This is a genomic window from Nonomuraea sp. NBC_00507 (assembly GCF_036013525.1).
In the GTDB taxonomy this organism is placed as follows: domain Bacteria; phylum Actinomycetota; class Actinomycetes; order Streptosporangiales; family Streptosporangiaceae; genus Nonomuraea.
On record NZ_CP107853.1, the window covers coordinates 7,416,186 to 7,531,528 of the forward strand.

Consider the following 115,343-nt stretch of genomic DNA (forward strand, 5'->3'; position numbering starts at 1 on the left):
GGGGCGATCTCCTGGTTCCAGAACGGTCCCCGAGCGAACCCGTCCTCCGCGCACTACGTCATCCGCTCCTCCGACGGTGCCATCACCCAGATGGTCAGGGAGAAGGACCGGGCCTTCCACGCCGGTAGCTTCAACAGGCGTTCGGTCGGCATCGAGCACGAGGGCTTCGTGGACAACGCGACGTGGTTCACCGACGCCATGTACCGGGCCTCTGCCGCGCTGACCCGCAACATCGCCGACCGGTACGGCATCCCGAAGGACCGCACCCACATCGTGGGCCACCACGCCGTCCCCGGCACCGACCACACCGACCCGGGCCCGCACTGGAACTGGACCACGTACATGCAGTACGTCACCGGCAGCGGCGGTGGCGGTGGCGGCGGCGCCAACCCGCACACGCCGGAGTCGGTTTGCGGCAGCGGCTACAAAGTGATCGATTCGGCGGCGCTGGGCACGGCCGGCACCGTGTTCCTGCTGTACAACACGGCCAATGGCAACAACTGCGTGGCGACGATCAAGAAGACGTCGCTCGGCACGGCCACCGCCACCAGCGCGTACCTGGAGGTCGAGGGCAAGCCCCGGGTGACCGACAGCGGCAGCTTCGCCTACTACGCCGGACCAGTCCGGGCTGCCGCGGCGGACAAGTGCGTCAAGTGGGGCGGCAAGGCCGGCACGGCCACGTACACGAGCCCCTTCGAGCACTGCGGCTGACCGGCGCGGACCCGCCGGACACAGCCTTTGACGAGTGTCGAGCAGCGCACCTAGAGTCCCGACCTGATGATCGGCTACCTGCCGAAAGTTTCGGCGAGGCCGGTCGGAAAGGACACCTCTGACGTGCGCATGTACGACAACCCGGTGATCGGCGGGTTCCATCCGGACCCGAGCGTGTGCCGGGTCGGCGAGGACTACTACCTCGTCTGCTCCAGCTTCGAGTACGTCCCCGGCGTGCCGATCTTCCACGGCCGCGACCTCGTGCACTGGCGGCAGATCGGCAACGTGCTCGACCGGCCCTCGCAGCTCTCCCTGCCCGCTGAGGCGTCCGCCTCCGGCGGGATCTACGCGCCCACCATCCGGCACCATGACGGCCGGTTCTACCTGATCACGACGAACGTCGACGGCAGCGGCACCTTTATTGTGACCGCCGACCGGCCGCAAGGCCCCTGGTCCGACCCCGTCTGGATCGATCTGCCCGGCGTCGACCCCGACCTGGCCTGGGACGAGGACGGCTCGTGCTGGAGCGCCGTCTCCGGGAACCAGGTCGCGCGCATCGACCCGGAGGAAGGCAAGATCCTGGAGGGGCCGTACCCCATCTGGTCGGGCACCGGCGGGAAATATCCTGAAGCGCCGCACCTGTATCAGGTGGACGGCTGGTGGTACTTGCTGATGTCCGAGGGTGGCACCGAACGCGGCCACGCCGTCTCCATCGCCCGCGCCCGCTCGCCCCGCGGCCCCTTCGAAGCCGGGCCGGTCAACCCGATCCTCACCCACCGCGGCACCGCGCGGCCGATCCAGAGCACCGGGCACGCCGACCTCGTGCAGGCCGCCGACGGCAGCTGGTGGATGGTGCTGCTGGGCACCCGGCCGCGCGGCCACAGCCCCGACTTCCACGTCCTCGGCCGGGAGACCTTCCTCATCCCGGTCACGTGGGTGGACGGCTGGCCGGTGGCGGGACCGGTGGAGGAACGCCTTCCCGCGCCGGCCGCCTGGCACCCGTTCCCCGAAGCGCCGGCCCGGGACGACTTCGACGACGAGACGCCGGCGCCGTGCTGGGTCTCGCCGCGCAGCCGCCCCGACGGCTCCTGGTCGCTGACCGAACGGCCCGGCTGGCTCACCCTGCACGCCACGGGGCCGACACTGGACCGCCCTGGGCACACCTTCATCGGCCGCCGCCAGCAGCACCACGACTGCCGCGTCACCGCCCGGCTCGATCCCGGCCCGTCGTCGCGGGCGGGGCTGTCGGTGCGGATGGACGAAGCCCACCACTACGACCTGGAGGTGAGCGACGGGCAGGCGCGGCTGATCGCCCGGATCGGTCCGCTGCGGCAGTGCGTGGCCCAGCACCCCGTGCCGCCCGGGCCGCTCACGCTCGCCATCGACATCCGCACCCACGACATCCTGCCGCCGACCGCGACCGGGCCGGTCGCCGGACCGGTGGGCGTCGAGGCGCGCGGGCCGGACACCATCGCCTTCTCCGCCAACGACGTGCTGCTCGCCGAGCTGGACGGTCGGTACGTGTCCACGGAGGTGGCCACCGGCTTCACGGGGCGGGTCATCGGCATGTACGCCACCGAGGGCAGCGCCGCCTTCGACTGGTTCACCTACGACGCGGGTGCCGGCGGTTCGTGAGACGGGCCGCCGGTCCGTGCGCGGACTCGGCGGCGGGAGACCGAGCGGCAACTTGTCCCCGGCATGTCCGGACATTATTGCCGGAAAGTTTCCGGCAATTTGTCGTTGAAGGTTGCGCTTATTGAGGCTGTGACCCGCGCGAACGCGCCAAATTGCGTTAGCAACACAACCGCTGACGAACCTCTTGACACGATTCAATACGCCCCATAAGTTGCCGCAATATTAACGAATCTTCTCGAAAGTTTCGGTGACATCACCGGTCGAAAGGACGGCATGAGGGGCCAGGTACCAAACGACACGAGCCCGGCGACCGGTGAGCCCGCGCCGTGGCAGGACGCGCGGCTGTCGCCCGCCGAGCGGGCCGCCGCGCTCGTCCCGCTCATGACGCTGGAGGAGAAGGTGGCCCAGCTCGTCGGCGTGTGGGTCGGCGCCGATGCCTCAGGGGGAGGCGTCGCGCCGCACCAATCCGACATGACGGGCGTGGAGTGGAACGAGGTCATCCGTCACGGGCTGGGCCAGTTGACCCGCCCGTTCGGGACCGCGCCGGTCGATCCCGTCGCCGGCGCCCGCTCGCTGGCGGCCTCCCAGGAAGAGATCATGGCGGCCAGCCGGTTCGGGATTCCGGCGCAGGTGCACGAGGAGTGCCTGACCGGGTTCGCCGCCTGGAAGGCGACCGTCTACCCGGCGCCGCTCAGCTGGGGCGCGTCCTTCGACCCCGAGCTCGTCGAGGAGGTGGCCGGGCAGGTGGGCCGGTCGCTGCGGGCCGCGGGCGTGCACCAGGGTCTCGCCCCGGTCGTGGACGTGACCAGGGACTACCGCTGGGGCCGTACCGAGGAGACGATCGGTGAGGACCCGTACCTCGTCGGCACCATCGGTGCGGCCTACGTGCGCGGCATCGAGGGCGCCGGCGTCGTGGCCACGCTGAAGCACTTCGCCGGATACGCCGCCTCCCGCGGCGGCCGCAACCACGCCCCTGCGGCGATGGGCCGCCGCGAGCTCGCCGACACCGTGCTGCCGCCGTTCGAGATGGCCCTGCGCCTGGGCGGCGCCCGGTCGGTCATGAACTCCTATGCCGAGATCGACGGCCTGCCCGTGGCCGCCGACCAGGAGCTGCTGACCGGGCTGCTGCGCGGCGAATGGGGGTTCTCCGGCACGCTCGTCTCCGACTACTTCGCGATCCGGTTCCTGGAGCGGCTGCACGGCGTCGCCGCCGACGGCGGGGACGCGGCGAGGCTCGCCCTGCGGGCCGGGATCGACGTCGAGCTGCCGACGGTCGACACGTTCGGCGCCCCTCTGATCGAGGCGGTGAAGGCCGGCGACGTCGACGAGGCGCTCATCGACCGCGCCCTGCTCCGGGTGCTCATGCAGAAGGCCGAGCAGGGTCTCCTCGACCCCAATTGGAAAGCGCTTCCCGAGGACGTCGAAGGGCTGCGCCTCGACGACGAGACCGGCCAGGACCTCGCGTTGCGGCTGGCACGGGAGTCCATCGTCCTGCTCCGCAACACCGGCGGGATCCTGCCGCTGGCCGCCGGGCGGCGCGTCGCTCTCGTGGGTCCGGTCGCCGACGACCCGATGGCGATGCTCGGCTGCTACACCTTCCCGGCGCACGTGGGCCCGCACCCCGAGCACGGGCTCGGGGTGGACATCCCGTCGCTGCGCGAGGCCCTCGGCGAGATGGTCCCGGACCTGGCGTACGCGGCGGGCTGCGACATCACCGGAGACGACACCTCCCGCATCGCCGCCGCGGCCGCCGTGGCCGCGGAAGCGGACGTGTGCGTGCTGGCCGTCGGCGACCGGGCCGGACTGTTCGGGCGCGGCACTTCCGGCGAGGGCTGCGACGCGACCGACCTGCGCCTGCCCGGCGTGCAGTCCGAGCTCGTGCGGGCCGTGCTCGCCACCGGCACCCCCGTGGTGCTGGTGCTGCTGGCCGGCCGCCCGTACGCGCTGGACGCGGAGGCCGACGCGGCCGCGGCCGTCGTCTACGGCTTCTTCCCCGGCCAGCGGGGCGGCCAGGCCCTCGCCGAGGTGCTCACCGGCGCGGTCAACCCGTCCGGGCGGCTGCCGGTCAGCGTGCTCCGCGACGCCGGCGGCCTGCCGTCGACGTACCTGTCGCCGCCGCTGGGCCGGCGCTCGGAGGTGTCGTCCGTGGACCCGACGCCCGCGTACCCGTTCGGGCATGGGCTCGGCTACACCACGTTCGACTGGAGCGACGCGGGCGTGCGGGGACCGGCCGAGTGGCCGGTCGACGGCGAGGTCACCGTCGAGATCACGGTGCGCAACACCGGCTCGCGGCCCGGCACGGAGGTCGTGCAGCTGTATCTGCACGACCCGGTCGCGCAGGCGACCAGGCCGGTGGTGCGCCTGGTCGGCTACGTCCGCGTCCCGCTGGAGCCGGGGCGGGCCGCACGCGTGTCCTTCACGGTCCCGGCCGACATCACGTCCTTCACCGGGGTCCGCGGCCGGCGCGTCGTCGAGCCCGGCGACGTCGAGCTGCGCTTCGGCCGCTCCAGCGCCGAGACGGCGGCGAGCGTGCCGTTGCGGCTGACCGGCGCCGAACGCGAGGTCGGGCACCACAGAAAGCTGCTGGCCACAGCAGGCGTCACACCGGAGGGCGCGGGATGAGCACAACGCTGGAGAATCCACCGCGGGACACCCGCCCGGCCGGCCCGGAGCCCGGCCGGCGCAGGCGGGCCAAGCCGGGCACCTGGCGGCACGCCTTACGCCGCGACTGGCAGCTGTACTCGCTGGCGATCCTGCCGCTGCTGTTCTTCCTGATCTTCCGGTACGCCCCGATGCTCGGCAACGTCATCGCCTTCAGGAAGTTCGAGCCCGGCGGCAGCATCTTCGGCGAAACCTGGGTCGGCCTGCGGTACGTGGAGATGTTCCTGAACGACCCGACGTTCTGGAGCGTGTTCACCAACACGCTCATCCTCGGCGGGCTGACCCTGCTGTTCTGCTTCCCGCTGCCGATCGTGCTGGCGCTGCTGCTCAACGAGGTACGCAACCGGAGCATCAAGCGGTTTCTGCAGTCGGTGTCCTACCTGCCGCACTTCCTGTCGATGGTCATCGTGGCCGCCATCGTCATGCAGATGACGGCCATCGACGGGCCGATCAACCAGATCGTGAAGGCGTTCGGCGGGGAGGCCACCCCGTTCATCCAGAAACCGGAATGGTTCCGCACGATCTTCGTCACCTCGGAGGTCTGGCAGACGGTCGGCTGGGGCACCATCCTCTACCTGGCGGCGCTGACCACCATCGACGAGCAGCTCTACGAGGCGGCCAGGATGGACGGCGCGAGCCGGTGGCGGCAGATCTGGCACGTCACCCTGCCGGGCATCCGCCCGACGGCCGTCACGCTGCTGATCCTCAACCTCGGCACGTTCATGGCCACGGGCTTCGAGAAGGTCCTGCTGCTGTACAACCCGCTGACGTATCCGACCGCCGACGTGGTCACCACGTACTTGTACCGCATGGGCGTGGAGTCCAGCTCCATGAGTTACGCCGCCGCGATCGGCCTGTTCGAGGCGCTGGTCGGGGTGGTGCTGATCGTGTCGGCCAACTTCATCTCCCGCCGCACAGTAGGGACGGGCCTGTGGTGACGACCGTCAAGAGCCGGGGCTACCGCCTCTTCCAGGGGATCAACGCCGTCATCCTGACCGGCGTCGTGATCGTGACGCTGTATCCCTTCGTCAACATCATCGCGCGCTCGTTCAGCGACGAGCGGTACATCGTCTCCGGGCAGGTCAACTTCTTCCCGCGCGGGTTCAACGTCAAGACGTACGAGCTCGTGATCTCGGACCCGATGTTCTGGACGAACTACCGCAACACCGTGGTGTACACCGTCGTCGCCACGGCCATCGCGATGCTGCTGACCACCTGCTATGCGTACGTGCTGTCGAAGAAGCACCTCAAGGGCCGCACGGTGCTGGTCTGGATCGCCATCTTCACCATGATCTTCTCCGGTGGCCTGATCCCCCAGTACGTGCTGGTCAACAGCCTCGGGCTGACGAACTCCATCTGGGCCATCGTCCTGCCCAACGCCATCAGCGTGTTCAACCTCCTGGTCATGAAGGCGTTCTTCGAGGGCCTGCCGAAGGACCTGGAGGAGGCCGCCGCCATCGACGGCCTCAACACCTACGGCATCCTGTGGCGGATCGTGTTGCCGCTGTCGAAAGCGGTCATCGCCACGATGGTGCTGTTCTACGCCGTCTCGTTCTGGAACTCGTGGTTCACGGCGTTCCTGTACCTGAACGAGCAGGACTTGTTCCCGGTGACCATCTACCTGCGCAACCTCATCGCAGGGGCCACCGGCGCCGAGTCCGCCGGCGCCGTGATGTCCGAGGTGTCGGCGGCCGCGGCCAACATCCAGGCGGTCACGATCATGCTCACCGTCCTCCCCATCCTTGCGGTCTACCCCTTCGTCCAGCGGTACTTCGTCTCCGGAGTCATGCTCGGCGCGGTCAAGGGCTAGCCGATGATCAACCGAAAGGAACCCCCCATGCAGCACATCTCCCGCCGGCAGGCACTCATCGGGCTGGGTGCGCTCACCTTCGTCGTCACCGGTTGTGGCGGGGACGAGGCCCCGAAGAAGACCGCCGACTCGGCGAACAAGGCGGGCGCGATGGCCGGCTACGCCGCCGGCCAGCAGTTCAAGGCCACCGAGGCGGTCACGTTCGACATCCTTCACCTCAACAACCCGTTCTACCCGCTCAAGAGCGACTGGCTGCTCTGGCAGGAGCTCACCAAGCGGACCAACGTGACGCTCAAGCCGGTGGAGGTGCCGCTCAGCGACTACGAGAAGAAGCGCGGCCTGCTGGTCGGCTCCGGGCAGGCCCCGCTCATCATCCCGAAGACCTACCACCCGTCCGAAGAGGCGTTCGTCGCCTCCGGCGCCATCCTGCCGGTCAGTGACTACCTCGACCTGATGCCGAACTTCAAGGAAAAGATCGCCAAGTGGCAGCTCGAGCCGGAGCTGAACACGCTCCGGCAGGCCGACGGTAAGTTCTACCTGCTGCCCGGCATCCATGAGAGCCCTTGGGTGGACTACTCCCTGGCGGTCAGGACCGACATCCTGGAAAAGCACGGCCTGGAAATCCCGACGACCTGGGACGAGCTCTACACCGTGCTCAAGGCGCTGAAGAAGGAATACCCCGACCAATACCCCATGACCGACCGGTGGGGCGTGCCCACGCCGGGCGGCAACCTGCTCAAGCTCGTCGCCCAGGCCTACGGCGCCAAGGGCGGCTGGGAGTACCAGCACGCGACCTGGGACTCCGCCGCCGGCAAGTTCGCCTACACCGGCGCCATGCCGCAGTACAAGCAGATGATCGAGTATCTGCGGAAGCTGGTGGATGAGAAGCTGCTCGACCCGGAGAGCTTCACGCAGCAGGACGAGCAGGCCAAGCAGAAGTTCAACTCCGGCAAGTCCTTCGTCATCAGCACCAACGCGCAGTCGATGGTCAACGACTACCGGCCGACGCTCACCAAGCTCGTCCCCGACGCCAAGATCGTCAAGATTCCGGTGCCCATGGGACCGGTCGGGGAGTACAAGATCCAGACGCGGCTCGAGAACGGCGTCATGATCTCCAAGAAGGCGCTGGAGAACAAGAACTTCGTCGCCATGATGCAGTTCGTCGACTGGCTGTGGTACTCCGACCAGGGCCAGGAGTTCGCCAAGTGGGGCGTCGAGGGCACGACGTACACCAAGGACGCCTCCGGCAAGTTCACGCTGGCCAAGGACGTCGACTTCATCGGGCTCAACGCCGGCGCCCCCAAGCACCTGCAGAAGGACTTCGGCTTCTCCAACGGCGTGTTCGCCTACGGCGGCCCCCTCAAGCTCGTGCAGTCCACCTTCTCCGAGGAGGAGCTGGCCTTCCAGAACGTGATGAACGCCAGGAAGCTCTGGCCGGTGGATCCGCCGCGCCCGTTCAACGACGTGGAGCGCGAGCAGGCCACGCTGTGGGAGACGCCGCTGAAGGACTTCGTCACCCAGCAGACGCTCAAGTTCATCCTCGGCGAGCGCGACCTCAGCGAGTGGGACGCCTATGTCAAGGAGCTCGAGGGCAAGAACATGACGGCCTACATCAACCTCGTCAACACCGCCTACGAGCGGTTCAAGAAGGAACACGGCTGATCGCACATGCCCTTCGGCGTGCACCAGACGCTGTGGCCCGCGTCCGACCTGCTGGAGCAGTTCGCCACGCCGCGCCGCCAGCTCGCCGACAGCGCCCCGGGATCGGGGACGTCGCCTCGGCGTCGCCGGCGGTAGGGTGGACGTCGATCTCACGCTCGGCCGCCATGAGGTCACCCTGGTCGAGCTGACGCCGCCGTGGTGGGACGACAGGCGGCTCTTGGGGCAGGAGGTTCAATGGGCGAGGTGACGGCCGGGCGGCGGTTCGGTGAAGGACCGCTCTCGCGGGCCGCCGCGCTGATCTACACCCTGCTGGTGGTCGAGGGCATGTTCCTGCTCACGGCCGCGCCAGGGCTCCTGGCGCTCCCCCTGCTCGGCCAGGACGGCAGCAACGTGCCGCTGGCGGCGCTCTGCGCGCTGCCCCTCGGCCCCGCGCTGTCGGCCGCGCTCTACGCGGTGCGCCACCGCAGCCGGGATCTGGCGGACCTGCACCCGGCGGCGGCGTTCTGGCGCGGCTACAAGGCCAACGTGCGCGGGGTGCTGAAGATCTGGGTTCCGTGGCTGGCGGTGCTGGCCATCATCGGGACCAACTTCGCCAACTTCGCCGCCGCCGGGGTTCCGGGGTGGTGGGCGGTGCTGCTGGTGCTCGTCGCGGTGGCGGCCATGCTCTGGGCCGCCAACGCGCTGGTGATCACCTCGTTGTTCGCGTTCCGGGCCGTGGACGTGGCCAGGCTGGCGGCCTACTTCCTCATGCGCTTCCCCAAGGCGACCCTGGGCAACGTGTCCCTGCTGGTCGTGGCGGCCGGCGTCACCGTGATCGGCACCGAGCTGGCGGCGGCCGTTCTGGCTTCGGCGTTCGCGGCGGCCCTGCTGTGGAACAGCCGGACGATGATCGCCGAGGTCCAGGAGAAGTTCACCGCCTAGGGGATCCGCCGGCCGTGCGCGTCCGGCACCCCCGACTTGCGGAAGAAGTAAGCGTTGACCTGGTCACGCCACTCCTGCGCGCAGCGGAGCTGCTCGTCGAGCAGCTCCTGCACCCGGGTGTGCAGCGCCGGGTCGGCCAGCCCTTCCACCTTGTCCCAGTGCGTGCGCATCTCGGCCACCTCGTCGGCTCCGGCGAAGTGGGTGTCGTAGATGTGCTGGATGACCGTCGCGCCGCCGCGCAGCACGTGCCCGTACGGCACGTGGTGGAAGAACAGCAGCAGCTCGTCCGGGCACTGCTCGAGGGACTCGTAGACGTCCGACCACGGCCGCGGATACTGGCCGGTGTAGCCGGTGCCGGTGGCCCGCGTGCGGTCCACGCCGACGCCGTCGCGGTCGGCGAAGTGGTACGTCCCCCACGGCGTGTACTCGTAGCCGTCCACGTCCGGCCCGTAGTGATGGCCCGGCCTGACCATGAAGCCGACGCCGAGCGGGGCCGTGTACCGCTCGTAAGTCCGCCAGGAGCCGTCCATGATCGTGTGCAGCGTGCGCCGCAGCGGCTCGGCGTCGGGGGCGAACGTGAGGTCGATCCACTCGTCGAGGACGGTGTCAGGGGCGAGGCGCGGGTCCCAGGCCAGGCGGCCGAACTCGTACAGGTTGGCCTGGGCGAGCGGGTGGCCCGTCCAATACGCGTCGTCGCCCACGTTGGAGACCGCGACGAGCTCGGTGGCGACGTCGGCCACGTCGCGGCCGTCCCGGCCCCACGGCCGGAAGTCCAGCAGCTCGCGCCACAACGGGGCCAGGTAGCAGACATGCTTCTGCTGGCCGGTGTACTCCTGCGTCACCTGGAACTCCACCGCCAGCCGCGTCGCGGGCATGGCGGCGATCACCGGTGACACCGGCTCACGCGGCTGGAAGTCCATGGGGCCGTACTTCACCTGCAGGATCGCGTTGTCGCGGAAACTCCCGTCGAGCGGGGCGAAGTGGTCATAGGCGGCGCGGGCGCGGTCGGTCGACCGGTCGCGCCAGTCCTGCCGATGGTTGTAGACGAACGCCCGCCAGTGCACGACCCCGCCGTGCGGGGCCAGCGCGCCGGCCAGCAGGTTCGCGCCGTCGGCGTGGCTGCGCCCGTACGCGAACGGGCCCGGCTGGCCCTCGGAGTCGGCCTTCACCACGTAGCCGCCGAAATCGGGGATCGTCTCGTACACCCGCGCGGTGGTCGCCGCCCACCACCGTCGCACGTCCTCGTCGAGCGGGTCGGCGGTCGGCAGGCCGCCGAGCGCCATGGGGGAGGCGAAGGTGACCGACACGTGCACCCGGATCCCGTACGGGCGCAGCTCGGCCGCGATCGCGGCGACCTCGCCGAGCCGGTCGGTCAGCAGGTGGGCCTCCGTGGCGTGCACGTTCACGTTGTTGATCGCGACCGCGTTGATCCCGCACGCGGCCAGCAGCCGGCCGTAGGCCCGCACCCGCGTCAGGTCCTCGCGCAGGACGCCGTCCCGCCAGAAGATCGAGCCGCCCGCGTAGCCGCGCTCGACCTGGCCCATCACCGGGTGCACGTCGATGTTGTCCCAGTGATCGAGCATGCGCCGGTGCATCGCCGGCTCGTGCCGCTCCACCGGCCGCGCCGCCCCGAAAGCCGGCTCGCCGAGCCTGACCAGGTGGAACAGGCCGTAGAGCAGGCCGGCCGGGTCGCTCGCGAGCACCGCCGTGACGCCGTCGCGGCTGGCGAGCACGTAACCCTCCTCGCCGATCGGCCCGGCCTCGGCCGCGATCGCCGCCGCGCCCGGCGGCAACGGGCCGGCCGTGGTGAGCGCGAGCACGAGGTCGAAGGGGCCGTCACCGGCCCGCTCGGCGCTGCCGCCGTACCGGGCGCAGGCCGCCGCGACCTCATCGTGCACGGTCCCGGTGAGGGCGCCGTCGCCGAGCACGAGGGCCCGGCGCGAGCCGATCGCACGGAACGCCTCCGGCGGCAGCCACGCCGGATGCACGTCGGTCAGCGCAGGAATGGTCACAAGGCTCCTCCGGTCACGGCGATCGTCCCGGACGAATCTATCGAAATCGGCCAGGCGAGTGGAGGTCAGACCAGGCCCACGATAAGCCCCTCATCACGGACTCCCAGGTATGCCGCCGGGCGGAACTGCCGCATCGCCTGCTCGATGACCGGGATGTACTTGGGGTTCGAGCCGAGGGGGAGCCGGTAGCCGTTCTTGACCGTGTGGAACTCCCACAAGTGCTCCATGTCCGGGTGACGCGGCCGGAAGCCCAGGTCGGCGGGGAAGAGGTCGAGCCGGACCATGATCCTGCGCAGGATGTAGTCGGCCGGCTGGGTGCGGACCTGCTTGGTGCGTGAGATGCCCACCCCGGACAGCTCGCCCCACGCCACCGCCCACGGCTTGCCCTGCGGGTCGTCCCAGCGCACGCCGAAGCCGTCGAAGACCAGCCGGCGGGGGCGGCTCAGCCTGCGCCAGGCGACGATCGGCAGCAGGCCGATGGCGAGGAAGATCAGCCCGAAGACCACGCCTGCCGACGCGCCGTCCGCGCCGCCGGTCACCTGGCCGGTGGCCGCCCAGTAAAGCGTCATGACCCCGATGACGCCCGCGACCGAGCCGCCGATCAGCGCCTTCACCTTGGCGTCGCGACCGACGTCGATCACCACGGGAGGTGGGGTGTTCAACGGTGGCTGGTGGGGGCCGTACGTCATAGCAGAGCACGATAGCGGGGCTAGGTCCGCGTATTGCACGCATAAGTGGTTTGCGAAGCATCGGGCCCCGCTATCCGGTGATCAGTGCGTTGACGACGAGGGTCTCCGCGCCCGCGGGCCCGTCCAGCCGGATCGACACCTCCCACGCTCCGGACATGGGGAACAGCTCGCCCTCGGCCACGAAACGGCCGGGGGCCGCCTCCCGCGCGGTGAGCTCGGGGGTGGCGTGCCCCATGCCGGGCATCACCGCCGACACGGCCACGGCGTCCGGATCGCCCGAGGTCACCAGTACCTCGACCGGGACGCGGCCCGTCGTCGGCTCGTCGATGACGACGGTGACGGCGTAGCGGGAGCCTGTGCTGCTCACGCGGAGCGGCTCGGCCCCCAGGCTCCGGCCCACGATGAAGATCACGGCCGCCGCGACGACCAGGGCGACGGCGATCATGATCCGCTTCATCGGGCGGCCTCTGCGACGTCCACGGTGAACGGCAGGGTCACGATGCGGTCGGCCAGGGCGTACTGGGCCCAGGCGAGATACCGTCCCGGCTCCGGGAAGCTGAAGGTGAAGCGCAGCCGGGGATTGCCGGGACCCATCTCGTGCACGTGGCCGAGGAAGTCGCCGTCCTGACTGCGGACGATCAGGTGACCGCTCATGCCGAGCCACGGCCGCACGGATCCCGTGGTGTCGAGCTCGACCGTCGTCGGCTGGCCCGCGACAGGAACGGCGGGCTGCGTCCGCGGTGGCGCGGTGGGGTCACGGCCGTCGGGCGTGGCGCCACCGTCGACGTCTGCGGTGGCGTCGTCAGCACCGTCGGCGATCCCGGCACGGGCGGCGTCGGACGTCGCGCCGTCGCCATCGGTGGCGGAGCTATCCGCGTCCGCTTCGCCACCGATGGCGAAGCGTCCGGCGAGGAGTTGCCCGCCGGAGTCCTCCCGCTCCAGTTCGACATGCGTCAAGTAGGCGCCGGGCCGGTCTGCCCGCAGCCTGACCTCCAGCCGTCCCGGCGCCGTGCGCAGCGGGTGCACGTGTCGGAAGAACCGCCCGTCCTCGCTGGTGACGACCACGTGGGCGAGCGCCTCGTGATGGACCGCGAGATCGTCCACGGGCCGCCCGGTGGATCCGTCGACGAGATCCACCCGTACGGTGAACTCCTCGCCCGGGGTCGGCCGCGCCGGGACCGTCCGCACCCGCCCCTGCACGAACGGGCGCCCGCCCGCCTGCGAGGTGACCACGGGCGCGGCGCCGTCCGGCGGCCCGGCAGGCAGCATCGGCTCGAACACCATGGCCATGACCGCGACCGTCACCCCCACGGCCGCGCCACCCGACACCGCCATGGCGCGGCCCGGCCGGGCCAGAGCCCCGGTGAGCAGGCCGCCCACCAGCAGCAGCCCCGCCACGAAGAACCCGCCGTAGATCAGGAACTCCGCGCCCGACCCGCGCTCCACGAGCACGCGGAACGGCACCACGGCGACCTCGTTCCCCGCCCGCAGCGTGAGCTCGTGGGGCCCGGTCCGCTCCACCCTGAGCGCCGTGTACTGCGGATCTCGCACCGCTGGACGCGCCACCCCGGTCACCGTGCGGCCGTCCTCCACCGACCGGACCGCCAGCTCGATCGGCGGGCCGGTGACCGGTTCGAAGGCGATGACGCCGATCCGCAGCGGCCCGGGCACCCGCGTGGTGCCCTTGACCACCACGGTGACCTCCATGCCGGCGATCGTCTGGGCGATCCGTAGATCCGCGCCGGCCGAGACGTTGTGCGCCGCGGCCGGCGCGGCGCACGCCAGCACCAGTACGGCGACCAGGCAGAGCAGCCGGATCATGCCCTGTCGTCGACGGGCGGATCGACCGGATCGCCTAGACCGGCCCGGCTGGGCAGGTCAGCGGTGCCGGGCGAGTCGGGCAGGTCCGCCGTGCCGGGCCGGCCGGTCGCGTTGGGCAGGAACAGCGCCCCGAGCAGCAGCCCGATCAGCCCGGCCACGATCGGCGCGCCGGTCCACATCTCCGGAATGCCGGGCAGCCCGCCGCCTGTCGCGGAGGCGAACCCGAGATACAGCGACCACGTGGCGAAGCTCGACAACCCGGCGAACGCCCAGAAGGCGAAGCGCCGGCCGGCCGACGGGCGCAGCCAGAGGATCAGCAGGTCGGCGGCGAGGCCCCCGGCCACCACGGCCAGCAGGATCGGCACGTTGTCGAACGCCGTCTGCGCGCCCGGCATGAGCACCGCCAGCGCGTACATGAGGGTCACGCTGCCGAACGGCAGCCGCCACCGGCGCACCAGCAGCAGGACGGGCGCGAGCAGGACGATGTTGGTGAGGGCGATCGTCGTGGCGAGCCGGTCCGCACCCCCGTCGTCCAGGAAGGAGAAGGCCTCGACGACGTGGGGGGCGCGCCACTGCAGGGCGTCGCCGTACGACAGGAACAACGACACCAGCGTGGTCGCGAACGCCAGCCCGATCAGCGCCGGCAGCAGCCGGCCGAGCGTCGGCCGCGCGCCCACGTCGGGGGCGTTCCAGGCCGAGCGGAGCGGTGTGGTGATGATGATCAGCATCGACGTGACCAGCCCCAGATGCGACGGGCTGAACAGGATGTCGATGGTCGTCTCGATGCCGAGGAGGGTGTGCCACATCATGTCGGCGAAGCCGAAGGCGGCGAACGCGGGCACCGCCACCAGCCCGGCCAGATACCCCTGGGGCACCGCCGCCATTCCCTGCCGGCCGGCGCGCACGTTGCGCCACACCTGCCAGATGATCCAGCCGGACACGGCCGCGAATCCCGAATAGAACGCCGCGTGCCACGGCGTGAAGAACGTCTCCAGTTCGCCGTCGAGGTTGGAGTGCGCCCAGGCGTCGATCATCAGCCCGATGCCGAACCACACCCCCAGCACCGCGGTGACGAGGTCAGTACGGAGCGACACCCACGTCCGCGCCTCACCCGTGTCCACCAGTAATCGTCGAATTCCGGCATTCGCCAAAGCCACCTCGAGCCTCCCTTCGCCTGACTTCGATCTTTGCAGACTCGGCATAAAGGCGCAGTGGCGAATTTACTCCGGACGTGGCTTTGAGTAATGGCAATTTCGCGCTGCGTCTTAAAGGTGACTCTTTTCGAAGTGGCAATGCACGATCGGTGACCGATATCCGGCGTGGACGGTGTGTGACATGTATCACTCCCAAATGTTCGGCCGGCCGGTCACCTCTTCGCGCCCCGATGCGTCATAGCGGTGGTCCCGTCGGAACGGGACCCAGGCATCTGAAGAGGAGTGCGAAAGATGACGACCACCGACCTGAGAAGCGCCGTCGACGGCCACGTGCTGCTGCCCGGAGACGACGGGTTCGAGCAGGCGAGCAAAGCATGGAACCTGGCGATCGACCAACGGGTGGCCGCCGTCGTCGAGGCCGCGGGGGCCGGCGACGTGGCGGCCACCGTCGCCTACGCCCGCCGCTCCGGCCTCGCCGTGGCCGCCCAGCCGACCGGCCACGGCGCCTCGGGCGACACCGACGGCGTGATCCTGCTGCGTACGGGCAGGCTGGACGAGCTGCACGTGAACCCGGAGGAGCGCACGGCACGCGTGGGCGCCGGCGTCCAGTGGGGACGGGTCCTGGCGGCGGCCGGGACGCACGGGCTGACCGGCCTGGCGGGCAGCAACCCTGTGGTGGGCGTGACGGGCTACACCCTTGGGGGCGGCGTGAGCTGGTTCGGCCGCAAGCACGGGTTCGCCGCCGACAGCGTGCGGGCCTTCGACGTCGTCACCGCCGACGGCGAGCAGGCCACGGTCACCGCGGACACCGACCCCGACCTGTTCTGGGCGCTGCGTGGCGGAGGCGGCGACTTCGCGCTGGTGACGGCCATCGAGTTCGACCTGTATCCGGCGCCCAGCCTGTACGGCGGCAGCGTGATGTGGCCGGGGCACCGCACCCGCGAGGTGTTCGACGCCTTCCTGGAGATCACCGCCGAGGCGCCGGACGAGCTGTCCGTCTGGTTCAACCGGATGCAGTTCCCGCAGGCGCCGCCCATGGTCGGGCTCGCCGTCGCCTTCCTCGGCGAGGAGGCCGAGGGGCGGGCGCTGCTGGCCCGCCTCGACAAGATCGGCGACGTGATCGCCGACAAGCGCGGCCCGGTCGCGGTGGCGAACCTGGGCGACATCACCGCCGAGCCCACCGACCCGGCGCCCGCCCGCTCGCGGACGGAGCTGCTGACCGGGCTCGACGACGCGGCGATCGAGGTCTTGACGGGCCCGCCGATCGAGCCGCTGGTCGGCCTCCAGATCCGGCACCTGGGCGGCGCGCTGGCCGCCTCCCGTCCGGGTGCCGGGCCGAGCGGTCCGATGACGGAGCCGTACTTGCTCTACCTGCTCGGGCTGGCGCTCAACCCGGAGATGTCCGCGGCCGTGGGCGCCAAGCAGGCGGGCCTGGCCGAGGAGCTCGGCGCGTGGGCCAGCGGGCGCAAGCCGTACACAATGCTGGCGAGGGGCGAGCGGGCGGCGGCGGCCTTCGCCGAGGAGACGACGATCGCCAGGCTCCGGGAGATCAAGCGGGCCCGCGACCCGCAGGGTGTGCTGCGGGCCAACTTCCCCGTGCTGGCGTAACGCCCATCCTCCTGCGGCTCGACCGGCGCCGGTCGAGCCGCAGGTGCGTGGCCTCAGCCCAGTGGCGCGGCGATCTGGATGAGGTCGATGTCGGGGGCGTAGCCGGCCGAGGCGTTGCCGAACGTGATCGTGTTCGCGCCCGCGGCCAGGACCACGTCGGCGACCGTGGTGCGGTAGTTGGACCAGCCCAGCGTGTTGCGGAAGTAGTGCCTGGCCGGCGCGCCGCCGTTGACGGAGATGTCGGCGTAGCGGTCGACGATGTTGGAGTTGTAGTTGGTGGCGCCCTCGCCCAGCTCGCCGTTGGCGTAGGTGACGACCATGCGGTAGCGGCCGGCGGCCGGGACGGTGACGTTGTTGAAGCGCAGCGTGTTGGCCGCGCCGGCGCCGATGTAGCCGACGTACGCGCCGCCTGACGCCGCGGAGTTGGAGGATACCCTGGCGGCGCCGCTCAGCGTGTTGCCCGAGGATTCCGCCTGGTACGAGGTGATCGTCCCGGTGGTGGGCGTGACGTCGATGTAGTCGATGTTGACCGCGTCCCGGTCGTCGGAGGCGTAGGCGTTGACGTCCACGCGATTGATGCCGGCGGTCAGGAACACCTTGGTGGTGACGGTGTTCCAGGAGTTCCAGTCGGCGGTGCCGGGCAGCGTCACGGTGGTGAGGTCGGCGCCGTTGAGCCGCATCCGGACCGAGCGGGTGGCCGGTGCGCCGTTGTACGGGCCGGCCGAGTAACGCAGGGCGACGGCGTAGTAGCCGTCCGCCGGTGCGGTGACCACGAACTTGGTGCTCGCCGTGGTGCTGGCGCCGTAGCCCTCGGAGAAGGACGTGCCCGAGTAGCCGGTGTTCGAGCCGTAGGTGACGCGGGCGGAGCCGCCCAGGGCGGCGTACTCGGCCTCGTACCGCTGTGCCGAGCCCGCCTGGGACAGGTCCTTGTCCGGGGTCAGGACGACGTGGTACGCCGACGTGCCCTTCAGCCCCGTCAGCGGGATCGTGATCTGCCCGCCGGAGGCCGTGTAGTCGCTCTCACTCACCCGGTAGGGGCCGGGGGAGGCGTTCAACCCGGTGCTGTCGACGCCCCACACGGTGGCGTGCACCGTGCCGCCCAGGTAGGAGGGGATGCCCTTGACGACCACGTTCGTGTCGTAGGTGCCGCTCGCCGGGTTGTTGCCGCCGAAGATCACCCGGGCCTGCTTCTTGGCCGGGTCCAGCGCCGCCACGCCCTGGAGCGAGCCGCCGGGCGCGGGCGGGGTCACGGCGACCGTCGTGCCGGTCAGCTCGCCGTACCACTTGTACAACCACCAGCCGCCGGTCGCCTGGTTGTTCCTGGTGACCAGGTCGTTGAGCCCGCCGGCCGTCGTCCAGTACGCCAGGCAGCCGTCGACCTTGCTGTTTTCGAACCTGGCCACAAACTGCACCAGGTTGCCCGGCACGCCGAGGTCGCCGGAGAAGCGGCCGTACTCGTTGATCGAGATCTGCCGCGGCGAGATGCCCAGGCTCGACTCGATCGCCCGGTAATCGGCGTAGTGCTCGTGCCAGCCGGTGAAGAAGTCGTCGCCCAGCTCGTGCCACGTCGTGACGTCCGGGAGCACGTTGTTGTCGCGCGCGAACGTCATGAACCTGCGCAGATCGGCGGAGCGGTAGGCGGCGAAGTTCGGGCCGGCGATGCGGGCGCCCGGGTCGATGGAGCGGATGCGCTGGTAGACGGTCCTGTAGTCGTTGAGGAAACCGGTCAGGTTGCCCGCGTACCAGATCTGGTCGGGCTCGTTGAAGGGGACGTAGACGTAGGAGGTGCGGTACGGGTCGGCGACGACCTTCCTCGTCATCGTGTCCACCTTGGCCAGGTAGTCGTTGATGCCGAGGTTCTCGTACGGCCACTGCTTGTAAATGTCCTGCATGTAGATCTGGATGTCGCGGCCGCCGGCCCGCTTGAACATCGGGGCGATCTTGAGCGCGTCGCCGTTCGGGTGCTGCAGGCCGTCCGGGGCCTTCTGGGCCGTGACCTGCGGTTTGAGTGCGGCCAGCATGGTCTCGTTCGGGATGCCCTCGTCGCCGAGCCCGTACAGGAATCCGGTGGCGCCGTAGCGCAGGGCGCCGGTCTGGGTGGCGAGGTCGACGACGAGCTGGGACGGCGCCGCGGCGCCGGGAGTCGCGGGTACCACACTGATCACGAGGGCCGCCGCCAAGGCCGCGGACCAAGCATGTCTCCTCCTCATGGCGCTCCTCACAGCGCTCGATGTGATCGGTCACATCTTCCGATGCCTGAGTGTGATCGGTCACATCGATCAGGAAAAGAGCTGTTGCCAGGTTGTTACCGAAGCACTTAGAAGCATTCCCGGGGAGCACGAGATGGCGTGCGTCACACACTGCCCAAGCGGATAGTTTTGTGTACGAGCGAGTAGTAAGCTGTCCACGCGAAGAGGAGTAAGGCGACATGACGACAGCAGCGGCTCCTGAGGACCTGACAGCGCGGGCGCGCATCAGGGACGCGGCCATCCAGCACTTCGGCGACCACGGCTACGAGGGGGCGACTCTCCGCGGCATCGCCGAGACAGCCGGGGTCTCACCTGGCCTGGTGCGTCACCACTTCGGGTCCAAACAGGGGTTGCGGGAGGCCTGCGACGAGCACCTGATCAGGATGATCAGGCAGGTCAACGAGCAGACCAGGGCCGGCATGGCCTCCGGTGCGCTGGCCTCCGTCATCGCCGCGCGGTCGGCGCTCGGGCCCTACCAGCGGTACATGATGCGGGCCTTGGCCGAGGGCGCGGCGAGCGCGCTGTTCGACGAGTTGGTACGGCAAAGCGTGCCGTGGCTGGTCGAAGCCGACAAGAGCCGCCCGGATCCTCCCACGGTGGACGTGAAGATCCGCGCGGCCATCGTCGTGGCGATGGCCGTGTCCGTCGGAGTGCTGCATGGGCATGTCTCGCGGGCCATGGGCGTCGACGTGTCCAGCCCGGAAGGCGATCGCCTGCTGGCTCGCGGGCTCGTCGACATCTATTCGCATCCCCTGCTCAGCATCGAGGACGCGGGCCGGATCCTGCGTGCGCTCGACGAGGCTGAGTCCTCATCCCCTCAAGGAGAATCACGATGACTGACGCCATTGCGGTGTCCGGTCTGGTCAAGACGTTCGGCAGGAGCCGGGCACTGAACGGCCTGAATCTCACGGTGGGCACCGGCGAGGTGCACGGCTTCCTGGGGCCCAACGGGGCAGGCAAGACGACGACCATCCGCGTGCTGCTCGGCCTGCTGCGGGCCGACGCGGGACAGGTCCGCCTGCTGGGCGGCGATCCCTGGCGCGAAGCGGTCACCCTGCACAAGAGGCTGGCCTACGTGCCAGGCGATGTGAGCCTCTGGCCGAACCTGACGGGCGGCGAGGCCATCGACCTGTTCGGCGACCTGCGCGGCGGCCTGGACAAGACCCGCAGGGCCGAGCTCGTGGCACGATTCCAGCTGGATCCCACCAAGCGGTGCCGCACCTACTCGAAGGGAAACAGGCAGAAGGTGGCACTGATCGCCGCCTTCGCCTCCGACGTCGAGCTGTTCGTCCTCGACGAGCCCACCTCCGGCCTGGACCCGCTGATGGAGGCGGCCTTCCAGGAGACCGTCCGCGAGGTGAGCGCGCGCGGAGCGACCGTGCTGCTGTCCAGCCACATCTTCTCCGAGGTCGAAGCGCTCTGCTCAGCGGTCAGCATCATCCGCGACGGCATCACGGTGGAGTCCGGCACGCTCGCCCGGCTCCGCCACCTGACCAGGACCGCGGTCACCGTCGAGGCGACCGAGCCGATCAGCGGCCTGGCCGGTCTGCCCGGCATCCACGATCTCGTCGCCGACGGCACGCGTGCCCAGTTCAACGTGGACTCCGAGCGACTGCCCGGCGTGCTGCGGCACCTGGCCGGCTTCGACGTCCAGGCGTTGACCAGCCACCCGCCGACGCTGGAGGAGCTGTTCATGCGCCACTACGGCGACACGACCACGGTGGGAGCGGCCCGATGAGCGCCTACGCGGGCACCGGGCGGCTGATCCGCCTGGTTCTGCGGCGCGACCGGGTCCAGGTGCCGATCTGGATCGCCGGCTCGGTGCTGCTGCTGGCGGCCGGTGCCGCCGCGGTGGCGGACGAGTTCCCCGACGAGGCCGGACGGGTCACCGCGCTGAAGGGCGCCGGCACCAGCCCGGCCGTCCTGCTCATGCGGGGCACCCCGGTCGGCACCGACCTGGGCGCGCTGGTGAACTTCCGCAACTTCGCGTTCATGCTGGTGCTGGCCGGGCTCATGAGCACCTTCGCGATGGTCCGGCACACCCGGCAGAACGAGGAGAACGGCAGGGGCGAGATGCTCGGCTCGGGGAGCGTGGGCAGGTACGCCGGTCTTACCGCGGCTCTGGTCGTGGTCGGGGGAGCCGACCTGCTGCTCGGGGCCGCGTTGACCGGCACCCTGCTGGGGGCCGGCCTGCCCGCCGACGGCGCGGTGGCGTTCGGCGCGGCGACGGCGGCCACCGGCCTGGCCTTCGCCGGGCTGGCCGCGGTCGCCGCGCAGCTGTTCCAGAGTGCACGCGGGGCCAACGCGTTCGCCGCGACGGCCGTCGGTGGGGCCTACCTGGTGCGCGGCGTCGGCGACGCGCTCGGTGAGCGCGCGCCGGACGGCATCCAGGTGATCAGCGCGTGGCCGTCGTGGCTGTCGCCCATCGGCTGGGGCACGCTGGTACGCCCGTTCGGCGATGAGGTGTGGTGGGTGCTCGCTCTGCCGCTCGTGCTGCTGGTCGCGTGCGTGGCCGCGGCGTTCGCGCTGGTCGACCACCGGGACTTCGGCGCCGGACTGATCGCGGACCGGCCGGGACCGGGGGTGGCGTCCCGCTCGTTGCTGAGCCCGTTCGGACTGGCGTGGCGGCTGAACCGCGGCGCGACGCTCGGCTGGGTGATCGGCAGCGCGGTGTTCGGCCTGGGGATCGGCACCCTGGGCAAGACCGTCAACGACGCGATGACCGCCAACGCGGGCGCCGTCAAGATCCTCGACCAGCTCGCCGGCGCGGGCGTGGCCAACCTGGTGGACACCTTCTACGCCGCGATGATGAACGTCTACGGCGTCCTGGCGGCGGGCTTCGTGGTCCAGGTGATGCTGCGGTTGCGTTCGGAAGAGGCCGGCGGACCGGCCGAAGCGGTGCTGGCCACCGCGGTGGGCCGGGTCCGCTGGGTGATCGCACACCTGGCCTGCGCGCTGATCGGCGCGACCGCGCTGCTGGTCATGGCGGGCGCGGGCATGGGGGTGGCCGACGCCGCCGTCGGCGGTGTCACCGGCGTGGGCCCGCTGATCGGCGCCGGGCTGGCGCAGCTGCCCGCCGCGCTGACCCTGGCCGGCTTCGTCGTGCTCGCCTTCGGCCTGCTGCCCCGGCTCACCGTCACGCTCGCCTGGGCAGCGCTCGTCCTGAGCATCGCCTGCGGACTGCTGGGAGAGGTGTTCGGACTCCCCGAGGCGGTGCGGGACCTGTCGCCGTTCAGCCACGTGCCGCCGATCCCGGCCGCGGAGGTGACCGTCGGGCCGCTCGCGGCACTAGTGGTCACGGCCGCCGGGCTGGCCGCGATCGGGCTGACGTTGTTCCGGCGCAGGAGCCTGGCACTCTAGGCGCCACGAGGGCAGGCGACCGCAAACGTACGTTGGCCTACACTCGTTGTCATGGCGTTCACGGAACGATCGGCGGCCACCCGGACCTCCATCCTGGAGGCCGCCAGAAAACTGCTCATCGAGCGAGGCTATGAGGCGATGACGATCCGCGCCGTCGCCGCCCAGGTCGGCGTCGACCCGTCGATGGTCATGCGTTACTACGGCAGCAAGGCCGGCCTGTTCCGCGCCGCCGTGGACGTGGACCTGCGGCTCGCGCAGGTGCCGGAGCCGCCGGCGGACCGGCTCGGTGAGCTGCTCGTCCGCCACTTCCTGGCCCGCTGGGAGGGCGGCCTGTCCGACGACGTGCTGATCCTCCTGCTGCGCTCGGCCTCGACCAACCCCATGGCCGCCGAGCGCATGAGGGAGGTCTTCCAGACGCAGATCGTCGCGTTCGTGGCCCGGGTGACGGGCGCGGACGACGCCGCGCGCCGGGCCGGGCTGGTCAGCACACAACTGCTCGGACTGGCCCTCACCCGCTATGTGCTCCAGCTGCCGCCGATGGCCGAGGCCGACCCAGAGAGCCTGGTGCGCGATCTCGGTCCGGCCGTGCAGCGTTACCTCACGGACTGACGCCGCACCACCAGTCCGGGGGCTCCAGCCATATTGGTGGCCCGTGAAACTTTCACCGGCAAGCCGCAGGTCGAGCCCTTGAGCCGACGCGTTCCGGTTGACGGCTGTCGCTGCGCGTGCGATCAAAGCCCGAACAGGGACAGCTGTGCCCCGTCATCAGGCTGTCCGCTCCACTCATTCCGGAACGGGTGCTCGTCCGATCGATGGGAAAGCGCTTGCCTCACCAAGCGCAGAAAGGCAGAGAGCGGCCTTGACAATCCAATCCCAGTCCCGGCACGGCTGGCGCCGCCTGCTCGCGACGGTGGCCGCCATGGTGATGGCCATGGCCGGCGCCGCCGCCGTGACGCCACCGGCGGCGCAGGCGGCCACCGTCGACACCAGCGCCTGGTACGTGCTGGTCAACCGGCACAGCGGCAAAGCGCTCGACGTGTACAACCTGGCCACCAGCGACGGCTCGCCGATCGTGCAGTGGCCCCGCAACGACGGCAACTGGCAGCAGTGGCAGTTCGTCAGCTCGGGGAGCGGCTACTACCGGCTGAAGTCCCGGCACAGCGGCAAGGTGCTGGACGTCTTCGAGCACTCCACAGCGGGCGGTGCCCAGGTCGTGCAGTGGGCCGACCTCAACGGCTACAACCAGCAGTTCCGGCTGGCCGACTCCGACGGCGGCCACGTACGGCTGATCAACCGCAACAGCAACAAGGCGCTGGAAGTGTGGGAGTGGTCGACCGCCGACGGCGCCCGCATCTCCCAATGGGACGACCTCAACGGCGCCAACCAGCAGTGGCAGCTCATCAAGATGGGCAGCAGCAGCGGCGGCTCTGGTGGCGACGGCAGTGGCCCGTGGCCGTCGGACGCCGGCAGCGTGCATCAGACGACGACCCGCAACACCGGGTCGTTCTTCGACGGCGGCATGAAGCGCTACTACGGCATCGGCGACGGCGGTCAGAGTGAGAGCCAGGATCCGATGTTCGTGGTGCCCAACGGCGGCACGATCCAGAACGTCATCATCGACGCCCCGGCCGGCGACGGCATCCACTGCGAGGGCTCGTGCACCATCCGCAACGTGTGGTGGAACGACGTCGGCGAGGACGCCGCCACGTTCAAGTCCTCCAGCTCCTCGGCGACCTATCTGGTGGACGGCGGCGGCGCCAAGTCGGGCTCGGACAAGGTGTTCCAGCACAACGGCGCCGGCACGGTGACGATCAAGAACTTCCAGGTGCACAGCTCCGGCAAGCTGTACCGGGCCTGCGGCAACTGCTCCACGTCCTACCAGCGGCACGTGGTCATGGACGGCGTCACCGCCCGGACCACCAAGGTGCTGGCCGGGATCAACACGAACTGGGGCGACACCGCGCGCTTCAGCCGGATCACGGTGTACGGCAGCGCCGTCATCTGCGAGAAGTACCGAGGCGTGCCCAAGGGCAGCGAGCCCACCAAGATCGGTGAAGGCGCCGACGGCGTGAACTGCCTCTACTCCTCCTCCGACATCACCTACCGCTGACACGTGCCGGGCCTCGATGGAGGCCGCCCTCCTTCGAGGCCCGCGCATGTTAGCGCTACCACCGGGAGAACTCCCATGAGACGCTTGGCAATCCTGCCCCTCCTCCTGATCATCACGTTCTTCTTCCCCGTCCAGAGCGCCCTGGCCGACACCAACGTGGCCCGGTCGGCGACGCCGTCGGCCTCGTACACCTCGCCGTGGGAGAGCATCGCGGCGATCAACGACGGCATCGACCCGCCCAGCTCGAACGACACCGTCAACCGCCGCTGGGGCACCTGGCCCAACACCGGAACCCAATGGGCCGAGCTGACCTGGAGCTCCGCCCAGACCATCAAGGGGGCCGACGTCTACTTCTTCGACGACGGCGGCGGCGTGCGCGTGCCCGCCTCCTGGAAGCTCCAGCGCTGGACCGGCAGCGCCTACGCCGACATCCCGGGCACCTACCCCGTCGCGGTCAACACCTACAACAAGGTCTCCTTCACGCAGGTCAGCACCACGCGGCTGCGTGTCGTCCTGCAGAGCGGCCAGGCATCGGTCGGGCTGCTGGAGGTCAAGGCGTGGGCGCCCGACACGGGCGGCGGCACGACCGGCTGGAACCCGCCCGCCCACCTGGTCACCCCGCTCAACGAGGTATGGCAGCACCAGGAGAGCACGTACCCCAACCTGTACGGGTTCCGCAACTACGGCTGGGACCAGATCATGGCCAACGGCGGCTCGATCAACTACTGCGTGCGCTGGGACACCAGCGCCACGGTGACGGCCGCCCAGCGTGACCAGATCCACGCCACGCTGGCCCGCCAGTTCAAGAAGTGGATGGACGTCATGGCCGGCCACAACGGCTGGCCGTACGCCAACGTGCCGGTCAAGGTGGTCGGCTGGGCCGTGCGCGACCGCGCCCAGCTCCAGTGGACCGACAACTCCGTCGACATCTACGTCAACAACATCCGCGAGAACGCGCCGCAGTGCGCCGAGCCATGCGGCCGCTTCTTCAACCAGAGCGGCAACTACCCCAACTGCCCGGGCGGCGCCTCGCACCACTACGACATGTCGCTCTGGCTCACCGCGGGCTTCGGCGGCGGCGCCGGCGGCGACTGGGGGCAGCGGATCGGCAGCGAGTACTACATGAGCAACCTCAACACCGACAACATCCACATCCTGCTGCATGAGATGGGCCACTCGTTCGGCCTGGACGACTTCTACGACTGGACCCCGACCGGCCAGTGCTGCTTCCTCATGAAGGCGGGCAGCGCGTCGTCGATCACGGAGTTCGACGCGTGGATGTTCCGCGACTGGTGGCGGCACCTGAAGAGCCGCTACGGCCTCTGAGCACGACGAGGGCCGGCCGCCCTGTGGGGCGGCCGGCCCTCGCTCGGGTCAGCTCACCGTGAGGGTGTACTCACGAGTGAGGGGGGTGCTCAGCTTGTCGTAGTCCCTGAGCTGGACGGTGAACGTATACGAGCCGCTCGTGGCAGGGGTGCCGGTGACGGCCCCGGTGAACCGGTCGAGGCTCAGCCCCTCGGGCAGGGCGCCGCGCACGACCTGCCAGTCGTAGAACGGCACGCCGCCCTTGGCTTTCAGCCGCTGGTCGTACGCCGCCCCGGCGGTCGCCGCGGGCAACGAGGCGGTCTCGATCGAGGGCTTGAGGAACGGGGTGAGGTTGCGGTTGAGCTTCCAGCCGGCCGCCTCCGCGATCAGCAGCGTCAGCTTGGTCAGCTCCCACCGCCGGAGGGGGAAGTGGTGCCGCCAGCCGCCGTTCTGGCCGCTGAGCCGGTCCCAGTACGGCTCGTCGCCGGGCACGTGATAGCTGGTGTCCAGCGGCACCGGGTAGCCCTGGTAGTCGATGACGTCCTTGTAACCGGCGCCTTTGGCGGCCACGTAGTCGGCCATGCCCTTCCAGTCGCTGTGGAAGGCGACCGCGTGGCCGTATTCGTGCATGACCAGGCCGTGCACGTCGATGTACTGGCCGAGGTCGGTCTTGTACCAGTCCTCGTCCTCCAGGGACGTGAACAGCTTCATGAGCTGCTCGTCGTACTCCAGGATCATGCTGGTCGAGCGGTGGTACGGGGTCGGCTTGTTGTTCTGGGTGTGGAACTTGCCGTTGACCGTGGGGTAGCCGGTCGAGTACGGCGTCTGGATGCCGCGGAACCACACGTACATGCCGTTGTACGGCTTGGCGTTGGTGGCCTCGACCTCGTTCTGCCAGTCGTTGCCCGGCAGCCGGTTCACCTCGTCGCCGGCCGGGACCGTGTCGAACGGCTTCAGGTCGAAGAACGCGAACCAGTTCCTGACCGCCTTTTCGGCCGCCTTGCGCACACCGGGGTCGGAGAAGTAGCCGGTGATCGTGTCGTAGCGGTAGTCGAAGTCGATGGGGATGGTGGGCTCGAGCGGGGTCTTCTCGTCCTGCTGCACCCTGATCGGCATGGTCTGGGTGCGTTTGGCGCCGGTCGCGTCGGTGGTCTTCATGACCCACTGGTGCAGCTCGTCGCTGCCGGCGCCCTGCTTGGAGTGGATGGCCAGCCGCACGATCTCCCGGTCGTACGGCCCGGTCAGGGTGAAGGACTTGGTCGCGCCGGTGGCGGTCAGCTCGCTCGGCAGGTTGAACATCAGCCGGGAGGTGCCCTTGGCGTGCAGGTCCACCTTGAGCGGATAGGTGATGCCGGGCACCCGGGGCGCCCGGACGGTGAGCTCGACGTACGGGTTGGCGAGGTAGCCCTGCCAGTCGACGACCTGCACGCCGTAGTCGTTGACCTTGCGGAAGAAGATGTCGTACACCTCCAGCTGGGGCGCCTCCTTAGGGGCGGCGAGGCTGGGGGAGGGGAGGGACAGCGCGCCCGCCAGGGCGGCGAGCGCGCCGAACATCGTGACCTTCCTCATGGAAGCCTTTCTAGGAGTTGGCCTTCACTTCCAGCAGCCCGACCGAGGCCTGGCCGCTCTGTAGTGCGACCCGGAGCCTGGTCGTGGTCACGGGGGTGAACGTGACCCGGTTGTAGGCGTTGAGCGCGGTGGGATAGGTGCCGGGGATGTCGGCGTAGGCGCTGCCGGTCCAGTACTGCAGCTTCCAGGAGGCGGGCAGGCGCACGCCGCCGCCGTCGTCGAAGAAGTAGACGTCGGCGGATCTGATGGTCTGGGCGGAGCTCCAGGTCAGCTCGGCCCATTGGGTTCCGGTGTTGGGCCAGGTGCCCCAGCGGCGGTTGACGGTGTCGTTCGAGCTGGGCGGGTCGATGCCGTCGTTGATCGCCGCGATGCTCTCCCACGGTGAGGTGTAGGAGGCCGACGGCGTGGCGGTGCGGGCGAGGTTCGTCGACCCGCCGGCCCCGGCGTTGAGGGTGAACGTCCTGGTCAGCGGCGTGCTGAGCCGGTCATAGTCACGCAGTTGGACGGTGAACGTGGACGTGCCCGCGGTGGTCGGCGTGCCGGTGATGGCGCCGGTGAAGCGGTCGAGGCTCAGCCCGGCCGGCAGCGAGCCGCTCGTGACCTGCCAGTCGTAGAACGGCACTCCGCCCTTGGCCTCCAGCGTGTGCTGGTAGGCCGTGCCGGGCGTGGCCGACGGCAGGGAAGTGGTGACGATGGACGGCGGCAGGAACGGGGTGAGAGTGCGGTTGAGCTTCCAGCCGGCGTTCTCGGCCACCAGCAGGGCCAGCTTGGTCAGCATCCAGCGGCGGGTGGGGAACAGGTGGGTCCAGCCGCCGCTCTGCCCGCTGAGGCGGTCCCAATACCGCTGCTCGCCGGGGATGTGGTAGCTGCTGTCGAGCGGCACGGCGTACCCCTGGTAGGCGACCACGTCCGGGTCGTTGCCGCCCGAGGAGACATAGGAGCGCATGCCGGCCCAGTCGCTGTGGAAGGCGACCGCGTGGCCGTACTCGTGCATGACCAGGCCGTGCACGTCGAGCACCGAGCCCTGGATCTCCGTCCGGTACCAGTCCTCGTCGGCCAGGGAGGTGAACAGCTGCTTGTTCGCCTCGTCGTACTCGAAGATCATCGCGGTGGAGCGGTGCAGCGGGCCGGGCAGCTGCTGGCCGCCCCGGGTGCTGTAGCGGCCGTTGTTGGCCGGGTAGCCGGTCGAGTACGGGGTCTGGATGCCGCGGAAGAACACGTACATGCCGTTGAAGGCGGACTGGTTGGTGACGTTGATCGTGTTCTGCCAGTCGTTGCCCGGCAGGTGGTTCGGCTCCGCCCCGGCCGCGACGGTGTCGAACGGCTGCATGTCGAAGAAGCGGAACCAGTCCTTCACCGCCTCTTCCGACGCCGTCCGGAAGGCGGCGTTGTTGAAGTAGCCGGTGATGGTGTCGTAGCGGTAGTCGAAGGCGAGCGGGAGGGTGGGCTGCAGCGCGGTCTTCTCGTCCTGCTGCACCCGGATCGGCATCGACTGCTGGTACGTCGCGCCGTCGGCGTCCCTGACGTTCAGCCGGAGCGTGTAACTTTCATCCGGTCCTGGGCCGCGCTTGGAGTGGATCGCCAGCTTGAACGTCTTCTGCTCGGCGGCGCCGGCGAAGGTCAGCGTCTTGGTCGCGCCGGTGGCGGTGAGCTGGCTGGGCAGGTCCATCATCAGCCTGGAGGTGCCCTCGGCCTTCAGGTCGACGGTGACGGGATAGCGCACGTCGGGCGGGGGTTTGACGGTCAGCTCGACGTAGGGATTGGCCAGGTAGCCCTGCCAGTCGACGAGCTTGACGCCGTAGTCGTTGACGGTCCTGCCGAACATGTCGACTACCTGGGCGGTGGGGGCGGCGGCGTGCGCGGCCTGCGGCACGCCGGTGAGTAAGGAGGTGCATAAGAGCGCCGCGACGGACAGACGCGTGCGGCGGAACCCACGGTTCATCGGGACTCCTCCACCAAAAGGGTTTGGGAATACCTTTTCCCACGCGCACAGTAAGGTGTAACACAGCACTGGTCAATCACCAGACTTGACGATCTACAATGTAAAGGCGTCAGGATGGGGCGCGCCGCGTGGACTCCCGCAGCACCAGGCTGGCGGGGACGATCGTCACCCCGCCGCCGGACGGCCGGCCCGCGATGACCTCCAGGATGTGCCGGGCGGCCAGCAGCCCGATCTCGCCGAGGTTCATGTCCACGGTCGTCAGCGGCGGCCGGCAGCCCAGCGCCATCGGCTCCCAGTTGTCGAACCCCACCAGCGCCACGTCCTCGGGCACCCGCCGCCCCCGCTCGCGCAGCGTCTCCGCCACCCCGCGGGCGATCTGGTCGCTGCCGCAGAAGACGGCGTCCACGTCGGGCGCGGCGTGCAGGAGCACGTCGGCGCCCTGCCGCCCCCACTCCTCGCTCCACTGCCCGAACAGGATCTCCCCGGCCGGCTCGAGTCCGGCCTCGGACAGGGCGGTGGTCAGGCCGTGCGCCCGCCGGCGCGCAGCCTGGAAGCGCTGCGGCCCGGTGACGTGCCCGATGCGGGTGCGTCCCGTCGCCAGCAGGTGGCGGGCGGCCAGCGCGCCGCCGCCCTCGTCGTCCGGGATGATCGACACGTCCGACTCGTCGGTGGACTGCGTCATGGCGTACACGACGGGAACCGGCAGGTCGCGGCCGATCCCCGGGCGCGGCTCGGTGCGCCGGCCGGTGACGATGATGCCCTCCACGCGCCGGGCCAGCAGCCGCTCGACGTAGTGGCGCTCTCTGATCGGGTCGTCGCGGGTGTCGCACATGAACACCGAGATCTGCCCGGCGCCCAGCGCGTCCTCCGCGCCCAGCATCACGGGGATGCTGAAGCGCCCGAAGCTGTCACCCGTGACCAGGCCGACCGTGTACGTGCGCCCGGCCAGCAGGCCCTGGGCGAGCGGATTGGGCCGGAAGCCCAGCCGCTCGGCCGCGGCGAGCACCCGGTCGCGGGTCTCGGCGCGCATGCGGCCGCGCCCGTTGAGTGCCTTGGACGCGGTGCCGATCGAGACGTCGGCAGCGGCCGCGACGTCCCTGATCGTGACGCTTCTCGCGATCTTTTCCGAGGGGTTGGCCAACCGACTCCCCTTTCGCGGTCACCACTGTGACCCGCACAGTCTTCCTCTTGACCAGTGATGTATCACACCTTACTCTCCGATTGAGCAAACCTATTCCCAAAGTTTTCTCACCGAGGTCAGGAGCTCAATGCAGCAGATCCCCGGTCCCGCCGTCCCTTCCAATCGTGCCGTGTTGCGGCCGATCGGCGTCGGCGACGCCGTCATCACCGGCGGGCCGCTCGCGCGGTGGCAGGAGATCAACCACGAGGCGAGCATCCCGCTGGGCCTGGAGCAGATGGAGCGCTCGGGTGCGCTGCCGAACCTCCGGAGAGCGGCGGGGGAGGGCGAGGGGCCCTTTCAGGGGTACCGGTTCCAGGATTCCGATCTTTACAAGCAACTCGAGGCCGTCTCGTGGGAGCAGGTCCGCTCCCCGGAGCCCGGCTACGCCGCGTTCATCGAGCAGGCGTCGGCCGTGCTGGCCAGGGCGCAGCGGCCCGACGGCTACCTCAACTCGCACTACCAGGTGGTCAAGCCGGACAAGATCTACGCCGAGCTGGAGTACAGCCATGAGATGTACTGCGCCGGCCACCTGTTCCAGGCCGCGGTGGCGGCCGCCCGCGCGGGCGTCGGCGACAGCCTGCTGCCGATCGCGCGCCGCCTGGCCGACCACCTCGTCGAGGTGTTCCTGACCGGCGGCGACGACGGCATCGACGGCCACGCCGAGGTCGAGACCGCGCTGGTCGAGCTGCACCGGCTGACGGGCGAGCGTGCCTACCTGGAGCTGGCGTCCAAGCTGATCGACAACCGCGGCAAGGGCCTCATCAAGGACAGCGGCATGGGCATGCTCTACGCCCAGGACCACTTGCCGGTACGCGAGGCGGACACCGCGGTCGGCCACGCCGTGCGCCAGCTCTACCTCGACGCCGGCGTCGTCGACGTCTACCTGGAGACCGGCGACGAGTCGCTGCTGGAGAGCTCGGTGCGCCGCTGGGAGGACATGGTCGCCACCAAGACGTACATCACCGGCGGCCACGGCTCGCGCCATGACGGCGAGGCGTTCGGCGAGCGTTACGAGCTGCCCTCCGACCGCGCCTACAGCGAGAGCTGCGCGGCGATCGCGAGCATCCACTGGAACTGGCGGCTGCTGCTGGCCACCGGCCACGGCCGGTACGCCGACCTGATCGAGCGCACGCTCTGGAACGCCTTCGCCGCCTCCACCTCGGCCGGTGGCACCCGCTTCTTCTACGTCAACCCGCTGCAGCGCAGGAACGACCTCGTCGAGGACGCCTACCTCGGGCGGCGCAGGGAGTGGTTCGCCTGCGCCTGCTGCCCGCCGAACATCATGCGCCTGGTGGCCTCGCTCGGCGGCTACCTCGCCACCGAGACCGCCTCCGGCCTGCAGCTGCACCAGTACGCGGCAGGCCGGATCGAGGCGGCGGGCGCCCGCCTGCGCGTCGAGACCGACTACCCGTGGGACGGCGTCATCCGCATCACGGTGGAGGAGGCGCCGCCCGGGGACTGGGAGCTCGCCCTGCGCATCCCGTCCTGGAGCGAGTCCACGTACGTCGACGACCGTCCCGCCCGGGCCGCCGAAGACGGATATTTCCGCATCCGCCGCTCAGCCTGGCGCGCCGGCGACGCCGTCGAGCTGCGGCTCGACCTGACGCCCAGGCTCATGCGCCCCCACCACCGGATCGACGCGGTCAGGGGCAGCGCGGCGCTGGAGCGCGGCCCGCTCGTCTACTGCTTCGAGCAGGCCGACCAGCCGGAGGGCGTGGAGGTCGACGACCTCGCGATCGCCCCCGACGCCGTGCCGCGGCCCATCGATCGCGAGATCGAGGGCGTGGGCCGGACGGTGCTGCTCGAGATCGACGCCGTCGTGGTGAGTCAGCCGCGCGGCGGACTGCCCTACGCCGGCACCCCCCTGGCGACCCGCACCAGCGTGACCGCGACGGCCATCCCCTACTTCCAGTGGGACAACCGCGACGGTGGCGCGATGCGGGTCTGGATCCCCCTCGCGTAAGGAAACACGCCGATGAAGAGACGTGATCTGTTCAAGCTCGGCGGGCTCGCCGCCCTCGGCACCGCGGCGGCGGCCTGCGGCGGCGGCGCCGGCTCGGCCGGGAACACGCAGCTGCAGTTCATGTTCTGGGGCTCGACGTTCGAGAAGGCGGCCGTCGAGCGCATGCTCAAGCAGTACGAGCAGAAGAACCCGGGCGTTGCCGTCAAGCCGCTGTTCACCCCCGACGAGTACGACGTGAAGCTCAACACGCTCGTCGCCAGCAACAAGCTGCCGGACGCCGGCTATGTGCCGATGTCGATGTCCTTCCGCCTCGGCGAGCAGGGCAAGCTGGTCAACCTGTTCCCGTACCTGCAGAAGTATCCGCAGCTGGCCGGCTACCTGCCGGACGCGTACCTGTGGACCGGGCAGGACAACCTGCACGCCATCGCGACCGCGAACGAGTCCATGCTGCTGTGGTTCAGCAAGTCCGCCGTCGCGGCGGCCGGGGTCACGCCCCCGGCCGAGGCCGCCTCCGCCTGGACGTGGGACCAGCTCGTGGAGAACGCCTACAAACTCACCCTCGACCAGAACGGCAAGCGCCCGGACGAGTCCGGCTTCGACCCCAAGCAGATCAAGCAGTTCGGCGTCTCCATCAGCTTCACCTACGGCGCCGCCTGGTACGGGTTCCTGCGCAGCAACGGCGCCGACTTCGCCGACGAGACGGGCAAGAAGTGCCTGCTGGACACGCCCGAGGCGATCCAGGTGTTCCAGAACCTGCAGGACCTGGTCTACAAGCACCGGGTCGCGCCCGGCCCCGGCCAGCTCGCCGCCACCGGCGACGAGGTGCCGGGCACCAACATCCTGCTCAAGACCAAGCGGGTGGCGATGGTGGTGGACGGCCACTGGAGCCTGCTCGACATGAACGAGAGCAAGGTCGACTTCGGCATGGGCGTGCTGCCCAAATACACCGAGCCGTTCACCGCCAGCCAGGTGGCCGGCGCCTCGGCGGTGTTCGCGGGGAGCAAGCACGAGCAGGAGGCCGTGGAGCTGCTCGCCTTCCACAACGACCCGGCGAACGTCGACCTGTTCGCCAAGGGCCTGTGGATGCCGCAGGAGAAGAAGTACTACGAGGACCAGGCGGCCATCGACTCCTGGACCAAGAACGCCCAGCACCCGCCGGAGTTCCGGACCGCGGTCGTCGACTATGCCCGCGACCACGGCATCCCCGACCTCCGCAACCGCGTCAAGAACATGTCCGCCATCAGCAGCGACGTGCTCACCCCCGCCCTGCAGGAGCTGGAGACCGGCAAGCGCCCGGCCGCCGAGATCATGAAGGCCACCGCACCCAAGATCACCAGCATGCTGCAGGGCTGGCACCACCGTCAGGACCTGTGATGCGCCGCTTGGAGACCCGCTGGGGCATCCTCATGGCGCTGCCCGCCATCCTCGGATTCCTGATCTTCACGATCGGCCCGATGGCGGCCTCGGCCTTCTTCAGCCTGACCGACTGGACGATCGGCGCGAGCCCGTCGTTCGTCGGGCTGGACAACTACACCGCCATGGCCCGCGACGAGCTGTTCTGGAAGTCGCTGACCACGACCACGTACTACACGCTCGGCTCGGTCCCGCTGGTGCTCATCGTCAGCTTCGCCGTGGCCATGCTGCTCAACGAGAAGGTCCGCGGCCTGGCGATCTGGCGCACGATCTTCTACCTGCCGACGCTGGTGCCGGCCATCGCCAACGTCGTGCTCTGGATCTGGATCTTCAACCCGGACTTCGGGCTGCTCAACTCGCTGCTGCGGCAGGGCGGGTTGCCCGGCTCCCAGTGGATCTACGCCGAGTCCACCGCCGTCCCCTCGCTGATCATCATGAGCACGTGGGGCTTCGGCAACACCATGGTGATCTTCCTGGCCGGGCTGCAGGGCGTGCCGCGGCACCTGTACGAGGCGGTGTCCATCGACGGCGGCGGCCCGTGGCGGCGCTTCTGGCACGTGACGCTGCCGATGATGACGCCGACCATCTTCTACAACCTGGTGGTCGGCGTGGTCGGCACCTTCCAGGTGTTCAACCAGGCGTACGTGATGACCGAGGGCGGCCCCAACCACGCCACCCTCTTCTACGTCTACTACCTGTTCCGCAAGGCGTTCACCGAGAGCGAGATGGGCTACGCCAGCGCCCTCGCCTGGACCCTCTTCATGATCATCATGGTGGTGACGTTCCTGATGTTCAGAAACGCCCGCCGCTGGGTCTACTACGAGATGGCAGGTGCCCGATGACCGCCGTGGCGGCCCCGGACCGGCCCCGCGCCAAGGGCGTGGCCCCCACGCAAGGGTTGCGCAAACCCCGCAGGTACGGCCGGATCCTGCTGTACGCGGCGCTGCTGGCGGGGTCGATCCCGACCCTGCTGCCGTTCGTGTGGCTGGTGCGCAGCGCGCTCATGCAGGACGCGCAGATGTTCGTCTCGCCGCCGGAGTGGATCCCCGCGCCGTTCCAGTGGTCGAACTTCGGCGAGGCGCTGACCACGCAGCCCTTCGGCCGCTACTTCGTCAACACGCTCGTCATCGCCGTCATCAGCGTCCTGGGCACGGTGGTGACCTGCGCGGTGGCCGCCTTCAGCTTCTCCCGGCTGCGCTGGCGCGGCCGGGACGTGGTGTTCGCGCTGCTGCTCAGCGGCGTCATGCTGCCGTACGCCGTCACGCTCATCCCGACGTTCGTGATGTGGCAGGAGTTGGGCGCGCTGGACACGATCGCGCCGCTCACCGTGCCGAGCTGGTTCGCCGGAGCGGGCGGGGGAGTGTTCAACATCTTCCTGCTGCGGCAGTTCTTCCTGACGATCCCCTTCGAGCTGGACGAGGCCGCCTACATCGACGGGGCCTCGCCGTGGCGGGTGTTCTGGACGATCGTCATGCCGCTGTCGAAGCCCGCGATCATCGTGGTCACCATCTTCACCTTCATCGGCACCTGGAACGACTTCCTCGGCCCGCTGCTCTACCTGCAGAGCGAGGAGAACTACACGCTGTCGCTGGGGCTGGCGTCGTTCCAGAGCATGTACCTGACGCAGTGGGGCTACCTCATGGCGGCCTCCGCGGCCGTGATCGCGCCGATCATCGCGTTGTTCTTCTTCCTGCAGCGCTACTTCATCGAGGGAGTCACGCTGACGGGGATCAAGAACTGATCTTCGCCTTTTGCCGTGCTTGTTGGGGCACCCGCCGAGGAGCGGGTGCCCCACTGCTTTTCTGGCTTGCCTGGCGCACCGCCCTCGCCAAGGTCTCGTGGAGATATCGATTCCTCCGATTGGCACGCCGGCCCTGGGGAGTTCTTGACGGTCGGCATGTCGGCTCCTACATTGCTCAGAAATCGATTGCTCGCCCCTGAGCTCTCAACATCAGGAGGATGGTTATGTCGGCCTTCGAGAGGGTGACCCGCCGATCGCTGCTGCGTGGCGGAGCCGTCGTGTTGGGTTCGGCCATGGCGGCGCCGTTGCTGTCAGCGTGTGGGGGCGGGGGCAACGGCGGCGGCTCCAAGGAGCTGACGTTCTGGAACTTCTACGGTCCCAATCCGCAGGCGGACGCACAGAGCAAGTGGTTCACCGACCTCGTGGCGGCGTGGAACGCCAACAACGAGGTCAAGGTCAAGCTCCACTACCTGCCGGTGTCCGAATACCTCGCCGGCACCGCGCTGCAGACGGCGTTCTCCGCCGGCCAGGGGCCGGACATCTTCCTGCTCAGCCCCGGCGACTTCCTCCGCTACTACAACGGCGGGGTGCTGACCGACCTCACGCCGCACCTCAAGCCCGACCAGCTCGCCGACTTCGACGGCGGCGTGCTCGGCACGCGCAAGGTGGACGGCAAGGTCTACGGCCTGCCGATGGAGCAGGAGCCGTTGGCCATGTACTACAGCGTCGACGCCTTCGAGCAGGCCAAGCTGTCGGAGGGCGACCTCCCCAAGACGTGGGACCAGTTGCTCGACGTCGCCGCCAAGCTGACCACCAAGGACCGCTTCGGGCTGCTGTTCGAGACCATCCCGGGCTACTACCAGAACTTCACCTGGTACCCGTTCATGTGGATGGCCGGCGGCTCGGCCGTGCCCGAGAACGGCGCGCCCGGCTTCAACGCGCCCGCGATCCACAACGCGCTCAAGCTCTGGCAGGACGCGATCACCACCAAGGTCGCGCCCCGCAAGCCGCAGGGCGACGGCGCCGGCAACGCGCCCGCCAACCTGGGCAGCGGCTTCGCCGCCATGCAGCAGAGCGGCATCTGGTCGGTGTCGCAGATGGAACAGGACAAGAAGGACTTCAAGTACGGCGTCTTCCCGCTGCCCGTGCCCGACGGCGGCACGTACACGACCGACATCGGCGGATGGGCGTTCGTGGCCAACGCCAAGGGCGCCAACCCGGAGGCGGCGGCCACGTTCATCGCCTGGGCCCTGGCGGCGACCGACAAGGACGGGGTGGAGCGGGGACGGCAGTGGAACACGGTCGTCAAGACGAACCTGCCCGCCCGCAAGTCCGTGCAGGAGGCGGCCAAGGCGGCCGGAGCGTTCGACAAGCCGGCGCTGAAGGTCTTCCTGGACCAGGTCGTCCCCGGTGGCCGCGGCGAGCCCCGCTACACGCCCGAGGTGTACAAGGCGGTTTCCGACGCGATCCAGGCCGCCCAGCTGGGCGGCATCGCCCCGGCCCAGGCGGCCGCGGACGCCGCGGCGAAGATCGACACCTTCCTGAAGGGGTACAAGGGTGCCGCGATGCTCTGACCCCCTGCCCGCGTGTGGCGCCCGTCCGGCGGCACCCCCGGTGTGGACCCGCCGCAGGCGGGAGGCCCTCGCCGGGTACGCCTTCGTGGCGCCCGACCTCATCGGCCTGCTGATCTTCGTCGGGCTGCCCATGGTGCTGGCCCTCGGCGTCTCGCTGTTCAGCGTGGACGGGTTCGGCGGCTACACCTTCGTCGGGCTGGACAACTTCCGGCAGATGGCTGCGGACGCCCAGCTCTGGCAGAGCGTCAAGGTCACGCTCACGTACGTGGTGACGTTCGTGCCGATCGGCTTCGTCGTCAGCCTCGGGCTCGCCCTGCTGGTGCGCGACCACTTCCCCGGCGTGGGCCTGGTGCGGACCATGTTCTTCCTGCCGCACGTCATCAGCCTCGTCGTGGTCGGCGTCGTGTGGCAGTTCCTGCTGGTCGACAAGCAGGGCGCGGTGCCGGCCCTGCTGCGGCCGGTCGGGCTGGGCGAGGTGTCCTTCCTGGGCAACCCGGCCCTGGCGCTCGGGTCGCTGGTGGTGATCAGCATCTGGTTCCTCATGGGCTACCAGATGCTGATCCTGCTGGGCGGGCTGAAGGACATCCCCAAGGAGTATGAGGAGGCGGCGCGGGTCGACGGGGCCACCGCCTGGCAGCGCTTCCGCCACGTCATCTGGCCGCTGCTCCGCCCGACCAGCTTTTTCGTGCTCGTCAACTCCACCGTCGGCGCGGTGACCGGGCTGCAGGCCTTCGACCTGGTCTATGTGCTGACCAAGGGCGGCCCGGCAGGCAGCACCTCGACCGTGGTCTTCTACATCTACCAACAGGCCTTCACCTTCAACAACTACGGCTACGCGGCCGCACTGACCACCGCTGTGGTCGCCTTCCTGGTCGTGGCCACAGGGCTGATGTTCGGCGCGACGAAGGGAGGCAGGTTCGATGTCGGTTAGGCTGCGCGCGCTGGCCGGCTACATGCTGGCGGCCATCACCGTGGCGCCCCTGGTCTGGCTGCTGGTGTCGGTGCTCAAGCCCGCGGACGAGCTGTTCCAGGTGGCGGTGCCCAGCAGGCTCACCCTGGACAACCTGCTCTACGTGCTGACCGAGGTGCCCATCGGCCGCTACATGCTCAACAGCGCCGTCGTGTCCGTGGCGGTCACGGTGGTCGCGCTGGTGCTGCACTCGATGGCCGCGTACGCGCTGGCCCGGCTGCGGTTCCCGGGCCGGCAGGTCATCTTCTCGGTGATCGTCTCCACGCTGCTGGTGTCGCTGCCGGTCATCCTGGTGCCCCTCTTCCTGGTCGCCCGGCAGCTCGGGCTGCTCGACACGTACGCGGGGCTGATCCTGCCGGCGATCTTCCACGCGTTCGGGATCTTCCTGCTCCGGCAGTACTACCTGACCATCCCGCGCGAACTGGAAGAGGCCGCCGACCTTGACGGATGCGGATATTTCCGGCGCTGGTGGCAGGTGGTCGTGCCGCTCAGCCGGCCCATTCTCGCCTCCCTGGCGGTGCTGTTCTTCCTGGCCAACTGGAACGCCTTCCTCTGGCCGCTGACCGCCACCCGCGAGCCGGACCTGCGCATGGTGCAGGTCGGGATCGCCACCCTCCAAGGCCAGTACGGCTCGGCCTGGAACTACGTCCTGGCCGCGACAGTGGTCGCGGCCGTGCCCACCCTGATCGCGTTCGTGCTCGGCCAGCGCCGCCTGGTCGAGGCGATCAAAACCTCGGGATTGAAGTAAGGATCGAATGAGATGACCTATGGCGAGTACGGCAGCAGCCTGCGCGACCTGCCCCGCCTGCGCACCTCCAGGCGCAAGCGGATCTCCAGCTACGACCGCACCGGCGGGAACGAGGATCGGCTGACCGTCCAGGCCGGCACCACGGTGACCCTGGCCGACATCGAGGGACCCGGCTCGATCAACCACATCTGGTGCACCGTGGCGCTGCCGCTCAAGGACGTGCCGGACGCGGTGGACGTCGACTACCTGCGCAGGCTCGTCCTGAAGATCACCTGGGACGACCAGGAGCACCCCAGCGTGCTGGTGCCGCTCGGGGACTTCTTCGGCATGGGCCACGCCAAGACCGCGAACTTCGTCTCCGCGCCGCTGCAGATGAGCCCGCAGGACGGCAAGAGCTTCAACTCGTGGTTCCACATGCCCTTCGCCGGCCGGGCGAAGGTGGAGCTGATCAGCGAGCTGTCGGCCGAGCCGGTGTTCTTCTACTACTACATCGACTACGAGCTGTTCGACTCCGCCGCCGAGGACCTCGGCTACTTCCACGCCCAGTGGCGGCGCGAGCGGCCCACCGACGGCGTCGAGCAGGGGACGCAGAGCAACCGCGAATACCAGGTCGAGGGCATCAACGACACCGGCGACGGCAACTACGTGATCCTCGAGGCGGAGGGGCGCGGCCACTATGTGGGCTGCGTGCTCAACATCCGGAACCTGCGCGAGACCAGCGACTGGAACTGGTACGGCGAGGGCGACGACATGATCTTCATCGACGGTGAGCCCTTCCCGCCGTCGCTGCACGGCACCGGCACCGAGGACTACTTCAACACCGCGTGGTGCCCGACGCAGACCTACCACGCCCCGTACCACGGCATCACCATGCCCGGAGGGGACAACTGGAGCGGGGAGATCTCCCTGTACCGGTTCCACGTCGAGGACCCGATCACCTTCACCGAGTCCATCAGGGTGACGATCGAGCACGGCCACGCCAACAAGCGCTCGGACGACTTCTCGTCGGTCGCGTACTGGTACCAGACCCTGCCGCACAAGCCGTTCGGGATCCCGCCGGTGGAGGAGCGGCTGCCGCACCCCGCCTCCTGAGAGTAATCGATTTCTAGCTAGACTGGCGGAGATCGTCTGCTGGACTGCCTGCCATGAGATGGGACGAGGTTGCTCAAAATCCAAGATGTCGCGCGGCACGCCGGGGTCTCCGCCGCGACGGTCTCCCGCGTGCTCAACGGCCGCTCCACGGTCAACCCGGAGCTGGCCGCCCGGGTGCACGCAGCGGTCCGTGAGCTCGGGTACCGGCCCAACGGCGTGGCGCGCAATCTCCGCCGCAGGCAGACGACTTTGTGGGCGGTGCTCGTCTCCGACGTCGGCAACCCGTTCTTCACCTCGCTCGTGCGCGGGGTGGAGGACGGCGGCCGGCGGTTCGGCTACTCGGTCGTGCTGTGCAACACCGACGAGAACCGGGCCAGGGAGGCCGAGTACATCGCGGTCGCGCTGGCCGACAACATGGCCGGTGTGATCATCTCCCCAGCCGATGACACCACAGACATCAGCGCCCTCGTCGCCGCGGGCACCGCCGTGGTCACCATCGACCGCGAGCTGGCCAAGACCGAGGTCGACGCCGTCCTCGTCGACAACGAGAAGGGCGCCGAGATGGCGACCGCGCACCTGCTGGAGTCCGGCTACCGGCGTGTCGCCTGCATCACCGGGCCGCGCCGGATGTCGACGGCCATGCAGCGGTTGCGCGGGTACCAGCGGGCGCTGCGGGCATTCGGGCTGCCGCAGGACCGCACCCTGATCCGGCACGCCGACTTCCGCGAAGAGGGCGGCTATTCGGCCATGGCGTCCCTGCTGGACGAAGGGGTGGAGATGGACGCGGTGTTCGCGGCCAACAACCTGATGACCGTGGGGGCCGTGGAGTGCCTGACGGAGCGGGAGGTGCCGATCCCGGGGCAGGTCGGGGTGATCGGGTTCGACGACATCCCGTGGGCCCGGCTGTTCCGCCCGGGCTTGAGCACGGTGCGGCAGCCCACGTACGAGCTGGGACGGGCGGCCGCGCAACTGCTGGCCGACCGGATCGACAATCCGGCCCGCCCGACGGCCCGGATGGTGCTGCAGACGGAGCTGCATCCCCGCGACAGCTCCCGCCCCCGCCCCGCCTGATCCCGTCGATCCGGGCGGAAACAACCAGGAAACCCTCGCAGGTCTAGACATGTCGATGAAGGCCGGGCGATAGAGGTTCCGAGGTTGATGAGGACGTTCGTCCGGCGTATCCCCGCTGAGCGAAAGGACGTTCTCGTGAATCGTACGACAGTGACCGTTCTGGCCGGTCTGGCGTGCGCGATGCTGACGAGCAGCACGTTGCCCGTTACCGTTACCGCTGCCGCCGCCGACCGCCCCCGGCTGGGGGATGTGCAGAAGTCTCTGACGGAGCTGGCGAACAGCTCCAAGGTGGTCGGCGCGATCGGTGCGGTCTACGTCGATGGCAAGAGGGCCGACAAGGGGACGGCCGGCAGCCGCCTGCTGAACGACGGCGGCGGCAGGATCCCGGCCGACGCCCGCTTCCGGGTCGGATCCCAGACCAAGGCCATGACCCAGGTCGTCATCATGAAGCTGGTCACCGAGGGCAAGCTCGCCCTGGACGACAAGCTCAGCGATGTGCTGCCGGTCGTGGCCGAGAAGGACCTGGTGGAGCGCGCGGACGAGATCACCGTAGAGCAGCTGATCCACCACACCTCCGGCATCCCCAACTGGTACACCCCCGAGCTGGTCGACTTCTTCGACTTCACCACGTACTTCTCGCCGATGGAGCTGGTGAAGAAGTCCCGTACGGTGCCGCGCACCCAGGAACCGGGCGAGAAGTTCTCCTACTCCAACACCAACTACATGCTCCTCGGGCTGATCATCGAGAAGCTCACCAAGAAGACGGTGGCCGCCGAGTTCGAGCGGCGCATCTTCGACCCGCTGCACATGGACGACACCTACCTGCCGGTCGCGTTCCCCGGCGGCGTCAAAGGCCCGCACGGTCACGGCTACTTCCCCGACAAGAACGGCAAGCTGCGCGACGTCGACCGGCTCAACATGAGCTACGGCTACGCCGCGGGAGGCGTCATCTCCACCACGGACGACCTCAGCGCCTTCCACCGGGCGTTCGCCAGGGACCTGCTGACGAAACAGGAGAAGGACGCGCTGAACGCCGGCCGTCCCGACGCCGAGCCCCGGCCGTCCGGCTCCGCTGACGGAAAACCCGCCGACCCCAGCGTGTGCGGGGGACAGGGCGAAGCGGGACAGGGCCAATACGGGACGGTGAAGGGCAGCGCGTCGGGCTTCAACGCCGCGACCTACGGCTCCAGGGACGGCCGCGTCCAGTTCGTCGTGTCCGCCACACTGGCCGTCCACAACAACGATCCCGCCCTCGACTCGCTGCTGAAGAAGGCGGCGGAAGCGGTGCTCTGCCCCAAGGGGTAATGCGCCGGCCATCTGACGTCCTACCGATGGGAAATCGGTTCACCGTTGTGATTCCGTGACATTGCGCGGCATTGACGTCCTCCAGGGCGAGATCTAGCCTCGTGAGAAATCGATTTCTAAGCAATCGATATCTCATTTCACAGCGCATGGAGGTCAACGACCGTGGCACGTATCGGAGTCCTGAGCATCTCGGACGGGCGCGACTTCGTCGCCCGCGATCTCGTGGACCACATCGACGCCGCCACCACCACCCTGGCGGAGGCGTTGCGCAAGGAGGGCCACGAGGTGATCGTGGCGCCGGAGATCGTGTGGACCAACGAGCTGGCCACGTCCCAGGCCCGCTGGCTCGCCGACCGGCGCCCCCATCTGACGATCTTCAATTACGCCGTCTGGGCGTTCCCGCATTTCACCATGCTGGCCGCGGAGGCGACGCCCGGGCCGCTGCTGCTCATGGCCAACATCGACCCCGCCCAGCCGGGCATGGTCGGCATGCTGGCCGGCGGCGGCGGGCTCGATCAGATCGGGCGGGTGCATGCCCGCGCCTGGGGTGACATCGCCGACCCCGCCGTCCGCAACCGGGTCCTGACCGAGGTGCGGGCGGCGCAGGCCGTCCGGGGGCTGCGCGGCTCGACCTTCGGCAGGATCGGCGGCCGGCCGATGGGCATGTACACCGCGGTCGCCAACACCGACCAGTGGATGCGCACGTTCGGCGTGGACGTCGAGGAGATCGACCAGTGGGAGATCGTCCGGCGCAGTGAGAACGCCTCCCAGGCCCGCGTCACCCAGGCCCGCCAGTGGCTGGAACGCATGGGCAACGTGCACTACGACGGCAAGCGGCTCACGCCCGAGCTGTTCGAGCGGCAGATCCGCACCTACTACGCGATGCGCGAGCTCATCGACGAGTGGAACCTGGACTTCTCCGGCATCAAGGGCCAGCCCGAGCTGACCACTCACTTCTGCACGATGGACCTCGCCGAGGCGTTCCTCAACGACCCCTACGACTGGGAGGGCCCGAAACAGACGCACGTCTGCGCGACCGAGGCCGACATGGACGGCGCGCTGACCATGCAGATCCTCAAGCTGCTGAGCGGCGACCCGGTGCTGTTCGCCGACGTCAGGCACTACCACGCCGACAAGGACGTGTGGGACCTGTGCAACTCCGGCCAGCACGCGACGTGGTACGCGGCCAGGTCCGACGACCCGGCCGAGAATCTCGCCAGGACGCACTTCTATCCGGAGGTGTTCTTCTTCCCGGCGGGCGGCGCGAGCGTGCACCATCTGGCGGCTCCCGGGGCGGCCACGTTCGCCCGGCTGACCCGCAGGGACGGCGCCTACCGCATGCACGTGATGCGCGGCGACTTCGAGCTGTACGACGACGCCACCAACGCGGCGATGGCCAGGCAGTCGACGTTCGAGTGGCCGCACGCCTTCACCCGGCTGCACGTCCCGGCCACCGAGTTCCTCGGCCGCTTCGGCTCCAACCACATCCACGCCGTGCCGGGCGACTACGTCGCCGAGCTTCGGGCGGTGTGCGGGCAACTCGGCGTCGCGTTCGAGGGGTTCGGCGATGTGGCTTAGAGCGATCCTGGGAGCGGCCGTCCTGGTGGCGGGCGGGCTGATCGCCGCTCCGGCGCAGGCCCAGCAGGTCACGGTCACCGCCACCGCCAAGGGCCCGGTCGGGTGGGACGTCTATCGCAGGCTCGACCGGCTGCCCGAGCTGCCGGTCGGCGTGCAGACCAAACAGTTCTCCAGCTTCGACCGCACCGGCGACAACAACGACGGCTTCGACGGCACGTACTCCTGCCTGAGCACCACCGACCAGGGCTGCGTGATCGCCGAGCACACAGGCGCCGGCGAGGTGCAGGCCATCTGGTTCACCAGGGACGGCGGCGACGTCAGCCGCACCGGCAAGATCACCATCGAGCTGGACGGCAGGAAGGTCGTCGAGACGAGCCTGCAGGACCTGGTGAACGGCAAGCTCGGCGCCCCCTTCACCTACCCCCTCGTGGGAAACGCCGACCAGAGCTCCGGCGGCGTCTACCTCCAGGTGCCGATGCCGTACACGCGCTCGATGCGCGTCACCACCGAGCACAATCCGCTCTTCTATCACGTCAGCTACCGCACGTTCGCCGACGCCGAGGGCGTGAGCACGTTCGACCCGGCCGACAAGGCGCAGGACGTCATCGACAGGCTCAAGGCGGGCGGCGACCCCAAGCCCCTGATCCCGGGCGCGCGCACGCAGGACGCCGCGATCGATCTCGCTCCGGGCGCGTCGGCGCGGGTGGCGCGCACGGTGGGCTCCGGCCTGCTGTCGCAGATCCAGCTGAAGCTGCCGCAGGCCGTGCAGGTGCTGCCGAAGATCGAGGCCGACGAGGGCCGGGCGTTCGGCGCAGGCGGCTCCAGCGAGTTCACGGTCGCGATCGACCCGGCCAACGACGGGGTGCGGCTGACCCGCCGCATCGACCCGGCCATCGGCAGGCAGGTCGCCAAGATCCAGGTGGACGGGCAGGAGGTCGCGCAATGGCCGCCCAGCAGGCTGGGACCGGCCGGGATGTGGGCCGACGAGGTCGTGGACCTGCCGGCCAGTGCCACCAAGGGCAAGTCGAAGATCACGATCAAGAACGTGTTCGCGTCGTCGGACCTCGACTACAACGAGTTCACGTACTGGGTGGACAGCGCCGGCAAGCGCACCGACACCGTGGACGTCGGCGACGCGGCCAGTGAGTCGGCCCACACCTACAAGATCGTCGCGCAGACCTGGCAGGGCGAGCGGACCTTCGCCTTCCCGATGAACGGGGACCAGCTCGCCAGGATCAGGTCGGCTCAGGAGGTGCTGCAGGGGCTACGGCTGCGCATCAGCTTCGACGGCCGCCGCACCGTCGACTCGCCGGTCGGCGAGTTCTTCGGCAGTGGCCACGCGATGATGCCGGTCGCGTCGCTGATGTCCGCGATCGACGCCAAGACGAGCACGCTCACCGCCTGGTGGCCGATGCCGTACCGGACGGGCGCGACGGTCGAGCTGTACAACGACTCCGGCCGGGCGATCGAGGGCGAGGCGGCGGTCACGTCCGCCCACAGCCCCATAGCAGGAAATGTCGGCTATTTCCGGACGCAGTCCCGTGCGGGCGGCACCACTCCCGGCGCGAGCTGGCCCTTCCTGCGCGTCACCGGCGCCCAGGGCAAGTTCGTCGGCGTCAGCCACACGATGCGCGGTCCGACCAACCGCAACTACCTGGAGGGCGACGAGCGCGTCTATGTGGACGGCTCGCGCACCCCGCAGATCCACGGCACCGGCACCGAGGACTTCTACCAGGCCGGCTGGTACTTCAACCGGGAGACCTTCACCACGCCCTTCCACGGCAACACCGCGCACCTGGCCCCCGCGACCGGCTGCCCGGCCGACGGCGACTGCACCGGCGTGTACCGGCTGATGATCGGCGACGCCGTGCCGTTCGGGAGTTCGCTCACCTTCGACATCGAGCACGGCTGGACCAACGACGTCGAGGGCGTCTACTCCTCGACCGCCTACTGGTACGGCCGCGACCAAGTGGCGGCCACGCAGACCGACGCTCTCACCGTCGGCGACCAGACCAGCGAGCAGCAGCACGGCTACACCGGCCAGGGCGAGGTCACGACACTGGACTCGGCGTTCGAAGGCGACTTCAGGAACCCTCTGACGCTGAAGGCCACCCAGCGCACGACCGACGGCCCGGTGAGCTTCAAACTGCGGATCGACCGCGGCAACCGGGGCGTCGAGCTGCGCCGCACCGGCGACCAGAGTCTCGCGGGCCAGCACGCCGAGGTCACCGTCAACGGGCACAGGCTGGCCGACTGGGTGCAGCCCCTCGGCAACCGGACCCGCAGGTGGCTGGAGGACGTCTACCAGATCCCGGCGGGCGTCACGAAGGGCAAGAGCGAGATCACCGTCCAGCTCACCCCGAAGACCCCCTGGTCGGCCGCCTCCTACACGGCATGGAGTCTGCGGTGACGACGGTTCTGACGATGCGGGCCATCGGCAAGTCCTTCCCCGGCGTGCGGGCGCTCGACGGCGTGTCGCTCACCGTCGGGGAGGGCGAGGTGGTGGCCCTCCTCGGCGAGAACGGCGCGGGCAAGTCGACGCTGATGAACATCCTGGCCGGGGTGTTCAAGGACTACGAGGGCGAGATCGAGATCGGCGGCGAGCCCGCCCGCATTCACTCGCCCAAGGACGCGGGCCGGCACGGGATCGCCATGATCCACCAGGAGCTCAACCTGGTGCCCGAGCTGTCCATCGCCGACAACATCCTCCTCGGCAGGGAACGCGCGATCCTCGACCGCAAGGGCATGGAGGCGCGGACCGCCGAGCTGCTGCGCGGCCTCGGGCTCGACCTGTCGCCGCGCACCCTCGTCAAGCAGTGCAAGATCGCCGAACGCCAGCTCATCGAGGTGGCCAAGGCCCTGTCGCAGAACGTCCGGGTCCTGGTCATGGACGAGCCCACCTCGGCGCTGGCCGACGCCGAGGTGCACCGGCTGTACGAGGTCATCCGCGACCTCACCGGGCGCGGCGTGGCCGTCATCTACATCTCCCACCGCCTCGAGGAGCTGGAGGAGATCGCCGACCGGGTGGTCGTGCTGCGTGACGGCCGCTATGTCGGCGAGCGCTCGTCCATCGACCGCGACGAGCTGATCCAGATGATGGTCGGCCGCCCGCTGGGCGAGATGTTCCCGCGCGCGAACGGCGGCTCGGACGGCGCGGAGCTGCTGAGGGTGGAGGGCCTGTCGGTGCCCGGTGAGTCAGGCTCGGGCCGCACCGCGCTGCGCGAGGTCTCCCTGTCCGTACGGGCGGGCGAGATCGTCGGCGTCGCCGGGCTGATGGGCGCGGGCCGGAGCGAGCTGCTGGAATCGATTTTCGGCGTCCACCGGGCGGCGGTGGGCCGCATGATCCTGGGCGGCCGGCCGTACCGCCCGCGCAGCCCCAAGCAGGCGATCGCGCGCGGCGTCGCGCTGGTGGCGGAGGACCGCAAGGCGCAGAGCCTCGTCCTCGGCAACACCATCGGCTTCAACGCCAGCCTCCCTTCACTGAAGCGGTTCCTGCGCTTCGGGATCGTCGACCGGCGGCGCGAGGGCGCGGCCGTCGCCGGGCAGGTGCGCGAGCTGCGCGTCAAGGCGCCGGGCACGCGCTTCACGGTCGGGAACCTGTCGGGCGGCAACCAGCAGAAGGTCGTGCTGGCCAAATGGCTGCTGACCGCGCCGTCGCTGATCCTCATGGACGAGCCGACCCGCGGCATCGACGTGGGCGCCAAGGCGGAGATCCACGCGCTGATGTCCGAGCTGGCCGCCTCCGGCAAGGCCGTGCTCGCGGCCTCGTCCGAACTGCCCGAGCTGCTCGCCATGTGCGACCGGATCCTCGTGCTGTGCGAGGGCCGGATCACCGCCGAATTCGCAAGGGGCCAGGCGACGCAGGAGGCGATCCTCGCGGCCGCCATGGCCAGACAGCAGGTGACGACCCTATGACTCTTCACGCGGACAACCGGATGCGGCGCACACTGTCCGCCCTCGGCGCCGCGCAGGCGTACATCGGCCTGGTGCTGGTGCTCGCCGTCGGGATCGCCACCAAGGGCGAGATGTTTCTCAGCGAGACGAACCTCACCAACGCCATCGGCGCCTTCGCTTCACGCGGCATCCTCGCCGTCGGCGTCACCCTGGTCATCCTGACCGGCGGCATCGACCTGTCCGTCGGCTCGCTGCTGGGCATCGCGTCGATGACGGCCGCGATGATGCTGTCCAAACACTCGCTGGAGCCGTGGCAGATCGTGCCGATCTGCATGGCCGTGGGGGCGTTCTTCGGGTTCCTGAACGGCGCCGGCACCGCCTGGCTGCGCATCCAGTCGTTCGTCATGACGCTGGCCATGCTCTCGGTCGTACGCGGCCTGGACCGGCAGGTCAGCGACAACGTCAGCGTCGGAACCCAGATCGCCGGCCCCGACGGGCAGCTGACGCCGCAGGCGGAGGCGTTCCAGCTGTTCGGTACGCCCGGGCACAACCTGTTCGGCCGGATCTACTACCCGGTGCTGGCCTTCATCGTGGTCTGCGTCGTCTTCCACCTGATCCTGACGAAGACCCGGTTCGGCCGGCACGTGTACGCCGTCGGCGGCAACCCCACGGCCGCCCGGCTGTCCGGTGTCAATGTCACGGCGGTCACGATCGCGGTGTTCACCCTGTCCGGCATGCTCGCCGGGTTCGCCGGGCCCATCGACGCCGCCTACAGCGCCTCGGCCGACCCCCAGGCCGGGCAGTCCTTCGAGCTGGACGCCATCGCCGCCGCGGTCATCGGCGGGGCCTCGCTGGCCGGCGGCAAGGGCACGATCGCCGGCACGTTCGTCGGGGCCCTCATCCTGACGCTGCTGGACAACGTGCTCGGGCTCAACGCGGTCAGCGACAACTGGCAGCTCGTGATCAAGGGACTGATCGTCGTCGTGGCGGTCGTCCTGCAGCGTCCCGATCTCTTCACGTTCTTCCGAGGAGGGTCTCGATCATGAAAAAGACCATTGCCATCGCGCTGTGCGCGCTGCTCGCCGCGGCGTGCGCGTCCAAGGCGCCTACGTCCACCGCGACCGCGGACGGCGGCGCCGGGAAGAAGAAGTTCGTCGTCGGCTACTCGCAGTCGAACAACGCCGAGCCGTACCGGGCGCAGCTCAACCTGCAGCTGCAGCACTTCCTGAAGAAATATCCGGACATCGAGCTGCTGCCGATCGCCGACGCCAAGCAGTCGAGCGCCACGCAGGTCTCCCAGGTCCAGAACTTCATCACCCAGAAGGTGGACGCGCTCATCGTCTCGCCCACCGAGCCCGCGCCGCTGACGGCGGCCGTGCAGCAGGCGTGTGACGCCAAGATCCCGGTCATCATCCTGGACCGCACGGTCAACACCGACTGCTACACGGCCTTCATCGGCGGCGACAACGTGCTCATCGGCAGGAAGGCGGGTGAGGAGGCGGTCAAGCTGCTGCCGGACGGCGGCAACATCGTCGAGCTGCGCGGCATCCTGTCCAACCAGCCGCAGATCGACCGCGACAAGGGCTTCCGCGAGGCCATCGCGGCCAACCCCAAGATCAAGATCATCGCGGATCGCGAGGCCAAGTGGGTGAAGGAGCAGGCCACGCCGATCATGCAGCAGTGGCTGGCCCAGCATCCCAAGATCGACCTCGTGTACGGGCACAACGACCCGATGGCGCTGGGCGCGTACCTGGCGGCCAAGGCGGCAGGCAAGGCCGAGCAGATCAAGTTCATCGGCATCGACGGCCTGGCCATCCCGGACGGCGGCATCCGCGCCGTGCAGCTCGGCCAGCTGTCGGCCACGTTCATCTACCCGACGGGCGCGCAGGAGGCGGCCGACACGGTCAACAAGATCCTGCACGGCCAGCCGGTGGACAAACAGCAGGTGCTCGGCACCACGCAGGTCACCAAGGACAACGCGGCCGGCCTGTACAAGCAGTTCGACCTGTCCGGGCAGAACTGATGTTCCTCGGCGTCGACATCGGGACCTCGAGCTCCAAGGGTGTCCTCGTCGCAGCGGACGGCACGGTCGTGGCCACGGCCGTACGCGAGCACCGGACCGCCACGCCCCGGCCCGGCTGGTTCGAGCACGACGCGGAGGAGGTGTGGTGGGCCGACTTCGCCGTGATCGCCGGCGAGCTGGCCCGCCCCGGCATCGAGGCGGTCGGGCTGAGCGGGATCGGGCCGTGCGTGCTGCCCTGCACGGAGGACGGCACGCCGCTGCGCCCGGCCATCCTGTACGGCGTGGACACCCGCGCCACCGCTGAGATCGCCGCCCAGACCGCCCGCTACGGCGGGGCCGCGATCCTGGACCGGTGCGGCTCGCCGCTCACGTCCCAGGCGGTAGGGCCCAAGCTGGGGTGGCTCCGCGTCCACGAGCCCTCCGTGTGGGCGCGGACCCGGCGGATGTTCATGGCGCACTCGTGGCTGGCGTACCGGCTGACCGGGGCCTACGTGCTGGATCATCATGCGGCCAGCCAATGCACGCCGCTGTACGACATCCGCGCCCACGAGTGGATCACGGACTGGGAGATCGTGCCGGAGCTGGAGCGGCCCGCGCTCGCCTGGAGCGGCGACGTCGTGGGCACGGTCACCCCCGGCGCGGCCGCCCTGACCGGGTTGCCCGCCGGGATCCCGGTGGTCGCGGGCACCATCGACGCGTGGGCCGAGGCGCTGAGCGTCGGGGTGACCTCCCCGGGCGACGTCATGCTCATGTACGGGACCACCATGTTCCTCGTCGAGGTGCTCGCCTCGCGGGCCGCCTCTCCGCGGCTGTGGGGGACCGTGGGGGTGGCGCCGGGGACGTACAACCTGGCGGCCGGGATGGCCACGTCGGGAGCGATCACCGCATGGCTCCGTGATCTGACCGGGGCCTCGTTCTCGGAGCTCACGGCGGAGGCTTCCGCCGCGGGCCGCGGGGCGGAGGGGCTGCTGATGCTGCCGTACTTCGCGGGGGAGCGCACGCCGCTCTTCGACCCGGACGCCCGGGGGACGATCGTCGGGCTGACGTTGCGGCACGGGCGCGGCCACCTGTACCGGGCCGCGCTGGAGGCCACGGCGTTCGGCGTCCGGCACAACCTGGAGGCCATGCGGGAGGCGGGCGGGTCCGCCAAGCGGCTGGTGGCGGTGGGCGGCGGCACGCGGGGCGGCCTGTGGACGCAGATCGTCTCCGACGTCCTCCAGCAGCCGCAGGTCGTGCCCGCCCACACGGTCGGCGCCGCCTTCGGCGACGCCATGCTGGCGGCGCAGGCGGTGGGGGTGTCGTGCGAGGGATGGAACCCGGTGGCGTCCGTGGTGGAGCCGGCCCCGGAGGCGGCCGAGGACTACGACCGCCTGTACGCGCTCTACCGCGACCTGTACCGCTCGACGTCCCACATCGCCCATGCGCTCGCCTGACCCGCGCCGGGACGCACTGGGCCTGCGGCGGGACGCACTGGGCCCGGGTCGGCACGCACCCCACCCGCGCGAGAACGTACCCGACCCGGTCCGGGTGCGGTGTGGGACGAGACCTGGGCGCCGCGGGTCAGCGGGCGCTGCTCTGGCGGGGGCGGAGCTCGGCGGGGAGGACGACCTTGGCGGGTTTGGCGGCAGGGGTGGCGATGCGGTCCACCAGGAGGCGGGCGGCCATGCGCCCCAGCTCGTACGTCGGCTGCGCCACCGTCGTCAGCGTCGGCCGGACGAGATCGGCCCACGGGATCTCGTCGAACCCGACCAGCCCCATCTCCCCGGGCACGTCCACACCCCGATCGGCCAGGCACCGCAGCGCTCCCACCGCCATGAGGTTGTTGGCCACGAACACCGCGTCCGGACGATCGGAGGAGGCCAGCAGTGAGGTCATGGCGTCGTATCCGCCCTGCTCGCGGAAGTCCGTGCGCACCACCAGCGGCTCGCCCGGCAGGGCCCCCGCGTAGCCCCGCAGGCGCAGGTCGGCGGTGCTCACGCCCTCGGGCCCCGTGATGCACGCGATCCGCCGGTAGCCGGCCGTAAGGAGATGCTCCGTGGCCGTGCGCGCGCCCGCTTCGTTGTCCACCACGACCGTGTCCACCTCGCCGCGCGGGAGCTCGCGGTCGATGGCGACGACGGGGACGGGCGACTCGAGCAGGGTCTTGGCGGCCCTGACGCTCCCCGACGAGGAGATGATCACGCCGGCCATCTGCTCGCTCAGCGCCGCCGCGACATACGTCTCCTCCTTGGCCGGGTCCTCGTCGCTGTTGCACAGCACAACCGAGTAGCCGGCCTGCTGGGCGACGTCCTCGATCCCGCGGACGGTGGCGGTGAAGAACGGGTTGCCGATGTCCGAGATGATCACCGCCCAGAGGGTGGTGCGGCTGCGCCGCAGGTTTCTGGCCACCGCGTTGGGGCGGTAGCCGAGCTCTCGGACGGCGGTGAGCACGCGCGCGACCATGGCGGGGTCGACCGTGCGGGCGCCGTTGAGCACGCGTGAGACGGTGGCGGCGGATACGCCGGCCTCGCGGGCGACATCGTAGATAGTGGCCATCGAACCAAGTTTCTACCATCGCGGAGGCCTACAATGCCGCCGCTCTGAGGCCGCCTACGGCGAGCGCAGCAGCACACTGTCCCTCCAAGATCATCATCTCATGCTTCCGGAATATTTGAAATATCGGGTTCGGCTGAGCGAATTCCCCGACTGAAATCTCGGCAACTCAGGGCTTGACGGCTTTCAGGCGGCGATTGTACCGTCCGTGAGAAATCGATTGCTCGCAGCTCTTCTCCCTTCACCCCCACCCTCGCGACCCCTGACTGCCGCGCGCTCAGGGGCCACCGGACTGCCTGGAGAAGTCATGTATTCGACCCTTCGACGCCGCCTGAGCGCGGGCCTGGCGACCCTGCTCGTCGCAGCCGCGATGACGGTTGCGGGAGCGGCCCCCGAGACGGCCGGGGCGGCGACGTCGCCGCCGCCCAGCACGTTCTTCTCGACGGTGCAGGTCGACTCGGCCGCCTCGGTCGGCGCGCCGGCCGTCGGCGACAACCGCAACCACGGCGACCTGTGGCCGAACTGCTGGTCCGACGACGACAACGTCTACACCGCCTACGGCGACGGCATCGGCTTCGCGAACACGTACAGCGACATCGGTGTGGCCCGCATCTCCGGCGTGCCGGGCAACCTGACCGGCGCACAGCTGCCCATCGGCGACAACGTCGGCCAGGTGTGGACGGCGAACCACACGAGCAAGCCCACCGGCATGGCCTGCGTCGACGGCACCCTCTACCTCGCCGTGCAGGACCTGGCCCTGGACTTCGACGACGCCCCCGCGGCCACCATCGCCAGGTCCACTGACCACGGCAGGACGTGGACGTGGGACCGGGCGGCGCCGATGTTCGGCAACGGCGTGTTCACCACGATCATGTTCCTGGACTACGGGAAGGCGTACGCCAACGCGCCCGACGGCTACGTGTACGCGTACGGGCTGGACCACAACTGGCGCGACTCGTTCTCGGGCCGCGTGCCCGACCCCGTGGACGTGTGGCTGGCCCGCGTGCCCAGGGACTCCGTGCAGACCCGGTCGGCCTGGCAGTTCGTCAGCGGCTTCACCGCCTCCGGCACGCCCACCTGGTCATCGGACATCGGCCGGCGCGTCGCCGTGCTCCACGACGACCGGCGCCTCTACCCGGACGTCTACACCGCGGGCCGGGTCAGGAACCTGAGCGTGATCAGCCAGGGCGGCGTCGTCTACAACAAGCCGCTCGACCGCTACCTCTACACCTCGTGGACCGAGTACACCTTCGAGTTCTACGAGTCGCCCACGCCGTGGGGCCCGTGGAAGCACGTCGCGAGCAAGGACTTCGGCGGCTATCCGTGGACGAGGACCAAGCACGGCGGGTACGCCACGACGATCCCGTCGAAGTACATCAGCGCCGACGGCAAGTCGATGTGGCTGCAGTCGAACGTCTGCCCGTGCGGCGGCGGCTACCCGGCGGGCGAGCACTGGGCGTACACGTTCTCGCTGCGCAAGATGCGCCACGAGCCGCACACCGGCACGACGCCGGGCAACCAGCCGGACGGCGGCAGGAACCTGGCCAGGGAGCCCGGCACCGTGGGCGTCGAGCGGGCCATGCACTACGGCACCACCGCGTTCTACAACGACGGCAACAGGTCCCACAGCGAGGACGACTGGAACGACGAACGCAAGGGCGCGAGCTGGTGGGGATACACGTGGCCGCGCGAGTACCTGATGAACAAGGTCGTCTTCACCAGCGGGCAGATGTTCGGCGACGGCGGCTGGTTCGCCGGCAACCTGCGGGTGCAGGTGCGCCGGGACCACCAGTGGGTGGACGTGAGCGGGCTGCGGATCGCGCCGGACTACCCGTACAACAACACGGCGGGGCCGAACCGGACGTACGAGCTGGGGTTCGACCCGGTGGACGGGGACGGCGTGCGGATCATCGGCGCCCCCGGCGGCACCCGGACGTTCACCTCGATCGCCGAGCTGGAGGTCTACTACGCGGGCGCCTCGGGGAAGATGTTCGGCGGCTCACCGGCCGATTTCACCGGTGACGGCAAGGACGACATCGTCACCTTCGCCCACGGGACCAGCGCGGACGTGTACGTGGCCCCGTCCACCGGGACCGGATTCGGCACGGCGGTCAAATGGCACGACCATTTCGCGTTGAGCGGCGAAATACCGGCCGTCGGCGACTTCAACGGCGACGGCAAGGACGACATCGTGACCTTCACCCGTGGTTCCGGCGCCGACGTCTACGTATCGCTCTCCACCGGAGCAGGCTTCGGCACGGGTGCGAAATGGCACGACTTCTTCGCGCCGAACGGAGAATTCCCGGCCGTCGGGGACGTCAACGGCGACGGCAAGGACGACCTGATCGTCTTCACCCAGGGCACGACGGCCGACGTCTACGTAGCCCTGTCCACCGGCAGCGGTTTCGGCGCGGCCGTCAAGGTCCACGACCAGTTCGCGCCCGGCGCCGAGCAGCCCCGCGTCGGAGACTTCAACGGCGACGGAAAAGCCGACGTCGCCGCCTTCACCAGCAACCCGGCCGCCGACGTCCACGTGGCGCTGTCCGACGGCGCGGGCTTCAAGGCCGCCGCGAAATGGCACGACTCCTTCGCCCCGGCCGGTCAATTCCCGTACGTCGGTGACTACGACGGTGACGGAAAAGACGACATCGTCGCCTTCACCCACTCCCCGTCCGCCGACGTTCACGTGAGCCTGTCCACCGGCACCTCTTTCGCCGGCGGCGGCACGTGGCACGACTTCTTCGGTCTGCCCGGCGAGACCACCCTCTAGGGAGTCAGTGAAATGCAGAGGAAGCGCGTCTTATGTGGCCTGCTGGCCGCCGGAGGGCTGCTGCTCACCGGCAAGCCCGACGGCGGCCGACGTGTACGTGTCCCTGTCCGACGGCGGCCGGTTCCTGCCGAACGCGGCGAAATGGCACGACCACTTCGCGGCCGGCACGGAGTGGCCGCAGCCCAGCCAGATTCGTCGACCGTCTATTGAGCCGAGCCCGCCCCCGCCACTCGGGAGCGGGCTGTCCTCATGCCAGGGCGTCGATGGTCGCGAAGGTCATGCGGCGCCTACCACTGGATGGGGGTGTGGGCGTTCTGTGGCGGCTCGCCGACGCCGTGCTCCGGGGCGGCCCACAGGACCGCGTTGGCCAGCACGCGGCGCACGCCGGGGTGGTAGTAGACGGGATATTCCTGGTCACCCGGCGCGAAGTAGAAGATCCTGCCCAGCCCTCTGCGGTAGCAGCAGCCGCTGCGGAACACCTCACCGCCGCTGAACGAGCTGATGAAGACCAATTCGTCGGGCTCGGGGACGTCGAACGGCTCGCCGTAGGTCTCCTGCCGGTCGATGATCAGTGGACGGGGGATGTCACGCGCGATCGGGTGGCCTGGGGAGACCGTCCACACCAGCTCGCGCTCCCCGGCGTCCCGCCAGTTCAGGGTGCAGGTAGTTCCCATCAGCGAACGGAAGATCTTGGAGTAGTGGCCGGAGTGCAGCACCAGCAGGCCCATCCCGCCGAGCACGCGCCGCCGCACCCGTTCCACGACCTTGTCGTCCACCTCCTCGTGCGCCATGTGCCCCCACCAGGTCAGCACGTCGGTCTGGGCCAGAGACTCCTCCGTCAGGCCGTGCTCGGGGTCCTCCAGCACGGCGGTGCGGACGCGGACCCGATCGCCCAGCACCTCCGTCAGCCCGGCCGCGATGGCGCCGTGGATGCCGTCGGGGTAGCGGCGGCGTACGTCCTCCTCGCGGGGTTCGTGGTAGTTCTCGCTCCAGACGGTGACGTTGACGGCCATCCGCTTCCCTCCGGTACGTGTCGTGCGTCATCGCCCTCGTACCCGCGAGATCACCCGTTCAGCACGTCCAGAGCACGATCGACGTCGTCGGCGGTGGTGTAGACGTGGAAGCTGGCCCGCACCCGGCCCGCCCGCACGGCCGCGCGGATCCCGGCGGCCTCCAGCCGCTCGCCGGGCGCGTCCACGGACACGATGGCGCTGTCGCCCGGCTCCAGGCCCAGGCCGGTGCGGAAGCGGTTGGCCAGGGCCACGTTGTGGTCGTGGACCCGTTTGACGCCCAGCTCGTTGAGCAGCTCGATGGCCGGGGCGGCGCCCACGTACGAGAACCACGCCGGTGACAGGTCGAACGCGCGGGCGTCGGGGGCCAGGCGCATCGGCAGGCCGTAGTAGGCCTCGCCGGCGCCGGCGTACCAGCCGGCGGCCAGCGGGCGCATGAGCTCGCGCACCCGCGGCGACAGGTAGCCGAAGGCGGCGCCGCGCGGCGCCATGAGCCACTTGTACGCCGCGCACGCCAGCACGTCGAGGCCCTCGTCGACGTCCACGGGCAGCCAGCCGCACGCTTGGGAGCCGTCGGCGATGACCAGGGCGTCGTGGGCGCGGGCGGCGGCCACGATGTCGGCGAGCGGGGCGACGGATCCGGTGGCGGACTGGACCAGGCTGAAGGCCACGGCGGCGGTCGAGCCGCTGATCGCGTCGGCCAGCCGGTCGGCGGGGACGGTCTCGACCTCGGCCGCGACGGCCCACGGGAACAGGTTGCTGGTGAACTCGATGTCCGGGACCACGACCCGGGCGCCCGGCGGCAGCGCCGTGGCCACGACGGACATGATCTGCGAGACGGTCGAGCTCACGGCCACGTCCGCGGCCGGCGCGCCGATCATGCGTGCGAACGCGGCGCGCGAGCGGCCCACGCGGGCGTCCCACGGCGTCCAGTCGCTGGAGCCGTGCCGCCAGTCGGCCAGCACGGCTTGGAGCTCCTCGAAGGCGCGGCGCGGGGGCAGTCCGTAGGAGGCGGTGTTGAGCCAGCCCGGGTCGGCGTCCCAGAGCCGGCCTGCTGTGGCGATGTCCATGAGGCAAGGGTAGGACGCCGAGAACTTAATCTACAACGTAAAGGCGTCGGCCTTCAGGCGGCCCTTTCCAGGTCATCGTGTGTCACCTGGTACACCAGCGGCGACCCGGCGATCAGCCGCTCCAGCTCGTCCACCACGGCGGTGCCCATCCGGGCGAGTTCGTTGCCGTGGGAGCCGGCGATGTGCGGGGTGAGGAAGGCGTTGGGCAGGTCGAACAGCGGCGAGTCCGCCGGCAGCGGCTCCGGCTCGGTCACGTCGAGGACCGCGGACAGCCGGCCCGACTTCAGCTCGGCGATGAGGGCGTCGGTGTCGACCAGCGATCCGCGGGCGGTGTTGATCAGCACCGCGCCGTCCTGCAGCAGCGCCAGCCGCTCGCGATCCAGCATGTGCGTGGTCTCGGGGGTGGCGGGGGCGTGCAGGCTGACGATGTCGCTGGTGCGCAGCAGCTCCTCCAGCGACACCTGCCGGACGCCGGGGACCAGGGTGTAGGGGTCGTAGACGCACAGGTCCAGGTCGTAGGGGGAGAGCAGGTCGATCACCTTGCGGCCGATGCGCGAGGCGCCGACGATGCCGACCGTCCGGCCGTTGTTGCCGATGGACGGCTGGATCTCGGCCAGGGTGAAGGTGCGTTCGCGCTGGTAACGCTCGTTCAGGGCGAAGATTCCCTTGCCGGCCATGAGGACGGCGGCGATGGTGTACTCGGCCACTGGGACGGCGTTGGCCTCGGCGGCGGAGGAGATCAGCAGGCCGCGCTCCCAGCAGGCGGGTGTGACCAGGGATTTCACCGAGCCGGCGGCGTGCAGCACGCCGCGCAGGCGGGGTGCGCGGGCCAGGACGGCTTCGTCGAGCGTGGGGCAGCCCCAGCCGGTGATGAGGATCTCGGTCTCGGACAGGTCCAGGCGCGGATCGTCGAAATGCTCGGCGACCAGCGTCACGTCGATGTCGGCCAGTGTGTCCAGCCGCCGCAGCAAGGGCGCGGGGAAGAGCAGCGCGAGATGTTCCTCGCGCATGGCGAACAGCGCCTTCGGGCGTGGGGACACGGAGGAGCCTCCATTCGTAGGGATCGGTTTCTAACCGTAGAAGCACAGTGGGTTGATGGTCAATGGTGCGGCCCTGGTGACGCGAGGCGGCACGTTCGCGCACTAAAAGAGTGCCTTGGGCGGACTGGGGGAGACTTGTCTGTAACGTATCCGTAACGCCGCCTTGTGGTGAATGCCGCTCGCACGTAGCGTTCGCAGCTACCGGTTTCTATCCAACTTCGCGGACATCTTCTGCCGCCTCAGACGGGACTTCGGGTGATGAGCAGCACGCTTAAGGCGAGGCAAGAGCCTCAGACGAGACCTCCGACCGGGCCACCCCGGCGCCGGCGCCGCAGCAAAGGCGTGGCGGCCCGCAAGGGCTGGGTGGTCGGGCTGCTCGCGCTGCCGGCGGTCGTCTTCTTCTTGGTCTTCAACTACCTGCCGATGGCCGGCCTGGTGGTGGCGTTCAAGGAGTTCGACGTCAACCTGGGCATCTTCGACAGCCCGTGGAACGGGCTGGAGAACTTCACCTACTTCCTGGAGTCCGGGGACGCGGCGAGGATCCTGTTCAACACCCTGTTCCTCAACGTGTTGTTCCTCGGGGCGACGCTGGCCGCCGGGATCATCCTGGCGATCATGCTGAACGAGATCCGCAGCACTTTCTTCAAGCGGGCCTCCCAGTCGGTCGTCTTCTTCCCCTACTTCGTCTCCCCGGTCGTGATCAGCATCATCCTGCAGGTGCTGCTCGCCGGGGCGTCCGGTGGGGGAGGGGCGGTCAACGACGCTCTGAGCGGTTTCGGATTCCCCGCGGTGGACTGGTACACCGAGCCGGGGCCGTGGCCGTGGATCTTGACCGTGGTGAAGATCTGGCAGCTCGGCGGCTACCTGAGCGTGATCTTCCTGGCCGCGATCACCGGCATCCCCGAGGAGGTCTACGAGGCCGGGATGATCGACGGCGCCTCGCGGGCGCAGATGGCCTGGCGCATCACGCTGCCGCTGCTGAAGCCCACCGCGGCGGTGCTGCTGGTGCTGGGTGTGGGTCGGATCTTCTACGGCGACTTCGGCACCATCTACGCGATCATCGGCGACAACGGCACGTTGTTCGACAACACCGACGTCATCGACACCTACGTCTTCCGCGCCCTGCGCCAACTCGGCGACTTCGGCACCACCGCGGCGATCGGCCTGTTCCAGTCGGTGGTCGGATTCATCCTCGTGGTGATCGCGGTGCTGATCCAGCGCAAGTACTCGAAGGAGACGAGCATCCTATGAGCACCAGAAAGCTGGAGCCGTTCACCGTCGTCAGCGTGATCGGCGTCTCCCTCGCCGTGCTGGCCTGCGCCGTGCCCTTCTGGATGATCATCTCGGGGTCGTTCACGAGCGAGACGCAGCTGGCCACCACCGGCTACAGCTTCTTCCCGGACTTCGACTTCACCGCCTACAAGATGATCTTCACCGGGCCCGCGGTGCTGAACGCCTACCTCGCCAGCCTCTTCATCACCTTCGTGGGCACGGCGCTGTCCCTGGCGGTGACCTCGGGGCTGAGCTGGGTGATCGCCCGCCGGATTCCCGGGATCAGCCGGCCGCTGACGATCTACTCGTACCTGCCGATGCTCTTCTCCGGCGGCCTGGTGCCGCTCTATCTGCTGGTGACGCAGTACCTTCACCTGCAGAACAGCTACTTCGCGGTCATCCTGCCGCTGCTGGTGATGCCGTTCCTGGTCTTCGTCCAGGTCAGCGCCTTCCGCCAGCTGCCCGAGTCGATTTTCGAGTCAGCCAAGATCGACGGTGCCGGCGAGCTGCGCATCTTCTTCACGATCGCGCTGCCGCTGTCCAAGCCGATCCTGGCCGTCGTCGGTCTCTTCTACGCCGTGCACTACTGGAACGACTGGTTCATGGCGTTGCTGTTCATCGACGACGTGCACAAGTTCCCGCTCCCGCTCGTCCTGCAGAACCTGATCTCCAACATCTCGTTCACCGCGATGCTGCCGCAGCTGGCCGAGGCGGCCACCCCCGTCTACCAGCTCCGGCTCGCCCTCACCACCGTCGCCATCGGTCCGATCCTGCTCGCCTACCCCTTCGCCCAGCGCTACTTCGTCAAGGGCATCACCCTCGGTGCCACCAAGGGCTGAGTCAGTTCCCCCCATTTCAGGAGTTACCGTGTCCAACCCCATGATGTCGCGGCGCGGCCTGCTGGCCGCCGGCGGCGGTCTGTCCGTCGCCGCCTTCCTCTCCGCCTGCTCCAGCGGCTCCTCGCAGCCCCAGGCGAGTGGCGGTGCGAGCAGCGCCGCGCTCACGCTGAGCATGCTGCTGCCCGGCGACGTGCCGGTCGGCTGGGACCCCGTCCTGGCGGAAGTCAACAAGAAGCTTCAGGCGGACCTGGGCTTCACCATCAAGCCACAGTTCATTCCGTGGACCAGCTACGGTCAGCAGGCGCTGCTGAAGTTCACCGCCGGGGAGAAGTTCGACACGGCGCTGCAGGCGCGCTGGCTCAACATGACGCAGCTCGCGGCCAGTGGCTCGATCGTCGACCTGAGCAGCCTGCTGTCCAGCGGCAAGTACCCCAACCTGACCGCCACGATCGACCCGAAGATCATCGAGCTGAACCGGTGGAGCGGCAAGCTCTACGGCGTGCCCCAGATCAACTCGGTCGCGCGTTTCCACCACTTCAGCATCCGCCAGGACCTGGCCGAGAAGCTCGGCATGAGCGACATCACGGACTTCGCCGGGCTGGAGAAGTTCTGGTACGACGTCAAGCAGAAGAACAAGGACATCATCCCGATCGGGGTCAGCTCCCGTATGCCCAAGCTGATGGTGGCGTGGAACCCGGTCGGCTGGCTCAACCCCTACATGTGGGACAACCCGAACGTGAGCATCGCCTCCTTCACGGGCGACTCGTTCAACTTCGTCCTGGCCGCCGACGGTAAGACGACCGGCTCGTCCAACCCGATCCCGTGGTGGGAGGCCCCGGGAATGGTGGACGCGCTGCGCCTGATCCGGAAGTACTACCAGGACGGTCTGATCAACAAGAACGCCCTCACCCTGGACTCCAAGGCGCTGGACTCGCAGTTCAAGGCCGGCCGCGTCGCCACCGGCTGGGCCATGACCGACGGCCTGTCCTCCACGGCCCTGCCCGAGCTGACCAAGAACGTGCCGGGCGCGATGCTCGCCAACGTGATGCCGCTCAAGGGCGGCGAGAGCGCCAAGCCGTACCAGACCTTCCAGAGCGACAACTTCGTCGTGCTCAACGCCAAGGGCCAGAGCAACGAGAAGGCCATGCAGCTGCAGGACTGGGTGTCGATCAAGGAAAACCACGACCTGCTCAACTACGGCCTCCCCGGCAAGGACTGGAACGCCATCGGCGACGACAAGTACGAGAAGGTCTCCACGTACACCTTCCCCGGCTTCGCTCTCGCCTGGCGGGCCAAGCTGGAGCGCCGGATCAAGGACATGACCGAGTCCGAGACCAAGTGGTTCGACTGGGCGCAGAACATCGACAACTTCACCGTCGACCCGTACGCAAGCTTCGTCCCCGACCCCGAGCCGGTGAAGCGGGAGAACACCCAGGTCACCGCCGCCCTCACGCAGTTCGCCAACCCGCTGTTCATCGGCGCCGTGGACGTCGACCAGGGCCTGGACAAGCTGAAGAAGGCCCTCGACAGGGCGGGCCTGGCCAAGCTCCAGGCGGAGATGGCCAAGCAGGCCGACGCCTACCTCAAGGGCCAGTAAGAGCCGGCACGCCGGGAAAGGAACGCACCCCCCATGAAGCCCGAACTGTCCCGGCGTGCCCTGCTCCGCGCGAGCGGCGCCGGAGCCGCGGCCGCCGCGAGCTGGAGCCTGCTGTCCGGGCCCGCGGCGGCCGCCACCTCCCGCCCTGGCCGGCCGCTGGACGAGGTGATCTTCGGCGACGCGGCGTCGGAGGCCGCCCACGCGGTCACCCCTGCGGGGTCCGACGTGGTGGCAGGGGCGCTCGGCCAGAGCGCCCGCGTGCTCAACCCCCAGACGCCCGCGAGCGCCTGGGGCGGCACCGTCGCCTGCACCGTCACGTGTGTGCCTGACGGCACCACGTACATCACCGTCAAACTCTGGGGCGGCGACCGCGCCCCGACCGAGGCCGACCAGTCCCGGCTGCAGCTCTTCTGCGAGGGCGAGCAGGTCGGCCACTACCACCTGGGCGCGGTCGACCCGCTGGACATCCTCAGCCTGGACGCGCACGCGCCGGGCCGCTTCCATTACCACACCCTGCCGTTACCCGAGGCGATGACCAAGGACAAGGAGCAGGTCACGCTGGAGATCCGGGCGATGGGCCGGGTCTGGGGCTACGGCCAGAACGCCGCCGAGTTCTACCGCACGCTGAACAAGCCGACCCGCCCCTTCTACCGGATCTTCACGCACAAGGAGCCGTACTTCCCCGGAGACGGCATCCAGGGCCCCGCGCCCGAGGCGCCCGTCCGGCCCGAGCCGGGACCCGAGGTCCTGGAGACGATCAAGGCCCGGGTGGTCAGAGAGCACCGCACCTGGCTGGGCGGCAGCGCCGCCTCGATGGACTCCTGGGCCTACCTGAGTCTGGCCGAGGGCTACTTCTACCCCGGCAGCCCCGCCTACCAGAACCCCGAGGCCATCGATCAGGTGCTGGCCGCGATCGACGCCCGCTACACCAAGTGGCTCACCGACCCGACCGTGCTGACGGCCTCCGACCAGCAGTGGGAGGGCTTCGGCAAGGTGGGCCACGTGCTGGTCCTGCTCAAGGACGTGCTCGGCGACCGCCTGGAACGGAAGATCGGGGCCAGGGCCGTGGGCGCGCCCAACCCCGGCTTCGAGCGCGGCGGCACGGCTCCGGCCGGCTGGACGAGCGCCCGATGGGCCGGCACCGCCACCTGGCTCTGGGACGACGCCGTCACACACGGCGGCTCCCGCTCGGTCAAGGTCGCCGCCGACGCGGGGGCCGTTGCCGGGTGGAGCACCTCGCAGAACCGTACGCTGATCGGCCAGGGCAAGCACCGCTACAGCGTCTGGGTCAGGACCGAGAACGTCGCCGCCCCGGGCGCGTACCTCAACGTGCTCTTCTACGACCCGTCCGGGAAGATCGTCGGCACCGACCAGAGGGTCTTCGCGCCCACCGGCACCAACGACTGGACCCAGATCACCACCGAGCTGACCACCCCGGCCACCGCCGTCGAGCTCCGGCTGGACGTGCGGGTCCACGGCGGCGGCACCGCCTGGTTCGACGACGTCGAGGTCACCCCGCTGGCCGGGGTGACCGAGCCGGACCAGGGAGACCTGCCGGTCCGGCGGGACGCCTACACGAAGATGATGACCGAGTCCATCGCGTACTGGCGCCGGCACATGCCGCACTACAGCAACCAGGTGCAGATCTGCGCGCTCGGCATCTACCGCTGCAACCGCGGCCTGATGCTGATAGATCCGGACACGGCGCCGCTGGCGGAGGAGAAGGCCCGCGACTACATCCACCAGGCCGTCGGGCTCAAGCCCTTCCTCGGCAGGGAGGACGCCTCCGGCACGCCGAGCAAGCCGCTGGGCGAGCACTTCTACCAGGCCACGCGCAAGGGGCTGACCAAGGAGCTGGGGTACGTCGGCAGCTACGGCGAGGTCACCTGCTGGCTGGTGCTGCTGTATGAGGCGGTCACCCGCTTCGACGGGGTCAAGGATCCCGAGCTGGAGGCCCAGCTGGTCAAGATGATCAACGCGCGGGCGGTGTTCCGCTACCCCGAGGTCGACAACGACGGCTACCGCACCATGCGCCTGGAGGCGGCGGTCGGCTGGCGCGACGACCACTATCCGGGCGTCGTCACCTACGCCCAGCGGGTGGACTGGGACGGCCACCCGCTCATGGCCTCCGCGGTCTTCGACGATCCCGCCCTGGTGGGCCGCGGCCAGCGCATGGTCGCCGACAACCAGTTCTTCGGCGGTCTCGACCTGCTTCAGACGCACTCCTGGTCGCGGGTCGGGGTGGTCGCCCTGCGCCTGCTCGCGCGGGACTGGCCCGCCTTCACCGCCCGTACGGCGCGGCCGCAGGCCTTCCCCATGGACTGGGACGCGCCCTCCTTCGTCTTCGCCGACGAGGAGAATGGCGTCGTCGCCATCAAGAACGGCCAGGAGATCCTCTACGCCTGCCTCTACTGGCGGGCCAGGCAGGCCGTGAACAACCTGGCCCGCGTCCACCACATCACCCCCGACACCCACCGGGTCGCCACGCTCCGCCAGCAGTGCTCCGTCACCCCGACCGGCGAGATCTGGACCGAGCAGGACTGGGTCTGCTTCAATTTCGCCATCAACGACCCGGCCGCCTCCCACATCCCGCCCGGCGGCTTCCCGCCGCCCGGCCCCGAGCTGCACCAGGCCTTCGCCGGCGAGGTGCTCAAAGTCGGGCCGCACCCTGCCGACGTGCCCGACCCGGCGCTCGGCGTGGACTTTCCCGGCGTCGAGAAGCTCTTCGTGGGCAAGGCGCAGTTCTACCGCTGCTCCTACGGCCGCTACCTGATCGGGATGAACACCGACGGCGAGCGCACCCGCCGCCTCTACACCACCGGTCCCGGCACGGCCCGCGACCTGGGCACCGGCCGACAGGTCAGGCTCGGCGGCTCGATCGAGGTCGAGCCGCTCAGCACCGTGGTCCTGTACCTGGAGGACTGACGCCGATGAGAGTGCACGTCCAGACGCGCGGGTCCGCCGGCCCGCCGCTGCTCCTGGTGCACGGATGGGGCGGCGACCACCGCGTGTGGGACGCGCTCGACTTCGGCGAGCGCCGGGTGATCGCCGTGGACCTGCGCGGCCACGGCAGGTCCCCGGCGCCGGCGACCGGTTACACCCCCGCCGACCTGGCCGGCGATCTGCTGCCGTGGATCGAGGAGCCCGTGGTGGCCGTCGGGCACTCCATGGGCGGCCAGGTGGTCACCGCGCTGGCGGTCGAGCACCCTTCGGCGGTCCGCGCGATGGTCGTGGTCGCCCCGGCCTACGGGGCGGACGAGGCCGAGGAGCGGCTCATCCCCGGCCGCCTGGCCGCGCTGCGGGCCGACGGCGCCGGCGCGGCGTCGCGGCAGCTCGGGCCGCTGCCCGCGCCGGTGGCCGAGCAGCTGCTGGCCACGCCGGGGCACGTGCTGGCCGAGTGCTACGCCGGCATGTACACGCTGCCGGGGGCCTTCGGGGTGCGCCGGGAGTCCGAACGGTATCTGGCCAGGCGGGTCTGCCCGGTGCTCGCCGTCCACAACGTGCCGGAGGCGGCGCGCTGGGAGGCGGGGTTGCCGGCGCATCCGCGCTCCACGACCGTCGTGTGGCCGGAGGCCGGGCATTTCCTGCACCTGGAGCAGCCCGCGAGATTCGCCGACCTGGTGTTGTCCTGGTGAGCCGCCCGCTCAGACGTCGACCCGCCCGGCACGCAGGGCGGGGAGATGGGCGGCGACCGCCGCGGTGAGGTCCGCCCGCTCGGCGAGGTCGGGGGCGCCGGTCAGGCGCAGCAGCCGCGCCACCACCTCGCCCGGGCCCGCCGCACCCCGGTGGCAGCCGGCCAGCGCCTGCGCCTGAGGATCGGTCATGCCGAACCTCAGGCCGTCGGGGCCGGTGGCGTTCACCCAGGCGGCCAGCGACAGTTCGAGCATGGGCGCGGACCGCAGGGCGCGCAGCGGATGGAACCAGCGTTCGGGGATCTTCGCGGAGCCGTCCGAGCCGATCTGCCGCAGCAGGTGGCGCAGCTCGGGGTTGCGGAAGCGCTCGACCAGCCGGTCGACGTAAACGGCCGCCTCGGGTGCCGGACCCGGCAGCGTCGCGGCGACCTCCGCGCCGTAGGCGCGCACGAACCGTTCTCCCCACCCGGTCTCCAGCACCTCCGCGACCGTGCGGCAGCCGGCCGCGGACCCGAGGTAGGCCATAGCGGAGTGCACCCCGTTGAGCAGACGCAGCTTGCGCAGCTGGTAGGGCGTGACGTCGGCGACGAAGACCGCGCCGCCGAGCTCCCACGGCGGGCGCGTCGCGGCGAAGCGGTCCTCCAGCACCCACTGCCGGTACGGCTCGCCCAGCACCGGCACGGCGTCGCGCAGCCCCAGGGCCGCCGAGACCTCCCACTGATCGCCGGGGGTGGTGGCGGGCACGATCCGGTCGACGACCGTGTCGGGGAAGGCGACCGAGGCCGCCATCCAGTCGAGCAGCCGCTCGCGGTCCGGCCAGGGGGACGCGGCGACGAAGTCGCGCACCACCGTGGCCAGCGCCCGGCCGTTGCCGGCCATGTTGTCGCAGGAGACGACGCTGATCGGGGCGCCGCCGTGCCGGTAGCGCCCGGCCAGTCCGCCGGCGAGCCGGCCGACGACGTCCGCGCGGCGGTGGTACGCCTTTTCCGTGACGGTCAGCGTTACGACCGGGACCTCCTCCGAACGGAGCAGGTCCCGCAGCCGCGCGCCGTCCCCGCGCATCAGCAGCGCCTCGACGATCGCACCGGCCACCCGCGGACGCAGCGCGCCGGGCGCCCGGTCGGTCACCGTGTACAAGCAGTCCTGCGCGCGCATCGCCTCGACCGTGGCCGCCGAGCGAGGGGCGACGGCCGCGATGCCCCACGGCTCGCCCGAGCGGGCCGCGGCCTCCTCGGTGTAGAGGGCCTGGTGCGCCCGGTGGAACGCGCCGAGACCGACGTGCACGATACGCGGCCGCAGCAGGCGCGGATCGATGCGGGGCCGCCGCGCCTCATCGACGCGGTCCAAGGTGGCCAGGCTGAGCTCGGCGTAGCCCATGTACTCCTGAATACCAAAACTTCGGCACGGTCATGCCGAGGGGCGTCGCGGCCGCGCCCAGCCGGTCGGATCCCCAGGTCATGGCGTCAGGCGGCATGCAGCGGGCATGTACCGGGGTGGGGGACAGCGAGGGGGCACGTCCATGAGCGCGTGGACTTTCGAGGGGCAACCGGAGGCGTTGGGAGAGACGATCACGCTGGTGGAGGGCGGTTCGTTCTGCCTGTGCCAGCGTGGCGGCGACATCATCCACGGCGCCGCGCAGGGTGTCTACTATGCCGACACCCGGCTGTTGTCGCGGTGGGTGCTGAAGGTGGACGACTATCCCGTGGAGCCGCTGCAGACGATCTCGGCCGCGCCGTACCACGCCACGTTCGTGGGCAAGGCGCGGCCGCGGCCGGGCACCGTGGAGAGCACGTTGCTGGTCGTGCGAGACCGCTACGTCGGCGGCGGGCTGCGCGAGGACCTGGTGCTGCGCAACATGTCGGAGGAGCCGGCGGGGTGCGTGGTGACCGTCCAGGTGGGCGCGGACGTGGCCGACCTGTTCGAGGTGAAGGCCGAACGGGTCCGGCCGGTCCCCGATGTGGAGATGACCCCCACCGAGTCGGGGCTGGAGGTGCTGTCGGCCAGCCGGGCGCGGGGCGCGCGGATCGCGGTCGAGCCGCCGGGCACGCCGGTGGTGGCGACGCCGGGGCTGCTCACTTTCCAGGTGGTGGTTCCCCCTCGTGCGGAGTGGCGGACGAAGCTCGTGGTCAATCCGATCATCGAGGGGGTGGAGACCTCCGCGTGGTTCCCCGCGGACCACTCCATCGAGCATGCCGAGCCGGCCCGTCGCCTGGCCGCGTGGACCCGCGAGAGCCCGGTCCTGACCAGCACCAACGCCGACCTCGTCCAGGTCATGCGCCGCTCCAGGCAGGACCTGGGCAGCCTGCGGCTGTTCGACCGGCACCATCCGCAGGAGCCGCCCGCGATCGCCGCCGGGGCGCCGTGGTTCATGACCTTGTTCGGCCGCGACTCGCTGCTGACCTCCTGGATGTCGCTGCCGCTCGACCAGTCGATGGCGCTGGGCACGATGCGGCGGCTGGCCCGGCTGCAGGGCACCAAGGTCGATCCCCTCTCCGAGGAGGAGCCGGGGAAGATCCTGCACGAGCTGCGCTACGGCGTGCAGGACGGCGCGTCCCCGTACGGCGGTCAGGCCTACTACGGCTCGGTCGACGCGACGCCCTTGTTCGTCATGCTGCTCGGCGAGCTGCGCCGGTGGGGCCTGCACGCCGAGGCCGTCGAGGAACTGCTGCCCCATGCCGATGCCGCGCTGACCTGGATCGAGGAGTACGGCGGGCCCGACGGACTCCTGTGGTACCGCCGCAAGACCGACCGCGGGCTGATCAACCAGGGGTGGAAGGACTCCTTCGACGGCATCACCTTCAGCGACGGGGGCATCGCCCGCCCGCCCATCGCCCTGGCCGAAGCGCAGGGGTACGTCTACGCCGCCTACCTCGCGCGCGCTCATTTCGCCCATGAGCAGGGCGACGAGGCGATGGAACGACGCTGCGTGGAGCGGGCCATGGCGATCAGGCGAGCCTTCAACGAGCGCTTCTGGCTTCCGGACGCCGGCTACTACGCGATGGGCCTGGACGGCCGGGGGCGGCCCATCGACGGCCTCGGCTCCAACATGGGCCACTGCCTGTGGAGCGGCATCGTGGACGAGGCCAGGGCGGCCTCCGTGGCGGAGCATCTGCTGTCGGATGAGATGTTCACCGGCTACGGGGTGCGCACCCTGGCCACGTCGATGGGGGCCTACAACCCGATGAGCTACCACAACGGCTCGGTGTGGCCCCACGACAACGCGATCATCGCGGCCGGGCTGATGCGGTACGGCTTCATCGAGGAGGCCCAGCGGATCGCGATGGGGTTGCTGGCTGTCGGGCAGGCGTTCGGCGGCCGGTTGCCGGAGCTGTTCTGCGGGTTCGACCGGGCAGAGTTCTTCGAGCCCATCCCGTACCCGACGTCCTGCTCGCCGCAGGCCTGGGCCGCCGCCGCGCCCATCCACCTGCTGCGTACCCTGCTGCGGCTGGACCCCTGGGTGCCGTACGGGAAGATCTGGATCGTCCCGGCGCTGCCGGACGGCTTCGGTGAGCTCGAGATCAGGGACCTGCCCGTGGCAGGCGCCCGGCTCACCGTCAGCGTCGGAAGGGACGGGCGGACGGCCGTCGTGTCGGGCGTGCCGGAGGGCATCGAACTGCTCACCGAACCCCGCCCGCCCACCAGCGGCGCCGGCGTGGCCGATCGCACCTACGGGCTGGCGACGCCATGACCGCCGCCGACGGGCGCCTGGAGAGGGCCCAGCAGAGGCGGCGGCCGGGTGGCCGGCTGCGCATCACCATGATCGCCCCGCCCTGGCAGGACGTGCCGCCCCGGGCGTACGGCGGCATCGAGGAGATGCTGGCCGGCCTGATCGGCGGGCTGGACCGGCGCGGTCACGAGGTCACCCTCATCGGCGCCGGCCACACCACCGCGCCGGCGAGGTTCCTGCCCACCTACGCGCGGCCGCCGTCCGAGCGGATCGGCGACCCGCTGCCCGAGCTGCTGCACGCCGCCCGCGCCCGGCGGCTGCTGGCCGGACTGGACGCCGACATCGTGCACGATCACTCGCTGGCCGGTCCCCTGACCGCGGCCTGCCGCGCCGTGCCGACCGTCGTCACCTGCCACGGCCCCGCGGACGGCGAGCTGGGAGAGTGCTACCGGGAGCTGGGCGCCGACATCTCCCTGGTGGCCATTTCCGAGGCTCAGCGCCGGCACGCGCCCGACCTCGGCTGGGTCGCCACCGTCCACAACGCGCTCGACGTCGACACCTACCCCTTCCAGCCCGGCAAGGAGGAGTGGGTGTTGTGGCTGGGCAGGTTCCACCCGTACAAGGGCGCCCATCTCGCCATCGACGCCGCCCGCGCGGCGGGCCGGCGCATCATCCTGGCCGGCAAGCTCACCGAGCCCGCCGAACACGCCTGCTTCGACGCCTACGTCCGGCCCCGGCTCGGCCCTGACGCCACCTACGTCGGCGAGGCCGACGCCGCCCGCAAACGCGAGCTGCTCGCCGCCGCCCGCTGCCTGCTGTTCCCCATCCAATGGGAGGAGCCGTTCGGCATGGTGCTCATCGAGGCGATGGCCTGCGGCACGCCCGTCGTGGCGCTCGGCAGAGGCGCGGTGCCGGAGGTCGTGGCCGACGGCCGCACCGGCTACGTCCTGCAGACCGTCGCCGAGCTGCCCGAGGCGATCGAGTCGATCGAGCGCATCGACCCGCACGCGTGCAGGAAGCACGTGGAGCAGTGCTTCAGCGCCGAGATCATGGCCGCGGCCTACGAACAGGTCTACCGGCAGGTCCTGCGGTCCGGCCCCGCCCCGGCCCCGGGGGGAGTCGTCAGCGTTTCCTGACGGCGAAGGCGTTTCCCGCGGATGAGATCCAGGTCACTTTTTCCACCGCGGATGTCACATATCGACCCCTCTGCGGGCTCAAGGCAGCAGTCACACAGAGAGGGGCGCCGGTGATGCCCGATGCCACCCAGGTGTTCGCCGACCATCGTGAGCTGCTGTTCTCCATCGTCTACAACATGCTCGGCAGCGTCGCCGACACCGAGGACGTGCTGCAGGAGACCTGGCTGTCCTGGTCGTCGGCGAGCCGGGAGCGCGTCGACCACCCGCGTGCCTACCTGGTGCGCATCGCCGTCAACCAGGCTCTCGCCCAGCAGTCGGCCCTGCGCCGGCGCCGCGAGACCTACGTGCGGACGGTGACCTCGTTCGCGTCGCCGGTCGAGCCCGCGTAGTAGGAGCGGGACCAGAAGTGGCCGCCCCACAGGTGTGTGCGGACGTGAGCGCCGTATTCCTGGCGGAGGTAGCGGGCCGAGACGCCTTTGAGGGAGTTGACGAGGGAGGACAGAGCGACCTTGGGCGGGTAGCGGACCAGGAGATGGACGTGGTCGTGTGCGCCGTTGAAGTCGGTCAGCTCGCAGTCGAACTTCTCGCACACCTCTTTCATGATCTGTTCGCAGCGCTTCAGCATGGGGCTGGTGAGTGCGTCCCGCCGATATTTCGTGACAAACACCAAATGCGCGGACAGGTCGTGTACGCAGTGACGTCCTGTTCTGATGTCGGGGTTCGGTTCCCATCGCGGTGACATACATCAAACGATAGAATGAGCCGCGTGGAGCAGGAGAAACGCAACCGCGCTCATGTCACCCGCCTGGAGTTGGACCAGCGGCAGAGCGCCGTCTTGGACGGCCAGGCGCACAACGCGCGCCTACTGTGGAACCTGCTGCACGAGTTCTTCACCTTCCGGCAGGGCCGGTTCGCCTCCCTGGCCCAGTGCGATGAGGCCATCCGGGTCGCCCGCAAAGAGATCGACTGGCTCAACGACCTGCCCGCGCAGGCGGCGCAGGCCGTGCTGAAGACCTACCGGCAGGCGTGGGCGAACTACTTCAACCCCGACCACCCGGCCGGGCGCCCCACGTTCAAGAGCCGGTTCCGCTCCCGGATGGCCGTCGATGTCCCCCAGGCGCGGGATCTGAACATCACCCGGATCAACCGGCGGTGGGGCGCGGTCAGCATCCCCAAACTCGGCCGTGTCCGCTTCCGGTGGACCAAGGACCTGCCGGGGGTCACGAAGGGCGGCCCGGACGGGAAGATCACCGGGGCGCGGTTGGTGAAGGAGGCAGGCGGGTGGCACATCGTGTTCCGGATCCAGACCGAGCAGCCGGTGCCGGCCCCGCATCCGGGGCCGCACACCGCGATCGACCGGGGCATCGCCGTGCCCTTGGCACTGTCCACCGGAGAGAAGATCTTCCACCGTAACCAGTGGCTGACCGGCGGAGAACAGCAACGCCTGCTCCGCCTCGAACGCAAAGCCGCCCGCCAGAAACGAGCAGCGAAACCCGGACAGCGCACCAGCAACCGGCTGAAGACAACCTACGACCAGATCGCCCGCCTGCGCGCCAAAGCCAAGCGCCGGGCCATCGACTGGCAGCACCAGACCACCGCCGAACTCACCGACCGGTTCAGCGTCATCGTGCTCGAAGACCTCAAGGTCACGAACATGATGGCGAGCGCCTCCGGCACCCGCGAACAGCCGGGCAGGAACGTCGCCCAAAAACGCGGCCTGAACCGGGCTATCGCCACCGAGGCATGGGCGCGCACCGCCGAGTTCCTCACCTACAAGGCCACCGACAAGGGCGGAAAGGTCGTCTACATCCCGGCGCCGGGCACCAGCCAGGAATGCCACGCCTGCCACACGATCATCGAAGGCTCCCGCGAGAGTCAGTCCCGGTTCGTGTGCAGGAATCCAGCATGCGGGTGGATCGGCAACGCCGACGTCAACGCCGCCCGCACCCAGTTGCATCGGTACAACTCAGCCGCCGGACGGGCGGTCACCGGACGTGGAGGCCCTGCCGTATTGGGGCCGGTGAAGCGTCAAGCACCTCATGGCGGGCCCACCCGCACCACCCCGCACGGGGTGGCGCCGTAGCGGCCATGAGAATCCTCCCCATTCATGCGGAGGAGCACGTCAAACCGTCAGCAATCCCGACAAGCTGACAAGCTCGCCCACGTCCCCGAAAGGTCCGCCGAATGATCATCAGATCCAGCCTTCCTCCCAGGCCCGGTGGGCGGCCGCGTGGCGGGAGCTGACGCCGAGCTTGGCCATGGCCGCCGACAGGTAGTTGCGTACCGTGCCCGGCGCCAGATGGACCTGGGCGGCGATCTCCCTGACCGAGGCGCCCGTCCGTGAGGCCCGCAGCACCTCCAGCTCCCGGTCGCTGAGCGGGCAGTCGTCCTCGGTCAGCGCGGAGGCGGCGATGTCGGGATCGACGTACCGTCGTCCGGCCGCGACGTCACGGATGATCTCCGCGAGCCTGGTGGCAGGTGTGGTCTTGGGCACGAACCCGCTCACCCCCGCCGCCAGCGCGCGGCGCAACACTCCCGGCCGGGCGTGCCGCGTGACCAGGATGATCTTGATGGGGGACTCCGCCCTGATCTCCTCGGCGGCCCGCAGGCCGTCGGCGGGCGGCATCTCCAGGTCCAGCACGGCGATGTCGGGCTGGTGCGCGCGGGCCAGGCGCACGGCGTCGGTGGAGGTGGCCGCCTCAGCGGCCACGGTCAGGTCCTCCTCCAGCTCCAGCAGCGCCGCCAGGGCGCCCCTGATCAGGTCCTCGTCGTCGGCGATCAGCAGCCGGATCATCGTGCCCCCACCGGCAGGGTGGCGGTCACGACGAAGTCGTCGCCGTCATGCCGCCAGGTCAGCTCGCCGCCCGCGGCCCGCAGCCGCTCAGCGAGGGTAGGGAGGCCGGTGCCCAGACCAGGACCGGCGTCTCCATCGACGCCGGCCCTGGCCCCGCCGCCGATGCCCGGACCGGGGCTGGTGCCCGGACCGGGCGCGCCGTCGTTGCCGATCCGGAGGCAGGCCAGGCCGCCGGTGATCCGGTAGGCGATCTCCGCGTGCCGGGCACGGCTGTGGCGCAGCACGTTGGTGGTGGCCTCCCGCATCACCAGGCCCAGCAGATGCCTGCTCGGCTCGGGAAGGGGGTGAGAGGCGGCGGCGGGGTCGAGCTCCATCCGGGCGTCGATGCCGGCCGCGGCGAGCACTCCGGTCGCGTTCGCGATCTCCTCCTCCAGCGTGACCCGGCGGTAACCCTGGACGACGGCGCGGGTGTCCCGCAGCGCGTCCGTCGCCAGCCGCCGCACCTGCGTCATCTCCTCGGCCGCCCGGGCCGGGTCGGCCGGCGCCAGCCGGGCCGCCAGCTCGCTCTTGAGCGCGATCACCTGCAGGTGGTGGCCTTGGATGTCGTGCAGGTCGGCGGCGAAGCGCAGCCGCTCGTCCTTGACCGCCAGCTCCGCCGACAACCGGCGGGCCGCGTTCAGCCGCTCCGCGACGTCCCACGCCCACAACATGCCGAGCATGACCCAGCCGGTGAAGACGACCAGCCCGGCCGGGAACGCCGCCGCGAACACGACCGCGTGCTCCGAGACCGCGGCCGTGACCCCGCCGAGGACCGCCGCGACCGCCGCCGCCGTGGCGATCAGCAGCCACCGGCGCCGAGCCGGCAGGAACATCGCGACGATGGAGACCATCATCGCCGGGCCGAACGACCACAGCCCGTAGTCCCGCAGGGCGAGCAGGATCCCGCCCAGCACCACCGCGCCCGCGCCCCCGGCCACCAGCCACCGCACCGGCGGCCGCCCGGCCGGGTCCGCGCCGCCCGGGTCGAGGTCGGCCCGGGGGAGGCGGCGGCTGATCGACACCGCGATGGCCGGCAATGCGACCGTCAGGGCGCCCACGGCGGCGAGCCGGGCCGCGACCGGCACCGTCGGGTCCGTGATCCGGCTCCTGACGCTGAAGACCAGGAAGAACGCGGTGACGCCGAAGAGACTCCACCACGTGTAGCGCCGGAAGTTGGTCAGCCCTGTCCCGGGATCGACCGGCAGGTCACGCACGGGGCCATTGTCGCAGCAATCCACCGCGCAGGCCCGCCGCCGCCGTACCCCGACCCGCTGATGACAAATGTCACGCGATCGTGTGACACGTCCACGCGTGGACGTGCGGTTTCGGCGCTACCGAAGGGGTGCACGCGTCGGCGAGCCTGGAGGTCGTCCATACCTCACCCCCGTATCAAGGAGGCCTTCCATGGAAGCCGCCACCACCGATCCCACCCCCAGGCGCTGGATCGGCGTACTCAAGGGCCGCTGGCCGACCGCGGTCGCCATCGGGCTGACGTTCCTGTCGTTGAGCAGCGGCAGCGGCCTGAGCGAGGAGGTGGAGAACCTCGCGCAGGCCCTGCCCGCCCTGCCGCTGCTGTATCTCGTCGTCGCCAAGCTGCGCAGGCCCGAGCTGTCGTGGCCGCTGCTGGGCGTGGGCATGGTGATCATCGTCGGGGCGCGGCTGCTGGATCTGATCGCGCCCTCCACGGTCCTGCTCGCCCTGGCGCTGCTCGTGCTGGTCTGGGGCGCGATCGACGGGCATCTGCGCCAGCCCGGCGAATTCAGGCTCCAGGCGATCGGCATGATCGGGTTCGGCGCACTGGCGCTGGCCGGGCTGGTCGTCGAGCCGGAGGCAGGCCGTTACGTGGTGGCGGCGGGATGGTTGCTGCACGGCGTATGGGACTTCGTGCACCTGCGCCGTGGCACGGTGGTGGCCCGCTCCTACGCCGAGTGGTGCGGCGTGCTCGACGTGCTGATCGGGCTCGAGTTGATCTTCCTGGTGTGACGCGTGACGCTCAGCGATCAGGAGGTCGTCGTGGGCGAGGAACTCGGAGAGGAGCTCGGCGAGGAGCTCGGCGAGGGGGAGGAGGTCGGCGGCTGGCCGGGCCGGTGGTCGCCGTGCCAGCGGCCGCCCTTGCCGCGCCAGCCCTGCCCGTCGCGCAAGGCCGCCTCATGGATGGCGACGGCCGTGGCCGTGGCGCCGTCCACCTTGGCGGTGACCATGACCTTCTCCCCGGTCGTCACCGCGTCGATGCCCTCGCTGCCGCGGTTGATCCGGGTGTCTGCGTTGACCACGTACTCCTTGGTGTACCCGTCCTCGCTCTTGACCGTGATCGAGTCCTGGTCGACGGCCGTGACGTCGCCGAACTGGGAGGCGACGGTCACGTATGCGCCCGTGCCGTCCTTCACGACGTACTCGCCGTGAAGGGGCATACCGCCGAAGCCCATCTTGCGGCCCCAGCCCCGCTCGCGTCCCGGTGCCTGGTCGGACGGCGTACCGGACGGGCTCGCCGACGGTGCGGCAGTGCCAGTGGCCGTGGGTGTCGGCGAGGGCGACGGCGAGAAGGCCGCCGCGGCGGCGACGCCGGCGCCCGCGACGAGGACGACCGCGGTGGTGCCGGCGAGCAGCAGGGAACGGGGGAAGCGGCGCCTGGGCGGCTCGTTCCCCAGGGTTTCCGCGGTGCTGAATCCGTCCGGCTCAGAGCTCATGGTGTTCCTCCCCGATAGGTATGCAATGCGATAACCGTGCATCAAGCCACCTAAGACCGCCGTAAATGCCGTTCGTCCCCAGATGTGTACTCTCCGTGCGGAACGGCGCACCCATCGCCGGAGGACCGTCATGGGCCGCTAATCGTCAAGCGGGTCGTAGAGGTCCAGGTCGCTGTGCTCGGTGAGCAGGGCGGGCGCGGTGGCCTTCAGAGGCTGTTCGGTCCAGATGCATTTGCCGGTGGCGGTGTAGCGGGTGCCCCAGCGGTGGGAGATGGCGGACACCAGCTGGAGTCCCCGTCCGCCCTCGTCGGTTTCGGCGGCGCGGCGGATGCGGGGGGTGGTGAGGCTGCCGTCGGAGACCTCGCAGGTGAGGACGTCGCTGCGCAGCAGGCGAAGCTGGATGGGGCCCTTGGCGTGCCGGACGACGTTGCCGACCAGCTCGCTGGCCAGCAGCTCCGTGGTCGTCGACAGGGCGTCCAGGTTCCAGGCGCTGAGCTGGGCCCGGACGTGTTCGCGGGCCTGGCGCGCGGCCTTGGGGTGCTCGGGCAGCGGCCAGGAGGCCATGTCGTCGCCCGGCAGGGCGTGGGTGCGCGCGATCAGCAGGGCGGCGTCGTCGTTGGTCCCGTCCGTGGGCAGCAGGGTGGTGGTGAGCCTGTCGCACAGGGCTTCGAGGCATGCGGCACAGCGAAGCCCCGTCACGGCCGGAGCGGCGGCATGATCGCGGTGCGGGCACGCCGTCCCGGGCAGCGCCTCGCGGACGGCGCTGGTGAGGGCCTTGGCGAGATGAGCCATGCCCTGGTCGATGTCGAGAGTGGAGGATTCGACCAGGCCGTCGGTGTACAGCACCAGCAGACTGCCGTCGGGCAGGTCCAGCTCCACGGTGTCGAAGGGCGGGGTGGCGGCGCCGAGGGGCGAGTTCGGGTCGGCGTCGGGGAAGTGCACGCTGCCGTCCGGGTGGACGACGGCGGGCGGGGGGTGGCCGGCGCGGGTGAGGACGCAGCCGCGGGTGGTGGGGTCGTAGACCAGGTACAGGCAGGTGGCGTAGAAGTCGTCGCCAAGGTCGCTGACCAGGTCGTTGAGGTGGGTGAGCAGGTCGTCGGGAGGCAGTTCGAGGTCGGCGAGGGTACGGACGGCGGTGCGCAGGCGGCCCATGGTGACCGCCTCCGACACGCCGTGCCCCATGACGTCGCCGATGACGATGGCGACCCGGTCCGCCGACAGCGGGATGACGTCGTACCAGTCGCCGCCCACCTCCATTTCCGTGCCGGCGGGTAGGTAGCGGGCCGCGGCGGTGACCGCGGGCAGCGGCGGCAGCTCGCGCGGGAGCAGGCCGCGCTGCAGTTCCTTGGCGCGCGTGTGCTCCCTGTCGTACAGGCGGGCCCGTTCCATGGCCTGGGCGACCAGCCCGCTGAGCGCGGTGAGCAGGTTGCGCTCCTCGCCGGTGAACAGGCGCGGCTCGGCGAAGGAGACGACACAGCTGCCCACCGGGCGTCCCGAGGCGATCAGCGGCAGGAAGGCCCACGCCTTCTTGCCTCCCTCCGCGGGCAGGCCGGCCGTCTTCGGGTAGCGCTCGATGTACTCCTCGACCGAGGTGATGAACTGCGGGCTACGCTGACGCAGAACCTCCGCGATCGGGAGTCCCGAGCCGGCCGGTATCCGGGAGATCCGCTCGATGAACTCCGCGGAGTACCCGGTGAACCCGACCGGCCGCAGGTGGTCGCCCTCCCGGAAGGCGAGCATCAGTCCGGCGGCGCCGAACGACGGCAGGATGTGATCGGCGGTGGCGTCCACCACGTCCTGCACCGTGACCGCCTCGGCCAGCGCCCTGGTCAACTGGCTGATGCGGGAGGCCCGCTCGGTGGCCGCGCGCTCGGCGTTGTGCGCCTGCGGACCGGTGACCGTCCCCAGTGCCTCGTGTGTCCGGGTGACGTCCCACAGGGTGCCGGCCATGCGTGCCGGTTCACCGTTCTCATCGACGACCAATCGGCCGCGGACCCGTACCCAGCCGGTCGTCCCGTCCGGGCGGCACACCCGATATTCGGTGCTGTACATCCGTCCCAGGCGGATCGCCTCGTCGATGTCGGCCAGCACCCACGGCAGATCGTCGGGGTGGACGGCGCCCAACCAGGTCTCGATCCGGCTGTCGAAGGTGTCCGGAGCGATGCCGAACGCGGTGAGCGTCGCGTCGTTCCAGACGACGTCACCGGTCCGGATGTCCCAGTCCCAGCTGCCGACCGCCGGCAGCTCCTGCGGGAGATGCGAGCCAGGGGGCTGTTCCTGGCTCCCCGGGAGGCTCGAAGCAGGCGGAGGTCCGGAGGGCTTGCTCAGGCGTTCGCCGGCCCATCGGCCCAGCATGTCGAGAAAGGCTCGTTGCCCGGCCGACGGCTCCTGCGAGGAGAGCGTCACGACCGACAACGTGCCGACCGGCCGGCCCGGGCCGAGCAGCGGGACCGCCGCCATCGCCGTACCGGCCGGCCACGCCCGGGACTCGCCCGCCGTCGCGTCAGGTTCGCGCATGCCAGGGACGAGGTTCGCCAAGGGCGCCCAGACGAACGCACTGTCCCGGAACGCGCGTGCCGGGGCGAGCGGGCCGCTTCCGTCAATGCGCTCCCATTCCTGGGCGAAGGCCGGAGGCAGGCCGCTGGTCACCACCAGGCGCAGCCCGCCGCCGAGGCCGGGACGGCCCAGGTGCACCATGCCGCCCAGTCCGGCAAGATCGGCCACCGCCTGCTGGATCGCGAACCGCAGGAGCTCGATCCCCCATAGATCGTCACCCACCTCGGACAGCAGCCGTTGCCGCTCCTCCCAGATCCGGCCCGCCCCCGTGAACCGCGGACCGGGCGCATGCTGGTCGTCGCCCATCCCCATCCCCTGCCCTTCACCACGTCGCCAGGGTCGTCACCAGGGTCAAGATGGGGGAATTAGTACAGAGTATAGCTACAGAGCGCACACAGACCATCGCTCGACTCGCACGTGGGAGCACGGGAAAGCACCGCCGGTTCGCCGACCTCGCCACGCTGACCGGCCACGCCGGCTCGGTCCATGCGGTCGCCTCCAGCCCGGACGGCAGGGCGCCGGCCGCCGCGGGCTCCGACGGACGCGTTCACATCTGGAACGCGCCGACCGCGCGGCCGTGTGTCACGGACGCTTACTAAACTTGTACTGTTCGTTGTCTTGAACTATTCGCGTTTATGCAGATAGGTTTGACCCATGACCGCACCCCAGACCCCGACCGCCGCCGAGGAGTTGCGCGGGGCAGGCCTGCGGGTGACGGCCGCCCGCGTCGCGCTGCTCGACACCGTCCGGCAGGGTGACCACCTCGACGTCGAGGCGATCGCCTCCGGGGTGCGCGATCGCGTAGGCCACGTCTCCCTCCAAGCCGTGTACGAGGCCCTCCACGCACTCACCGCGGCGGGACTCCTGCGCCGCATCGAACCGCAGGGCAGCCCGGCCCGGTTCGAGGGACGCGTCGGCGACAACCACCACCACGCCGTGTGCCGGTCGTGCGGTGTCGTCGCCGACGTCGACTGCGCGGTCGGCGAGGCGCCCTGCCTGACGGCGTCCAACGACCAAGGTTTCGTGATCGACGAGGCCGAGGTCATCTACTGGGGCCTGTGCTCCGACTGTTCCAGCGCCCGCAATCTCCTGAGCACCGATATCGCATAGTCCGGAAGGATTCCCATGGCTGAGAACCCTGATGCAATCGTCACAGACGCGAAGACTGAGGGCGAAGGCGGCTGCCCGGTCGCGCACACGCGCGCCCCGCACCCGACTCAGGGTGGCGGAAACCGCCAGTGGTGGCCGGAACGGCTCAACCTGAAGATCCTCGCCAAGAACCCCGCCGTGGCCAACCCCCTCGGCGAGGAGTTCGACTACGCCGAGGCGTTCAAGAGCCTCGACCTCGCCGCCGTCAAGCAGGACATCCTGGAGGTGCTGACGACCTCGCAGGACTGGTGGCCGGCCGACTTCGGCCACTACGGCCCGTTCATGATCCGGATGGCGTGGCACAGCGCCGGCACCTACCGGATCAGCGACGGCCGCGGCGGCGCCGGGGCCGGCCAGCAGCGCTTCGCGCCCCTCAACAGCTGGCCGGACAACGGCAACCTCGACAAGGCCCGCCGCCTGCTGTGGCCGGTCAAGAAGAAGTACGGCCAGAAGATCTCCTGGGCCGACCTCATGATCCTCACCGGCAACGTCGCCCTGGAGTCGATGGGCTTCAAGACCTTCGGTTTCGCCGGCGGCCGCGCGGACGTCTGGGAGCCCGACGAGGACGTCTACTGGGGTCCCGAGACCACCTGGCTCGGCGACGAGCGCTACACCGGCGACCGTGAGCTGGAAAACCCGCTCGGCGCCGTTCAGATGGGCCTCATCTACGTCAACCCGGAGGGCCCCAACGGCAACCCGGACCCGATCGCCGCGGCCCGCGACATCCGCGAGACGTTCCACCGGATGGCGATGAACGACGAGGAGACGGCCGCCCTCATCGTGGGCGGTCACACCTTCGGCAAGACCCACGGCGCAGGCCCGGCCGAGCACGTCGGCCCCGACCCCGAGGCCGCCCCGATCGAGGCGCAGGGTCTCGGCTGGAGCAACACGTTCGGCACCGGCAAGGGCGCCGACGCGATCACCAGCGGTCTCGAGGGCATCTGGACGAACACCCCGATCACGTGGGACAACAGCTTCCTCGAGATCCTCTACGGCTATGAGTGGGAGCTGTTCAAGAGCCCCGCGGGCGCCTACCAGTGGCGGCCGAAGGACGGCGCCGGGGCGGGCACCGTCCCCGACGCTCACGACCCGTCGAAGCGCGTGGCCCCGACGATGCTGACGACCGACCTCTCGCTCCGGTTCGACCCGATCTACGAGCAGATCACGCGGCGGTGGCTGGAGCACCCCGACGAGCTGGCGGACGCCTTCGCCCGCGCGTGGTTCAAGCTGACCCACCGCGACATGGGCCCGATCGTGCGCTACCTCGGCCCGGAGGTCCCGGCCGAGGCGCTGCTGTGGCAGGACCCCCTCCCCGCGGTGACGCACGAGCTCATCGACGCTGAGGACGTCGCCGCCCTCAAGGGGCAGATCCTCGCCTCGGGCCTGCCGGTGTCCCAGCTCGTGTCGACGGCGTGGGCGTCGGCCTCGTCCTTCCGCGGCAGCGACAAGCGGGGCGGCGCCAACGGCGCGCGCATCCGCCTCCAGCCGCAGAGCGGGTGGGAGGTCAACGACCCCGACCGGCTGGCGACGGTGCTGGGCACCCTGGAGGGCATCCAGAAGGCCTTCAACGGCGCCCAGACCGGCGGCAAGCAGGTCTCGCTCGCCGACGTGATCGTGCTCGCCGGCTGCGCGGCCGTCGAGAAGGCCGCCAAGGACGCCGGCTTCGACGTCCAGGTGCCCTTCACGCCGGGTCGCGTGGACGCCTCGCAGGAGCAGACCGACGTGGAGTCGTTCGCCCCGCTCGAGCCGGCCGCCGACGGGTTCCGCAACTACCTCGGCAAGGGCAACCGGCTGCCGGCCGAATACCTGCTGCTCGACCGGGCGAACCTGCTGACCCTGAGCGCCCCCGAGATGACGGTCCTCATCGGTGGCCTGCGCGTCCTGGGCGCGAACCACCAGCAGTCGCCGCTCGGCGCCTTCACCACGACCCCCGGGTCGCTGACCAACGACTTCTTCGTCAACCTGCTCGACCTGGGCACGACGTGGAAGGCGGTGTCGGAGGACGCGAACACCTTCGAGGGTCGCGACAGCGCCACGGGCGAGGTCAAGTGGACCGGCACCCGCGCCGACCTCGTCTTCGGGTCGAACTCCGAGCTGCGCGCGCTCGCCGAGGTCTACGCGAGCGACGACGCGAAGGAGAAGTTCGTGAACGACTTCGTCGCGGCGTGGGACAAGTTGATGAACCTCGACCGGTTCGACCTTCGCTGAGCATGACGCCCGGGCCGGCCTCGCGGCCGGCCCGGGCGCTTTCGCGAATTGAACAAGTGTTGAAATTCGCCCCCCGTCCTCCTAGCCTGAAGGCGACAGGTCAGCGGACATGACAGGGGACGTCGACATGCTCAAGGTCATCGGCGCGGGTCTTCCGCGCACCGGCACCACCTCGACGAAGGCCGCGCTGGAACGGCTGGGGTTCGACCCCTGCTACCACATGGCCGAGGTGATGACCCACCCCGACCACGTCGACCGGTGGCTGTCGGTGGCCGCCGGCGAGGTGAAGACGCGCGAAGACTGGAGCCGGGTGTTCGCGGGCTACCAGGCGACCCAGGACTGGCCCGCCAGCCACTACTGGCGGGAACTGGCCGACGCCTTCCCCGAGGCGAAGATCGTGCTCACCGTACGCGACCCGCACAAGTGGTATCCGAGCGTGCGGATGCTCCTGTCCGGTGAGAACCGCCCGGACCTGTCGGCGGAACTGCCCGCGGACCTGCCCGAGGCCGTCCGCCAGATCTTCGCCTCCATGGAGCGGATGCGGCCGGCGATGGACCAGATCGGCCAGGCCTACTTCGGCTCCGACTGGCACTTCGGGGGAGACATGGTGGACGAGGACGCGGCCGTGGCGGTGTTCGAGCGGCACGTGGCGGCGGTGAAGGAAGGCGTTCCCGAGCAGCGCCTGCTGGTGTTCGACGTGCGGGAGGGGTGGGAGCCGCTGTGCGCCTTCCTCGGCGTGGACGTTCCCGCCGGGGAGCCGTTCCCGCATCTGAACGACGCCGAGTCGATGCGGCAGGCGTTCGAGCGGATGCAGGAGGGCGATATGTCGGCGTTCCCGTTCGGCGAGCCCGGCCACTGACAGCCCGGGGGCCGGGCGCGCTCGGCGGTAGCATCGGCCTGCACGGGAGAGGTGACCAGCAGTGACCAGTGCCGCCGAGGCGCACGTGGACAAGTCCTCGGTGATCCAATACTTCGGCACCAAGCAGCAGCTCTTCCGCGAGGCCGTCGCCTTCGACCTGGAGGTCGACGCGCTCACCGTGGGGGTGATCCGGCCGCCTCGGCGGACAACTACCTGCGTGCCATGCTCCATCGCTGGGCCGCCGATCCCGACAGCCCCATGGCCGTGCTCCTGCGCACCAGCCTGACCAGCGAGGAGGCCGCCGAACTGCTGCGCAGGCACGTCACCGCCGAGGCCATCGACCGGATCGCCCGGCGCCTGGAGGGGCCGGACCCGCGGCTGCGGGCGGCGCCGGCCGGGGCGATCATGTTCTCGCGCCGCCGGACAACCCGAGCGCCTGACAGGACCTGCGGACCCGAGGTCAGGCACCCGCCGCCCACCGCAGACGTACGGGGCCGAACAGGCCGGTGACGCGCTGGCCGGGGAAGACGAAGTGCGTCGGGCTGACCTCGTCCAGGTAGGGGCCGAGGGTGCCGAGCACGAGGATCTCGACCGTAGTGTCCCCGCTGTCCAGGCGGATGTCGAAGGTGTAGGGCGAGCACACCCGGATGCCGCACGGCCGCCCGTTCACCGTCACCTCCGCGGTGCCGCGTACTCTGCCGAGATCGAGGAGGCCGGGCCCGGCCGCGGCGGTGACCGTGGTGCGGTAGCGGACGCCGCCGCTGTAGCCGGCCAGCCCGCGCTCCTCCCAGTCCCCGAGCCGCATCCGGCCGGGACCGCAGGTGAAGCGCACCGGACCGGCGAGCGCCGCGCCTGACTGCGCGCCGGGCGCCGTCGTCACCTCCAGTTCGGTGCCGCCGGCGATCCGGACCGTGGCGCCCGATGCCGCGTCCACCTCGATCCCCGTCACTCCGGGCGGCAGATCCAGCAGGAAGCGCTCGGTTCCCGGCCGGGCGCCGGGCACGGCGAAGGCGGCGGGCAGCGCGGATGGATGCCCGTCGAGCCAGCCGGCCGCCGGAAGGGGATGCGGCCGGGGGCGCAGGTACAACGCGGCGGGGTCGCCGTGCTGGCGGCGCCGTACCTGCGGGCGCGACGGCCAGTGCGGGCCCGAGACCGCCAGCCCGTCCACCAGCACCCAGCCGTCCGACACCACCCGGATCGTGTTGTCGCCCCGCCGGAGCAGCCCGGAGACGTCGTAGCGGCGCACCCGCGGGATGTCGGCGTCCGCGTAGGGGTCGAAGCCGCCCTGCCGGCCCGCCTCCTCGCCGTTGACCAGCACGCGGCAGGGCGCCGTCGAGGCCACCTGCAGCACCTCGTACGGCGGCGCCCCGAGGCGCACGGTCGTCTCCAGCAGCGAGCCGCCGATCCACTCCGGCCGGGCGGCGTCGGCGGGATCGGCGACCAGGCACGCGTAGGCGCGCAGGTCCAGCTCCTCGTCCGGGACGAGAAGCAGCTCCAGCGCCTGCTCGCCAGGTGGGAGGGGCGAACGGGAGACGGCGGCGTACCCGGCGTCGTCGAGCGGCTGCTCGGCACCGTCCAGCCAGACGGTCTTGGCGGCGCCCGCACCCACCGCGAGCCATCCGCCACCGGGGGGCACGGTGAGCAGGCTGCGGAAGCGGGCCCGCTCGCCCGCCCGCACGCGGCCGAAGGCGAGGAACTCCGCCGGCACGTGCCCCTTCGGCCCCAGCGTGTCGCGGTGAACGGGGTCTTTACGCAGCCCGCGCGACGCCGACCACACCGAGGGCGTCCACGGGCCGTCCCCGATCCGCTGCTCGCCCCGCGGGCCGAAGGTGGCGTGCACGTGCTCGCCGCCGGGTGTGCGCAGCGTCCAGCGTTCGACGGTGGCGCTCGTGGTGCCGAAGTCCGACCAGGTGTCGTCGAGGGTGGGCACGAGTTCGACGTCCCACTCCGCGCCGAGGTCGAGCTCGTGCCGGTAGGCGGGGGGCGGCGGCGCGGGCTCGGCCTCGGTGCCGTCGAAGATCAGCAGTGCGGCCGGTCCGCCGTCGAACGGCACGACGACCTCCACGGCGTCGCCGTCCGCCCGGTACGGCAGCGCTCTCGGCTCGCCGCCGCCGAAGAGGTCCGCCAGCAGCGGCGTCCCCGAGACGCCCCGCACCGTGATCCGCATCTCCCGTGCGTACCTGCCGGGGTCGAAGTCGATGGCGGCATCCAGCCAGCCCAGGTCGACGCCGCGCGCCTCGGGCCGGCCGACGCCGATCCTGCTGGCCATGGGGAACGCGGCGGTCAGGAACACCACCGTGGTGCCGCCGATCTCGCGGACCAGCGGCGGGACCGGCGCCTCCACCCGCCGCTCGAGCCCCGCTAGCGCCTGCCCGAGCTGCTCGCTCGACGGCGCGAACACCGCGCCGCCGCCGCTCGCGAAGCGGGCGCGCAGCCGAGGCGAGTCCGGCAGCGCGGCCACGGCGACCAGCAGCCCCCCTGCCGCGGCGAACGCGTCGAGCCGGGCGGCGACGTCCTCGTCGATGGCCGTGACGGCGGGCAGGATGATGGCCCGGTAGACCTCGGTGGAGACGGCCAGCCGCCCGCCGGCCACGTCCGCGCGCCGCACCGAGTCCTCGTCGATCACGTCGGCGTCGAGACAGAGCCGGTCAAGGGCGCCGGGTGCGGCCGCGAACCAGGCCATGTCGCCCACGATCTCCCGGTAGACGCGCTGGGCGCGCGCCGCCTCGCCATCCGGCTCGGCGGGCCGGTCCGCGGGCGTGCCCGCCCGCGCGGTCGTCGCGGGCAGCAGGACGGCGACGTCGCAGGCGTGCCGCCCCAGCGACAAGGCGGCGCACAGGCGGGTGACCGCGTCGGCGAAGACCCGGTGGTGCCGCCAGTACGGCTGACGCCAGTCGGTGGACGGCGGCGCCCACTCCCACCAGCCGCGGCTGGTGGTGTAGTAGACGGCATGCGGGTTGTACAGGGTGGCGCCGGCCCGCAGCCAGGGCAGCAGCCAGTCGAAGGTCTCCTCCAGCGTGCCGCCCCACCCGCTGGAGTGGAACGCCTCGATCCAGGTGCGCGGCCTGCCGTAGAGGTGGGCGAGGGAGGAGTGCAGGCGCGCGTCGCCGTGGTGGTCGGAGCCCGGCGCGCTGAACCAGCGGTGGGTCCGCGCGTAGTCGGCGTAGAGCCGCACCCCGTCGACCGGATGGCCGGCCCGGGCCGGATCCTGCTGGTCGCAGCCGTGGAGCAGGCCGTGGCGCCGGTGCCAGTCCGCAAGCGGCCGGAAGAACGCCTCCTCGGCCAGCTCGGCGCGGGTGAGCTGGTACGCCTCCCAGTCGGGGTCGCCGATCGAGAACGGCCTGCCGCGCCTGGCCGCGTACTCCTCGGCGAACGTGGCCGACCAGGTGGGCAGGGTCGGGAGCTCGTCCTGGAACGACCCCGCGATCACCCGGCCGAACCAGTGCCCGAGGCGGCGCTCGAACTCCCCGTGCACCCGGTCGAGCAGCACGGCGCAGGCGGTGGGGGACAGGTAGTCGAAACCGCGGCTGGAGACCGACCCGTCGGCCGCCAGCCACTGCCCGGCGAACTCCGGACGCTCCTGGACGAGGCGGGCCTGCAGGTCGGCGCCGGAGAAGCCGAGCTGGTCGTAGAACCACAGGAAGGCGCCCAGCTCGAAGGCGTCGCCGCAGACCCCGTCCAGCAGCTTCCACCACGCCTCGGACAGGAACGGCGGGTCGTCGGCGTCCGAGCCGAACAGCGGCCCCGACGGCGCGAGGTTGAGGATGACGAGATTACGCACGCCCCCTTCGACCAGGCGCTCCATCTGCCAGCGCAGCCGGTCGCGGCGCAGCGGCTCACCGCTCCACCACCAGATGGCCACCGGCGAGTGCGAGGCGGGCGGCTGGCGGAGCACATCCTGGAGATTCATCCCTTCAGCCCGCTCGAGAACCCCTTGATCACGTAGCGCTGCAGCGCCAGGAACACCACCACGATGGGCAGCGCGCCCAGCACGAGCCCGGCGAAGACCAGGCCGTGGTCGGAGACGTACTGGCCGACGAAGGCGAAGACGCTGACCGGGACCGTCTCGAAACCGGAGCCGCCGAGGTACAGCAGCGGGGTGAAGAAGTCGTTCCAGATGAACACCGCGTTGAGGATCAGCACGGTGCCGGTGATCGGCCGCAGCAGCGGGAAGACCACCCGGGTGAACGCCGTCAGGTGCGAGGCGCCGTCGATCTGGGCGGCGCTGGCGTACTCGCCGGGCAGCGCGCGGATGAAGCCGGTGTAGAGGAAGACGGTGAAGGGGAGCTGGATGCCGGTGTAGAAGAGGATCATCCCGGCGTGCGTGCCGATCAGCCCGAGGTCGGTGACCAGCTGGTAGAGCGGGATCATGCCGAGCTGGAAGGGCAGCACGATGCCGAGCAGGAACAGGATGTACAGGCCGTAGCCGAGCCGGGTCTGCACCCGGGCCAGGAAGTAGGCGGCGAACGAGCCGAGCGCGATCAGCGCGATGAGGCTGACCACGGTGATCACCGTGCTGTTCACCAGGGACGGGCCGAGCGCCGCCGCCGTCCAGGCCTTGCCGAAATTGTCGAGCGTGGGCGGGCTGGGCAGGGCCAGCGGAGCCTGCGCGATCTGGGCGGGATCCTTCAGCGACAACGAGATCAGGCTGTAGACGGGGAAGAGGAACGCCACCGCCACCGCGATCATGACGATCTCCAACAGGAACGTCCTTCTCACGCGGTCACCTCCCGGCGCCGCAGGTGATAGACCTGCACCAGCGAGACGGCCGCCACGAACAGTCCCAGCACCAGCGCGATCGCGGTGCTGTAGCCGAACTTGCCGAACACGAACGCCTGCTTGTACAGCACCGTGGACAGCGTCTCGGTGGCGTAGCCGGGGCCGCCGTTCGTGGCCGCGAAGACCTGGTCGAACAGCTTGAGCCCGCCGATCGTGGAGAGCATCAGGTTGATCGTCACGGCGGGCGCGAGCAGTGGCCAGGTGACGTAGCGGAAGCGCTGGAAGGCGCCGGCGCCGTCGATCATCGCCGCCTCGTGCAGCTCCTTGGGCACGCCCTCCAGCCCGGCCAGGAAGATGACCATGGAATAACCGGCGTACTGCCACACCACCATGCCCGCGATCGACCACAGCGCCACCGAGGGGTCGCCGAGCCAGTCGACCTCCAGGCCGAGCAGCCCGTTGAGGCCGGCCGACGGGTCGGGGTTGTAGACGTACTTCCACAGGAAGGCCACCATCACGGGGCTGACGACCACGGGGGCGAAGAAGATCACCCGCAGCAGCGCCCGGCTCTTCAGCTTGGCGTGCACGCCGAGCGCCAGCAGCAGCCCGACGCCGTTCTGCACGATCACGATGGCCACGGTGAGCAGCAGCGTGTTGCCGATCGAGCCCATGGCCTGCTCGTCGCCGAGGAGCGTGCCGAAGTTGGCGAGCCCGACGAAGGACATGTCCTGGCCGATCCCGCTCCAGTCGGTGAAGGCGTACACGATGCCGCCGGCCGCGGGGTAGAGCACCACCAGCGCGTACACGACGAGAGCGGGCGCGGCGAACAGCCACGACGGCGAGGTGAGGCGGGAGCGCCGCCCGGCCGCGGCCGGGCGGGTGCGGGCTGGTTTGGTCGCGGTCACCAGGGTCACTTCCGGTAGGCCTCGTCCATCTTCGTCAGCGCCTCGTCGATCGTGGACTTGCCCGCGAGCAGCTCCTGGACGACCGCGAAGTGCACCGGCTGCACCTCGGCGTTGGGCCAGCGCTGATCCATGAACGGCACCGCCCTGTCCTTGGTGAACGGCAGGAACGACTCCACGGCCGGATCGATCGTGGACGAGGCGTCCTGGGTGAGCGGGATCGCGGAGATGGCCTTGGCCCAGGCGTTGATGTTCTCCTGCTTGCCGAGGAAGTCGATGAACGCCTTCGCCTCCTCGACGTTCTTGCCCTTGGCTGCGGCGCCGAGCCCGACGACGACGCCGGCCGGGATCCACACCGAGGCGGCGTCGTCGGCCCCCGGCACCGGGAACATCGACAGGTCATCGGGCGCGGCGGCGGCCTTGCGGAAGTCGGGCAGCACCGCCGAGACCTGGATGGCCATGCCCGCCTTGCCGGTGGCCACCATGGAGATCTGCTGTTCGAACGTGGTGCCGTTCGGCTTGTCGTTGAAGAAGCCGCGCTTCTGCAATTCCAGGTACATCTCCATGGCCTGGCGCCAGCCCGACTCGGCGAAGGTGGTCTGCCCCGCGAGCTGCTTGTCGTCGAACGTGGGGTCCTTGGCGTAGACCGTCGAGGGCACCAGCGCGTACGTGATGAGCTGGGTGACCCACGGCGTCTGCGCGCCGAGCGCGATCGGCGCGACGCCCGACTTCTTCAGCTTGTCGCAGACCGCCAGGAACTCGGTCCACGTCGTCGGCGGGGCGTCCACGCCCGCCTGCTCGAAGACCTTCTTGTTGTAGATCGCGCCGATCACCGACGACCCGGCGGAGAAGATGTAGGTCTTGCCGCCGAGCTGGAAGGCCGGTTTGAACCCTGCGGGGATCGTCTGGGTCCACGGCTGGGCCGACAGGTCCGCCAGCAGCCCGGCCTCGGCGATCTGGGTCATCGACATCGCGCTGCCGTTGCCCGGGTAGACCACGTGCAGATCGGGCGCGTTGCCCGCGCCGAGCTGGGTGCGCACCGAGGTCTGCACCTGGTCGGTGGGGGCGTAGGAGGCGGTGACCCGCACCGCGGGCTTGACCTTCTGGTAGGCGGCCAGCAGCTCGTCCATGGCGGACTTCTGATCGGCCACGCCGATGAACTTCAGTTCCGTCGCCGCGGCCCCGCCGCCGGTCGTGGCGGTGGTCTCCGGCTTGGTGGAGCACGCGGTGGCGGCCGCCGCGACCGCCAGGCCGCCCATCATGCGGAAGAACTGGCCGCGGCTCACGCGGGCGTCGCGCAGCAGGTCGGTCATGTCATGACTCCTCGGTCGTGCGGAAGAAGCGGTCCCCCGAGGCACCCGGCGGGTCTGCCCGCCGGGCAGGCGGACGGCGGCGGCCCTCCCACCTGCCCAGGCCGATGCGAACGTTTTAATCACGGTCATGCGACAGCGTTCCGAGCATGCCAGGCGACGGATTGTTAAATTAACAACAAGTTCTGTTAAATCGATGGATGGGGGGAGAGTATGAGTCGCCCAAGCGGAGTGTCAAGGGTAGGATTCGCGACCGTCCAGGCGAGGGTGGGAGCTCAGGTGAATTCGCGGCAGCACACCTCAAGCAGGTCCGCGCGGTGGCGGGGCATGGCGGAGCTGATCGTGCGGCAGGGCTCGGCGACGGTGACGGAGCTCGCGGAGGGTTTCGCCGTGAGTGTGATGACCGTCCACCGCGACCTCGACGAGCTGGAGCGCCAGGGGATGGTGCGCAAGGTCCGTGGCGGCGCCACCGCTCAGGCGTCCAACATCTGGGAGAGCAACATCGCCTACCGCCTCCAGGCGCACACCGCGGCGAAGGACGCGATCGCGCAGGTGGTGGCGGGCATGATCGAGCCGGGCAGCTCCGTCATGCTGGACGACTCCACCACGGCGCTGGCCGTGGCCAGGCGGTTGAGCGCGATGGCGCCCCTGACCGTGGTGACGAACTTCCTGGAGGCGATCAGGCTGCTCGCCGGCACTCCCGACATCCGGCTCATCGCGCTCGGCGGCGAATATCACGCCACCCACGACTCCTTCCTCGGCCTCGGCTGCGTCGACGCGGCCGAGGCGGTGAGCACCGACGTGGTCGTGGTCTCCACCTCGGCGATCTCCGACCAGTACGCCTTCCATCAGGAGCAGGAGATCGTCCTGGTCAAGCGGGCGATGCTGCGCTCGGGCACGCGCCGCATCCTGGCCGTCGACGGCTCCAAGCTGGCGCGTATGGCCCTGCACCGGGTCGCGCCCCTCGACGATTTCGACGTCATCGTGGTCGACTCCGACGCCCCCGCCGAGATGCTGCAGCGGCTGCGTGACCGGCACCGGCACGTCGAGGTGGCACAGATGTAACACCGTGGCTCGTTATTTGTAACTTGACCCTTGTTAAGACTTTGGCTGCTTGCTACAAAGTGAGGGCTTTCGCCCTGCCCCCCGCACTGTGAGGAAGCAGCATGCCCGACCTCGCCCGCCGTTCCTTCTTCGGGCTCGGCGGCTCCGCACTGGCCCTCGCCTTCACCACCAACCTGGCCGATCCCTGGACCGCGCCGGCCACCGTCAAAGGCGACTACCCCTTCCACCTGGGCGTCGCGTCCGGGGACCCGCTGCCGGACCGGGTCATGTTATGGACCCGCCTGGCCGTCAAGCCGCTCGAACCCCTTGGTGGCATGCCGTACAACAAGATCGCGGTCGACTGGGAGATCGCGGAGGACGAGGCGTTCACCCGGCGCGCCCGGCACGGCACCGCCTGGGCCACCCCCGAGTACGGACACTCGGTCCACGTGGACGCCAAAGGACTGCATCCCGGCCGGGAGTACTTCTACCGCTTCCGCACCGGCGGCCAGATCAGCCCGGTCGGCAGGACCAGGACGGCGCCCGCGCCGGGCAGCAGCCCCGAGAGCCTGAAGCTGGCCTTCGCCTCCTGCGCCCTGTGGCAGGACGGCTACTACACCGCCTACCGGCATCTCGCGGAAGAAGAGCCTGATGTGGTCTTCCACCTGGGCGACTACATCTACGAATACGGCATCGTGCCCTCCGGCGGACTGCGCCAGACGCCGGTGCCCGAGCAGTTCAGGGTGCAGTGCGACACCCTCGACCGCTTCCGCGTCCAGTACGGCCTCTACAAGAGCGACCCCGACCTGCAGGCCGCGCACCAGCGGGCGCCGTGGATCGTCACCTGGGACGACCACGAGGTGCTCGACAACTGGGCGGGCCCGCACGGGCCGGGCGGCGAGGTGAGCGAGCAGGACTACCTGGTCATCCGCGCCAACGCCTTCCGGGCCTACTGGGAGAACCTGCCCATCCGGGTGCCCCCCGTGCAAGGCCCGGACGCGCGGATCTACCGCAGGTTCACCTACGGCGACCTCGCCGAGTTCAACGTGCTCGACACCCGCCAGTACCGCGACGACCAGGTGTGCGGCGACGGGCAGCAGGTCGGCTGCGCCGAGCGCCTCGACCCCGCCCGGCAGATGCTCGGCGCCGAGCAGGAGCGATGGCTGCTCGACGGCCTCGGCGCCTCGCGCGCCAAGTGGAACGTGCTGGCCCAGCAGATCGCCATGATCCAGCTCGACTTCGACGCCTCGCCCGCCCAGCGGCTCAGCATGGACCTCTGGGACGGATACAAGGCCGCCAAGGACCGCGTGCTGACCGGCATGGCCGAGCGCCGGGTCAGCAACCCCGTCGTGCTCACCGGGGACATTCACTACAACCTGGCAGGCGAGCTCAAGACGAACTTCGACGATCCCGCCTCGCCCACGGTCGGCGTGGAGTTCGTCGGCACCTCCGTCAGCAGCGGCGGCAACGGCAACGCCGCCGCCGGCCTGCCGCCCGGCGGGCGCGACGCCGTCAACCCGCATCTGCGTTTCTCCAGCTACCAGCGCGGCTACGTGTCCTGCCAGGTCACCAGGAGCCAGTGGCAGGCCGACTTCAAGGTCGTCCCCTACGTCGACCGGCCGGGCGCGCCGGTCTCCACCAGGGCCAGCCTCGTGACGCTCGACGGCGTTCCCGGCCTGAACGCGCTCTGACAGGAAGGAACGATCATGCGTCACCTCACCGCCGCGCTCGCCGTCGCCGGCGTCGCCGCCCTGCTGGCCGCGCCGGCCGCGGGAGCCACCCCCCGGCGGCAGGACCCCTCTCCCGCCGCCGAGCAGCCCGCGACGGTCCCTTCGGTACGGGTCAAGCCCGGCACCTCCAAGGGCACCGGCGAGCTGACCCCCATCGCGGGCGCCGACCGGCTGCTCGCCCCGCTCGGCGTGGACGCCGCCTGCCCGGCCAAGATCCAGATCGGCCTGCGCAGCGACGCGAAGAAACCCGTCTACGCCGACCTTTTCGTGGAGATCGACCAGCCGCTGTCGGCCTCCCGCTCCATGCTGTCCAGCTACCTGCCACCCGGCTACGAGCTCGGCGCGAAGCTGCTGGTCGCCGTCCCGCCCACCACCCCCGAGGGCGAGTACGGCCTGCGCCTGCGCGCCGGTGAGCGCACGCTGGCCGTGCCCGTCGAGGTCGTCACCCTGGACCGCCTCGACAACGGCGGCAACCTGGCGCTGCTGCGGCCGGTCACGGCCTCCTCCCAGCACACCAACGCGAACTACCCGCCATGCAGCGTCGCCGACGGCGACACGAGCTCCAACGGGTGGGCCGGCGGCAACGGCTGGAACGACGCCACGGGCCGGACCTGGCCCGACACCGTGTCCGTCGCGCTCGGCGGCGCCAAGCAGGTCTCCCGCGTGGACCTGTACACCCTGAACACCGAACGCTACCCGGCCGCGACCTTCGGGCTGCGCGACTGGGACGTCCAGACCGGACTAAACGGCCAGTGGCAGACGGTCGCGCAGGTGCGCGGCAACGTCGCGGGCAGCGTGCGCTCCGACTTCGCGCCCGTCACCGCCGACGCCGTCCGCATCGTCGCACTGGCCTCGAACGGCGCCAACGACTACACCCGCATCATCGAGGTCGAAGTCCGCTGACCGAAGGGAGACTCTCATGAGCACACTCACCCGCGGCACGCCGCCCCGCACCAAGGTGGGCCTGGTGGCAGGCGGGCTCGGAGCCTACTGGCCGCAGTTCCCCGACCTGCTGCCGCAGCTTGAGCGCTCCTCCGCCCGGGTCGCCGAGCGGATGACGGCACTGGACTGCGACGTGGTGGACGTCGGCTTCATCTCCGACGCCCAGGAGGGCGCCGCGGCGGCCGAACGGCTGCGCGTGGCGGGCTGCGACCTCATCGTCGGGTTCCTCACCACCTACATGACCGCCACCATGCTCGTGCCGATCGCCCAGCGCAGCGGCGCGCCGGTGTTGCTGATCAACCTGCAGCCGACCGAGTCCATGGACCACGCCGCCTTCGACACCGGCCAGTGGCTGGCCTACTGCGGCGCCTGCCCGCTGCCGGAGATGGCCAACGCCTTCATGCGCTGCGGCGTCCCGTTCCGCTCGGTGTCCGGCTACCTCGAGGACGAGCGGGCCTGGGAGAAGATCGGCCGGTGGGTGCGCGCGGCAGGGGTCAGGGCGGCGCTGCGGCGGGGCCGGCACGGACTCATGGGCCACCTGTATCCTGGGATGCTGGACGTGGCCACCGACCTCACCCTGGTCAGCGCCAACTTCGGCGGGCACGTCGAGGTGCTCGAGTTCGACGACCTGCGGGTCCGCGTGGAGAAGGTCACCGACGCCGAGACCGACGAGCGGACGAAGCTGGCCCGCGAGGTCTTCGAGCTGGCCGACACCGTCAACGAGGACGACCTGTCGTGGGCGGCCCGCGTCTCGGTCGGGCTCGACCGGCTCGTGGCCGACTTCGAGCTGGACAGCCTGGCCTACTACCACCGCGGGCTGGACGGGGAGATCCACGAGCGCCTCGGCGCCGGCATGATCCTCGGCGCGTCCCTGCTCACCGCCCGGGGCATCCCGGCGGCAGGCGAGTACGAGCTGCGTACCTCGCTCGCCATGCTGATCATGGACCGGCTCGGCGGCGGCGGCTCCTTCACCGAACTGCAGGCGCTCGACTTCGCCCGCGGCCATGTCGAGATGGGCCACGACGGGCCCGCCCATCTGGCGATCAGTTCGCGCCGGCCGCTCCTGCGCGGCCTCGGCGTCTACCACGGCAAGCGGGGCTGGGGCGTCTCGGTCGAGTTCGACGTGGCGCGCGGGCCGGTCACCGCGTTCGGCCTGCGGCAGCGTCACGACGGGGCCTTCGGCTTCGTCGTCTCGCAGGGGGAGGTGGTGGGCGGCCCGCTGCTACAGATCGGCAACACCACCTCGCGGGTCGACTTCGGATGCGACCCCGGCGAGTGGACCGACGCCTGGAGCGCCAGCGGCATCTCCCACCATTGGGCACTCGGCACCGGACACCGCGTCGACGACCTGCGGGCGGTCGCCGACCTGCTCGGGGCCGAGCTCGTGCACGTCCAGCCCTGACCCGCTGCGGTCAGCGCCGGACCGCGCTCCCGCCGGGCCGGGCTCCCTGCTCGGCAAAGACCAGGGAACGATCACCGTCACCGGGCTACAGGGCGCAGCGGCCGGGGTAGGCCCACACGGGCAGAGCCCGTCACCGACGAGCGGGCGCGTGCTTGCTCGACGGGGGAGTCGCCGGTGAAAGTCGTCGTCGATCTGACGCGCTGCCAGGGCTACGGGCAGTGCGCCTTCCTCGCGCCGGACGTCTTCACCATGCGAGAAGAGGCGCTGCTGTACGACCTGGACCCCGGCGACGAGCGGCGCGAGCACGTGCTGCGGGCGGCCGCCGCCTGCCCGGTCCAGGCCATCCATCTCGACTGGGCGGCGACCCGGCACGCCGCCGAGCAGGCCGGCCCGCCCGCCCCCGGGAAGAGCGACGGCCGCATCGTCATCGTCGGTGCCTCCCTGGCCGGGGCCCGCGCCGCCGGTGTGCTCAGGAGGGAGGGCTTCGCCGGATCGCTGACCGTGATCGGCGACGAGCCCGACCAGCCCTACGACCGGCCTCCCCTGTCCAAACAGGTCCTCACCGGGCAGGTGCCGCCCGACCACACCATGCTGCCCCGCCTGCGCGAAGTCGAGGCCGAGTGGCTATGGGGGACCCCGGCGACCGGGCTGGACGTGGCCGGCAAGCGGGTGCGGCTGGCCGACGGCCGCGAGATCGGTTTCGACCGGGTCCTGCTGGCCACCGGCACCCGCGCCCGGTCCTGGCCGAACGAGGCCGAGGCCGCGCTGGAGGGCGTGCACACGCTGCGCACCGTCGCCGACGCCGCCCGGCTGCGGCAGGCGCTGGCCGCCGGCCCGCGCCGGGTGCTCATCCTCGGCGCCGGGTTCACCGGCTCGGAGATCGCCTCCGTGTGCCGCGAACTGGACCTGCCGGTGACGGTCGTCGAACGCGGTCCCGCCCCGCTCGTCGGCGCGCTGGGCGGCGTGCTCGGCGACGTGGCGGCGCAGCTGCACCGCGAACACGGCGTGGACCTGCGGTGCCACACGACGGTCACGGCCCTGGAGGGCGACGCGGACGGGCGGCTGCGCGGCGCACGCCTGTCGGACGGCAGCACGGTGGAGGCCGACGTGGCCGTCGTCGCACTCGGCTCCATCCGCAACGTCGAATGGCTGCGGGACTCGGGCCTGGCCGCCGGCGTGTGGGGCGTTGCCTGCGACGCGGGCTGCCGCGCCGTGGACAGCAACGGCCTGGTCACCGATGACGTCTTCGTCGCCGGCGACATCGCGCGCTTCCCGCACCCGCTCTACCAGTACCAGTTCATGACGCTGGAGCACTGGGGCAACGCGGTCGCCCAGGCCGAGATCGCCGCCCACAACATGATCAGCGACCAGGCGCATCGCTGGCCGCACCTGTCGGTGCCGGTGTTCTGGTCCAGCCAGTTCGGGGTCAACATCAAGTCGGTCGGCGTGCCCACCTTCGCCGACGAGGTCGTCATCACCCAGGGCTCGGTGGCCGAGCGCCGCTTCGTCGCCGTCTACGGATACCAGGGCCGCGTCACGGCGGCGGTCACCTTCGATCAAGGACTGTGGCTGGAGTTCTACCAGCGGCTGATCGAGCAGGCCGCGCCGTTCCCGCCCCGGTTCCGCCACGTCGACCAGCGCGAGGCCGCCGAGCCCGTGCCCGCACGGGTCCCCGAGCGGCTGGTGGCCACGGCGGGGGCGACGGTCGTGGTGACCGGTCACGACCCGGCCGAACGCCGCGCCTCGCTGGTGCAGGCGCCACAGAGCTGAACGCCCGGCAGGAGAGAGCGCAGACCATGACCTCGCACAGCGTCTTCGAGCGGATCCTGGACCCGTCCGGCCGCGCGGACCCGTACCCGCTCTTCGGCGAGCTTCGCCACACCCCGGTGGCGCGGCAGGAGGACGGCACGTATGTCGTCAGCACGTACCGCGAGATCGTCGCGCTACTGCACGACCCGCGTGTCAGCTCCGACCGCCGCAATCTCCGCTCCGCGGCCGAGGCGCCGGACCTGACACTGTCGTTCATCGGGCTCGACCCGCCCGAACACGACCGGCTGCGCCGCCTGACCATGCGCCACTTCGGACCGCCGCACTCACCCGGCATGGTGGACGGGCTGCGCCCCGCCATGGTGTCCCTCACCACCGCGCTGATCGACGGTATCGCCGGCAAACGCCGGGCGGACGTCGTGGACGAGGTCGCCTACCCGCTGCCGGTCGCGGTGATCTGCCGGCTGCTCGGCGTACCGGTGGAGGACGAGCCGCGGTTCCACGCCTGGGCCGACCAGATCATCGAGACACTCGGCCCGGGGGAGGAGGACCGAGCCGAGAGGGAGCGGGAACGCCAGGCCGTGGCGCACGAGCTGAAAAGCTACCTCGCCGGACTCGCCGAGGACCGCCGGCGGCAGCCAGGAGAGGACCTGCTGTCGGGGTTCGTCACCTACCGCGGTCCCGAGGGCGGCATGACGCCGCAGGAGGTCGTCGCGACCGCGGTGCTGCTGCTGATCGCCGGCCACGAGACCACCATCAACCTCATCGCCAACGGCATGCTCACCTTGCTGCGCCACCCGGACCAGCTGGAACGCCTGCGCGCCGAGCCCGGCCTCATCGTCCCCGCCGTCGAGGAGCTGCTGCGCTACGAGCCGCCCGTGCAACTGGTGTCCTCGCGGGTCGCCCTCGACGACATCACGATCGACGGCACCACCATCCCGGCCGGATCGCCCATCGTCCTGGCGCTGGCCGCCGGCAGCCGCGACCCCGCCCACACGGCCGATCCCGACCGCTTCGACCTCTGCCGCGCCCGCAACGAGCATCTGGGCTTCGGCGGCGGCGTCCACTACTGCTTCGGGGCACCGCTGGCCCGGCTCGAGACCCAGATCGTGCTGGCCGAGCTCGTCCGCCGGCTACGCAATCCCCGGCTCGCCGCCGACCCGCCTCCGTACCGGCCGAGCCCCGTCCTGCGCGGGCCACGCCACCTGCTGATCGACTACGACGGCGTCGAACCTGCGTGAGCCGGGGCGTTCTCGTCTGACGGCGTGAGCGGTGGGTTGTTCTCGCCCGCGGCGGTCAGGCGCCGCCCGGCTCGGCGGTCTGCTCCCACATCGACTTCATCTCGGCGAACCCCTGCTCCATGATCCCCACCATGGCCTGCCGGGCCCGCTCGCCGTCGCGCCGCTGGATCGCCTGGGCCACATCGGTGTGCAGCTGCAACGCCTGCTCGTCCGGGTTGTGCGGCATCAGGTGGTAGTGGTGCCGGCCGGCGAGCACCTCGGCGACGATCTGGTGCAGTTTGGCGAACATCTCGTTGCCGGAGGCGAGCAGCACCCGCCGGTGGAAGTCGATGTCCAGGGTGAGGAAGCGCGCCTCGTCGCCGGCCTTACCGGCGGCCCACATCTTGGCCGCGAGCCCGACCAGCTCGCTCGCCTCGTCGTCGTCGATCCGCTCGGCGGCCAACCAGGCGGCGTACGGCTCGATCGCGGTCCGTAGCTCGGTGATCGAGCGCATCTGCGCCATCCGCCCCGCCGAGGCGAGCCGCCAGCGGATCACCTGCGGGTGGAAGACGCTCCACACCTCCGCGGGCTGGATCATGATCCCCACCCGGCGCCGGGTCTCGACGAGTCCCATGGATGCGAGCACCCGCAGCACCTCGCGGATCACCGAGCGGGAGACCTGATAGCGGTCGATCAGGTCGTCGATGCTCAGGACGGAACCCGCGGCCACGTCGCCGCTGCAGATGGCGGTGCCGAGGTGGTCGAGGACGCGTGCGTGCAGCCCAGCCTCGACGGGGGCCTGCTGCAAGGGTGCGACCCCGGGGGCGGACTGATTCACGCCACAGAGCATATCAGTGGAGACTCGACCCTTGAATAAGTCAGCTTTATTGTCCTAGCATCACCGCATTAAGCAGATGTTACGACAATGTGGCGCTCATCCGGGGGGCGGCGGCCATGACAGAAAGGAGACCTGACGTGCGACGTCGATCGATATTCGGTACGTCTCTGGCCGTGGTTGCCGCCATGAGCCTGTCCGCCTGCGGCGGTGGCGGCGACGGCGGCGGCGGCGCGTCCACGACGGTCCGGGTCACCCTGGCCAACCACGTGTGGACGGAGAACGTCAAGCAGGCCCTGCCCGCGTTCGAGAAGCAGACCGGGCTCAAGGTCGAGATCACCCAGCTCGGCGAGGACCAGCTCTCGGACCAGTACAACGTCAAGCTGAACGCCGGCTCGTCCGACATCGACGTGATGATGTACCGCCCCCTGCAGGAGGGCAGGCTCTTCGCCAAGAACACGTACCTGGACGACCTGTCGGATCAGGTGAAGTCCAACGCCACCTGGGACTTCAGTGACTTCCAGGCCGGCCCGGTGGAGGCCACCACGCACGAGGGCAAGCCGGTCGGTGTCCCGATCATCACCGAGCAGGAGGTCCTCTACTACCGCAAGGACCTGCTCGCCAAGGCCGGCCTGAGCGCCCCGCCCAAGACGCTCGACGAGCTGAAGGCCGCCGCCGCCAAGATCAAGGCAGCCGAGCCGGACATCGCCGGCTTCGTCGCCCGCACCGGCAAGTCGCCGGCCGTCACCCAGTTCTCCAGCTTCCTCTACAGCTTCGGCGGCGACTTCGTCGACGGCAGCGGCAAGGCCGCGGTCAACAGCGACGCGGCCAAGCAGGCGTTCGCCTACTACGGCGGGTTGATCAAGGACTCCGGCCCGGCGAACGTCAGCACCGACATGGGCTGGCCCGAGGCGATGGCCATCTTCACCCAGGGCAAGGCCGCCTTCTACACCGAGGCGAACTCCCTCTACAAGAACGCCACCGATCCGGCCAAGTCCAAGGTCTCCGACCAGGTCGGCTTCGCGCCGTTCCCGGCCGGCCCGTCCGGTTCGAAGCCGTACAACATCCCGTCGTGGGCGCTGGGCATCAACTCCAGCTCGGAGAACCAGGCCAACGCCTGGAAGTTCATCGAGTGGGCCACCAGCAAGGAGCAGACGCTCGCCCAGCAGAAGTCCGGCGTGCCGGGCGCCCGCAGCTCGGTCTGGGCCAATCCGGAGAGCACCTCGACCTTCCCGAAGGACCTGGTGGAGGCGATCGCGGCCAGCACCAAGGCCGGGGTGGGTCATGACCGGCCGCTGGTCGTGAAGGTCGCCGAGGCCCGCGAGATCGTCGGCCAGCCGATCGTCGACGCGATCACCGGCAAGGACGCCGCCGCGGCGGCCGACACGGCCAACGCCGCCTTCCAGAAGTTCCTGGACGACGAGGCCAAGTAGGCACCTCATGGCAACGATCACCACCACCAAGGCGCCGCACAGCGCCCCCACCGCCCCCGGGACGCCCGGCTGGGTGCGCTGGGTCAACGACCACCGCAAATGGCTCTTCGCCGCGCCCGCGATGACCTTCGTCGCCGCGCTGCTGGTGTTCCCTCTGGCCTGGACCGGCTACCTCAGCCTGACCGACGCCGAGGGATCCGTCCGCGCGGAGAGTGAGTTCGTGGGCGTCGAGAACTACCTCGATGTCCTGTCCGACACCGAACGGTTCTGGCCCGCCGTCGGACGGACCGTCACTTTCACCGGTGTCGCGCTGCTGTTCGAGGTGGTCCTCGGGATGGCGATCGCCCTGCTGCTCTGGCGGCCGTTCAAAGGGCAGAAGTGGGTCCGGGTCGCCATCCTGATGCCGCTCGTCGCCACCCCGGTCGCGGTCGGCATGATGTGGCGGCTCATCTTCGACCCGAACATCGGCCTGGCCAACCAGGCCCTCGGCTGGGTCGGCATCGGGCCGCAGCCGTGGCTCGCCGGCCAGCACACGGCCCTGCCCACCACGATCTTCATCGACGTGTGGCAGTGGACGCCGATGGTGGCGCTGATCCTGCTCGCCGGGCTCACCTCGCTGTCGGACGAGCCGCAGGAGGCGGCGCGCATCGACGGCGCCAGCACCTGGCAGCGTTTCCGGCACGTCACCCTGCCGCTGCTGATGCCCACGCTGACCGTGGCGATCCTGCTGCGCGGCATCGACGCGCTGAAGACCTTCGACATCCTCTACGCCACCAAGGGACGCGGTGGCGGTTCGTTCCACGAGGTCGAGACGCTGAACGTGTACGCCTACGGTCTCAGCTTCGACTACAACGACTACGGCGTCTCCTCCACCGTCCTCATCCTCTTCTTCCTGATCATCATCGGGGCGATGTGGGCCCTGACCGCCCGGCGCAAGGAGGCGCAGCGATGAAGCCCCGACCCGCGTACCGGGTGTTCCGGGTGGTGGCGCTCACCGTCGTGGTGCTCACCCTGCTCGCGCCGCTGCTCTGGATGATCGCCGCGTCGTTCAAGACCAACGTCGACATCTACGACCCGGGCAAGGCGCTGGCCTTCTCGCCCACGGTGGACAACTACGTCAAGGTGCTCCAGCAGGCGAACTACGTCGAGTTCATCGGCAACAGCCTCTGGGTGGCGTTCGCCGCCACCGTGGCGTCGCTGGTCCTCGGCCTGCCGGCCGCGTACTCGATGAGCCGGTTCACCATGAAGAAGTCCGCGCTGGTGGTCCTGATGGCCCGGGTCATCCCCGGTGTCTCGCTCCTGGTGCCCTGGTATTACGTCTTCTCCAACCTGAAGATGGTCGGGGGCTTCGGGGTGCTGATCATCAGCCACATGTTCGTCTCGCTGCCGCTGGTGGTCTACATCATGATGGGCTACTTCGACAGCCTGCCCGAGGAGTTGGAGGAGGCGGGGCTGGTCGACGGGCTGACCCACATCGGCGCGTTCCGCCGCATCATGCTGCCGCTGTCCGTGCCGGGCATCGCCACCGCCGGGATCCTGTCCTTCATCTTCTCCTGGAACAACTTCATGTTCGCGCTCGTGCTCTCCGACGCCGACACCAAGACCCTGCCCGTGGCGATCTTCGACTTCGTCGGTTACGCCAGCATCGACTGGGGCGGCCTGATGGCCGCGGCCACCGTGGTCACCGTACCGATCATGGTGATCGCCCTGTTCGTGCAGAAGTACGTGGTCTCCGGCCTCACCGCCGGCGCGACGAAGGGCTGAGCGGCATGACGACCATCGCGCGCATCGAGACCTTCCTGGTCGCTCCCCGCTGGCTCTTCGTCCGGGTGGAGACCGACTCCGGGATCGCCGGCTGGGGCGAGGCCACCTGCGAGGGGCGCTCCGAGACCGTCCGCGCCGCCATCGACCAGCTCGCGGAGCTGCTGATCGGCCGGGACGCGCTGCGGATCGAGGACCACTGGCAGGTGCTGACCAAGGGCTCGTTCTACCGGGGCGGCCCGATCCTGGCCAGTGCCGTGGCGGGGCTCGACCAGGCCCTGTGGGACATCGCCGGCAAGCATTTCGGCGCCCCGGTGCACCAGCTGCTCGGCGGTCCGGTCCGGGACCGGATCCGGGTGTACGGCTGGGTCGGCGGCGACGAGCCCGGCGAGGTCCGCGACCACGTCGCCGCCCAGGTCGAGGCCGGGCTCACCGCGGTGAAGATGAACGCCTCCGGCAGGATGAGCCCGCTCGCCTCGGTCGCCGAGCTGGACGGCGTGGTCGCCCGGGTGGCCGCGGCCCGTGAGGTGCTCGGCGAGGACCGCGACGTCGCCGTCGACTTCCACGGGCGGTTCACCCTGGCCAACGCCCGCCGGGTGGCGCCGCTGCTGGAGCCGTACCGGCCGCTGTTCCTGGAGGAGCCGGTCGTCCCGGAGAACTCCCACCTCATCGGCGAGTTCGTCCGCTCGACCACCATCCCGGTCTCGACGGGGGAGCGGCTCTACAGCCGGCAGGAGTTCCTGCCCGTCCTCCAAGCCGGCATCGCGGTCGCCCAGCCGGACCTCTCGCACGCCGGCGGCATCACCGAGGTACGCAAGATCGCCACGCTCGCCGAGGTGTACGACGTGCAGCTCGCCCCGCACTGCCCGCTCGGCCCGATCGCCCTCGCGGCCTGCCTGCAGGTCGGCTTCGCCACGCCGAACTACCTGATCCAGGAGCAGAGCATCGGCATCCACTACAACCGCGGCGCCGAGGTGCTCGACTACTGCCTCGACAAGACCCCGTTGACGTTCGTGGACGGACACGTCGAGCGGCTCACCGCCCCCGGCCTCGGCATCGAGGTCGACGAGCAGGCGGTCCGCGCCGCCGGCCAACGAGGACACGCCTGGCGCAGCCCCATCTGGCGGCACCGGGACGGCTCCTACGCTGAATGGTGACCATGACCCTCGAGCTGACCCTTCGCCCGCCCCACCTGTGAGAAAGGCACCTGCGTGAAGATCATCGCAGCGGACGTCGTCGTCACCAGTCCCGATCGCAACTTCGTCACCCTCAGAATCACGACGGACGAGGGGATCACCGGGCTCGGGGACGGCACCCTCAACGGGAGGGAGCTGGCGGTCGCTTCGTACCTGGCCGACCACATTGTTCCCCTGCTGATCGGGCGGGACCCGCATCGCATCGAGGACACCTGGCAGTTTCTCTACCGCTCGGCGTACTGGCGGCGAGGGCCCGTCACCATGGCGGCCATCGCGGCCGTGGACGTGGCGCTGTGGGACATCAAGGCCAAGGCCGCCGGGATGCCGCTTTACCAGCTGCTCGGCGGAGCCTCCAGGAACGGGATCATGGCGTACGGGCACGCCTCGGGCCGGGACCTGCCCGAGCTGTTCGACTCGATCCGCCGGCACCTGGAGATGGGCTACCGCTCGATCCGGGTGCAGACCTCCGTGCCGGGCATCAACGCCGTCTACGGCGTGGCCGCCCAGCCCAGCGTCGACGGCAAACGGTACGACTACGAGCCGGCCCAGCGCACCGCGCTGCCCGCCGAAGAGGACTGGGACACCCGCGCCTACCTGCGCCACCTGCCCGGCGTCTTCGAGGCGGTGCGCAACGAGTTCGGCCCCGAGCTGCCGCTGCTGCACGACGGGCACCATCGGATGACCCCCATCCAGGCCGCCAAGCTGGGCAAGGCCCTGGAGCCGTACGACCTGTTCTGGCTGGAGGACTGCACGCCGGCCGAGAACCAGGAGGCGCTGCGCCTGGTCCGGCAGCACACCACCACCCCGCTGGCCATCGGCGAGGTCTTCAACACCGTGTGGGACTACCAGACGCTGATCCGTGAGCAGCTCATCGACTACGTCCGGTCCGCCGTCACCCACACCGGCGGGATCACGGCCATGCGGAAGCTGCTCGACTACGCCGCCCAGTACCAGATCAAGTCCGGCATCCACGGTCCGACCGACATCTCACCGGTCGGCATGGCCGCCGCCCTGCACCTGGACCTGGCGATCCACAACTTCGGCATCCAGGAGTACATGCAGCACGGCCCGGCGACCAACGAGGTGTTCCGGCAGTCGTTCAGCTTCGCCGACGGCTACCTGCACCCCGGTGAGCTGCCGGGGCTCGGCGTGGAGCTCGATGAGGAGGCCGCGGCGCGCTTCCCGTACCAGCCGGCGTATCTGCCGTTCAACCGGCTCAAGGACGGCACCGTCCATGACTGGTGAGCACCCGCCCACCCGGCACATCGTGGTCATGGGCGTGTCGGGCGCGGGCAAGACCACCGTGGCGCGGGGGATCAGCGAGCTGACCGGGCTGCGGTTCGCCGAGGCGGACGAGTTCCACCCAGAGGAGAACGTGGCGCGGATGCGCGCCGGCATCCCGCTGGACGATGCCGACCGCTGGCCGTGGCTGCGTGACCTGGCCGCCTGGATGGCCGCCCGGCACGCCGAGGGCGTCTCCACGGTGCTGGCCTGCTCGGCGCTCAAGCGCTCCTACCGCGACGTGCTACGGCAGGGCCCGCCGGAGGTGGAGTTCGTCCACCTGGACGGCTCCGCGGAGGTGATCCGGGACCGGATGACCCGCCGCACCGGCCATTACATGTCGGCCGGCCTGCTCGACTCCCAGCGGGCGATCCTCGAGCACCTCGGCCCGGAGGAGTCCGGGATCGTGGTGGAGGTGGCGGTGTCGCCAGCCGAGCTGGTGGCGGCGATCGTCACCCGGCTGGGCCTGCCGGCCGCACCGGTCAGCTCCGGGTGAACCGGACCGCAGACGGTGACAAGTCACCTCCAAGCCGGTGCCGCCCACCGTCCGCCCCTTGCCCCCGCCTCCCGTGGCCGGGCTCCCGGGCGGATCGGCAAGGCGCTGATCGTGCTGATGTGGGCGGGCGCCTTCGTGGTACCCATCCCGCTGTCCGTGCCGTCCATCCGGCTGGCGGCGGGTGCCGTCGGCACGCCCGGCACGCTCACCGTGGACGCGTGCGTCAGCCTCGCCGGGGACGTTACGACTGCCAGGGCACGTTCGTGCCCGGCGACGGCGGCCCCGCGATCCCGGTCTCCGCCCCGCCCGACCTGGAGGCGGGCGACACCGTGGCGGCCCAGCTCACCCCTGAAGGCGACCGGGCGGCCGTGGCGGGGCCGCGCGGCGTGCTGACCGCGCTGATCCTGCCCTTCCTGTGCGCCGGCGCGATCGGCTTCCTGCCGTACGTCGTCCTGTACTGGAGCTCCCGCGCCACCCGCCGCCACTTGCGTGCGGCCGCGATCGGCGGCGGCGTCCTGACCGCCGCCGGCCTCGCCGGCGTCACCACCGGGCTGATCGCGATCTACTCGGTGTAAGGGCTTCCGCACTCAGCCGCTGGAAATGGACCTGCTGCAGGAACTCTCCGGGCACGGGACGGCCGCTGACCGGGGACCGGCGCCAGGGGTCCCGCAGGATCAGGCGGCCTCACCACGACCAGGTGGGCACGTGCGTGTCGACGAATCGTTCGATGTCGTGCCGGCTGATGACGGCGAGCTTCTGAGCCAGGTCGTCCAGCGCACGGGAGACGGCGAGTTCGTCGCCGATCTCCGCCATGGGCGGGTCGGCTGGGTGGCGCCGGGCTCGGCCGATTCCGGCCAGGTGGGCGCCGCCACCGGTGAGGGTCGCCCGCGCCGTGGTTTCCGCGCCTTCCTCCGTGATGTCGATCTCGACGGACCACCGCTTTGCTTCCATGAGGTCCTCCTGCGGCTGAGCGGAGTGCAGGCTTGAGGCGATCATCCAGGCAGGCGAGGCCGAGCATGGCCTGGACGAAGACTCCGGCTCTGGGGCCGGGGCCGAGGCCGCCCCAGCAGGAGCAACTTCCCGAGCAGGGCGACAGCGAACCTGGCCTGGGCGAGGGGTGTGTCGGCGGGTGCCTGAGAAATGGCAGTGACCCGTGGCGGTGACGTTGTGTCCGGCGCCCGGACGGCTTCGGCCTGTCGCTGGTCCAGATGTTCCGCCCTGGATAGCGTGCTGGATTACCGATCAAGGAGGAGGCCATCGTGCGTATCGCAGTCGCCGGTGCCACCGGGAACATCGGCTCGCTCACCGTCGCCGCGCTCGAAGAGGACGGGCACGACGTCGTGCGCATCAGCCGTTCCCACGGCGTGGACCTGTCGACCGGTGACGGTCTCGACGACGCCCTCACCGGTGTCGAGGCGGTCGTCGACGCCACGAACATGGCGGCGACCGAGCGGGCCGAGGCGGTGGCGTCCTTCGGCGCCGTGACCCGCAACCTGCTCGCCGCTGAGGAACGGCTCGGCGTCCGCCACCACGTGCTGCTGTCGATCGTGGGGCTTCATCGTGTCGAGGGCAACCCTCACTACGCGGGCAAGCGGGAGCAGGAGCGCCTCGTGGCCGCAGGGCCTGTGTCGTGGACGATCGTCCCTGCCACGCAGTTCCACGACTTCGCCGCGATGGTGGTGGGTTGGACCGAGCGGGAAGGGGTGGCCACCGTCCCGCCGCTGCTCGTGCAGCCGATCGCCCCCGCGGACGTGGCCGGGGTCCTCGCCGAGATCGCGACCGGCGAGCCGAAGGGGCGCTACGTGGACGTCGCCGGGCCAGAGCCGCAGGACCTCGTGGACATGGCCCGGCGCACGAACGAGGCCCGCGGTCGGAAGGTGAAGCTCGTGCCCACATGGTCGGGGCCGCTCGGCGTGGGGATGGCCGGCAACGTGCTGCTGCCCGGTGAGAACGCCCGCATCGCGCCGACCACGTTCGACGAGTGGCTCGCGGGCCAGCGATAGCGCCAGGACACATCGAGATCGTGCTCCCGGCGCGCTGTCGGGCAGCGTGTCCGAAACGTGAATTTCATCACATACACTGTGTCCGGCAGTTTCGCGGTGGTGACCGGATCGGGCCCGCCAGCGGCCTGGCCTCGAGGGACCAGGAGTCGGTCGGCCACGAGCCGGCGTGATCGCGACCCTCGTGATCGACACCGCGACCTGCCCGGTGGGAAGGACCCGGCGCTCGGCACGTTCGTCGGCGCGCCATCCTGACCGTCCTGCTCAACAGGCCTGAACCTGCTGCCGATCTCGGTGTTTCGGCAACGGGCCGTGCACGGTGGTGACCGCTCGCGGTCTTCCTCGACACCCCGACGGCGCAGGCCACGAACCGGTAAGAAGAAAGATCATGCGGGTTTTCGCGATTCTCATATTCGGCGGCGCGTTCGGTCTGGCCGCGTGTGGCTCGCCGGTCGCAGGCGACGTCTCGGGAGATCTCGCGATCGGAATGTCGGTGTCAACGCTGAGCAATCCCTATTTCGTCCAGTTCCGTGACGGAGCGGAGGCCGCGGCGCACCTTTCGGGGGTCAAGTTGACGGTCACCGACGCCGACAACGACAGCTCCCGGCAGGCTGACCAGGTCCGAAACTTCACCAAACAACGCGTCAAGGCGATCATCCTCAACCCGGTGGATTCCGACGCGATAGCCCCGGCGGTCAAGGCGGCCGGTCAGGCCGGCATCCCGGTGATCGCGGCCGACCGCAGCGTCAAGGGCTCCGAGGTGGCGCAAACCGTGACCTCCGACAATGTGGCCGGAGGCAAGCTGGGTGCGCAGGAACTGGCCAAACAGCTCAGCGGAAAGGGCAACGTGGTAGTGCTCCAAGGTGCGGTCGGTGCCTCAGCCTCCCGTGACCGCGACCGGGGTTTCACCGCCGGCATCGCGGCGTACCCGAAAATCAAGGTCATCGCCAGGCAGTCGGCCGACTTCAACAGGGCCAAGGGCCAGGACGTCATGACGAACCTGATTCAGCGTCACCCCGACATTACAGGGGTGTTCGCGAGCAACGACGAGATGGCGCTGGGCGCGATCCAGGCGCTGGGGAACAGAGCAGGGCGACAGGTCAAGGTAGTGGGCTTCGACGGAACGCCGGACGGGATCAAGGCGGTGCAGGCCGGCACGATGGCCGCCACGGTCGCCCAGCAGCCGAGGCTGATCGGCTCGCGAGCGGTTAAAAACGCCATCAAGGCTGCGAAGGGGCAGGCCATCCCGAAGTCGGTGGCGGTTCCCATCAAGCTGGCGACCAAGGACAACGCGGATGAGTTCTGGACTTTCTAAGGTGCACGGACGTGTTGTGCATTCAACCCTCGGCGAGCAGCCGGCATCGTTCCACCCGGGCTAGCACGAGCCTCGCCAAGCCGACGGCGTGTGGCCGCTGGCGCGTTTGAAGGCGACGCTGAACGCGAACGGGTCACTGTAACCGACCTGGTGGGCCACGGTGGCCACGGTCTGCTGGGTGTCGCGGAGCAGGTCGGCGGCGATGGTCATGCGCCAGTCGGTGAGGTAGCCCAGCGGCGGCTGCCCGACCAGGGCGGTGAAGCGCTGGGCGAAGGCGGCGCGGGACAGGCCGACCTTGGCGGCCAGGGAGGCGACCGTCCACCGGTGGGCGGGGTTGTCGTGCAGCAGGCGTAGCGCCTCGCCGATCGACGGGTCGGTCAGCGCCTGGTACCAGGCAGGCGGCGACGCCTCCGGCCCGGTGCACCAGGCCCGCAACGCGATCACGAGGAGCAGGTCCAGGACCCGGGCGAGGACGGCGTCTTGGCCCGGCTCGTCGCGGGCGGTTTCGGTGGCGAGGAGGTCGAGGGCTGCCTGGGTACGGGGGCCTGCGGGGACGACCGCCAGGGGCGGGATGAGGGCCAGCAGCCTGGAGGCCGAAGAGCCATGCAGGTCGTAGACGCCGCGGAGCATGACGGTGGCGCCAGCAAGGCCGTCGCCGTAGGTGCGGGGAGAAAGCGTGGGGTGGAGGTCGGCGGGGGCTCCGGTGGGGAGGTATTTGCGGCCGTCGCGGATCAAGAACTGAGGCGCGGTGCCGGGCTCGTCGGTGATCGTGTAGCCGCCGGGAGCCGTGATGAGGGCGATGTCACCCCCGGCGAGGCGGAGAGGGGTGGTGTCGCCAAGCCGGATCCAGGCGTGGCCGCCGAGGGTGGCGGTCACGGTGAGCGGTGGGGAGTCGGCGAAGGTCATGCCCCACGGTGGCCGCTGGATCAGCTGTCTGACCAGGGCGTTCTGAGCGCGGGCCCGGTGTAGGAGGTCCGTCAGCACGTCCACCTCTCAATCCTAGACGATCTCAAAGGTCATCAAGCTAATCACCCATGGATCGTCCAGACGATGTGCGGTTGGCTCGGTGCCATGACGAAATCCATCGCAGTGTTCGGAACCGGCCCGGGTGTCGGTCAGGCCATCGCCCGGCGATACGGGAAGGAGAGGTACGAGGTTGTCCTGGTCGCCCGGCGCCAGGGGCCGTTGGACGCATTGGCCCGGGAACTGGCCGCCGAGGGAATCACCGCCCACGCGGTCACCGGCGATCTGGACCAGGCCGACGCCGTCGCGGCGCTGGCTGAGCGGATCCGCGAGCGGGTCGGTGACCCCGCGGCCTTGTACTACGGCCCGGCGCCTGCCGACCTGGCGTTCGTGCCCGCCGCCGCGCTCACCCCGGAGGTGGTGCAAGACCGCTTGCCGATCACGTTGTACACGCTCATGGCGCTCGTCAGGGAGTTCCTGCCCGCCATGGTCGAGCGGGGTGATGGTGCCATCCTCACCGCTCAGGGGGCCGCTGCCGTGGAGGGTCGGCCGTACATGAGTGGATGGCCGCCGGTCCTGGCCGCGCAGCGCAACTACCTGCAGTCGCTCGCAGGCGAGGTCGCCGACCGGGGCGTCTACGTCGGGAGGCTCTACATCGGCGCCCGCATCCTGGGCACCCCGTTCGAGGCCGACTACCAGCGGCGCCTGGCCGAGGGCGAGCCCGTGTCCGACCTGCCCGCGGCCGACCCGGCCGAGCTGGCCGACATTCTCTGGGACATGCACTCCGCGCGAGAGCGGCAGGAAACCCTCATCGGGTAGCCAGGCGCATGCGATGTTGGCCCCGCCCGGCGAACTCCGCAAGATGATCCAGCACGTGCACGGCATCATGGGGCCACATCAGAGGCATCGTCGTGGGTCCCGAACCGCCTGGGAGATGGGGAGCGGTCTTCGTCACACGGCTCCGCGAGGCCTGGTTACGCATTGCGAGGCCTGGTTACACTTCCGGGGTGACCCTGGCCGAAGAAGAAGATCCCCAGGTCTGGCACCGGATTCGTCGCGATTCGACGGAACGGCGGATGCTGGAGGGCCTCAGCACGAGGTTTGACGTCCGGCTTCGTCCGCGGACGCTCGTGCTGCCGGACGGGAGCCGGGTGGAGGTCGAGGGAGTCGACGCGGATAACCGGTTCCTGGTACAGCTCGTCGCCAACCAGGGGACGTACAAGTCGCATCATCGCAACAAGGTCATGGCGGACATGTTCAAGCTGGTGTGGCTCAGCCGCTCGATCCTTCCCGGCGGCCGAGCCATCCTGTGCGTGAGCGAAGCAGTGTCCCAGGCATTTTCGGGCTGGGTCGCCACCGCCGCCCGGGACGTGGGCATCGAGGTGCTTCTGTTCCGGGATGACGGGGACATTGTGCCGCTGGTCGAGCGATGACCCCCACGGGAAGCCGTAACACCCTGGCAACAGAAGTGTCGAAGCCACGCAATGTGGCCTCCCTAGCGTCTTAGCTACTCGGATTTCCGCGGTGCAGATACGAACTCGCACCGCACGCTCTCCGGCGTTCGAAGTGGTGTGAGTGTGGGGAGAGCGTCATGGTTCCTGGTATGCCCTTTTGTCGTCCCGAGCGCCTGGTCGTCGCATGAGCGCGGCGGCGATCGAGGTGCGCGGCGCCCGCCGGGTCTACGGTTTCGGAGCTTCGGCGATGGTGGCGCTCGACGACGTGGGCCTGTCCATCGAGCCCGGCCGGTTCGTCAGTGTCATCGGCCCCAGTGGCTGTGGGAAATCCACGCTCCTCCGCTTGGTCGCCGGGCTGGAGCCGGCCGACCGGGGTGAGGTCAGCATCTACGGGGTCAGCCCGGAAGCAGCCTGCGCGGCGAAGATGGTGGGGCTCGTGCCGCAGACGCCGGCCCTTCTGCCATGGCTCTCGGTGTTGAAGAACGTCACGCTGCCCCAGAAGGTCAACCGGGCCGCGGGCCGGCGGCGGTCGGCCATCGGCCAGGCCGCGCATCGCGACACTCCAACGTGTCCCGACATGACAGAGCTTCTTCGCAAGGCGGGCCTCGCCGAAGCCGCGCACAAGCTGCCGGGCCAGCTCTCGGGTGGGATGCAGCAGCGGACCGCGATTGTCCGGGCTTTCGGTCTGCAGCCCGACGTTCTCCTGATGGACGAGCCCTTCTCGGCGCTCGACGAGTTCACCCGCGAGAGCCTGCAGGAGCAGCTGCTCGATCTTTGGGATGAACTGAAGACGACCGTGGTCTTCGTGACCCACTCGGTCAGCGAAGCGGTCCGGCTCTCCGACATGATCGTCGTCATGGCGCCGAAACCCGGCCGCATCACCGACGTCGTCACCGTCGATCTGCCCAGGCCACGAGGGCGTGACCTGCTCAAGACGCCAGAGTTCCACCGATTCGAGGATCTGATTCGAGAAAAGTTGCGTGGCGCCTGGCACACGCACGTCGCGTGACGGGAGGAGTTCCGACATGACTTCCCTTGACGATGTCGTCGCCACCTTGCCGGAAGCCGAGCGGCCTGTCGCAGAGCCCGCTTCCGAACCGTCTCGCTACAGCCTGCGCCATCCGAGATCGCGGATCGGTTTCGTGCGTCCGAAGATCTGGCTCCCGCTCACTGTCATGGTGTGCGTGCTCGGCGTCTTGTGGGAGTGGGGCGCCCGCTCGATGCCGTATCTCCTGCCGGAACTTTCCTCGGTCGGAGAAGCGCTGGCCGAGGAGCCGGACTACTACCTCCGCAACGCCTGGGTCACCCTTCAGGAGGCGCTTCTGGGGCTTACCCTGGGATTCGTCACGGCGTTCGTCCTGGCGATCGTGATCAGCGAGCTTGCGTGGGCGCGGCGGGCGATCATGCCGGTCGCGGTCGTCCTCAACGTGACACCTCTGGTCGCCATCGCGCCGGTTCTCGTGGTGGCCTTCGGATTCGGGCCCGAGCCCAAACTGATCGTCACCGGCCTGATCTGCTTCTTTCCGATCCTCATCAACACCTCCGTCGGGCTACGGGCCGTGCCGCTCTCGGTCGTGCAGGTCTACCGCACGCTCAACGCGTCGCGGCTGGAAATGTTGTGGCGTGTCCGGGTGCCGAGCTCGCTGCCGTACCTGTTCGCCGCGCTGCGCATCGTCTTCCCCCTGTCCATCGTGGGTGCCGTGGTCGCCGAGTTTTCCGCCCCCGGCGCGGCGGAAGGGCTCGGCACTGCGATCAGTGTGGCCTCGACCATGAATCGGCTTCCCGTCGTGTACGCGTCGATCGCGGTCCTGGCCCTGATGGGTTCGGCGCTGCTCCTCGTCGTCACGATCGCCGAACGCAGGGCCCTGCACTGGCACGAGAGCACTCAGGGCGCCGCCGGCTGACGTCCCCGGCCGCGACCGAGCGGCCTCGTGGACGTCTGCTCCACCTCTTCCCGGCGCCACGGAGCCGGGCGAAACCTCACCCTTTACCCGTCATGCGCTGCGCGCTTGGCACATGCGAGGAGTCATTCATGGAGAAACGCTTGCTGCGTGCCCTTGTGGCCGCCGCCTCTGTCATTATCGCCGCTTCCGGGCTCACCGGGTGCTCCGGTGACACAAGCAGCGCCGACGGCGCGCCGGTCGGAGCCACCAGCAGCGCCCAGGGCACATCGGGCGGAACCGCCATTTCCGCCGCACGCTGCGCCCAGAACAAGGCGGCCGGCAAGATCACCTACTTGACTGGCTACTTCTACCAGGCTTCGGCGTCCATTCTGGAGTACCTCGCCGCGGACAAGCTGGGCTATTTCGACGCCCTGTGCCTCGACGTCGACATCAAGCCCGGGACCGGCAACACCAGTCAGAACGCCAAGCTCCTGGCCAGCGGGCAGGTCACCATCAGCCCGGTCAGCCAGCAGGACGTGATCCAGGCCCGCGACAACGGGATCAGCATCCTCGGCATCTCCGCTTATTCGAATGCCGGCCTCGAAGTGCTGATGACGATGCCGACCATCACCGATCTCAAGCAGCTCAACGGCACCACCCTGGGACAGAAGGGCAGCCTGTCGGTCGGGATCAGTGCCATGCTGACCCAGGCGGGCGCGGACGTGCCCTCCATCAAGCAGGTCGTCGTCGGCTACGACCCGTCCGTTCTGCCTCGTGGCCAGGTCCAGTCCCTGACGGGGTTCATCTCCAACGAGCCGAACCTGCTCGCGGCTGCCGGCAAGCAGGTGAAGGTGTGGCGGCCCTACGACTACCACGTTCCCGGCTCGCTCGGCGGTATGGCGGCCAACCCGGCCTTCGCCGCCGAGCACCGGACGGCCGTCGAGGATTTCCTGCGGGCCGGCCTGCACGCCTACGACTACTGCTCCACCAGGGGTGAGGAATGCGTCGGGTACGCAGCCGACCTGTCCGACGGAGGATACGACAAGGCGCAGAACCTGAAGATCTGGCAGACCGAGGTCGCGCTGGTGCAGCAGACCAAATCGCCGGATGCCCCACTCGGCCTCATCGACATGGACAACATCACCGCACTGGCCGAGCTGCTGGCCAAGCATTCCATGCTGAAGAAGACGAGCCCCGCCGACGCCAAGTCCTTCTTCGACTCCTCGTACCTTACGGCCCTCTACCAGTCGGGTCAGCTGGCGTGGCCGGCTCCCTGACCTCAACGCGCATATCGGAAGGCGGCATCGTGTCCCCGAAAGAATACGGAATCTTCCTCCCCATCGGCAGCGGAGGCTGGATGCTCTCCACCACCGCGCCGCATCCCGAAGCCACTTACGCGTACAACAAACGTGCGGCGCTGCATGCCGAAGCCATCGGTCTGGATTTCATCATGTCCATGGCGAAGTGGCGCGGCTTCGGCGGCACCACCGACCATTGGGGCGAAACCCTGGAGTCGATGACGATGATGTCGGCCCTGGCCGAGGCGACTGAGCGCGTGAAGATCTGGGCGACCATGCACGCGAACATCCACAACCCCGCGATCGCGGCCAAGATGTTCACCACGCTGCAGCAAATTTCCCAGGGCCGCGCCGGGATGAACATCGTCAACGGGGCGTACGCGGCGGAGTTCGAGCAGTTCGGTCTCTGGGACGCCGACCTGTCCCACGCCGAGCGTTACCGGATGACCACTGAGTGGACGCAGGCGGTGACGCGGTTGTGGTCGGAGCACGCGGTCACCATGAAGAGCGACTTCTTCACGTTGAACGACTGCGAATCCCGCCCTCATCCCGAAACCCGGCCGACTCTTATCAGCGCCGGTCGTTCGGCGGGCGCGAGGGAGTTTCAGGCCGCCTACGCGGACGGGGCCTTCCTTGGAGCCGACAGCCTCGAGGAAATGCGGGACCTTTCCCGGGACGTCCATGAAAAGGCCGCGAAGCTGGGCCGTACGGTCAAGACGTACTCGATGCTCACCGTGGTCCAGGACGAGACGGACGCCGCCGCCGAGGAAAAGGTTCGCCGGTGGGGCGAGGGCGTGGACCGCGAAGCGCTGGCCGCCATGCGTGCCTCCTGGGGCATAGCGGAGCACCAGGCGCGTGCCTGGGCGAAGGGAGCCACCGGTGAGGCGGCCTTCCAGACCCCGTACGTGAGCGGATCCACCGAAACCATCGTCGAGCACATCGCGACGGTCGTGCGGGAAGGTGAGTTGGACGGGTTGATGCTGATCTTCCCGGAGTACGACGAGGACATGCTGCTCTTCGGCGAGACCGTGCTTCCCGCCCTGCGGGCGATGGACGAGGCATCCGCCTGATGGAAAGCCTCCGCCCCCAGCACCTGTCCTTTCTGTCCTCGCCCGGCCACCGACCGGCGCTGCTCGTCGTCGACGTGCAGCGTTCCTTCGGCGATCCCGCGTTCCTGACCCCCTACGGCCTGGACGAGCACGCTTCCGCACTCGTCGAGGCCGCCATCACCGAAACGTCGCGACTGGTCGAAGCCGCCCGCGAGGCTGGGGTGCCTGTCGTGTGGATCGAACTGGCGAGCGACCCGGAGAACCCGTGGCGGTCCAGCGCATGGTTCCGCGGCGGTGACCTCGATGCGCCACCCGGTCCCGACGAACCCTGCGTCATCGGCACGCGCGGCGCCGAGTGGTACCGGGTGGCGCCGGCCGAAGGGGAGCCGCGCGTGGCCAAGCGCCACTACAGCGGTTTCCTCGGCACCGACCTCGAGACCCGTCTGCGGGCCGAGGGAATCGACTGGGTCGCGGTCGCCGGCCTGACGACCGAATGCTGTGTCACCGCCACCGCCACGGACGCCTTCCAGCTCGGCTGGCCGGTCGTCGTTCCCGTCGACGCGGTGGCGGCCTATGACACGCGCCTCCACAACAACGCCCTCGAGCAACTCGCGCTCAACGTTGCCGTGCTGTCCACAGCGGCCGACCTCGCCGCCCTGTGGAAGGACCGGGAGGCGGCGAACGACCTGGAGATCCTCCGATGAGCGGCATTCAC

96 protein-coding genes (2 of these 96 cut by a window edge) are annotated in these 115,343 nt (G+C 69.9%); 70 read left to right on the forward strand and 26 right to left on the reverse strand.

Annotated features, from left to right (window positions below):
* From OHA25_RS35625 to OHA25_RS35655, 7 genes are all read left to right on the forward strand, one after another.
* Positions 1-711: the 3' portion of an N-acetylmuramoyl-L-alanine amidase gene (locus tag OHA25_RS35625; RefSeq protein ID WP_327581299.1), read on the forward strand. Its footprint begins 741 nt before the window's first position; only the last 711 of its 1,452 coding nucleotides appear in the window; its start codon lies off the left edge, out of view; its stop codon occupies positions 709-711.
* Positions 712-840: 129 nt separating this feature from the next.
* Positions 841-2,346 (forward strand): glycoside hydrolase family 43 protein, encoded by a 1,506-nt coding sequence (locus OHA25_RS35630; protein WP_327591087.1) that lies wholly within the window; start codon positions 841-843, stop codon positions 2,344-2,346.
* Between the two features lie 273 nt (positions 2,347-2,619).
* Positions 2,620-4,968 carry a glycoside hydrolase family 3 N-terminal domain-containing protein gene (locus OHA25_RS35635; protein ID WP_327581300.1) on the forward strand — a complete coding sequence of 783 codons (2,349 nt, stop codon included), beginning with the start codon at positions 2,620-2,622 and terminating at the stop codon, positions 4,966-4,968.
* Positions 4,965-5,945, forward strand: a complete 981-nt coding sequence (locus OHA25_RS35640; protein WP_305917002.1) for an ABC transporter permease — start codon at positions 4,965-4,967, stop codon at positions 5,943-5,945. Before OHA25_RS35635 ends, OHA25_RS35640 begins: the two co-directional genes overlap by 4 nt.
* Positions 5,939-6,817, forward strand: coding sequence for a carbohydrate ABC transporter permease (locus tag OHA25_RS35645; RefSeq protein ID WP_327581301.1), 879 nt, complete (start codon positions 5,939-5,941; stop codon positions 6,815-6,817). Before OHA25_RS35640 ends, OHA25_RS35645 begins: the two co-directional genes overlap by 7 nt.
* Positions 6,818-6,844: 27 nt before the next feature.
* Positions 6,845-8,479, forward strand: a complete 1,635-nt coding sequence (locus OHA25_RS35650) for an ABC transporter substrate-binding protein (protein WP_327581302.1) — start codon at positions 6,845-6,847, stop codon at positions 8,477-8,479.
* 234 nt (positions 8,480-8,713) lie between these two features.
* Positions 8,714-9,400: a DUF624 domain-containing protein gene (locus tag OHA25_RS35655; protein ID WP_327581303.1), complete on the forward strand. Its 687-nt coding sequence runs from the start codon at positions 8,714-8,716 to the stop codon at positions 9,398-9,400.
* Here OHA25_RS35655 and OHA25_RS35660 read toward each other — a convergent pair.
* From OHA25_RS35660 to OHA25_RS35680, 5 genes are all read right to left on the reverse strand, one after another.
* On the reverse strand, positions 9,397-11,412 hold the full coding sequence (locus tag OHA25_RS35660) for an alpha-glucuronidase (protein ID WP_327581304.1): 2,016 nt from the start codon (positions 11,410-11,412) through the stop codon (positions 9,397-9,399). The two genes, OHA25_RS35655 and OHA25_RS35660, sit on opposite strands and share 4 nt — an antisense overlap.
* 65 nt (positions 11,413-11,477) lie before the next feature.
* On the reverse strand, positions 11,478-12,101 hold the full coding sequence (locus tag OHA25_RS35665; RefSeq protein WP_327581305.1) for a hypothetical protein: 624 nt from the start codon (positions 12,099-12,101) through the stop codon (positions 11,478-11,480).
* 70 nt (positions 12,102-12,171) lie between these two features.
* Positions 12,172-12,546 (reverse strand): hypothetical protein, encoded by a 375-nt coding sequence (locus OHA25_RS35670; protein ID WP_327581306.1) that lies wholly within the window; start codon positions 12,544-12,546, stop codon positions 12,172-12,174.
* An 8-nt stretch (positions 12,547-12,554) separates the two neighbouring features.
* Positions 12,555-13,922, reverse strand: a complete 1,368-nt coding sequence (locus OHA25_RS35675; protein WP_327581307.1) for a hypothetical protein — start codon at positions 13,920-13,922, stop codon at positions 12,555-12,557.
* Positions 13,919-15,079, reverse strand: a complete 1,161-nt coding sequence (locus OHA25_RS35680) for a hypothetical protein (protein ID WP_327581308.1) — start codon at positions 15,077-15,079, stop codon at positions 13,919-13,921. The genes OHA25_RS35675 and OHA25_RS35680 overlap by 4 nt, the downstream gene beginning before the upstream one ends.
* 288 nt (positions 15,080-15,367) lie before the next feature.
* On the opposite strand from OHA25_RS35680, the gene OHA25_RS35685 reads away from it, so the two are divergent.
* Positions 15,368-16,684: an FAD-binding oxidoreductase gene (locus OHA25_RS35685; protein ID WP_327581309.1), complete on the forward strand. Its 1,317-nt coding sequence runs from the start codon at positions 15,368-15,370 to the stop codon at positions 16,682-16,684.
* Between the two features lie 53 nt (positions 16,685-16,737).
* Here OHA25_RS35685 and OHA25_RS35690 read toward each other — a convergent pair whose 3' ends face one another.
* Positions 16,738-18,894, reverse strand: coding sequence for a carbohydrate-binding protein (locus OHA25_RS35690; RefSeq protein WP_327581310.1), 2,157 nt, complete (start codon positions 18,892-18,894; stop codon positions 16,738-16,740).
* Positions 18,895-19,112: 218 nt separating this feature from the next.
* Between OHA25_RS35690 and OHA25_RS35695 the strand changes: the two genes are divergently transcribed.
* From OHA25_RS35695 to OHA25_RS35720, 6 genes are all read left to right on the forward strand, one after another.
* Positions 19,113-19,769 carry a TetR/AcrR family transcriptional regulator gene (locus OHA25_RS35695; RefSeq protein ID WP_327581311.1) on the forward strand — a complete coding sequence of 219 codons (657 nt, stop codon included), beginning with the start codon at positions 19,113-19,115 and terminating at the stop codon, positions 19,767-19,769.
* On the forward strand, positions 19,766-20,671 hold the full coding sequence (locus tag OHA25_RS35700; RefSeq protein WP_327581312.1) for an ABC transporter ATP-binding protein: 906 nt from the start codon (positions 19,766-19,768) through the stop codon (positions 20,669-20,671). Before OHA25_RS35695 ends, OHA25_RS35700 begins: the two co-directional genes overlap by 4 nt.
* Positions 20,668-22,293, forward strand: coding sequence for an ABC transporter permease (locus OHA25_RS35705; RefSeq protein ID WP_327581313.1), 1,626 nt, complete (start codon positions 20,668-20,670; stop codon positions 22,291-22,293). The genes OHA25_RS35700 and OHA25_RS35705 overlap by 4 nt, the downstream gene beginning before the upstream one ends.
* Before the next feature lie 51 nt (positions 22,294-22,344).
* Positions 22,345-22,902, forward strand: coding sequence for a TetR/AcrR family transcriptional regulator (locus OHA25_RS35710; RefSeq protein WP_327581314.1), 558 nt, complete (start codon positions 22,345-22,347; stop codon positions 22,900-22,902).
* 250 nt (positions 22,903-23,152) lie between these two features.
* Positions 23,153-24,403, forward strand: coding sequence for a pectate lyase (locus OHA25_RS35715; protein WP_327581315.1), 1,251 nt, complete (start codon positions 23,153-23,155; stop codon positions 24,401-24,403).
* A 75-nt stretch (positions 24,404-24,478) separates the two neighbouring features.
* The gene (locus OHA25_RS35720; RefSeq protein WP_327581316.1) at positions 24,479-25,729 is read left to right on the forward strand and encodes a hypothetical protein; all 1,251 of its coding nucleotides are present in this window, start codon (positions 24,479-24,481) and stop codon (positions 25,727-25,729) included.
* A 48-nt stretch (positions 25,730-25,777) separates the two neighbouring features.
* On the opposite strand, the gene OHA25_RS35725 is transcribed toward OHA25_RS35720, so the two are convergent.
* The 3 genes from OHA25_RS35725 to OHA25_RS35735 form a co-directional block, all read right to left on the reverse strand.
* Entirely contained in the window at positions 25,778-27,277 is a 1,500-nt protein-coding gene (locus tag OHA25_RS35725) for an Ig domain-containing protein (RefSeq protein WP_327581317.1), read from the reverse strand.
* 10 nt (positions 27,278-27,287) lie between these two features.
* Positions 27,288-29,219 carry an Ig domain-containing protein gene (locus OHA25_RS35730; protein WP_327581318.1) on the reverse strand — a complete coding sequence of 644 codons (1,932 nt, stop codon included), beginning with the start codon at positions 29,217-29,219 and terminating at the stop codon, positions 27,288-27,290.
* A gap of 109 nt (positions 29,220-29,328) precedes the next feature.
* Positions 29,329-30,360, reverse strand: coding sequence for a LacI family DNA-binding transcriptional regulator (locus tag OHA25_RS35735; protein WP_327581319.1), 1,032 nt, complete (start codon positions 30,358-30,360; stop codon positions 29,329-29,331).
* Positions 30,361-30,529: 169 nt separating this feature from the next.
* Here OHA25_RS35735 and OHA25_RS35740 point away from each other — a divergent pair, with 169 nt between their 5' ends.
* The 16 genes from OHA25_RS35740 to OHA25_RS35815 all read left to right on the forward strand — a co-directional run bounded on the left by OHA25_RS35740 (position 30,530) and on the right by OHA25_RS35815 (position 51,204).
* Positions 30,530-32,362 carry a glycoside hydrolase family 127 protein gene (locus tag OHA25_RS35740; RefSeq protein ID WP_327581320.1) on the forward strand — a complete coding sequence of 611 codons (1,833 nt, stop codon included), beginning with the start codon at positions 30,530-30,532 and terminating at the stop codon, positions 32,360-32,362.
* Positions 32,363-32,374: 12 nt separating this feature from the next.
* The gene (locus OHA25_RS35745; protein WP_327581321.1) at positions 32,375-33,736 is read left to right on the forward strand and encodes an extracellular solute-binding protein; all 1,362 of its coding nucleotides are present in this window, start codon (positions 32,375-32,377) and stop codon (positions 33,734-33,736) included.
* On the forward strand, positions 33,736-34,617 hold the full coding sequence (locus OHA25_RS35750; RefSeq protein ID WP_327581322.1) for a carbohydrate ABC transporter permease: 882 nt from the start codon (positions 33,736-33,738) through the stop codon (positions 34,615-34,617). The genes OHA25_RS35745 and OHA25_RS35750 overlap by 1 nt, the downstream gene beginning before the upstream one ends.
* Positions 34,614-35,516 carry a carbohydrate ABC transporter permease gene (locus OHA25_RS35755; protein ID WP_327581323.1) on the forward strand — a complete coding sequence of 301 codons (903 nt, stop codon included), beginning with the start codon at positions 34,614-34,616 and terminating at the stop codon, positions 35,514-35,516. Before OHA25_RS35750 ends, OHA25_RS35755 begins: the two co-directional genes overlap by 4 nt.
* 224 nt (positions 35,517-35,740) lie before the next feature.
* Positions 35,741-37,090, forward strand: coding sequence for an ABC transporter substrate-binding protein (locus OHA25_RS35760; protein WP_327581324.1), 1,350 nt, complete (start codon positions 35,741-35,743; stop codon positions 37,088-37,090).
* Positions 37,074-38,021 carry a carbohydrate ABC transporter permease gene (locus OHA25_RS35765; RefSeq protein ID WP_327581325.1) on the forward strand — a complete coding sequence of 316 codons (948 nt, stop codon included), beginning with the start codon at positions 37,074-37,076 and terminating at the stop codon, positions 38,019-38,021. Before OHA25_RS35760 ends, OHA25_RS35765 begins: the two co-directional genes overlap by 17 nt.
* The gene (locus tag OHA25_RS35770; RefSeq protein ID WP_327581326.1) at positions 38,011-38,808 is read left to right on the forward strand and encodes a carbohydrate ABC transporter permease; all 798 of its coding nucleotides are present in this window, start codon (positions 38,011-38,013) and stop codon (positions 38,806-38,808) included. The genes OHA25_RS35765 and OHA25_RS35770 overlap by 11 nt, the downstream gene beginning before the upstream one ends.
* Before the next feature lie 12 nt (positions 38,809-38,820).
* Positions 38,821-39,900, forward strand: a complete 1,080-nt coding sequence (locus OHA25_RS35775) for a glycoside hydrolase family 172 protein (protein WP_327581327.1) — start codon at positions 38,821-38,823, stop codon at positions 39,898-39,900.
* Positions 39,901-39,969: 69 nt separating this feature from the next.
* The gene (locus tag OHA25_RS35780) at positions 39,970-40,971 is read left to right on the forward strand and encodes a LacI family DNA-binding transcriptional regulator (RefSeq protein ID WP_327581328.1); all 1,002 of its coding nucleotides are present in this window, start codon (positions 39,970-39,972) and stop codon (positions 40,969-40,971) included.
* A gap of 135 nt (positions 40,972-41,106) precedes the next feature.
* Positions 41,107-42,276: a serine hydrolase domain-containing protein gene (locus tag OHA25_RS35785; protein ID WP_327581329.1), complete on the forward strand. Its 1,170-nt coding sequence runs from the start codon at positions 41,107-41,109 to the stop codon at positions 42,274-42,276.
* Positions 42,277-42,438: 162 nt separating this feature from the next.
* Positions 42,439-43,854, forward strand: coding sequence for an L-fucose/L-arabinose isomerase family protein (locus OHA25_RS35790; RefSeq protein ID WP_327581330.1), 1,416 nt, complete (start codon positions 42,439-42,441; stop codon positions 43,852-43,854).
* Entirely contained in the window at positions 43,844-46,264 is a 2,421-nt protein-coding gene (locus OHA25_RS35795) for a glycoside hydrolase family 172 protein (RefSeq protein ID WP_327581331.1), read from the forward strand. The genes OHA25_RS35790 and OHA25_RS35795 overlap by 11 nt, the downstream gene beginning before the upstream one ends.
* Entirely contained in the window at positions 46,261-47,769 is a 1,509-nt protein-coding gene (locus tag OHA25_RS35800) for a sugar ABC transporter ATP-binding protein (RefSeq protein WP_327581332.1), read from the forward strand. Before OHA25_RS35795 ends, OHA25_RS35800 begins: the two co-directional genes overlap by 4 nt.
* Complete coding sequence (locus tag OHA25_RS35805; protein WP_327581333.1) at positions 47,766-48,794, forward strand: ABC transporter permease; 1,029 nt, start codon at positions 47,766-47,768, stop codon at positions 48,792-48,794. Before OHA25_RS35800 ends, OHA25_RS35805 begins: the two co-directional genes overlap by 4 nt.
* Entirely contained in the window at positions 48,791-49,771 is a 981-nt protein-coding gene (locus tag OHA25_RS35810; RefSeq protein ID WP_327581334.1) for a substrate-binding domain-containing protein, read from the forward strand. The genes OHA25_RS35805 and OHA25_RS35810 overlap by 4 nt, the downstream gene beginning before the upstream one ends.
* Complete coding sequence (locus OHA25_RS35815) at positions 49,771-51,204, forward strand: FGGY-family carbohydrate kinase (protein WP_327581335.1); 1,434 nt, start codon at positions 49,771-49,773, stop codon at positions 51,202-51,204. Before OHA25_RS35810 ends, OHA25_RS35815 begins: the two co-directional genes overlap by 1 nt.
* A gap of 127 nt (positions 51,205-51,331) precedes the next feature.
* Here OHA25_RS35815 and OHA25_RS35820 read toward each other — a convergent pair whose 3' ends face one another.
* Entirely contained in the window at positions 51,332-52,306 is a 975-nt protein-coding gene (locus OHA25_RS35820; RefSeq protein WP_327581336.1) for a LacI family DNA-binding transcriptional regulator, read from the reverse strand.
* A 304-nt stretch (positions 52,307-52,610) separates the two neighbouring features.
* Between OHA25_RS35820 and OHA25_RS35825 the strand changes: the two genes are divergently transcribed.
* Complete coding sequence (locus OHA25_RS35825) at positions 52,611-55,073, forward strand: FG-GAP-like repeat-containing protein (protein WP_327581337.1); 2,463 nt, start codon at positions 52,611-52,613, stop codon at positions 55,071-55,073.
* Between the two features lie 287 nt (positions 55,074-55,360).
* On the opposite strand, the gene OHA25_RS35830 is transcribed toward OHA25_RS35825, so the two are convergent.
* The 3 genes from OHA25_RS35830 to OHA25_RS35840 are packed head-to-tail and all read right to left on the reverse strand — an operon-like array spanning position 55,361 to position 58,193.
* Complete coding sequence (locus tag OHA25_RS35830) at positions 55,361-56,086, reverse strand: ThuA domain-containing protein (protein WP_327581338.1); 726 nt, start codon at positions 56,084-56,086, stop codon at positions 55,361-55,363.
* Between the two features lie 50 nt (positions 56,087-56,136).
* A complete protein-coding gene (locus tag OHA25_RS35835) occupies positions 56,137-57,153 on the reverse strand; it encodes an aminotransferase class V-fold PLP-dependent enzyme (protein WP_327581339.1) in 1,017 nt (338 codons plus the stop codon).
* Positions 57,154-57,206: 53 nt separating this feature from the next.
* Positions 57,207-58,193 (reverse strand): hydroxyacid dehydrogenase, encoded by a 987-nt coding sequence (locus OHA25_RS35840; protein ID WP_327581340.1) that lies wholly within the window; start codon positions 58,191-58,193, stop codon positions 57,207-57,209.
* Positions 58,194-58,535: 342 nt separating this feature from the next.
* On the opposite strand from OHA25_RS35840, the gene OHA25_RS35845 reads away from it, so the two are divergent.
* The 5 genes from OHA25_RS35845 to OHA25_RS35865 are packed head-to-tail and all read left to right on the forward strand — an operon-like array spanning position 58,536 to position 65,536.
* Complete coding sequence (locus tag OHA25_RS35845; protein ID WP_327581341.1) at positions 58,536-59,444, forward strand: ABC transporter permease; 909 nt, start codon at positions 58,536-58,538, stop codon at positions 59,442-59,444.
* Positions 59,441-60,304, forward strand: coding sequence for a carbohydrate ABC transporter permease (locus tag OHA25_RS35850; RefSeq protein WP_327581342.1), 864 nt, complete (start codon positions 59,441-59,443; stop codon positions 60,302-60,304). The genes OHA25_RS35845 and OHA25_RS35850 overlap by 4 nt, the downstream gene beginning before the upstream one ends.
* Positions 60,305-60,332: 28 nt before the next feature.
* Positions 60,333-61,901: an extracellular solute-binding protein gene (locus OHA25_RS35855; protein WP_327581343.1), complete on the forward strand. Its 1,569-nt coding sequence runs from the start codon at positions 60,333-60,335 to the stop codon at positions 61,899-61,901.
* 33 nt (positions 61,902-61,934) lie between these two features.
* Positions 61,935-64,826 (forward strand): hypothetical protein, encoded by a 2,892-nt coding sequence (locus OHA25_RS35860; protein WP_327581344.1) that lies wholly within the window; start codon positions 61,935-61,937, stop codon positions 64,824-64,826.
* A 5-nt stretch (positions 64,827-64,831) separates the two neighbouring features.
* Positions 64,832-65,536: an alpha/beta fold hydrolase gene (locus OHA25_RS35865; RefSeq protein WP_327581345.1), complete on the forward strand. Its 705-nt coding sequence runs from the start codon at positions 64,832-64,834 to the stop codon at positions 65,534-65,536.
* Between the two features lie 9 nt (positions 65,537-65,545).
* Here OHA25_RS35865 and OHA25_RS35870 read toward each other — a convergent pair whose 3' ends face one another.
* Positions 65,546-66,910 carry a mannitol dehydrogenase family protein gene (locus OHA25_RS35870; protein ID WP_327581346.1) on the reverse strand — a complete coding sequence of 455 codons (1,365 nt, stop codon included), beginning with the start codon at positions 66,908-66,910 and terminating at the stop codon, positions 65,546-65,548.
* Between the two features lie 142 nt (positions 66,911-67,052).
* On the opposite strand from OHA25_RS35870, the gene OHA25_RS35875 reads away from it, so the two are divergent.
* The 3 genes from OHA25_RS35875 to OHA25_RS35885 all read left to right on the forward strand — a co-directional run bounded on the left by OHA25_RS35875 (position 67,053) and on the right by OHA25_RS35885 (position 70,725).
* On the forward strand, positions 67,053-69,221 hold the full coding sequence (locus OHA25_RS35875) for an amylo-alpha-1,6-glucosidase (protein WP_327581347.1): 2,169 nt from the start codon (positions 67,053-67,055) through the stop codon (positions 69,219-69,221).
* Positions 69,218-70,336 (forward strand): glycosyltransferase family 4 protein, encoded by a 1,119-nt coding sequence (locus OHA25_RS35880; protein WP_327581348.1) that lies wholly within the window; start codon positions 69,218-69,220, stop codon positions 70,334-70,336. The genes OHA25_RS35875 and OHA25_RS35880 overlap by 4 nt, the downstream gene beginning before the upstream one ends.
* Before the next feature lie 113 nt (positions 70,337-70,449).
* The gene (locus OHA25_RS35885) at positions 70,450-70,725 is read left to right on the forward strand and encodes a sigma factor (protein WP_327581349.1); all 276 of its coding nucleotides are present in this window, start codon (positions 70,450-70,452) and stop codon (positions 70,723-70,725) included.
* Here the strand turns inward: OHA25_RS35885 and tnpA are convergent.
* On the reverse strand, positions 70,677-71,078 hold the full coding sequence (tnpA, locus tag OHA25_RS35890; protein ID WP_327581350.1) for an IS200/IS605 family transposase: 402 nt from the start codon (positions 71,076-71,078) through the stop codon (positions 70,677-70,679). The two genes, OHA25_RS35885 and tnpA, sit on opposite strands and share 49 nt — an antisense overlap.
* Before the next feature lie 24 nt (positions 71,079-71,102).
* Here tnpA and OHA25_RS35895 point away from each other — a divergent pair, with 24 nt between their 5' ends.
* Positions 71,103-72,419 carry an RNA-guided endonuclease InsQ/TnpB family protein gene (locus OHA25_RS35895; RefSeq protein WP_327581351.1) on the forward strand — a complete coding sequence of 439 codons (1,317 nt, stop codon included), beginning with the start codon at positions 71,103-71,105 and terminating at the stop codon, positions 72,417-72,419.
* Positions 72,420-72,527: 108 nt separating this feature from the next.
* Here the strand turns inward: OHA25_RS35895 and OHA25_RS35900 are convergent, their stop codons facing one another.
* A complete protein-coding gene (locus OHA25_RS35900) occupies positions 72,528-73,130 on the reverse strand; it encodes a response regulator transcription factor (protein WP_327581352.1) in 603 nt (200 codons plus the stop codon).
* A complete protein-coding gene (locus OHA25_RS35905; protein WP_327581353.1) occupies positions 73,127-74,383 on the reverse strand; it encodes a sensor histidine kinase in 1,257 nt (418 codons plus the stop codon). The genes OHA25_RS35900 and OHA25_RS35905 overlap by 4 nt, the downstream gene beginning before the upstream one ends.
* Positions 74,384-74,573: 190 nt before the next feature.
* Here OHA25_RS35905 and OHA25_RS35910 point away from each other — a divergent pair, with 190 nt between their 5' ends.
* Entirely contained in the window at positions 74,574-75,152 is a 579-nt protein-coding gene (locus OHA25_RS35910; protein WP_327581354.1) for a hypothetical protein, read from the forward strand.
* Between the two features lie 17 nt (positions 75,153-75,169).
* On the opposite strand, the gene OHA25_RS35915 is transcribed toward OHA25_RS35910, so the two are convergent.
* Together OHA25_RS35915 and OHA25_RS35920 are read right to left on the reverse strand one after the other, a co-directional pair.
* Positions 75,170-75,856, reverse strand: coding sequence for a hypothetical protein (locus OHA25_RS35915; RefSeq protein ID WP_327581355.1), 687 nt, complete (start codon positions 75,854-75,856; stop codon positions 75,170-75,172).
* Positions 75,857-75,994: 138 nt separating this feature from the next.
* The gene (locus tag OHA25_RS35920; protein ID WP_327581356.1) at positions 75,995-78,718 is read right to left on the reverse strand and encodes a SpoIIE family protein phosphatase; all 2,724 of its coding nucleotides are present in this window, start codon (positions 78,716-78,718) and stop codon (positions 75,995-75,997) included.
* 50 nt (positions 78,719-78,768) lie between these two features.
* On the opposite strand from OHA25_RS35920, the gene OHA25_RS61550 reads away from it, so the two are divergent.
* The 6 genes from OHA25_RS61550 (at position 78,769) to OHA25_RS35945 (ending at position 83,138) form a co-directional block, all read left to right on the forward strand.
* The gene (locus OHA25_RS61550; RefSeq protein WP_442941932.1) at positions 78,769-79,011 is read left to right on the forward strand and encodes a hypothetical protein; all 243 of its coding nucleotides are present in this window, start codon (positions 78,769-78,771) and stop codon (positions 79,009-79,011) included.
* Between the two features lie 55 nt (positions 79,012-79,066).
* Positions 79,067-79,522 (forward strand): Fur family transcriptional regulator, encoded by a 456-nt coding sequence (locus OHA25_RS35925; RefSeq protein ID WP_327581357.1) that lies wholly within the window; start codon positions 79,067-79,069, stop codon positions 79,520-79,522.
* A gap of 15 nt (positions 79,523-79,537) precedes the next feature.
* On the forward strand, positions 79,538-81,769 hold the full coding sequence (katG, locus tag OHA25_RS35930) for a catalase/peroxidase HPI (RefSeq protein ID WP_327581358.1): 2,232 nt from the start codon (positions 79,538-79,540) through the stop codon (positions 81,767-81,769).
* Positions 81,770-81,878: 109 nt separating this feature from the next.
* Positions 81,879-82,628, forward strand: a complete 750-nt coding sequence (locus OHA25_RS35935) for a sulfotransferase family protein (RefSeq protein WP_327581359.1) — start codon at positions 81,879-81,881, stop codon at positions 82,626-82,628.
* 61 nt (positions 82,629-82,689) lie between these two features.
* The gene (locus OHA25_RS35940; RefSeq protein WP_327581360.1) at positions 82,690-82,914 is read left to right on the forward strand and encodes a hypothetical protein; all 225 of its coding nucleotides are present in this window, start codon (positions 82,690-82,692) and stop codon (positions 82,912-82,914) included.
* Entirely contained in the window at positions 82,851-83,138 is a 288-nt protein-coding gene (locus OHA25_RS35945) for a TetR/AcrR family transcriptional regulator (protein ID WP_327581361.1), read from the forward strand. The genes OHA25_RS35940 and OHA25_RS35945 overlap by 64 nt, the downstream gene beginning before the upstream one ends.
* Here the strand turns inward: OHA25_RS35945 and OHA25_RS35950 are convergent.
* The 4 genes from OHA25_RS35950 to OHA25_RS35965 are packed head-to-tail and all read right to left on the reverse strand — an operon-like array spanning position 83,089 to position 89,562.
* Positions 83,089-86,538, reverse strand: a complete 3,450-nt coding sequence (locus OHA25_RS35950; RefSeq protein ID WP_327581362.1) for a hypothetical protein — start codon at positions 86,536-86,538, stop codon at positions 83,089-83,091. The two genes, OHA25_RS35945 and OHA25_RS35950, sit on opposite strands and share 50 nt — an antisense overlap.
* Complete coding sequence (locus tag OHA25_RS35955) at positions 86,535-87,347, reverse strand: carbohydrate ABC transporter permease (protein WP_327581363.1); 813 nt, start codon at positions 87,345-87,347, stop codon at positions 86,535-86,537. The genes OHA25_RS35950 and OHA25_RS35955 overlap by 4 nt, the downstream gene beginning before the upstream one ends.
* A complete protein-coding gene (locus OHA25_RS35960; protein ID WP_305916939.1) occupies positions 87,344-88,252 on the reverse strand; it encodes a carbohydrate ABC transporter permease in 909 nt (302 codons plus the stop codon). Before OHA25_RS35960 ends, OHA25_RS35955 begins: the two co-directional genes overlap by 4 nt.
* Before the next feature lie 5 nt (positions 88,253-88,257).
* A complete protein-coding gene (locus tag OHA25_RS35965; protein ID WP_327581364.1) occupies positions 88,258-89,562 on the reverse strand; it encodes an extracellular solute-binding protein in 1,305 nt (434 codons plus the stop codon).
* A 324-nt stretch (positions 89,563-89,886) separates the two neighbouring features.
* Here OHA25_RS35965 and OHA25_RS35970 point away from each other — a divergent pair, with 324 nt between their 5' ends.
* From OHA25_RS35970 to OHA25_RS35995, 6 genes are all read left to right on the forward strand, one after another.
* Positions 89,887-90,624 carry a DeoR/GlpR family DNA-binding transcription regulator gene (locus OHA25_RS35970; RefSeq protein WP_327581365.1) on the forward strand — a complete coding sequence of 246 codons (738 nt, stop codon included), beginning with the start codon at positions 89,887-89,889 and terminating at the stop codon, positions 90,622-90,624.
* A gap of 101 nt (positions 90,625-90,725) precedes the next feature.
* Positions 90,726-92,294: an alkaline phosphatase D family protein gene (locus OHA25_RS35975; RefSeq protein WP_327581366.1), complete on the forward strand. Its 1,569-nt coding sequence runs from the start codon at positions 90,726-90,728 to the stop codon at positions 92,292-92,294.
* Positions 92,295-92,309: 15 nt separating this feature from the next.
* Positions 92,310-93,236: a discoidin domain-containing protein gene (locus OHA25_RS35980; RefSeq protein ID WP_327581367.1), complete on the forward strand. Its 927-nt coding sequence runs from the start codon at positions 92,310-92,312 to the stop codon at positions 93,234-93,236.
* A gap of 16 nt (positions 93,237-93,252) precedes the next feature.
* The gene (locus OHA25_RS35985; protein ID WP_327581368.1) at positions 93,253-94,677 is read left to right on the forward strand and encodes an L-fucose/L-arabinose isomerase family protein; all 1,425 of its coding nucleotides are present in this window, start codon (positions 93,253-93,255) and stop codon (positions 94,675-94,677) included.
* Positions 94,678-94,851: 174 nt separating this feature from the next.
* The gene (locus OHA25_RS35990; RefSeq protein WP_327581369.1) at positions 94,852-96,447 is read left to right on the forward strand and encodes an FAD-dependent oxidoreductase; all 1,596 of its coding nucleotides are present in this window, start codon (positions 94,852-94,854) and stop codon (positions 96,445-96,447) included.
* A 26-nt stretch (positions 96,448-96,473) separates the two neighbouring features.
* Positions 96,474-97,685 (forward strand): cytochrome P450, encoded by a 1,212-nt coding sequence (locus OHA25_RS35995; protein ID WP_327581370.1) that lies wholly within the window; start codon positions 96,474-96,476, stop codon positions 97,683-97,685.
* Positions 97,686-97,740: 55 nt separating this feature from the next.
* Here the strand turns inward: OHA25_RS35995 and OHA25_RS36000 are convergent, their stop codons facing one another.
* Positions 97,741-98,502: a FadR/GntR family transcriptional regulator gene (locus tag OHA25_RS36000; protein WP_327581371.1), complete on the reverse strand. Its 762-nt coding sequence runs from the start codon at positions 98,500-98,502 to the stop codon at positions 97,741-97,743.
* Positions 98,503-98,639: 137 nt separating this feature from the next.
* Between OHA25_RS36000 and OHA25_RS36005 the strand changes: the two genes are divergently transcribed.
* From OHA25_RS36005 to OHA25_RS36035, 7 genes are all read left to right on the forward strand, one after another.
* Positions 98,640-99,932, forward strand: coding sequence for an ABC transporter substrate-binding protein (locus tag OHA25_RS36005; RefSeq protein WP_327581372.1), 1,293 nt, complete (start codon positions 98,640-98,642; stop codon positions 99,930-99,932).
* A 7-nt stretch (positions 99,933-99,939) separates the two neighbouring features.
* Positions 99,940-100,884: a carbohydrate ABC transporter permease gene (locus OHA25_RS36010; RefSeq protein ID WP_327581373.1), complete on the forward strand. Its 945-nt coding sequence runs from the start codon at positions 99,940-99,942 to the stop codon at positions 100,882-100,884.
* Positions 100,881-101,696 (forward strand): carbohydrate ABC transporter permease, encoded by an 816-nt coding sequence (locus OHA25_RS36015; protein WP_327581374.1) that lies wholly within the window; start codon positions 100,881-100,883, stop codon positions 101,694-101,696. The genes OHA25_RS36010 and OHA25_RS36015 overlap by 4 nt, the downstream gene beginning before the upstream one ends.
* A 5-nt stretch (positions 101,697-101,701) precedes the next feature.
* Positions 101,702-102,850, forward strand: coding sequence for a galactonate dehydratase (gene dgoD, locus OHA25_RS36020; protein ID WP_327581375.1), 1,149 nt, complete (start codon positions 101,702-101,704; stop codon positions 102,848-102,850).
* A 54-nt stretch (positions 102,851-102,904) separates the two neighbouring features.
* Positions 102,905-104,134 carry a D-mannonate dehydratase ManD gene (gene manD, locus OHA25_RS36025; RefSeq protein WP_327581376.1) on the forward strand — a complete coding sequence of 410 codons (1,230 nt, stop codon included), beginning with the start codon at positions 102,905-102,907 and terminating at the stop codon, positions 104,132-104,134.
* The gene (locus OHA25_RS36030) at positions 104,124-104,666 is read left to right on the forward strand and encodes a gluconokinase (RefSeq protein ID WP_327581377.1); all 543 of its coding nucleotides are present in this window, start codon (positions 104,124-104,126) and stop codon (positions 104,664-104,666) included. Before manD ends, OHA25_RS36030 begins: the two co-directional genes overlap by 11 nt.
* A gap of 218 nt (positions 104,667-104,884) precedes the next feature.
* Entirely contained in the window at positions 104,885-105,241 is a 357-nt protein-coding gene (locus OHA25_RS36035; protein ID WP_327581378.1) for a hypothetical protein, read from the forward strand.
* 109 nt (positions 105,242-105,350) lie between these two features.
* Here OHA25_RS36035 and OHA25_RS36040 read toward each other — a convergent pair whose 3' ends face one another.
* Positions 105,351-105,617 (reverse strand): dsRBD fold-containing protein, encoded by a 267-nt coding sequence (locus OHA25_RS36040; RefSeq protein ID WP_327581379.1) that lies wholly within the window; start codon positions 105,615-105,617, stop codon positions 105,351-105,353.
* Between the two features lie 308 nt (positions 105,618-105,925).
* Between OHA25_RS36040 and OHA25_RS36045 the strand changes: the two genes are divergently transcribed.
* Together OHA25_RS36045 and OHA25_RS36050 are read left to right on the forward strand one after the other, a co-directional pair.
* Complete coding sequence (locus OHA25_RS36045) at positions 105,926-106,669, forward strand: SDR family oxidoreductase (protein WP_327581380.1); 744 nt, start codon at positions 105,926-105,928, stop codon at positions 106,667-106,669.
* Positions 106,670-107,054: 385 nt separating this feature from the next.
* Positions 107,055-107,981, forward strand: a complete 927-nt coding sequence (locus tag OHA25_RS36050; RefSeq protein WP_327581381.1) for a substrate-binding domain-containing protein — start codon at positions 107,055-107,057, stop codon at positions 107,979-107,981.
* Positions 107,982-108,041: 60 nt separating this feature from the next.
* On the opposite strand, the gene OHA25_RS36055 is transcribed toward OHA25_RS36050, so the two are convergent.
* Positions 108,042-108,971, reverse strand: a complete 930-nt coding sequence (locus tag OHA25_RS36055) for an AraC family transcriptional regulator (RefSeq protein ID WP_327581382.1) — start codon at positions 108,969-108,971, stop codon at positions 108,042-108,044.
* An 81-nt stretch (positions 108,972-109,052) separates the two neighbouring features.
* Between OHA25_RS36055 and OHA25_RS36060 the strand changes: the two genes are divergently transcribed.
* From OHA25_RS36060 to OHA25_RS36095, 8 genes are all read left to right on the forward strand, one after another.
* Positions 109,053-109,763, forward strand: a complete 711-nt coding sequence (locus OHA25_RS36060) for an SDR family NAD(P)-dependent oxidoreductase (protein ID WP_327581383.1) — start codon at positions 109,053-109,055, stop codon at positions 109,761-109,763.
* 188 nt (positions 109,764-109,951) lie between these two features.
* The gene (locus OHA25_RS36065) at positions 109,952-110,377 is read left to right on the forward strand and encodes a hypothetical protein (protein WP_327581384.1); all 426 of its coding nucleotides are present in this window, start codon (positions 109,952-109,954) and stop codon (positions 110,375-110,377) included.
* Between the two features lie 205 nt (positions 110,378-110,582).
* Positions 110,583-111,407 carry an ABC transporter ATP-binding protein gene (locus OHA25_RS36070; RefSeq protein WP_371825775.1) on the forward strand — a complete coding sequence of 275 codons (825 nt, stop codon included), beginning with the start codon at positions 110,583-110,585 and terminating at the stop codon, positions 111,405-111,407.
* A 16-nt stretch (positions 111,408-111,423) separates the two neighbouring features.
* Positions 111,424-112,302, forward strand: a complete 879-nt coding sequence (locus tag OHA25_RS36075) for an ABC transporter permease (protein ID WP_327581385.1) — start codon at positions 111,424-111,426, stop codon at positions 112,300-112,302.
* A gap of 128 nt (positions 112,303-112,430) precedes the next feature.
* Positions 112,431-113,558 carry an ABC transporter substrate-binding protein gene (locus OHA25_RS36080; RefSeq protein ID WP_327581386.1) on the forward strand — a complete coding sequence of 376 codons (1,128 nt, stop codon included), beginning with the start codon at positions 112,431-112,433 and terminating at the stop codon, positions 113,556-113,558.
* Positions 113,559-113,587: 29 nt separating this feature from the next.
* On the forward strand, positions 113,588-114,649 hold the full coding sequence (locus OHA25_RS36085; protein ID WP_327581387.1) for an LLM class flavin-dependent oxidoreductase: 1,062 nt from the start codon (positions 113,588-113,590) through the stop codon (positions 114,647-114,649).
* On the forward strand, positions 114,649-115,332 hold the full coding sequence (locus OHA25_RS36090) for a cysteine hydrolase family protein (protein ID WP_327581388.1): 684 nt from the start codon (positions 114,649-114,651) through the stop codon (positions 115,330-115,332). Before OHA25_RS36085 ends, OHA25_RS36090 begins: the two co-directional genes overlap by 1 nt.
* A protein-coding gene (locus OHA25_RS36095) for an NtaA/DmoA family FMN-dependent monooxygenase (protein ID WP_327581389.1) crosses the window boundary here: on the forward strand, positions 115,329-115,343 show its beginning. Its footprint extends 1,320 nt past the window's final position; the window shows 15 of its 1,335 coding nt (coding positions 1-15); the start codon lies at positions 115,329-115,331; its stop codon lies off the right edge, out of view. Before OHA25_RS36090 ends, OHA25_RS36095 begins: the two co-directional genes overlap by 4 nt.

What these genes read in the sequence shown, in the direction of transcription:
- OHA25_RS35980 (WP_327581367.1), top strand. Translation starts at nt 92,310, where the DNA reads ATGCGTCACCTCACCGCCGCGCTCGCCGTCGCCGGCGTCGCCGCCCTG.
- OHA25_RS35925 (WP_327581357.1), top strand. Translation starts at nt 79,067, where the DNA reads ATGACCGCACCCCAGACCCCGACCGCCGCCGAGGAGTTGCGCGGGGCA.
- OHA25_RS35690 (WP_327581310.1), bottom strand. Translation starts at nt 18,894, where the DNA reads ATGAGGAGGAGACATGCTTGGTCCGCGGCCTTGGCGGCGGCCCTCGTG.
- OHA25_RS36060 (WP_327581383.1), top strand. Translation starts at nt 109,053, where the DNA reads ATGACGAAATCCATCGCAGTGTTCGGAACCGGCCCGGGTGTCGGTCAG.
- OHA25_RS35630 (WP_327591087.1), top strand. Translation starts at nt 841, where the DNA reads ATGTACGACAACCCGGTGATCGGCGGGTTCCATCCGGACCCGAGCGTG.
- OHA25_RS35985 (WP_327581368.1), top strand. Translation starts at nt 93,253, where the DNA reads ATGAGCACACTCACCCGCGGCACGCCGCCCCGCACCAAGGTGGGCCTG.
- OHA25_RS36030 (WP_327581377.1), top strand. Translation starts at nt 104,124, where the DNA reads ATGACTGGTGAGCACCCGCCCACCCGGCACATCGTGGTCATGGGCGTG.
- OHA25_RS36070 (WP_371825775.1), top strand. Translation starts at nt 110,583, where the DNA reads ATGAGCGCGGCGGCGATCGAGGTGCGCGGCGCCCGCCGGGTCTACGGT.
- OHA25_RS35650 (WP_327581302.1), top strand. Translation starts at nt 6,845, where the DNA reads ATGCAGCACATCTCCCGCCGGCAGGCACTCATCGGGCTGGGTGCGCTC.
- OHA25_RS35640 (WP_305917002.1), top strand. Translation starts at nt 4,965, where the DNA reads ATGAGCACAACGCTGGAGAATCCACCGCGGGACACCCGCCCGGCCGGC.
- OHA25_RS35850 (WP_327581342.1), top strand. Translation starts at nt 59,441, where the DNA reads ATGAGCACCAGAAAGCTGGAGCCGTTCACCGTCGTCAGCGTGATCGGC.
- OHA25_RS35970 (WP_327581365.1), top strand. Translation starts at nt 89,887, where the DNA reads ATGGCGGAGCTGATCGTGCGGCAGGGCTCGGCGACGGTGACGGAGCTC.
- OHA25_RS35830 (WP_327581338.1), bottom strand. Translation starts at nt 56,086, where the DNA reads ATGGCCGTCAACGTCACCGTCTGGAGCGAGAACTACCACGAACCCCGC.
- OHA25_RS35675 (WP_327581307.1), bottom strand. Translation starts at nt 13,922, where the DNA reads ATGATCCGGCTGCTCTGCCTGGTCGCCGTACTGGTGCTGGCGTGCGCC.
- OHA25_RS36015 (WP_327581374.1), top strand. Translation starts at nt 100,881, where the DNA reads ATGAAGCCCCGACCCGCGTACCGGGTGTTCCGGGTGGTGGCGCTCACC.
- OHA25_RS35725 (WP_327581317.1), bottom strand. Translation starts at nt 27,277, where the DNA reads ATGAGGAAGGTCACGATGTTCGGCGCGCTCGCCGCCCTGGCGGGCGCG.
- OHA25_RS35900 (WP_327581352.1), bottom strand. Translation starts at nt 73,130, where the DNA reads ATGATCCGGCTGCTGATCGCCGACGACGAGGACCTGATCAGGGGCGCC.
- OHA25_RS35700 (WP_327581312.1), top strand. Translation starts at nt 19,766, where the DNA reads ATGACTGACGCCATTGCGGTGTCCGGTCTGGTCAAGACGTTCGGCAGG.
- OHA25_RS35635 (WP_327581300.1), top strand. Translation starts at nt 2,620, where the DNA reads ATGAGGGGCCAGGTACCAAACGACACGAGCCCGGCGACCGGTGAGCCC.
- OHA25_RS36080 (WP_327581386.1), top strand. Translation starts at nt 112,431, where the DNA reads ATGGAGAAACGCTTGCTGCGTGCCCTTGTGGCCGCCGCCTCTGTCATT.
- OHA25_RS35870 (WP_327581346.1), bottom strand. Translation starts at nt 66,910, where the DNA reads ATGGGCTACGCCGAGCTCAGCCTGGCCACCTTGGACCGCGTCGATGAG.
- OHA25_RS36090 (WP_327581388.1), top strand. Translation starts at nt 114,649, where the DNA reads ATGGAAAGCCTCCGCCCCCAGCACCTGTCCTTTCTGTCCTCGCCCGGC.
- tnpA (WP_327581350.1), bottom strand. Translation starts at nt 71,078, where the DNA reads ATGTCACCGCGATGGGAACCGAACCCCGACATCAGAACAGGACGTCAC.
- OHA25_RS35835 (WP_327581339.1), bottom strand. Translation starts at nt 57,153, where the DNA reads ATGGACATCGCCACAGCAGGCCGGCTCTGGGACGCCGACCCGGGCTGG.
- OHA25_RS35745 (WP_327581321.1), top strand. Translation starts at nt 32,375, where the DNA reads ATGAAGAGACGTGATCTGTTCAAGCTCGGCGGGCTCGCCGCCCTCGGC.
- OHA25_RS35755 (WP_327581323.1), top strand. Translation starts at nt 34,614, where the DNA reads ATGACCGCCGTGGCGGCCCCGGACCGGCCCCGCGCCAAGGGCGTGGCC.
- OHA25_RS35795 (WP_327581331.1), top strand. Translation starts at nt 43,844, where the DNA reads ATGTGGCTTAGAGCGATCCTGGGAGCGGCCGTCCTGGTGGCGGGCGGG.
- OHA25_RS35775 (WP_327581327.1), top strand. Translation starts at nt 38,821, where the DNA reads ATGACCTATGGCGAGTACGGCAGCAGCCTGCGCGACCTGCCCCGCCTG.
- OHA25_RS36075 (WP_327581385.1), top strand. Translation starts at nt 111,424, where the DNA reads ATGACTTCCCTTGACGATGTCGTCGCCACCTTGCCGGAAGCCGAGCGG.
- OHA25_RS35885 (WP_327581349.1), top strand. Translation starts at nt 70,450, where the DNA reads ATGCCCGATGCCACCCAGGTGTTCGCCGACCATCGTGAGCTGCTGTTC.
- OHA25_RS35875 (WP_327581347.1), top strand. Translation starts at nt 67,053, where the DNA reads ATGAGCGCGTGGACTTTCGAGGGGCAACCGGAGGCGTTGGGAGAGACG.
- OHA25_RS35695 (WP_327581311.1), top strand. Translation starts at nt 19,113, where the DNA reads ATGACGACAGCAGCGGCTCCTGAGGACCTGACAGCGCGGGCGCGCATC.
- OHA25_RS35655 (WP_327581303.1), top strand. Translation starts at nt 8,714, where the DNA reads ATGGGCGAGGTGACGGCCGGGCGGCGGTTCGGTGAAGGACCGCTCTCG.
- OHA25_RS35945 (WP_327581361.1), top strand. Translation starts at nt 82,851, where the DNA reads ATGCTCCATCGCTGGGCCGCCGATCCCGACAGCCCCATGGCCGTGCTC.
- OHA25_RS35965 (WP_327581364.1), bottom strand. Translation starts at nt 89,562, where the DNA reads ATGACCGACCTGCTGCGCGACGCCCGCGTGAGCCGCGGCCAGTTCTTC.
- OHA25_RS35995 (WP_327581370.1), top strand. Translation starts at nt 96,474, where the DNA reads ATGACCTCGCACAGCGTCTTCGAGCGGATCCTGGACCCGTCCGGCCGC.
- OHA25_RS36050 (WP_327581381.1), top strand. Translation starts at nt 107,055, where the DNA reads ATGCGGGTTTTCGCGATTCTCATATTCGGCGGCGCGTTCGGTCTGGCC.
- OHA25_RS35820 (WP_327581336.1), bottom strand. Translation starts at nt 52,306, where the DNA reads ATGGCCACTATCTACGATGTCGCCCGCGAGGCCGGCGTATCCGCCGCC.
- OHA25_RS35730 (WP_327581318.1), bottom strand. Translation starts at nt 29,219, where the DNA reads ATGAACCGTGGGTTCCGCCGCACGCGTCTGTCCGTCGCGGCGCTCTTA.
- OHA25_RS35950 (WP_327581362.1), bottom strand. Translation starts at nt 86,538, where the DNA reads ATGAATCTCCAGGATGTGCTCCGCCAGCCGCCCGCCTCGCACTCGCCG.
- OHA25_RS35750 (WP_327581322.1), top strand. Translation starts at nt 33,736, where the DNA reads ATGCGCCGCTTGGAGACCCGCTGGGGCATCCTCATGGCGCTGCCCGCC.
- OHA25_RS35685 (WP_327581309.1), top strand. Translation starts at nt 15,368, where the DNA reads ATGACGACCACCGACCTGAGAAGCGCCGTCGACGGCCACGTGCTGCTG.
- OHA25_RS35705 (WP_327581313.1), top strand. Translation starts at nt 20,668, where the DNA reads ATGAGCGCCTACGCGGGCACCGGGCGGCTGATCCGCCTGGTTCTGCGG.
- OHA25_RS35935 (WP_327581359.1), top strand. Translation starts at nt 81,879, where the DNA reads ATGACAGGGGACGTCGACATGCTCAAGGTCATCGGCGCGGGTCTTCCG.
- katG (WP_327581358.1), top strand. Translation starts at nt 79,538, where the DNA reads ATGGCTGAGAACCCTGATGCAATCGTCACAGACGCGAAGACTGAGGGC.
- OHA25_RS36040 (WP_327581379.1), bottom strand. Translation starts at nt 105,617, where the DNA reads ATGGAAGCAAAGCGGTGGTCCGTCGAGATCGACATCACGGAGGAAGGC.
- OHA25_RS35915 (WP_327581355.1), bottom strand. Translation starts at nt 75,856, where the DNA reads ATGAGCTCTGAGCCGGACGGATTCAGCACCGCGGAAACCCTGGGGAAC.
- OHA25_RS35670 (WP_327581306.1), bottom strand. Translation starts at nt 12,546, where the DNA reads ATGATCGCCGTCGCCCTGGTCGTCGCGGCGGCCGTGATCTTCATCGTG.
- OHA25_RS35860 (WP_327581344.1), top strand. Translation starts at nt 61,935, where the DNA reads ATGAAGCCCGAACTGTCCCGGCGTGCCCTGCTCCGCGCGAGCGGCGCC.
- OHA25_RS61550 (WP_442941932.1), top strand. Translation starts at nt 78,769, where the DNA reads ATGGGGGAATTAGTACAGAGTATAGCTACAGAGCGCACACAGACCATC.
- OHA25_RS36010 (WP_327581373.1), top strand. Translation starts at nt 99,940, where the DNA reads ATGGCAACGATCACCACCACCAAGGCGCCGCACAGCGCCCCCACCGCC.
- OHA25_RS35710 (WP_327581314.1), top strand. Translation starts at nt 22,345, where the DNA reads ATGGCGTTCACGGAACGATCGGCGGCCACCCGGACCTCCATCCTGGAG.
- OHA25_RS35825 (WP_327581337.1), top strand. Translation starts at nt 52,611, where the DNA reads ATGTATTCGACCCTTCGACGCCGCCTGAGCGCGGGCCTGGCGACCCTG.
- dgoD (WP_327581375.1), top strand. Translation starts at nt 101,702, where the DNA reads ATGACGACCATCGCGCGCATCGAGACCTTCCTGGTCGCTCCCCGCTGG.
- OHA25_RS35805 (WP_327581333.1), top strand. Translation starts at nt 47,766, where the DNA reads ATGACTCTTCACGCGGACAACCGGATGCGGCGCACACTGTCCGCCCTC.
- OHA25_RS35760 (WP_327581324.1), top strand. Translation starts at nt 35,741, where the DNA reads ATGTCGGCCTTCGAGAGGGTGACCCGCCGATCGCTGCTGCGTGGCGGA.
- OHA25_RS35920 (WP_327581356.1), bottom strand. Translation starts at nt 78,718, where the DNA reads ATGGGCGACGACCAGCATGCGCCCGGTCCGCGGTTCACGGGGGCGGGC.
- OHA25_RS35810 (WP_327581334.1), top strand. Translation starts at nt 48,791, where the DNA reads ATGAAAAAGACCATTGCCATCGCGCTGTGCGCGCTGCTCGCCGCGGCG.
- OHA25_RS35910 (WP_327581354.1), top strand. Translation starts at nt 74,574, where the DNA reads ATGGAAGCCGCCACCACCGATCCCACCCCCAGGCGCTGGATCGGCGTA.
- OHA25_RS35770 (WP_327581326.1), top strand. Translation starts at nt 38,011, where the DNA reads ATGTCGGTTAGGCTGCGCGCGCTGGCCGGCTACATGCTGGCGGCCATC.
- OHA25_RS35665 (WP_327581305.1), bottom strand. Translation starts at nt 12,101, where the DNA reads ATGACGTACGGCCCCCACCAGCCACCGTTGAACACCCCACCTCCCGTG.
- OHA25_RS35815 (WP_327581335.1), top strand. Translation starts at nt 49,771, where the DNA reads ATGTTCCTCGGCGTCGACATCGGGACCTCGAGCTCCAAGGGTGTCCTC.
- OHA25_RS35880 (WP_327581348.1), top strand. Translation starts at nt 69,218, where the DNA reads ATGACCGCCGCCGACGGGCGCCTGGAGAGGGCCCAGCAGAGGCGGCGG.
- OHA25_RS35975 (WP_327581366.1), top strand. Translation starts at nt 90,726, where the DNA reads ATGCCCGACCTCGCCCGCCGTTCCTTCTTCGGGCTCGGCGGCTCCGCA.
- OHA25_RS35720 (WP_327581316.1), top strand. Translation starts at nt 24,479, where the DNA reads ATGAGACGCTTGGCAATCCTGCCCCTCCTCCTGATCATCACGTTCTTC.
- OHA25_RS35865 (WP_327581345.1), top strand. Translation starts at nt 64,832, where the DNA reads ATGAGAGTGCACGTCCAGACGCGCGGGTCCGCCGGCCCGCCGCTGCTC.